Annotated in this window: 109 protein-coding genes and 1 tRNA gene (2 of these 110 cut by a window edge); 56 read left to right on the top strand and 54 right to left on the bottom strand. The window is 61.9% G+C overall.

The features are described 5' to 3' along the window. The 6 genes from ASC86_RS14230 to ASC86_RS14205 all read right to left on the bottom strand — a co-directional run. Positions 1-944 carry the 5' portion of an amidohydrolase family protein gene (locus ASC86_RS14230; protein ID WP_056322120.1) on the bottom strand. It extends 544 nt beyond the left edge of the window, so only the first 944 of its 1,488 coding nucleotides appear in the window; it begins with the start codon at positions 942-944; its stop codon lies beyond the left edge, outside the window. Further along, positions 944-2,137, bottom strand: a complete 1,194-nt coding sequence (locus ASC86_RS14225) for an amidohydrolase family protein (protein ID WP_056322118.1) — start codon at positions 2,135-2,137, stop codon at positions 944-946. The genes ASC86_RS14230 and ASC86_RS14225 overlap by 1 nt, the downstream gene beginning before the upstream one ends. Before the next feature lie 4 nt (positions 2,138-2,141). Beyond that, positions 2,142-3,101 carry an ABC transporter permease gene (locus ASC86_RS14220; protein WP_056322115.1) on the bottom strand — a complete coding sequence of 320 codons (960 nt, stop codon included), beginning with the start codon at positions 3,099-3,101 and terminating at the stop codon, positions 2,142-2,144. A gap of 19 nt (positions 3,102-3,120) precedes the next feature. Continuing rightward, positions 3,121-4,089 (bottom strand): ABC transporter permease, encoded by a 969-nt coding sequence (locus ASC86_RS14215; protein ID WP_056322113.1) that lies wholly within the window; start codon positions 4,087-4,089, stop codon positions 3,121-3,123. 269 nt (positions 4,090-4,358) lie between these two features. Further along, the gene (locus ASC86_RS14210) at positions 4,359-5,858 is read right to left on the bottom strand and encodes an amidohydrolase family protein (RefSeq protein ID WP_056322110.1); all 1,500 of its coding nucleotides are present in this window, start codon (positions 5,856-5,858) and stop codon (positions 4,359-4,361) included. A gap of 93 nt (positions 5,859-5,951) precedes the next feature. Then, positions 5,952-7,523, bottom strand: coding sequence for an ABC transporter substrate-binding protein (locus tag ASC86_RS14205; RefSeq protein ID WP_056322107.1), 1,572 nt, complete (start codon positions 7,521-7,523; stop codon positions 5,952-5,954). 175 nt (positions 7,524-7,698) lie between these two features. Here ASC86_RS14205 and ASC86_RS14200 point away from each other — a divergent pair, with 175 nt between their 5' ends. From ASC86_RS14200 to ASC86_RS14175, 6 genes are all read left to right on the top strand, one after another. After that, positions 7,699-9,174, top strand: a complete 1,476-nt coding sequence (locus ASC86_RS14200; protein WP_056322105.1) for an amidohydrolase family protein — start codon at positions 7,699-7,701, stop codon at positions 9,172-9,174. A gap of 159 nt (positions 9,175-9,333) precedes the next feature. Then, entirely contained in the window at positions 9,334-10,362 is a 1,029-nt protein-coding gene (locus tag ASC86_RS14195) for an amino acid ABC transporter substrate-binding protein (RefSeq protein ID WP_056322104.1), read from the top strand. A 122-nt stretch (positions 10,363-10,484) separates the two neighbouring features. After that, positions 10,485-11,633 (top strand): ABC transporter permease subunit, encoded by a 1,149-nt coding sequence (locus ASC86_RS14190; protein ID WP_056322101.1) that lies wholly within the window; start codon positions 10,485-10,487, stop codon positions 11,631-11,633. A gap of 2 nt (positions 11,634-11,635) precedes the next feature. Then, complete coding sequence (locus tag ASC86_RS14185; RefSeq protein ID WP_082510179.1) at positions 11,636-12,730, top strand: amino acid ABC transporter permease; 1,095 nt, start codon at positions 11,636-11,638, stop codon at positions 12,728-12,730. Continuing rightward, positions 12,723-14,162, top strand: a complete 1,440-nt coding sequence (locus tag ASC86_RS14180; protein WP_056322098.1) for an amidohydrolase family protein — start codon at positions 12,723-12,725, stop codon at positions 14,160-14,162. Before ASC86_RS14185 ends, ASC86_RS14180 begins: the two co-directional genes overlap by 8 nt. A gap of 126 nt (positions 14,163-14,288) precedes the next feature. After that, complete coding sequence (locus tag ASC86_RS14175) at positions 14,289-14,948, top strand: peroxiredoxin (protein WP_056322096.1); 660 nt, start codon at positions 14,289-14,291, stop codon at positions 14,946-14,948. A gap of 271 nt (positions 14,949-15,219) precedes the next feature. On the opposite strand, the gene ASC86_RS14170 is transcribed toward ASC86_RS14175, so the two are convergent. From ASC86_RS14170 to ASC86_RS14160, 3 genes are all read right to left on the bottom strand, one after another. Next, entirely contained in the window at positions 15,220-18,405 is a 3,186-nt protein-coding gene (locus tag ASC86_RS14170; protein WP_056322093.1) for a multidrug efflux RND transporter permease subunit, read from the bottom strand. A 125-nt stretch (positions 18,406-18,530) separates the two neighbouring features. After that, positions 18,531-19,715 (bottom strand): efflux RND transporter periplasmic adaptor subunit, encoded by a 1,185-nt coding sequence (locus ASC86_RS14165; protein WP_056322090.1) that lies wholly within the window; start codon positions 19,713-19,715, stop codon positions 18,531-18,533. Between the two features lie 38 nt (positions 19,716-19,753). Then, positions 19,754-20,566 (bottom strand): alpha/beta hydrolase, encoded by an 813-nt coding sequence (locus tag ASC86_RS14160; RefSeq protein WP_056322088.1) that lies wholly within the window; start codon positions 20,564-20,566, stop codon positions 19,754-19,756. Between the two features lie 160 nt (positions 20,567-20,726). Between ASC86_RS14160 and ASC86_RS14155 the strand changes: the two genes are divergently transcribed. Next, positions 20,727-21,656, top strand: coding sequence for a LysR family transcriptional regulator (locus tag ASC86_RS14155; RefSeq protein ID WP_056322087.1), 930 nt, complete (start codon positions 20,727-20,729; stop codon positions 21,654-21,656). 9 nt (positions 21,657-21,665) lie between these two features. On the opposite strand, the gene ASC86_RS14150 is transcribed toward ASC86_RS14155, so the two are convergent. Next, positions 21,666-21,741: transfer RNA gene (locus tag ASC86_RS14150), tRNA-Ile, on the bottom strand. A 152-nt stretch (positions 21,742-21,893) separates the two neighbouring features. Between ASC86_RS14150 and ASC86_RS14145 the strand changes: the two genes are divergently transcribed. Next, entirely contained in the window at positions 21,894-22,637 is a 744-nt protein-coding gene (locus ASC86_RS14145; RefSeq protein ID WP_056322084.1) for an SIMPL domain-containing protein, read from the top strand. A 215-nt stretch (positions 22,638-22,852) separates the two neighbouring features. On the opposite strand, the gene ASC86_RS14140 is transcribed toward ASC86_RS14145, so the two are convergent. From ASC86_RS14140 to ASC86_RS14125, 4 genes are all read right to left on the bottom strand, one after another. Then, on the bottom strand, positions 22,853-23,242 hold the full coding sequence (locus ASC86_RS14140) for a hypothetical protein (protein ID WP_056322081.1): 390 nt from the start codon (positions 23,240-23,242) through the stop codon (positions 22,853-22,855). Between the two features lie 164 nt (positions 23,243-23,406). Next, positions 23,407-23,811 (bottom strand): ketosteroid isomerase-related protein, encoded by a 405-nt coding sequence (locus tag ASC86_RS14135; protein WP_056322079.1) that lies wholly within the window; start codon positions 23,809-23,811, stop codon positions 23,407-23,409. Positions 23,812-23,945: 134 nt separating this feature from the next. Beyond that, positions 23,946-24,368, bottom strand: coding sequence for a secondary thiamine-phosphate synthase enzyme YjbQ (locus ASC86_RS14130; protein WP_056322076.1), 423 nt, complete (start codon positions 24,366-24,368; stop codon positions 23,946-23,948). 27 nt (positions 24,369-24,395) lie between these two features. After that, positions 24,396-24,749: a DUF1428 family protein gene (locus tag ASC86_RS14125; protein WP_056322073.1), complete on the bottom strand. Its 354-nt coding sequence runs from the start codon at positions 24,747-24,749 to the stop codon at positions 24,396-24,398. A gap of 350 nt (positions 24,750-25,099) precedes the next feature. Between ASC86_RS14125 and ASC86_RS14120 the strand changes: the two genes are divergently transcribed. Then, entirely contained in the window at positions 25,100-26,206 is a 1,107-nt protein-coding gene (locus tag ASC86_RS14120) for a branched-chain amino acid ABC transporter substrate-binding protein (RefSeq protein ID WP_056322070.1), read from the top strand. Between the two features lie 249 nt (positions 26,207-26,455). Here the strand turns inward: ASC86_RS14120 and ASC86_RS14115 are convergent, their stop codons facing one another. From ASC86_RS14115 to ASC86_RS14095, 5 genes are all read right to left on the bottom strand, one after another. Beyond that, complete coding sequence (locus ASC86_RS14115) at positions 26,456-27,412, bottom strand: DUF930 domain-containing protein (protein WP_056322068.1); 957 nt, start codon at positions 27,410-27,412, stop codon at positions 26,456-26,458. A gap of 95 nt (positions 27,413-27,507) precedes the next feature. After that, positions 27,508-28,338: an MBL fold metallo-hydrolase gene (locus ASC86_RS14110; RefSeq protein ID WP_348270770.1), complete on the bottom strand. Its 831-nt coding sequence runs from the start codon at positions 28,336-28,338 to the stop codon at positions 27,508-27,510. Positions 28,339-28,391: 53 nt separating this feature from the next. Next, a complete protein-coding gene (locus ASC86_RS14105) occupies positions 28,392-29,789 on the bottom strand; it encodes a family 16 glycosylhydrolase (protein WP_056322066.1) in 1,398 nt (465 codons plus the stop codon). A 234-nt stretch (positions 29,790-30,023) separates the two neighbouring features. Next, complete coding sequence (rpoD, locus tag ASC86_RS14100) at positions 30,024-32,072, bottom strand: RNA polymerase sigma factor RpoD (protein WP_056322063.1); 2,049 nt, start codon at positions 32,070-32,072, stop codon at positions 30,024-30,026. A gap of 475 nt (positions 32,073-32,547) precedes the next feature. Further along, positions 32,548-33,681, bottom strand: a complete 1,134-nt coding sequence (locus ASC86_RS14095) for a TDT family transporter (RefSeq protein WP_056322061.1) — start codon at positions 33,679-33,681, stop codon at positions 32,548-32,550. Positions 33,682-33,792: 111 nt separating this feature from the next. Here ASC86_RS14095 and ASC86_RS14090 point away from each other — a divergent pair, with 111 nt between their 5' ends. Beyond that, on the top strand, positions 33,793-34,686 hold the full coding sequence (locus ASC86_RS14090; protein WP_056322058.1) for a LysR family transcriptional regulator: 894 nt from the start codon (positions 33,793-33,795) through the stop codon (positions 34,684-34,686). 13 nt (positions 34,687-34,699) lie between these two features. On the opposite strand, the gene tdh is transcribed toward ASC86_RS14090, so the two are convergent. Further along, a complete protein-coding gene (gene tdh / locus ASC86_RS14085) occupies positions 34,700-35,740 on the bottom strand; it encodes an L-threonine 3-dehydrogenase (RefSeq protein WP_056322629.1) in 1,041 nt (346 codons plus the stop codon). A 308-nt stretch (positions 35,741-36,048) separates the two neighbouring features. On the opposite strand from tdh, the gene ASC86_RS14080 reads away from it, so the two are divergent. Then, positions 36,049-36,438 carry a DUF1236 domain-containing protein gene (locus tag ASC86_RS14080; protein ID WP_056322056.1) on the top strand — a complete coding sequence of 130 codons (390 nt, stop codon included), beginning with the start codon at positions 36,049-36,051 and terminating at the stop codon, positions 36,436-36,438. A gap of 278 nt (positions 36,439-36,716) precedes the next feature. After that, positions 36,717-37,046: a hypothetical protein gene (locus tag ASC86_RS14075; RefSeq protein ID WP_056322053.1), complete on the top strand. Its 330-nt coding sequence runs from the start codon at positions 36,717-36,719 to the stop codon at positions 37,044-37,046. A 65-nt stretch (positions 37,047-37,111) separates the two neighbouring features. Here the strand turns inward: ASC86_RS14075 and ASC86_RS14070 are convergent, their stop codons facing one another. Further along, on the bottom strand, positions 37,112-38,302 hold the full coding sequence (locus ASC86_RS14070; protein WP_056322050.1) for a glycine C-acetyltransferase: 1,191 nt from the start codon (positions 38,300-38,302) through the stop codon (positions 37,112-37,114). Positions 38,303-38,473: 171 nt separating this feature from the next. On the opposite strand from ASC86_RS14070, the gene ASC86_RS14065 reads away from it, so the two are divergent. Then, complete coding sequence (locus tag ASC86_RS14065) at positions 38,474-39,244, top strand: SDR family oxidoreductase (RefSeq protein ID WP_056322048.1); 771 nt, start codon at positions 38,474-38,476, stop codon at positions 39,242-39,244. Here the strand turns inward: ASC86_RS14065 and ASC86_RS14060 are convergent, their stop codons facing one another. From ASC86_RS14060 to ASC86_RS14045, 4 genes are all read right to left on the bottom strand, one after another. After that, a complete protein-coding gene (locus tag ASC86_RS14060) occupies positions 39,245-39,877 on the bottom strand; it encodes a LysE family translocator (RefSeq protein WP_056322045.1) in 633 nt (210 codons plus the stop codon). A gap of 235 nt (positions 39,878-40,112) precedes the next feature. After that, positions 40,113-41,969, bottom strand: a complete 1,857-nt coding sequence (recQ, locus tag ASC86_RS14055; RefSeq protein WP_056322626.1) for a DNA helicase RecQ — start codon at positions 41,967-41,969, stop codon at positions 40,113-40,115. Between the two features lie 12 nt (positions 41,970-41,981). After that, complete coding sequence (dnaG, locus tag ASC86_RS14050; RefSeq protein ID WP_056322043.1) at positions 41,982-43,964, bottom strand: DNA primase; 1,983 nt, start codon at positions 43,962-43,964, stop codon at positions 41,982-41,984. A 140-nt stretch (positions 43,965-44,104) separates the two neighbouring features. Beyond that, the gene (locus tag ASC86_RS14045) at positions 44,105-44,560 is read right to left on the bottom strand and encodes a GatB/YqeY domain-containing protein (RefSeq protein ID WP_056322040.1); all 456 of its coding nucleotides are present in this window, start codon (positions 44,558-44,560) and stop codon (positions 44,105-44,107) included. A gap of 295 nt (positions 44,561-44,855) precedes the next feature. Here ASC86_RS14045 and carA point away from each other — a divergent pair, with 295 nt between their 5' ends. Beyond that, a complete protein-coding gene (gene carA / locus ASC86_RS14040) occupies positions 44,856-46,061 on the top strand; it encodes a glutamine-hydrolyzing carbamoyl-phosphate synthase small subunit (RefSeq protein WP_056322037.1) in 1,206 nt (401 codons plus the stop codon). Positions 46,062-46,116: 55 nt separating this feature from the next. Here carA and ASC86_RS14035 read toward each other — a convergent pair whose 3' ends face one another. The 3 genes from ASC86_RS14035 to ASC86_RS14025 all read right to left on the bottom strand — a co-directional run bounded on the left by ASC86_RS14035 (position 46,117) and on the right by ASC86_RS14025 (position 49,948). Next, positions 46,117-47,529: an MATE family efflux transporter gene (locus ASC86_RS14035; RefSeq protein ID WP_056322623.1), complete on the bottom strand. Its 1,413-nt coding sequence runs from the start codon at positions 47,527-47,529 to the stop codon at positions 46,117-46,119. Positions 47,530-47,683: 154 nt separating this feature from the next. Continuing rightward, complete coding sequence (locus ASC86_RS14030; RefSeq protein ID WP_056322034.1) at positions 47,684-48,916, bottom strand: TCR/Tet family MFS transporter; 1,233 nt, start codon at positions 48,914-48,916, stop codon at positions 47,684-47,686. 138 nt (positions 48,917-49,054) lie between these two features. Next, a complete protein-coding gene (locus ASC86_RS14025) occupies positions 49,055-49,948 on the bottom strand; it encodes a LysR substrate-binding domain-containing protein (RefSeq protein ID WP_056322032.1) in 894 nt (297 codons plus the stop codon). A gap of 112 nt (positions 49,949-50,060) precedes the next feature. On the opposite strand from ASC86_RS14025, the gene ASC86_RS14020 reads away from it, so the two are divergent. From ASC86_RS14020 to ASC86_RS14010, 3 genes are all read left to right on the top strand, one after another. Beyond that, the gene (locus tag ASC86_RS14020) at positions 50,061-51,056 is read left to right on the top strand and encodes an aldo/keto reductase (RefSeq protein ID WP_056322030.1); all 996 of its coding nucleotides are present in this window, start codon (positions 50,061-50,063) and stop codon (positions 51,054-51,056) included. 372 nt (positions 51,057-51,428) lie between these two features. After that, positions 51,429-51,911, top strand: coding sequence for a MarR family transcriptional regulator (locus tag ASC86_RS14015; protein WP_056322026.1), 483 nt, complete (start codon positions 51,429-51,431; stop codon positions 51,909-51,911). A 4-nt stretch (positions 51,912-51,915) separates the two neighbouring features. Continuing rightward, the gene (locus tag ASC86_RS14010) at positions 51,916-52,596 is read left to right on the top strand and encodes a GNAT family N-acetyltransferase (RefSeq protein WP_056322023.1); all 681 of its coding nucleotides are present in this window, start codon (positions 51,916-51,918) and stop codon (positions 52,594-52,596) included. A 1-nt stretch (position 52,597) separates the two neighbouring features. Here the strand turns inward: ASC86_RS14010 and ASC86_RS14005 are convergent, their stop codons facing one another. From ASC86_RS14005 to ASC86_RS13995, 3 genes are read right to left on the bottom strand one after another with little or no spacing between them, the layout of a single operon-like run. Continuing rightward, positions 52,598-53,026 carry a VOC family protein gene (locus tag ASC86_RS14005; RefSeq protein ID WP_056322020.1) on the bottom strand — a complete coding sequence of 143 codons (429 nt, stop codon included), beginning with the start codon at positions 53,024-53,026 and terminating at the stop codon, positions 52,598-52,600. A 60-nt stretch (positions 53,027-53,086) separates the two neighbouring features. Further along, on the bottom strand, positions 53,087-53,509 hold the full coding sequence (locus ASC86_RS14000; protein WP_056322018.1) for a GFA family protein: 423 nt from the start codon (positions 53,507-53,509) through the stop codon (positions 53,087-53,089). Positions 53,510-53,514: 5 nt separating this feature from the next. Then, positions 53,515-54,450: a neutral zinc metallopeptidase gene (locus ASC86_RS13995; protein WP_056322015.1), complete on the bottom strand. Its 936-nt coding sequence runs from the start codon at positions 54,448-54,450 to the stop codon at positions 53,515-53,517. On the opposite strand from ASC86_RS13995, the gene ASC86_RS13990 reads away from it, so the two are divergent. Then, entirely contained in the window at positions 54,449-54,691 is a 243-nt protein-coding gene (locus ASC86_RS13990) for a hypothetical protein (RefSeq protein ID WP_056322012.1), read from the top strand. The two genes, ASC86_RS13995 and ASC86_RS13990, sit on opposite strands and share 2 nt — an antisense overlap. A 79-nt stretch (positions 54,692-54,770) precedes the next feature. After that, positions 54,771-58,253, top strand: a complete 3,483-nt coding sequence (gene carB / locus ASC86_RS13985) for a carbamoyl-phosphate synthase large subunit (protein ID WP_056322009.1) — start codon at positions 54,771-54,773, stop codon at positions 58,251-58,253. A 43-nt stretch (positions 58,254-58,296) separates the two neighbouring features. Here the strand turns inward: carB and ASC86_RS13980 are convergent, their stop codons facing one another. Further along, positions 58,297-58,641, bottom strand: a complete 345-nt coding sequence (locus ASC86_RS13980) for a hypothetical protein (RefSeq protein WP_056322007.1) — start codon at positions 58,639-58,641, stop codon at positions 58,297-58,299. 42 nt (positions 58,642-58,683) lie between these two features. Beyond that, complete coding sequence (locus ASC86_RS13975) at positions 58,684-58,953, bottom strand: hypothetical protein (RefSeq protein WP_056322004.1); 270 nt, start codon at positions 58,951-58,953, stop codon at positions 58,684-58,686. A gap of 259 nt (positions 58,954-59,212) precedes the next feature. Between ASC86_RS13975 and greA the strand changes: the two genes are divergently transcribed. From greA to ASC86_RS13960, 3 genes are all read left to right on the top strand, one after another. After that, positions 59,213-59,689, top strand: a complete 477-nt coding sequence (gene greA / locus ASC86_RS13970; protein WP_056322001.1) for a transcription elongation factor GreA — start codon at positions 59,213-59,215, stop codon at positions 59,687-59,689. 101 nt (positions 59,690-59,790) lie between these two features. Then, positions 59,791-60,819: a glycosyltransferase family 4 protein gene (locus tag ASC86_RS13965; protein WP_156387048.1), complete on the top strand. Its 1,029-nt coding sequence runs from the start codon at positions 59,791-59,793 to the stop codon at positions 60,817-60,819. Further along, the gene (locus ASC86_RS13960) at positions 60,812-61,744 is read left to right on the top strand and encodes a 3-deoxy-manno-octulosonate cytidylyltransferase (protein ID WP_156387047.1); all 933 of its coding nucleotides are present in this window, start codon (positions 60,812-60,814) and stop codon (positions 61,742-61,744) included. The genes ASC86_RS13965 and ASC86_RS13960 overlap by 8 nt, the downstream gene beginning before the upstream one ends. Before the next feature lies 1 nt (position 61,745). On the opposite strand, the gene ASC86_RS13955 is transcribed toward ASC86_RS13960, so the two are convergent. Then, on the bottom strand, positions 61,746-62,645 hold the full coding sequence (locus ASC86_RS13955; protein WP_056321996.1) for a hypothetical protein: 900 nt from the start codon (positions 62,643-62,645) through the stop codon (positions 61,746-61,748). Then, complete coding sequence (locus ASC86_RS13950; RefSeq protein WP_056321993.1) at positions 62,645-63,112, bottom strand: Lrp/AsnC family transcriptional regulator; 468 nt, start codon at positions 63,110-63,112, stop codon at positions 62,645-62,647. Before ASC86_RS13950 ends, ASC86_RS13955 begins: the two co-directional genes overlap by 1 nt. 210 nt (positions 63,113-63,322) lie before the next feature. Between ASC86_RS13950 and trxB the strand changes: the two genes are divergently transcribed. The 5 genes from trxB to ASC86_RS13925 all read left to right on the top strand — a co-directional run bounded on the left by trxB (position 63,323) and on the right by ASC86_RS13925 (position 68,190). Beyond that, positions 63,323-64,297: a thioredoxin-disulfide reductase gene (gene trxB / locus ASC86_RS13945; protein WP_056321992.1), complete on the top strand. Its 975-nt coding sequence runs from the start codon at positions 63,323-63,325 to the stop codon at positions 64,295-64,297. Between the two features lie 110 nt (positions 64,298-64,407). Then, positions 64,408-65,304 carry a LysR family transcriptional regulator VtlR gene (locus ASC86_RS13940; protein ID WP_056321989.1) on the top strand — a complete coding sequence of 299 codons (897 nt, stop codon included), beginning with the start codon at positions 64,408-64,410 and terminating at the stop codon, positions 65,302-65,304. Positions 65,305-65,944: 640 nt separating this feature from the next. Then, entirely contained in the window at positions 65,945-66,238 is a 294-nt protein-coding gene (locus tag ASC86_RS13935) for a metalloregulator ArsR/SmtB family transcription factor (protein WP_056321987.1), read from the top strand. Positions 66,239-66,316: 78 nt separating this feature from the next. Further along, positions 66,317-67,438 carry an alkene reductase gene (locus ASC86_RS13930; protein ID WP_056321984.1) on the top strand — a complete coding sequence of 374 codons (1,122 nt, stop codon included), beginning with the start codon at positions 66,317-66,319 and terminating at the stop codon, positions 67,436-67,438. Between the two features lie 242 nt (positions 67,439-67,680). Then, positions 67,681-68,190, top strand: a complete 510-nt coding sequence (locus tag ASC86_RS13925) for a GNAT family N-acetyltransferase (RefSeq protein ID WP_056321980.1) — start codon at positions 67,681-67,683, stop codon at positions 68,188-68,190. A 4-nt stretch (positions 68,191-68,194) separates the two neighbouring features. Here the strand turns inward: ASC86_RS13925 and ASC86_RS13920 are convergent, their stop codons facing one another. After that, positions 68,195-69,382, bottom strand: coding sequence for an MFS transporter (locus ASC86_RS13920; RefSeq protein ID WP_056321977.1), 1,188 nt, complete (start codon positions 69,380-69,382; stop codon positions 68,195-68,197). A gap of 199 nt (positions 69,383-69,581) precedes the next feature. Further along, positions 69,582-70,784 carry a pyridoxal phosphate-dependent aminotransferase gene (locus tag ASC86_RS13915; RefSeq protein WP_056321974.1) on the bottom strand — a complete coding sequence of 401 codons (1,203 nt, stop codon included), beginning with the start codon at positions 70,782-70,784 and terminating at the stop codon, positions 69,582-69,584. Between the two features lie 176 nt (positions 70,785-70,960). Here ASC86_RS13915 and ASC86_RS13910 point away from each other — a divergent pair, with 176 nt between their 5' ends. From ASC86_RS13910 to ASC86_RS13885, 6 genes are all read left to right on the top strand, one after another. Continuing rightward, positions 70,961-71,197, top strand: coding sequence for a hypothetical protein (locus ASC86_RS13910; RefSeq protein WP_156387046.1), 237 nt, complete (start codon positions 70,961-70,963; stop codon positions 71,195-71,197). A 26-nt stretch (positions 71,198-71,223) separates the two neighbouring features. Further along, positions 71,224-73,554 (top strand): marine proteobacterial sortase target protein, encoded by a 2,331-nt coding sequence (locus ASC86_RS13905; RefSeq protein ID WP_056321968.1) that lies wholly within the window; start codon positions 71,224-71,226, stop codon positions 73,552-73,554. Then, a complete protein-coding gene (locus tag ASC86_RS13900) occupies positions 73,544-74,230 on the top strand; it encodes a class GN sortase (protein ID WP_056321965.1) in 687 nt (228 codons plus the stop codon). The genes ASC86_RS13905 and ASC86_RS13900 overlap by 11 nt, the downstream gene beginning before the upstream one ends. 40 nt (positions 74,231-74,270) lie before the next feature. Next, positions 74,271-75,167 carry a DMT family transporter gene (locus tag ASC86_RS13895; RefSeq protein ID WP_056321961.1) on the top strand — a complete coding sequence of 299 codons (897 nt, stop codon included), beginning with the start codon at positions 74,271-74,273 and terminating at the stop codon, positions 75,165-75,167. 494 nt (positions 75,168-75,661) lie between these two features. Next, positions 75,662-75,877 (top strand): cold-shock protein, encoded by a 216-nt coding sequence (locus tag ASC86_RS13890; protein WP_018326972.1) that lies wholly within the window; start codon positions 75,662-75,664, stop codon positions 75,875-75,877. 142 nt (positions 75,878-76,019) lie between these two features. Beyond that, positions 76,020-76,454: a BA14K family protein gene (locus ASC86_RS13885; protein WP_056321957.1), complete on the top strand. Its 435-nt coding sequence runs from the start codon at positions 76,020-76,022 to the stop codon at positions 76,452-76,454. 119 nt (positions 76,455-76,573) lie between these two features. Here ASC86_RS13885 and ASC86_RS13880 read toward each other — a convergent pair whose 3' ends face one another. Both ASC86_RS13880 and ASC86_RS26260 read right to left on the bottom strand, forming a co-directional pair. Continuing rightward, positions 76,574-77,215, bottom strand: coding sequence for an MBL fold metallo-hydrolase (locus tag ASC86_RS13880; RefSeq protein ID WP_056322617.1), 642 nt, complete (start codon positions 77,213-77,215; stop codon positions 76,574-76,576). A gap of 99 nt (positions 77,216-77,314) precedes the next feature. Continuing rightward, on the bottom strand, positions 77,315-77,476 hold the full coding sequence (locus ASC86_RS26260; RefSeq protein WP_200943814.1) for a hypothetical protein: 162 nt from the start codon (positions 77,474-77,476) through the stop codon (positions 77,315-77,317). A 256-nt stretch (positions 77,477-77,732) separates the two neighbouring features. Here ASC86_RS26260 and ASC86_RS13875 point away from each other — a divergent pair, with 256 nt between their 5' ends. Then, positions 77,733-77,999 carry a hypothetical protein gene (locus ASC86_RS13875; protein ID WP_056321954.1) on the top strand — a complete coding sequence of 89 codons (267 nt, stop codon included), beginning with the start codon at positions 77,733-77,735 and terminating at the stop codon, positions 77,997-77,999. Positions 78,000-78,068: 69 nt separating this feature from the next. Here the strand turns inward: ASC86_RS13875 and ASC86_RS13870 are convergent, their stop codons facing one another. Beyond that, a complete protein-coding gene (locus tag ASC86_RS13870; RefSeq protein WP_056321952.1) occupies positions 78,069-78,959 on the bottom strand; it encodes a branched-chain amino acid aminotransferase in 891 nt (296 codons plus the stop codon). 273 nt (positions 78,960-79,232) lie between these two features. On the opposite strand from ASC86_RS13870, the gene ASC86_RS13865 reads away from it, so the two are divergent. From ASC86_RS13865 to ASC86_RS13855, 3 genes are all read left to right on the top strand, one after another. Beyond that, entirely contained in the window at positions 79,233-79,709 is a 477-nt protein-coding gene (locus ASC86_RS13865) for a MarR family transcriptional regulator (RefSeq protein ID WP_056321950.1), read from the top strand. A gap of 32 nt (positions 79,710-79,741) precedes the next feature. After that, on the top strand, positions 79,742-80,443 hold the full coding sequence (locus ASC86_RS13860; RefSeq protein ID WP_056321947.1) for a response regulator transcription factor: 702 nt from the start codon (positions 79,742-79,744) through the stop codon (positions 80,441-80,443). 69 nt (positions 80,444-80,512) lie between these two features. After that, entirely contained in the window at positions 80,513-81,910 is a 1,398-nt protein-coding gene (locus ASC86_RS13855) for an ATP-binding protein (RefSeq protein WP_056321944.1), read from the top strand. On the opposite strand, the gene ASC86_RS13850 is transcribed toward ASC86_RS13855, so the two are convergent. The 5 genes from ASC86_RS13850 to ASC86_RS13830 all read right to left on the bottom strand — a co-directional run bounded on the left by ASC86_RS13850 (position 81,911) and on the right by ASC86_RS13830 (position 84,835). Continuing rightward, a complete protein-coding gene (locus ASC86_RS13850; RefSeq protein WP_056321941.1) occupies positions 81,911-82,468 on the bottom strand; it encodes a protein-tyrosine-phosphatase in 558 nt (185 codons plus the stop codon). A 9-nt stretch (positions 82,469-82,477) separates the two neighbouring features. Further along, positions 82,478-82,819 carry a tRNA-binding protein gene (locus tag ASC86_RS13845; protein WP_056321939.1) on the bottom strand — a complete coding sequence of 114 codons (342 nt, stop codon included), beginning with the start codon at positions 82,817-82,819 and terminating at the stop codon, positions 82,478-82,480. 20 nt (positions 82,820-82,839) lie between these two features. After that, complete coding sequence (gene proC / locus ASC86_RS13840) at positions 82,840-83,643, bottom strand: pyrroline-5-carboxylate reductase (protein WP_056321937.1); 804 nt, start codon at positions 83,641-83,643, stop codon at positions 82,840-82,842. A gap of 7 nt (positions 83,644-83,650) precedes the next feature. Then, complete coding sequence (locus tag ASC86_RS13835; protein ID WP_056321932.1) at positions 83,651-84,151, bottom strand: YbjN domain-containing protein; 501 nt, start codon at positions 84,149-84,151, stop codon at positions 83,651-83,653. Positions 84,152-84,574: 423 nt separating this feature from the next. Beyond that, a complete protein-coding gene (locus tag ASC86_RS13830) occupies positions 84,575-84,835 on the bottom strand; it encodes an accessory factor UbiK family protein (RefSeq protein WP_056321929.1) in 261 nt (86 codons plus the stop codon). Between the two features lie 219 nt (positions 84,836-85,054). Here ASC86_RS13830 and lgt point away from each other — a divergent pair, with 219 nt between their 5' ends. The 6 genes from lgt to ASC86_RS13800 all read left to right on the top strand — a co-directional run bounded on the left by lgt (position 85,055) and on the right by ASC86_RS13800 (position 91,194). Continuing rightward, entirely contained in the window at positions 85,055-85,873 is an 819-nt protein-coding gene (gene lgt, locus ASC86_RS13825) for a prolipoprotein diacylglyceryl transferase (protein WP_162245008.1), read from the top strand. Next, complete coding sequence (locus ASC86_RS13820; RefSeq protein ID WP_056321924.1) at positions 85,870-86,964, top strand: class I SAM-dependent methyltransferase; 1,095 nt, start codon at positions 85,870-85,872, stop codon at positions 86,962-86,964. Before lgt ends, ASC86_RS13820 begins: the two co-directional genes overlap by 4 nt. A 118-nt stretch (positions 86,965-87,082) precedes the next feature. Further along, a complete protein-coding gene (gene pgeF / locus ASC86_RS13815) occupies positions 87,083-87,877 on the top strand; it encodes a peptidoglycan editing factor PgeF (RefSeq protein WP_056321920.1) in 795 nt (264 codons plus the stop codon). A 1-nt stretch (position 87,878) separates the two neighbouring features. Continuing rightward, a complete protein-coding gene (locus ASC86_RS13810) occupies positions 87,879-89,030 on the top strand; it encodes a Xaa-Pro peptidase family protein (protein ID WP_056321917.1) in 1,152 nt (383 codons plus the stop codon). 78 nt (positions 89,031-89,108) lie between these two features. Further along, positions 89,109-89,993 (top strand): hypothetical protein, encoded by an 885-nt coding sequence (locus ASC86_RS13805; RefSeq protein ID WP_056321915.1) that lies wholly within the window; start codon positions 89,109-89,111, stop codon positions 89,991-89,993. A gap of 268 nt (positions 89,994-90,261) precedes the next feature. Next, positions 90,262-91,194 carry a ribose-phosphate pyrophosphokinase gene (locus ASC86_RS13800; RefSeq protein WP_056321912.1) on the top strand — a complete coding sequence of 311 codons (933 nt, stop codon included), beginning with the start codon at positions 90,262-90,264 and terminating at the stop codon, positions 91,192-91,194. On the opposite strand, the gene ASC86_RS13795 is transcribed toward ASC86_RS13800, so the two are convergent. Then, positions 91,191-92,075 carry a LysR family transcriptional regulator gene (locus ASC86_RS13795; RefSeq protein WP_056321909.1) on the bottom strand — a complete coding sequence of 295 codons (885 nt, stop codon included), beginning with the start codon at positions 92,073-92,075 and terminating at the stop codon, positions 91,191-91,193. The genes ASC86_RS13800 and ASC86_RS13795 overlap by 4 nt on opposite strands. Before the next feature lie 106 nt (positions 92,076-92,181). Here ASC86_RS13795 and blaOXA point away from each other — a divergent pair, with 106 nt between their 5' ends. After that, on the top strand, positions 92,182-92,988 hold the full coding sequence (gene blaOXA, locus ASC86_RS13790; protein WP_056321906.1) for a class D beta-lactamase: 807 nt from the start codon (positions 92,182-92,184) through the stop codon (positions 92,986-92,988). 6 nt (positions 92,989-92,994) lie between these two features. On the opposite strand, the gene ASC86_RS13785 is transcribed toward blaOXA, so the two are convergent. The 3 genes from ASC86_RS13785 to ASC86_RS13775 all read right to left on the bottom strand — a co-directional run bounded on the left by ASC86_RS13785 (position 92,995) and on the right by ASC86_RS13775 (position 96,137). Beyond that, positions 92,995-93,384, bottom strand: a complete 390-nt coding sequence (locus ASC86_RS13785) for a DUF779 domain-containing protein (protein ID WP_056321904.1) — start codon at positions 93,382-93,384, stop codon at positions 92,995-92,997. 120 nt (positions 93,385-93,504) lie between these two features. Next, the gene (gene adh / locus ASC86_RS13780) at positions 93,505-95,013 is read right to left on the bottom strand and encodes an aldehyde dehydrogenase (RefSeq protein ID WP_056321902.1); all 1,509 of its coding nucleotides are present in this window, start codon (positions 95,011-95,013) and stop codon (positions 93,505-93,507) included. Between the two features lie 182 nt (positions 95,014-95,195). Further along, entirely contained in the window at positions 95,196-96,137 is a 942-nt protein-coding gene (locus ASC86_RS13775) for a helix-turn-helix domain-containing protein (RefSeq protein WP_056321899.1), read from the bottom strand. Positions 96,138-96,302: 165 nt separating this feature from the next. Between ASC86_RS13775 and ASC86_RS13770 the strand changes: the two genes are divergently transcribed. The 3 genes from ASC86_RS13770 to ASC86_RS13760 all read left to right on the top strand — a co-directional run bounded on the left by ASC86_RS13770 (position 96,303) and on the right by ASC86_RS13760 (position 98,971). Further along, entirely contained in the window at positions 96,303-96,968 is a 666-nt protein-coding gene (locus tag ASC86_RS13770) for a L,D-transpeptidase (RefSeq protein ID WP_056321896.1), read from the top strand. A 12-nt stretch (positions 96,969-96,980) separates the two neighbouring features. Next, entirely contained in the window at positions 96,981-97,517 is a 537-nt protein-coding gene (locus ASC86_RS13765; protein ID WP_056321892.1) for an OmpA family protein, read from the top strand. A gap of 272 nt (positions 97,518-97,789) precedes the next feature. Beyond that, complete coding sequence (locus tag ASC86_RS13760) at positions 97,790-98,971, top strand: benzoate/H(+) symporter BenE family transporter (protein WP_056321890.1); 1,182 nt, start codon at positions 97,790-97,792, stop codon at positions 98,969-98,971. Between the two features lie 3 nt (positions 98,972-98,974). Here ASC86_RS13760 and ASC86_RS13755 read toward each other — a convergent pair whose 3' ends face one another. Then, positions 98,975-101,041: a bifunctional diguanylate cyclase/phosphodiesterase gene (locus tag ASC86_RS13755; protein ID WP_056321888.1), complete on the bottom strand. Its 2,067-nt coding sequence runs from the start codon at positions 101,039-101,041 to the stop codon at positions 98,975-98,977. A 401-nt stretch (positions 101,042-101,442) separates the two neighbouring features. Between ASC86_RS13755 and ASC86_RS13750 the strand changes: the two genes are divergently transcribed. From ASC86_RS13750 to pth, 4 genes are all read left to right on the top strand, one after another. Next, the gene (locus ASC86_RS13750; protein WP_056321885.1) at positions 101,443-102,045 is read left to right on the top strand and encodes a 50S ribosomal protein L25/general stress protein Ctc; all 603 of its coding nucleotides are present in this window, start codon (positions 101,443-101,445) and stop codon (positions 102,043-102,045) included. Between the two features lie 211 nt (positions 102,046-102,256). Further along, on the top strand, positions 102,257-104,635 hold the full coding sequence (locus ASC86_RS13745; protein ID WP_056322614.1) for a bifunctional diguanylate cyclase/phosphodiesterase: 2,379 nt from the start codon (positions 102,257-102,259) through the stop codon (positions 104,633-104,635). A 23-nt stretch (positions 104,636-104,658) separates the two neighbouring features. After that, positions 104,659-105,375, top strand: a complete 717-nt coding sequence (locus tag ASC86_RS13740) for a transporter substrate-binding domain-containing protein (protein WP_056321882.1) — start codon at positions 104,659-104,661, stop codon at positions 105,373-105,375. A gap of 67 nt (positions 105,376-105,442) precedes the next feature. Continuing rightward, positions 105,443-106,156 carry an aminoacyl-tRNA hydrolase gene (gene pth, locus ASC86_RS13735; protein WP_056321877.1) on the top strand — a complete coding sequence of 238 codons (714 nt, stop codon included), beginning with the start codon at positions 105,443-105,445 and terminating at the stop codon, positions 106,154-106,156. A 165-nt stretch (positions 106,157-106,321) separates the two neighbouring features. Here pth and clpS read toward each other — a convergent pair whose 3' ends face one another. Continuing rightward, positions 106,322-106,633, bottom strand: coding sequence for an ATP-dependent Clp protease adapter ClpS (gene clpS, locus ASC86_RS13730; protein ID WP_056321874.1), 312 nt, complete (start codon positions 106,631-106,633; stop codon positions 106,322-106,324). Between the two features lie 191 nt (positions 106,634-106,824). Here clpS and ychF point away from each other — a divergent pair, with 191 nt between their 5' ends. The 4 genes from ychF (at position 106,825) to ASC86_RS13710 (ending at position 110,597) form a co-directional block, all read left to right on the top strand. Next, positions 106,825-107,928 (top strand): redox-regulated ATPase YchF, encoded by a 1,104-nt coding sequence (gene ychF, locus ASC86_RS13725; protein WP_056321872.1) that lies wholly within the window; start codon positions 106,825-106,827, stop codon positions 107,926-107,928. A 143-nt stretch (positions 107,929-108,071) separates the two neighbouring features. Further along, complete coding sequence (locus ASC86_RS13720; RefSeq protein ID WP_056321869.1) at positions 108,072-109,520, top strand: hypothetical protein; 1,449 nt, start codon at positions 108,072-108,074, stop codon at positions 109,518-109,520. Positions 109,521-109,683: 163 nt separating this feature from the next. Further along, the gene (locus tag ASC86_RS13715; RefSeq protein WP_056321867.1) at positions 109,684-110,133 is read left to right on the top strand and encodes a MaoC family dehydratase; all 450 of its coding nucleotides are present in this window, start codon (positions 109,684-109,686) and stop codon (positions 110,131-110,133) included. Continuing rightward, positions 110,130-110,597, top strand: a complete 468-nt coding sequence (locus ASC86_RS13710) for a MaoC family dehydratase (RefSeq protein ID WP_056321864.1) — start codon at positions 110,130-110,132, stop codon at positions 110,595-110,597. Before ASC86_RS13715 ends, ASC86_RS13710 begins: the two co-directional genes overlap by 4 nt. A gap of 3 nt (positions 110,598-110,600) precedes the next feature. Here ASC86_RS13710 and ASC86_RS13705 read toward each other — a convergent pair whose 3' ends face one another. From ASC86_RS13705 to ASC86_RS13695, 3 genes are all read right to left on the bottom strand, one after another. Further along, on the bottom strand, positions 110,601-111,677 hold the full coding sequence (locus ASC86_RS13705; RefSeq protein ID WP_056321861.1) for a hypothetical protein: 1,077 nt from the start codon (positions 111,675-111,677) through the stop codon (positions 110,601-110,603). A gap of 13 nt (positions 111,678-111,690) precedes the next feature. Continuing rightward, positions 111,691-112,236, bottom strand: coding sequence for an adenine phosphoribosyltransferase (locus ASC86_RS13700; protein WP_056321858.1), 546 nt, complete (start codon positions 112,234-112,236; stop codon positions 111,691-111,693). A gap of 151 nt (positions 112,237-112,387) precedes the next feature. Next, positions 112,388-112,789 carry a DUF4168 domain-containing protein gene (locus tag ASC86_RS13695; protein ID WP_056321855.1) on the bottom strand — a complete coding sequence of 134 codons (402 nt, stop codon included), beginning with the start codon at positions 112,787-112,789 and terminating at the stop codon, positions 112,388-112,390. A 207-nt stretch (positions 112,790-112,996) separates the two neighbouring features. Between ASC86_RS13695 and ASC86_RS13690 the strand changes: the two genes are divergently transcribed. Further along, positions 112,997-113,019 carry the 5' portion of a DUF1059 domain-containing protein gene (locus tag ASC86_RS13690; RefSeq protein ID WP_056321852.1) on the top strand. The gene runs 163 nt beyond the window's last position, so 23 of the gene's 186 nt are visible here — the first part of the coding sequence; the start codon lies at positions 112,997-112,999; its stop codon lies off the right edge, out of view.

Here is a 113,019-nt window from a genome sequence, read left to right as displayed (position 1 = left end):
ACCAGCGGGCAATGGACGATGGAGACACCGTTTTCCGCATAAAGCCCGAGGTCTTCTTCCGTCGCATTGGTGGCATGCGGCGCAATCAGCCGGTCGCTGAGCAGGCCGGCCTTGGCAAGCCAGACCGGCGCCGTCGTGCCATGCAGCTTGCGCACCGTCTCGACTTCCATCGCCCCCTGCGCCATGTGCAGGCGGAACTTGCAGCCGAGATCGCGGGCGGCTGCATCCGTTCGCTGGATCAGTACCAGTGTCGAAGTCTCCACCCGGTCAGGCGCCAGCATGCCGCGCACGAGATCGCCGTGACGGCCGTTCTGCCGCTCGATATAGGCGATGGCATCCTTAAGGCCCTGGAAGCCGCGTTCCTCGTCAAACACCGGCACCATGCGGCCCGGCTCTTCCAAAACCATGCCGCCGGAGCGGTAGGCGGGGCTGAGATAGACACGCAGGCCGAGATCGCCGGCAGCATCGGCCGCCGCATCGAATTCGGCGACCGTTTCGCCCCATTCGCGGTAAAACAGCGAGGCGATCGGCGCGGCCGTGGTGATACCGTTCAGGAGCAGTTGGCCGAAGGCGAAGCGCTTCTGGAAGGCCAGCTCTTCCTGGCTGTACATTTCATAAGGACCGGCCTCGACATAGGAGCGCGGCCAGACGCGGCCCTTGGCCCAGCCCGGATGGTGGTCGATGCCGAGAATGGTGGTGTCGAGATCCGACAGCGCATCGAGATCGATCAAGCCGGGGCTGATCAGCGCGTTGCCGAAATCGATACGGCGGGCGACTTCGCCGGGGAAACGATGGCCGACGAACAGGATTTCGCCGTTTTCGAACACGACTTCGCCGTTGCGCAGCAGACGGTGGCTGCCGTCCTTATGGCCGACAACCCAGCTTGCAGTGATGAGCGTGCGGCCTTCGGGACGACGGCCGAGATCGAGAGAAATGTCGCTCATCACGGCATCTCCACGATCGCCTTGCCCTGACGGGCAACGACGCGACCACCCTTGACGACCAGCGGCCGCGGCGCGATGTCAACGACGGCATGGGCGAGCGTTTCGCCGGTCAGCAGCGTGAAGTCGGCATTGCAGCCGACATCGAGGCCGTAACCTTCCAGTCGCATGACATCGGCGCCGCCCTGGGAGACGACGTGCAGCACGTGGGCCAGCTCGTGATCCGAGCGCAGGCCGTTCTTCATGCCGATGATCTTGGCGCGGTCGAGCATGTCCGGCAGGCCCCACGGACCCCAGGTATCCTGAATACCGTCACAGCCGCCGCCGACGCGCACGCCGGCTTCCTTGAGCCGCATGATCGAGGGCACGCTGGCAGACGGTGCGCCCGTGGTCAGGATCGCGACGTCGAGGCGGGCGATCTCTTCGATCAGCTTGCCGACGCGGACATAATCGTTCATGCCGAGCGCGAAGGCGTGGCTGATCGCCACCTTGCCTTCCATGCCGTTGGCGCGGATGCGCTCGAAAATCAGTTCCATCGTGAAGGCGCCGAGATCGCCGGCCTCATGCAGATGGATGTCGATATCGACGCCGTGCTTGACGGCGAGTGCGAAGAGAATGTCGAGCTGGCCCTTCGGATCGCGGTCGATACCGCAGGGGTCGATGCCGCCCAGAACTTCGCAGCCCTGACGCAGGGCTTCATCCAAGAGTTCCACCGTGCCCGGCATGACCATGACGCCGGACTGCGGGAAGGCGACGATCTCGATGTCGATGATGCCCTTCAGCGAATCCCGCGTTTCCCAGACGCCCTCGACGATCGAGAGGCCGTGGGTGGTGTCGATATCGACATGGCTGCGGATGTGGCTGGCGCCATGAGCCGCAAGGCCGATGGCATGGCGCATCGACTGGCGGTGCGGATCGATGCCGATTTCCAGACGGTTTTCACGTTCGTAATCGATGCGGCCCCGCAGGATGGCGGCGCGGTTGTTGACATGCCAGGGCATGCCCCAGGTGGTCTTGTCGAGATGGGTGTGGGCGTCGATCAGGCCCGGCGCGACGATCGCGCCATGCCCGTCTTCCACGGCCATGCCGGCTTCGGGCTGATAGCTGCCGAGACCCGCGATCTTGCCGTTCTTGATCAGGATGTCGCAGCTTTCGCCGGCCATCGGCCTGACATTGCGGAGAAGAAGATCGTGCATGGGCTTACCTCAGTTTCGGATTAAGGGCATCACGCAGCCAGTCGCCGAGCATGTTGACGGTGACGACCAGCAGGCAGAGTTGAATGACGGGGAACAGGACGATCCACCAGGAACCGGAAAACAGGAACTGGTTGCCGATACGGATCAGCGTGCCGAGCGACGGCTGGGTCGGCGGCATGCCGATGCCGAGGAACGACAGCGTCGCTTCGGTCAGGATCGCCATGCCGAAGTTCAGCGTGGCGGCGACCATGATCGGCGTCAACGTGTTGGGCAGGATGTGCAGCATCATGATGCGGCGGGCCGGCACGCCGATGAGCTTCGCCGCCGAGACATAATCCTTGCCGCTTTCGACGATCGCCTGGGCGCGCACCGTGCGGGCATATTGCACCCAGGCGGAAAGTGCGATGGCAAGCACCAGCACCGCCGACGCCCCGGCCTCGCGCAGATATTCCGGCAGCATCTGCCGCACGACGGTCGAGACCAGAATGGCGACGAGGATGGTCGGGATCGACAGGGTGATGTCGCCGATACGCATCAAGAGGTTATCGGTGAAGCCGCCGAAATATCCGGCGACGAGGCCCGCAGCCATGCCGATCACCAGCGACAGCACCACAGAGGCGACGCCGATGACGATGGAGATGCGCGTGCCGTAGAGGATGGCGGAGAGCATGTCGCGCCCCTGCGTATCCGTGCCGAGCAGATAGGGCCATTCGCCGTCTGCCGCCCAGATCGGCGGCAGCTCCGCCTTCCACATATCGAGCGAAGCGCCGTCATAAGGGTTCTGCGGAGCGATCAACGGCGCGAAGATCGCAGCGAGGATCAGGATCGCCAGCACCAGCGCGCTGATCTGCGCCGCCCGGCTCTGGGTGAAGGACCACCAGACATCGCTGTTGCGGATGCGCTTCAGGAGCGGCGGACGGGCAGGCTTTGCCGTTGGCTGCGTGGCCGTTTGCGGAAGGGTCATCGAACCGGTCCCCTTTGAGTTAGCGTGCCGTGCGCAGACGGGGATCGATGACCGCATAGGCGATATCGACCAGCGTGTTGAGCACGACGAAGATGAAGGAGATGATGCAGAGATAGGCGGCCATGACCGGGATGTCGAGGAAGGTCACGGCCTGGATGAACAGCATGCCCATGCCCGGCCACTGGAACACGGTTTCGGTGATCAGCGCAAAGGCGATCAGCGAGCCGACATTCATCGCCGTCATGGTGACGACCGGCATCAGACAGTTGCGCAGCGCATGGCGGAAATAGATACGCCAGCGCGGAATGCCGCGGGCACGGGCGAACTTGACGAAATCGGAGCGCAGCACTTCCAGCATTTCCGCACGCACCAGCCGCATGACCAGCGTGATCTGGTAAAGCGACAGCGCGATCGAGGGCAGGATCAGGGCGGCGCGGCCGGACGAGGTCAGGAAGCCCGTAGACCACCAGCCGAGCTGCACCACGTCACCCCGCCCGAAGGACGGCGCCCATCCCAGGATGACGGCGAAGACGAGGATAAGCAGGATGCCGACCACGAAGCTCGGCAGCGACACCCCGACAATGGAGAGGAATTGCAGGCCCTCCGTATACCATTTGCCGCGTTTGATTGCGGTGATCACCCCGAGCGGCAGGCCGACGATCAGCGACAGGAAGGTCGCGACCAGAACCAGCTCCAGCGTCGCCGGGAAGCGTTCGGCGATCAGCGGCAGCACCTTCTGGCCGTTGCGGTAGGAAACGCCGAAATTGCCCTGGGCCGCATCGCCGACGAAGCGGACATATTGGGTGATCAGGCCGTCATTCAGGCCGAGCCGCTCGCGCAGCGCATCCTTGTCGGCTTGCGACGTCTGCTCGCCCACCATCAGCTCGACGGGGTCGCCCGCCAGCCGGAAGATCAGGAAGGCGAGCAAGGCGACGGCAAGCATCACCAGGATCGCATTCCCGAGGCGCTTGATGATGAAAACCAGCATGGGAACCTCTCGGTTTCAAGCCACCTTCGGCAACGGCCGGACGGCTCGATCAATCACGTCAAAAGCTGGAAGACTGGCGCCGGAAAAACACGGCAATGACCCGAGCAAACTTGAGACCCGGCCGCAGCAGCCTCCGCCGCCGCAAACGAGCGCCCCTCAAGCGCACAACCTCCCTTTATTCTTATTGCGGCCTATTAAGACATGCCCTTCAAATTTGTCAACCGGATTGTAGACAATATTGGCGTAAGTATGCCGGGTTTTCCCCCGCATTATTCTCCCGCCTGCCCTCTCCACAGCGGAAAAGCCGGCGAAAACAGCGTCTCGACCGGTGGATGCTGCCAGCTCCTGTCCGGATATTTGGCGACGAGCCCGTCGAACTGGCGCTGGGCCTGTTTGCGGGCTTCGACCATATCGATTCCCGCAACCCGCCCCTCGCGCATGGAAAGCCGGCCATCGACGAACACGGCCTGCGTCACCTTGCCGGAACCACCCAGCACCAGCGTCGTGATCGGGTCGACGCTCGGGGTCATGGTGAGATCGTCGAGACGGAAGACGGCGACATCGGCGCGCGTGCCCGGCGCCAGCCGGCCGATATCGTCGCGGCCGAGCGCCCTCGCCCCGCCCAAAGTCGCGGCCTCGAACAGATCGGCGGAAAACACCGCGTCGGATTTCTTCTCGCTGATGCGGCAGGCGACGAGACCCATCAACAGGTTCATCAGCATATCCGGCGGCGCCGTATCCGTCGCCATGCCGATATTGATGCCGAGCCTGCTGCAGGCCGCGAAGGAATGAAGCACGCTGCCCATGCGCGCCGAAACCATCGGCGAATGGGCGATGGAAACGCCATGTTCGGCGTAAAGTCGAAGGTCATCGTCCGTGGCATAGGTGCCGTGCGGCGCGATCAGCCGCTCGCTGAGCAGGCCGTGGCTTGCCATCCAGCCCGGCCCGGTCGCGCCGTGCAGGGTCCGCATGGTTTCGAGTTCCGCCGGCCCCTGCGCCATATGCAGCCGCACCCGGCAATCGAGATCATCGGCTGCCGCCATGCTCCACTGTAAAAGCTCCAGCGTACAGGTCTCGACGCGATCCGGCGCGAGCATGCCGTTGACAAGACCACCGTGACGGCCGTGCTGCCGCTCGATGAAGGCGATCGCATCCTTCAGGCCGGCAAGCCCCCTCGCCTCGTTGAAGACAGGAACCATCCTGCCCGGCGCTTCCAGCACCATGCCGCCGGAGCGATAGGCCGGGCTCAGGAAAACCCGAAGCCCGAGTTCGCCAGCCGCATCCGCCGCCGCGTCGAACTCCGCGACCGTCTCGGCCCACTCACGATAATAGAGCGAGGCGATGGGGGCCGCCGTGGTGACACCATTCAGAAGCTGGAGGCCGAAGGAGAATTTCTTCTGGAAGGCCAGTTCCTCCGGGCTGTACATTTCATAGGGACCGCGCTCGACATAGGAGCGCGGCCAGATGCGGCCCCTCGCCCATCCCGGCTGGTTGTCGAGAACCAGCGTATAGGTATCGAGATCGGAGAGCGCATCGAGATCGATCAGGCCGGGGCTGATGAGCGCCGTACCGAAATCGATGCGGCGGGCGACTTCGCCCGGAAAATGCGGCCCGGCATAGATCACCGCGCCATCCTCCATCACCATCTCGCCGCGCGGCACCAGCCGGTGGCCGCCCTCATGCCAGGCCAACAGCCAGTCGGCTGTCATGAGCGTGCGGCCGGCCGGCCGTTCGCCGAGGATGAGCGTCTGGAGGATATCGGACATCATGGCATTCCCGCTGATTTCATCGAACCATATGAAAAGAGCGCCTCATGCGGTCATGAGACGCTCTTTTCCAATCAAACAGTCAGGCGAAAAGCCTTACTTCGGGCCCATCTGGGTCAGCCACTGGCGCGGCTTGTTGTCGGCGCGGAAGTCGATGCTCTTGATGTCACCGAGCATGGCCCAGGCGATCGGCTGCTGGTGCAGCGGGATCAGCATGACTTCATCCTTGGCGATCTTCAGGGCCTGGCCTTCGATCGCGATACGCTTGGCGTTGTCCGGCTCCTGAGCGGCGGCTGCGACCAGCTTGTCGAGTTCCGGGTTGGACCAGTTGCCGTAGTTCGACACGCCCATCGCACCCTGCTTGGTCGACAGCACCTGCGCCAGCAGCGAATAGGCATCGAGCGTCGGCTCGTTCGCCCAGCTGAGGTTGAACATATCGGCCTTGCCGGCGCTGCGCTTCGGGGTCTGGACGGCGCGCGGAGCGATATCGATCGTCGGATTGAAACCGCCACGCTTCATCATGTTGGCGATACCCGAGCAGATATCTTCCTCGTTGATGCTTTCGTCGTTCATGCAGGTATAGGTGAAGGCGAGATCCGACTGGCCGGCTTCCGCCAGCAGCTTCTTCGACAGTTCCGGATCAGCCGGCTGGTAGGTGTCGAGCGACTTGTCGTAGCCGGAGATTTCCGGTGCGATCAGCGAGCCGGACGGACGGGCAAGCCCGCGCATGACCTTCTTGTTGATCAGGTCGCGGTCGACGGAGGCTTCGACGGCCTGGCGAACGCGCAGGTCGTTGAACGGGTTCTGGCGGCCGTCTTCCAGCTTTTCCTTGCGGTTGAAGTTGAGGAAGACCGTGCGCAGTTCGGTGCGCTTCTTGACCGTGACGCCCGGCGAGGATTCAAGACGCGGCAGGTCCTGAATCGGTGCACTGTCGATCAGATCAATTTCGCCGGAGAGAAGAGCGGCAACGCGGGTAGCGGCAGAAGCGATCGGCACGAATTCGATGCGGTCGAGATTGTGCTTCTTCACATCCCACCAGGCGTCGTTGACGACGAGAACCGTCTTGCTGTCCGGCACGCGGCTTTCGAGCTTGAACGGGCCGGTGCCGTTCGTGTGCATGGTGGTGTAGCCTTCGGTCTTCGTGGCGACGTCCGTCGGCTTTTCGCTGTTGTTGGCCTTCAGCCAGCCAGCGTCGAAGATGAAGATGTTGGTGATGTCGTTGAGGAACAGCGAGGTCGGTGCGGTGACGGCGATATCGACCGTGTAGTCGTCAACCTTGGTCACACCGGCATAGAGCGGGATGTTGCCGCGCAGCGGCGAGGTCTTGTCGGAAACGCGGGTGAAGGACGCGACCACGTCGTCGGCCGTGAAATCGGCGCCGTCGTGGAACTTGACGCCCTTGCGCAGGGTGAAGCGCCAGGTCTTGCCGTCGTCGCTCAGCTTCCACTCGGTGGCAAGCGCAGGCTCGATCTGGAATTCCGGCCCGTAGCGCACGAGGCCTTCATAGATGTGGTTGAGGAACGCGAGGTTCGAGGTCGACGGCACCGAATAGGGGTCGAGCGAATAGAGGTCAGCGCGGCCACCCCAGCGGAGCGTCTCAGCGCTGGCGGGGACGGCGATGGCAGCCGCGGCCATCGCGGCAAGAATGAAACGTTTCATACGGGACATATTTCCCCCCTTTTTGGGATCGTTGACAGACCTGGGCGTCCGGGGCCTTCAGGCTGTCGGGAGTATTGTTTCGTCCGCGACTATTGTCAATGATATTGTTGACAATTATCGTATCCGAAATTTGCGATAAAAATCGCCAATCTTTTCAAACGCTAATATTTCGGAGGAAAGCGGCATGGGCAACATTTTGCTGTCGAACGGCACGATTGTCACTGTGGATCGCGCGCGGCGCATCATCGAAAACGGTGCGCTGGCGATCGAGGGCGACAGGATCGTCGACATCGGCACGACGGAGGAACTGGCGCCCCGGCATACGGACAAGACCGCCATCGATTGCCGCGGCAAGCTGATCATCCCCGGCCTTATCGACGCCCACGGCCATGCCGGCCATGCCCTGATCCGCAGCATCGCCGCCGATACCAACGCGCTGTGGATGAAGATCGTCACTCCGACCTATTATCACTATGTCACCCGCGATTACTGGTATGCGGATGGCCTCGTCTCCGGCATCGAGCGGCTGCGCGCCGGCGTCACGACTTCGGCCAGCATCATCACCTCGATGCCGCGCGCCGACGATCCGGTCTTCGCCATCAACCATGCCCGCGCCTATAGCGAGATCGGCCTACGCGAAATCATCTGCGTCGGCCCATCCGGCCTGCCCTGGCCGCACCCCGTCACCCGATGGGAAACCGGCAAGCCCGAGCGTCGCCACATCTCTTTCGAAGAGATGATCGAAGGCTCCGAAGCCGTCATCGAGGCGCTGAACGGCACCGCCGACGGCCGCATCCAGGTCTACCTCACCCCCTTCACTATCGTTCCCTCGGTCGAGCCCTCCAACGCTTCGTCGCCGGATCAGGCGGTGAAGCTGACGGAAGGTGACCGCATGCAGGCGCGCCGCGTGCGCGAGACCGCGCGCAAATGGGGCGTGCGGCTGCATTCCGATGCCTTTGCCGGCCAGATCCGCATGGCGTTTCAGGACAAGGAAAACGCCCTGCTCGGACCGGATATCCATCTGCAGCACTGCTGGGGCATCTCCCATGACGAGATCGACATTCTCGCCGAAACCGGCACCCGCGTCACCCACGCCCCTCCCGGCCGCGCCACGCCGATCATGGAGATGATGTCCAAGGGCATCCGGGTGGCGATCACCACCGACGGCGTCTCTCCGAGCCGGCATTTCGACATGCTGCAGACGGCGCGGCTGGCGCAGTTCACCCAGCATCTGCTTCACAATCACGACCGCTACCTGCTGCCGCCGGGCAAGATCTTCGAAATGATCACCATCGATGCCGCCCATGCGCTCGGCATGGAACATGAAATCGGCTCTCTGGAAGTCGGCAAGAAGGCCGACATCACCATCATCGACATGATGAAACCGCATCTGATGCCGAACTGGATGCCGGTACACCGGCTGGTGCACCAGGTGCTCGGCAGCGATGTCGACACCGTCATCGTCGACGGCAAGATCCTGATGGAAGGCGGCAAGGTGCTGACCGCGGACGTGGATGCCGCCCTCGCCTTCGGTCAGGAGGAAGCGCTGGCGCTCGCCGCCCGCGCGGGCCTTGAAGCCCATATGCACGATCCCGGCTGGAGCCGGCTCTATCGCACCTTCGAGGAGCCCGTCGTGCCGCCGCAGCCTCCGGTCTGCTGACACCGGTTCCATCCAACGCGGAATCTTCCGATGGAAGCGGAAGACTCCGTGTTGTCAGTGCGAGAAAGATATTGTAGACAAAACTGTAGGCATTATCGAGAACCAAGGCGAAGAGGAGTTGCCGACGATAATGCCGCCAATCCATAGAGGGAGGATTTTATGGAAAAACGCATTCTGACAGGCGCACTCGGCGCCGTTCTCGGCCTGATCGGAACCGTAGCGGCGGGGACAGCCCACGCGGATACGCTCGACACCGTCAAGCAGCGCGGCAAGCTCATCTGCGGCGTCTCGCTCGCCACGCCGGGCTTTGCCGCCCCCGACGACAAGGGCCGCATGGAAGGCTTCGATGCCGACGTATGCCGCGCTGTCGCAGCCGCCGTCTTCGGTGACGGCGAAAAGGTCGAATACGTCCCGACCAACATCAACACCCGCTTCCAGGCGCTGCAGTCCGGCGAAATCGACATCCTGTCGCGCCAGACGACCCAGACCTACACCCGCGACGCCTCGCTCGGCCTCGATTTCGCACCGGTCGTCTTCTATGACGGTCAAGGCCTGATGGTGCAGAAGTCGCTCGGCGTCACCAGTGCTGCCGAACTGAAGGACGCAGCCATCTGCACCCTGCCGGGCACGACGACGGCGCAGAACCTCAGCGATTTCTACGGCAAGCTGGGCGCCAAGTTCGAACTCGTCGTGTTCGAAAGCCCGGATGAAAACCGCGCCGCCTTCTTCAGCGGCCGCTGCGATGCGATCTCGTCGGACCGCTCCGACCTCGCCTCGATCCGTGCCGTTTCCAACAACCCGGACGACTATGTCGTTCTGCCGGAAACGATCTCCAAGGAGCCGCTGGCGCCGGCCGTTCGCCAGAACGATTCGAACTGGCACGACATCGTCTCGTGGTCCGTCTGGATGCTGATGGCGGCTGAAGAAAAGGGCATCACCCAGGCAAACGTCGACGAAAAGCTGAAGAGCGACGATCAGGAAATCCAGCGCATGCTGGGCGTCACCGACAATCTCGGCGAGATGCTGAAGCTCGACAACAAGTGGGGCTACAACATCGTCAAGTCGGTCGGCAACTACAGCGAAGTCTTCGAGCGCTCGCTCGGCGAAAAGACCAAGCTCGGCATGACCCGCGGCCCGAACAATCTGTGGAACGCCGGCGGCCTGCTCTACGCTCCGCCCGTCCGTTGAGTTGAACGACCGCGCCTGCCTTTGTTTGTCGTATGTCGTTACGCAAAACCGCACGACACTTTTGCGCGACATGCTCTTGCAGGCGCGGTCATCACTCCCGGCTTCATTGACGGAGGGCTTCCATGGCTCTGCTGAACGACGCGCGCTATCGCGCGCTTTTCTATCAATGGCTGGCGATCGGCGTGATCGCTCTGATCGCCTGGTCGATGTTCTCGACCGCAAGCCATAACCTCGCCAAGAACGATATCGCCACCGGCTTTTCCTACCTGTCGCGGCAGGCGGGCTTCGTCATTAGCGAGGCAGCGATTTCCTATGAGCCGACGGATACGGTCGCCCGCGCGCTGCTCGTCGGCCTTGCCAACACGGTCAAGGTCTCGTTGCTCGCCGCCGTCCTCGGCACGATCCTTGGCCTGCTCGTCGGTATCGGCCGCATGTCGCGCAATCCGCTGTTGCAGCGGCTGATGCTTGCCTATGTCGAGGCGCTGCGCAACGTGCCGCTGTTGCTCTATCTGCTGTTCTGGTACGCGATGATTATCAATGTGCTGCCGCCGGTGCGCGCCGCACTGCCGCTGGCGCCGCATGTCTACCTGTCGAACAGCGGCCTCGTCATACCCGCCGTCACCTTCGAGCGCGGTTTTGAGCTGGCCTTCGCCGCCCTCGTGATCGGCATCGCCAGCGCGCTCGTCATCCGACACTTTGCGCTCAAGCGCCGGCTGGCGACGGGAGTGTCGAACCATGGTGCGCTGTTTGCTTTGATCACGGCCCTCGCGCCGATCGCGCTCGTCGTTCTCCTCGGCGGCATCGCCATGACCTTCGACCTGCCGGAGAAGGGCCGCTTCCGTCTGACCGGTGGCCTGCAAGTCAAGCCGGAATTCGTCGCCCTGATGTTCGGGCTGGCGCTGAGCGTCTCAGCCAACGTCGCCGAAATCGTCCGTGCCGGCATCCAGGCCGTCAACAAGGGCCAGTGGGAAGCCTCGATGGCGCTCGGCCTGCCACGTCGGCGCACCATGCGGCTCGTCATCCTGCCGCAGGCGCTGCGGCTGATCATTCCGCCGCTCACCAACACCTATCTCACCGTGTTCAAGAACAGTTCGCTGGCCATCGCCATCGGCTATCCGGATCTGGTGATGGTCTCCAACACCGTCATGAACCAGACCGGACAGGCGATGGAGACGATCGCGCTCTTCATGGGCGCCTATCTCGGCCTGTCGATCGCCATTTCGCTTCTTATGAACTGGTACAACAAACACGTGGCCCTGAAGGAGCGCTGACCGTGACGGACCTTCAACTCGCGCTCGCCCCCATCGCCGCGCAGGCCCCGCCCCGGCGGCAATCCCGCCTGTGGCGGGACTGGTTCGGCACGCCGGGCAACGCCCTGATCACCGTGCTCTGTGGCGCCGCCCTGATCGCCATCGGCTGGTTCGCCGTTAAATGGCTGTTTCTCGATGCGACCTTTGCCGGCACGCCGGAAGACTGCAAGGCGGGCCACGGCGCCTGCTGGCCGTTCCTCACCGCCAAGTTGCGCTACATGGCCTTCGGCTTCTATCCGTTCGAAGAGCAATGGCGGCCGCTGGTGTCGCTCCTCATCTTCCTCGCCGCCGCCGTCCTTTCGATGGTGCCGCGCCTCTGGGGCCGCAATCTTCTCATCGGCTGGATCGTCGTCATTCTGCCCGGTCTCTATATCCTGATGGCCGGCGGTATCTTCGGCCTGATGCCTGTGGCAACCACGCAGTGGGGCGGCCTGCCGCTCTCCTTCATGCTGTCCTTCATCGGCCTTGCCTGCGCGTTGCCGCTCGGCATTCTGCTTGCACTGTCGCGCGCTTCCGACCTGCCGGTGATCCGCGTGCTCGCCACCAGCTTCATCGAGATCGTCCGCGGCGTGCCGCTGATCAGCATCCTGTTCATGGCGACGGTGATGCTGCCGCTGTTCATGCCGGAGGGCGTGACGGTCGACAAGCTGATGCGGGCGCAGGTCGCCATCATCATCTTTGCCGCCGCCTATATCGCCGAGATCGTGCGCGGCGGCCTGCAGGATGTGCCAAAGGGCCAGACGGAGGCAGGCGCCGCGCTCGGCCTCGGTTATTGGCCGGTCATGTTCAAGATCGTGCTGCCGCAGGCAATCAAGAAGGTCATTCCGCCGCTCGTCGCCCTGTTCATCGGCTTCTTTCAGGATACGACGCTCGTCACCATCGTCGGCCTGCTCGATTTCCTCGATACGGTGCGCTCGGCCATGCGCGACCCCGCCTGGCAGGGCATTGCGGTGCTGGAAGGCTATGTCTTCGCCGCCGCCGTCTATTTCACCTTCAGCGCGCTGATGGGAGCCTATAGCCGCTTCCTCGAACGTTATTTCAGGACAACCCATGACTAAGCACGTCATCCGCAATATCGAAACCATCGTCGCCTATGACAAGAAGACCGGCACCCATGCCTATCTCTCGGATGCTGACATCGCCTTCGACGACACCGCGATCCTGCATGTCGGCGGCCGTTACGACGGGCCGTTCGACACGGAAGAACAGGGCCGCGGCCGCATGCTGCTACCGGGTTTCGTCAACATTCACTGCCATTCCGATGAAGAACCGCTGTCGAAGGGCATTTTCGACGACATGGGCACCGCCGCCCTCTGGGGCCAGGCGATGTACGAATATTCGACCCTCATCGAGATCAGCGAGGAAGCCCGCGAGGCCTCGCTGACCGTCATGCTCGGCGACCTCATCCGCAGCGGTGTCACCACCCTGCTCGATATCGCCGGCCCGCACGACGCCTGGCTGCCGACCCTCGTCAAAAGCGGTGCCCGCGCCTATGCGGCACCGGGCTTTCGCGAAGCGCAATGGCATGTCGAAGACAGCCATCGCCTCGACTATCGCTGGGACCCTGCGCATGGCCGGGAAGCCTTCGAGCGGGCACTGGCCTGCGTCGATGCCGCGCAAGCGCATCCTTCAAGCCGCCTCGGTGGCATCGTCTCGCCGTCGCAGGTCGAAACCTGCTCGCCGGACCTTCTCATCGAAGCCGCCGCTGCCGCGAAGAGTCGTGGCGTGCCGATGACCGTGCACGCCGCCCAGACCATGGCCGAACACGAGGAACTGCTGCGCCGCACCGGAAAGACCGCCGTGCGCTATCTCGACGATCTCGGCATTCTCGACGAAAACCTCATCCTCGGCCACTGCATCTTCATCGACAGCCATTCGTGGACGCGCCAGCGCAGCGAGGCCGACATGGCGCTGCTGGCGAAACGCGGCACGACCGTCGCCCACTGCCCCGTCACCTTTTCCCGCAGCGGCATGATCCTCGAATCGATCGGCCGCTACCGCCGCGCCGACGTCAATGTCGGCCTCGGTACCGACACCTATCCCTACAACATGCTGGAAGAGATGCGCCGGGCGCTGATCTGCTCGCGCATCGCCGGCAAGAGCGTTTTCGACCTGAAGACATCGGATATCCTTGAGATGGCAACGCTTGCCGGCGCCAAGGCGCTGGGACGACAGGATATTGGCCGCATCGCCGTCGGCGCCAAGCCGGATTTCTCGCTGGTGGATCTCAACCATCCCGCCATGCAGCCGATCCACGACCCCTTGCGTAACCTTCTGCATTGCGCCGCCGAACGCGCGGTTGAGGCCGTCTATGTCGATGGCCGCTGCATCGCCCGCAATGGTCGCCCGACCGAATTGGATTACGACGGCGCGGTGCAGGTGATGCGCGAGGCGATCAAGTTCACGCTCGACCGCACCCCCGCCAACGATCCGCGCGGCCGCTCGCTCTTCGAACTTGCCCCGCTTTCGCTGCCGTCCATGAGCCGATAGAAGATTGTAAAAACAGCGCAATTTGTCTGAATCTTGGAATAAACTTCCTTGAACAAGGGCAAATGAGAATCGAAAGTGTCGTCCGAACCTTTCCCACGACAACGGCTTCAGACGAAGAGGACTATCATGAGCCTGCGTATCAACGACATCGCGCCGGATTTCACGGCGGAAACCACCCATGGCACGCTGAGCTTCCATGACTGGATCGGCGACGGCTGGGCGGTCCTGTTTTCCCATCCGAAGAATTTCACGCCAGTCTGCACCACCGAACTCGGCACCATGGCGGGTCTTCAGGACGAATTCGCCAAGCGTGGCGTGAAGATCGTCGGCATCTCCATCGACCCGGTGGAAAGCCACGCCAAATGGAAGCAGGACATCAAGATCGCCACCGACTTCGACGTCGAATATCCGCTGATTGGCGACCGTGACCTGAACGTCGCCAAGCTCTATGGCATGCTGCCGGCCGAAGCGGGCGCCTCCTCCGAGGGCCGCACGCCGGCTGACAACGCCACCGTGCGCTCCGTCTTCGTCATCGGCCCCGACAAGAAGATCAAGCTGATCCTCACCTACCCGATGACGACGGGCCGCAACTTCCACGAAATCCTGCGCGCCATCGATTCGATCCAACTGACCGCCAAGCATCAGGTGGCGACACCCGCCAACTGGCAGCAGGGCGACGACGTCATCATCACCGCCGCCGTCTCCAACGAAGACGCCGTCAAGCGCTTCGGCTCCTTCGACACCGTGCTGCCCTACCTGCGCAAGACCAAGCAGCCGGCTGCTTGAACGGAAAAGTCATTCAAAAAGAAACCCCGGAGGCGATGTCTCCGGGGTTTCTTTTTTGTCCGCACTCTCTCCCTCTGGGCCACCCTCGGGCCTGCCCCTAGGGTCCACGCCGCCGGCAATGGATGGTCGGGTCAAGCCCGACCAAGACGGAGGAGAGGACGCAGATCAGGTGGCGAGTTGGGAGTGGCGCAACTGCCAGCACAGTCCTCCCCCAAACGACAAAACCCCGGAGGTATCCCTCCGGGGTTTTTCTTTGGCTCTCGCCCTTCCCTTACTCTGCCGGCACCGGATGCGGCGCAGCCGTCGCTTCCGCGTGCTGGATCAGCGGACGGTTGCCCGTCAGCTTGCGGACCAGCACATAGAACACCGGCGTCATGAAGATGCCGAAAAAGGTGACGCCGATCATGCCGGAGAAAACCGCGACACCCATGGCGGCACGCATCTCGGCACCGGCACCGGTCGATGTGACCAGCGGCACTACGCCCATGATGAAGGCAGCCGACGTCATCAGGATCGGGCGCAGGCGCAGGCGGCTTGCCTCGACCGCAGCCTGGATTGGTGTCCTGCCGGCAAATTCCAGCTCGCGGGCGAATTCGACGATCAGGATCGCGTTCTTCGCCGAGAGCCCCACAAGGACGATGAGGCCGATCTGGGTGAAGATGTTGTTGTCTCCTCCGGTCAACCACACGCCCGTCAGCGCCGCAAAGACCCCCATCGGCACGATCAGGATGATCGCCAGCGGCAGGGTCAGGCTCTCATATTGGGCGGCGAGCACGAGATAGACGAGCAGCAGCGCCAGCGGAAAGACGAGGAAGCCGGAGTTGCCTGCCAAAATCTGCTGGTAGGTCAGGTCCGTCCACTCGAAGTCGATGCCCTTCGGCAGGGTCTCTGTGGCGATGCGCTCCACGGCGGCCTGCGCCTGCCCCGAGGAAAAGCCCGGTGCCGGCCCGCCATTGATGTCGGCGGCGAGGAAGCCGTTATAGCGCGTGGTACGTTCCGGCCCCGTCGTCGCCTCGACCTTCAGGAGCGCCGAAAGCGGGATCATCTCACCCGATTGCGACCGCACCTTCAGCGCGCCGATATCTTCGGCACGAGCCCGAAACTTCGCATCCGCCTGCACCCGGACGCTATAGGTGCGGCCGAAGGCGTTGAAGTCGTTGACGTAGAGCGAACCTAGATAAATCTGCAGCGTATCGAAGACATCCGTTACCGAGACCCCGAGCTGTTCGGCCTTCTCGCGGTCGAGATCGGCGTAAAGCTGCGGCACGTTGATCTGGAAGCTTGAAAATAGTCCTGCCAGTTCTGGTGTCTGGTAGGCCTTCGCGAGGAAGGCCTTGGTTGCCTCGTCGAGCGCCTGATAGCCGAGCCCTGCCCTGTCCTCGATCTGCAGCTTGAAGCCGCCGGTCGTGCCGAGGCCCTGCACGGGCGGCGGCGGGAACATGGCGATGAAGGCATCCTGAATGGCGCCGAACTTCTGGTTGAGCTGCATGGCAATAGCGCCGGCCGAAAGCTCCGGTGTCGTGCGTTCCTCGAAGGGCGCCAGCGCCACGAAGACGATGCCGGCATTCGAGCCATTGGTGAAGCCGTTGATCGACAGGCCGGGGAAAGCGATGGCGTGCTCGACGCCGGGCTGGGCGAGCGTGATCTCGCTCATCTTCTTGATGACATCCTCGGTGCGGTCGAGGGTGGCGGCATCGGGAAGCTGGGCGAAACCGATCAGATACTGCTTGTCCTGCGCCGGTACGAAACCGCCGGGAACCGCCTGGAACAGCTGATAGGTGCCGCCGACCAGAACCAGATAGACCAGCATCACAAGGCTCTTGCGCGACAGTATCTTGCCGACGCCCTTGCCATAGGCATTCGAGCTTGCGCCGAAAGCCCGGTTGAAGCCGCGGAAGAACCAGCCCAGCGTGCGATCCATGAAGATCGTCAGCCAATCCTTCGGCGCGTCATGGCTTTTCAGCAGCAGGGCCGAAAGCGCCGGCGACAAGGTGAGCGAGTTGACGGCCGAAATGACCGTCGAAATGGCGATGGTGAGTGCGAACTGGCGGTAGAACTGGCCGGAAAGGCCGGTGATGAAGGCAAGCGGCACGAAAACCGCAACCAGCACCAGCGCGATCGCGATGATCGGGCCGGAGACTTCGCGCATCGCCTGATAGGTCGCCTCACGCGGAGACAGCCCGTTTTCGATATTGCGCTCGACATTTTCCACCACGACGATCGCATCATCGACGACGATGCCGATCGCCAGCACCAGCCCGAAGAGACTGAGCGCATTGATCGAGAAGCCGAACACATACATCACCGCAAAGGTGCCGATAATCGAGACCGGGACGGCCAACAGCGGAATGATCGACGCCCGCCATGTCTGCAGGAAGAGGATGACGACGAGAACGACGAGCGCAATCGCTTCCAAGAGCGTATCGACGACCTTCTCGATCGACGAGCGCACGAACTGGGTCGTGTCATAGACGATATCGTAGCGAACGCCTTCCGGCATCGCGACCTGCAGCTCGTCCATGGTCGCCTGCACCTGATCGGAAATCTCGATGGCGTTCGAGCCCGGTGCCTGGAAGACGGGGATGGCGACGGCCGACTTGTTGTCGAGCAGCGAGCGCAGCGAATAATCCGCAGCGCCCAGCTCGATGCGGGCGACATCACCGAGGCGGGTGATAGCGCCGTTTTCACCGCTCTTGACAATGATGCGGCCGAATTCCTCGGGCGACTGCAGCCGGCCCTGCGCATTGACGGAAAGCTGCAGGTCGATGCCGGTGAGGTTCGGCGAGGCGCCGATCACGCCGGCTGCGGCCTGAACGTTCTGCTGGCGGATCGCAGCGACCACGTCGCTTGCCGCCAGCCCGCGCTCGGCCGCCTTCTGCGGATCGATCCAGATGCGCATGGAGTAATCGCCGGAGCCGAAGATCTGAACCTGCCCGACGCCATCGATGCGCGCCAGCCGGTCCTTGATGTTGAGGACTGCATAGTTGCGCAGATAGGTGATGTCGTAGCGGTTGTCCGGCGAACTCAGATGGATGACCATCATCAGGTCCGGCGAGCTTTTGACCGTGGTGACGCCCAGCGTGCGCACCTCGGCCGGCAGACGCGGCTCGGCCTGGCTGACGCGGTTCTGCACCAGCTGCTGCGCCTTGTCCGGGTCGGTACCGAGGGCGAAGGTCACCGTCAGCGTCATCACGCCATCGGCCGTCGCCTGGCTGGACATATAGAGCATGTCCTCGACGCCGTTGATCGATTCCTCTAGCGGCGTCGCCACCGTCTCGGCGATGACCTTCGGGTTGGCGCCCGGATATTGCGCTCGGACGACGACGGAGGGCGGAACGACTTCGGGATATTCCGAAATCGGAAGCGATCGCATGCCGATCAGGCCGGCGATGACGATCAACAGCGACAGGACACCGGCAAACACCGGGCGGTCGACGAAAAATCGTGAAATATTCATGGCGGCACCCTCTCCAAAGGGCTGATTTAGGGACGAATTGTCCTAGGCCTGCGGCCACCGGCCGAAGGCACTGACACATGCGAGGGGCAACGAAGGCCGGCGGACGGACCCGCCGGCGCTGGAAATTACTGGGCGGCGGCGACTTCCGTCTGCGGATCGACCACGACGCCGGGACGCACCCGCTGCAGGCCCTTGACGACGATGCGGTCGCCGGCTGCAAGGCCCTTCTCGACGATGCGCTGGCCATCGACCGAGGCCCCGAGCTGAACCTGACGATAGTTCACCGTGTTCTTGTCATCGACAACGAACACGAACTTCTTGTCCTGGTCCGTGCCAAGCGCGCGTTCGCTGATCATCAGCCGCTTTTCCGCCTTCGGCTCGCCCATGCGGATGCGCACGAACTGGCCGGGGATCAGGCGGTTTCCGGGATTGTCGAAGATGGCGCGGACGCGGATCGTGCCACTTGCGGCATCGACTTCGTTGTCGATCAACTGCAGCTTGCCCTTCAACGGCGTGCCTTCGTCACTCAGCGTACCGATCTGCACCGGCACCTGGTCGATGGCCGGCAGCGCGCCGGAATTTTCAGGAAGCTGCGCCAGCGTGCGGGCGATCAGCTCTTCATTGGCATTGAAGCTCGCATAGATTTCGCCGGAGGAAACCAGCGTCGTCAGCGGCGACGTGCCGGAACCGGCGGCGACCAGGTTGCCCTCGGTGATCTCCAGCTTGCCGACGCGGCCGTCGATCGGCGCGCGAATTTCGGTATAGCCGAGATTGAGCTTCGCCGTGGTCAGCGCCGCTTGCGCGGCCCGAACATTGGCGATGGCTTCGTTCCGGCTACTCTGGCGCTGGGTGAAATCACTTTCCGAAATGATGTTCTTGACCACCAGCTTTTCACCGCGGACAAGCTCGGTATCGGCAAGCTCCAGCTTGGCGCGGGCCGAGGCCAGCAGGCTTTCCGCCTGCGCGACGGCGGCCTCATAGGGTGCCGGATCGATCTTCACCAGCAGATCATTGGCCTTCACCAGCGCCCCTTCGCGAAAATGAACAGACTGGATTGCGCCGGCAACCCGCGAGCGAATCTCGACGCGATCAACAGCCTCCAGCCGGCCGGAAAAATCCTGCCAGGTGGAAACATCGCGCGGCTCCACTGAAGCGACGGTGACGGGAACGGCGGGCGCCTCGGTCGCGGCCGCAGCCGGCGTGGCGTTGGCGCCCGAGGTCAGGTCGAAATGAAAGCCCACCGCTGAAATGGACGCAGCAAGTCCCAAGCCGGCGCCCCACAGGGCCCAGCGTTTCGTGTTCGACGACATCTGTATCTCCTTATGGCCCCGAAAAGGCCGGTCTTTTCTCAAAAACAGAAGGTTCTGTTTTCCAGTCCCTCTACAAAATTCTCAAATTCGGCACGCAATTCATCCGGCGGCACGCACCCCGCCGTCGCCTGTCCGTCGTAGATCTGCGTCCAGCCCCGACAGGCGGGGAGCACGCGGTTCTTGACCTTGACACCGGCGGCGGCAAGACGGGCCGCATAACCGGCGGCTTCATCCCGCAACGGGTCATCTTCCGACGTCAGGATCAGTGCGGGAGCCACCCCTGACAATCGCGAGCAATGACACGGCGCGGCATAGGGATGGCAAAATCCGCCGGAGGAACCGAGATAATGGTTCCAGCCGTCCGTCCAGCGGTCACGCATGCCGGTATCCTCCGCTTCGCGGAAGGAAGCCGTCGCCATCAGCGGGTCGACGAGGGGCGAGAGCAAAATCTGCCCGTCGATCTCATTCGGCATCTGATCGCGCGCCTTGAGCGCGACGCCCGCCGCCACATTGCCGCCGGCTTCTGCACCGGCGACAAACAACAACGGTCGGCGGCCGACCTTGCGCTTGGTACTGACGCAGCGCAGGGCCGCGAACGCAAATTCGAGCGCCATAGGAAAGACGTTTTCCGATGGCTGCGAATAGTCGGCCTCGATGACGACGGCGCCGGAATTGGCGAAAACCCGTGCGATCGGGCTTTCCTCATCCCGGCTCTTGTCAAGGAAGGAGCCGCAGCCGAAATACAGAACGACCGGTGCTTTCCTCGCCTCTTTCGAGCCGTCATAGATCCGGATGGGCATGGTGCGATGCGTCGCTCCATCCACTTCCATCTCTTTCCATTCGCTGCTCATTGCCTTTGCCTTTCGCACGCAACTCACTGTCCCGAAGGATGGGTGCGCGCTTTCACTTGGGATTTATATCATTATCCGTCCGAACTTGGATAAGGGCGGATAATCGGATATCACTATTCGAAATTTCGAATAATAGTGCAATGCAGCGAAGGATTGGCTCATGGACCAGCTTGCCGCCATGCGGGTTTTCGTACGCGTCGTGGAGACAGGCAATTTCTCCCGCGCCGCGGTCGCGCTCGGCATGCCGAAAACCACCGTCACCAACCTCATCCAGGGGCTGGAAGCGCATCTGCGCACGACGCTGCTCAACCGCACCACGCGGCGCGTGATGGTGACGACCGATGGCGCACTCTATTACGAACGTGCCACCCAGATCATCTCTGAAATCGAAGAACTGGACGGCAGCCTTTCCAACTCGCAGGCCCAGCCTTCCGGCCGGTTGCGCGTCGAAATGGCCGGCGCCTTCGCCGATCTGATCGTCATCCCGGCGCTCTGCGACTTTCATTCGCGCCACCCCAACATCCATATCGACCTCGGCGTCGGCGACCGGCTGGTGGATTACATGGCGGAAAACGTCGACTGCGCGTTGCGCGCGGGTACACCGACCGACCAGTCGCTGATCGCCCGCAAGATTTCCGAGATCGAACTGGTGAGCTGCGCCTCTCCGATCTACCTTGAAAAGTGCGGCATGCCGGCAACACCGGAAGACCTGACGCGCGATCATTTCGCCGTCGGCTACCTGCAGGCGCAGGCCGGCCGTATCCTTCCAATGGAATTTTCACGCGATGGCGAGACGAAGGAACTCACGCCCCGCTACGTCGTTTCAGCCAACGACACCCGCTCCTACATGACCGCGGTCCTGACCGGCCTCGGCGTCGCCCAGTTGCCGCTTTTCATGGCACGCGAAGCGCTTGCCGACGGACGCCTGGTGCCGGTGCTTTCCGAATGGACCCGCGAGCCGCTACCGCTCTACGTCGTCTATCCGCAGACACGCCACCTCAGCAACAAAGTGCGCGTGTTCGTCAACTGGCTGGTGGGCCTGATGCGTGATATCGATCGGCCGATACGGAAACAAGTTATTGAAAAATAAAAATAATATTGGTGGGCCCGGAGGGACTCGAACCCCCAACCAAGCGGTTATGAGCCGCCGGCTCTAACCATTGAGCTACAGGCCCTTCCCGCCAATGCAGGATACTGCCGACCAATGGCAGACGGCAGCGGTCTGGCTCTAGCCGAAATTCTCATGTCCCACAAGGCTTTGCCGTAATGCCTACACAATCTATAGTCACCAAGAGCCTCAGGGACGATCAATTGGAGAGAACCATTCATGACGATCAGGAATTTTTCGCGTCCGGTGTTCGGCATCGCAGCCGCAGCCGCCATCGCACTTTCTGCCGCCACCGCCGTCAAGGCCGAGGACAATGCGCCGCGTGAAGCCGTTATTTCGGTTTCCGGCGAAGGCCGCTCGGCCATCACGCCGGATATGGCCGTCCTGTCCTTCAGCGTCGTCAGCGACGCAAAGACCGCGCGCGAAGCCCTCGACGCCAACAACAAGTCCATGACCGACGTGCTGAAAGCCCTGAAGGATGCCGGCATCGCTGAACGCGACCTGCAGACATCGGGCTTTTCCATCAATCCGCAATACCAGTATCCCGACAACAGCGATGGCGGCAACAAGCCGCCGGTGCTGATCGGCTATCAGGTCGCCAATTCGCTGACGATCCGCGTGCGCGATCTTCCGAAACTCGGCGGTATCATCGATCAGGCCGTGACGCTGGGCGTCAACCAGGGCGGCAGCATCTTCTTCACCAACGACAAGCCGGAAGCGGCCCTCACCGAGGCTCGCAAGGCCGCCGTTTCCGATGCGATGGAAAAGGCCAAGGTGCTTTCGCAAGCCGCCGGCGTTTCGCTCGGCCGGGTGATCGAGATCTCCGAAAATTCCCGTACCCCCGAGCCAGTGCCGATGATGCGCGCCATGTCCAAGGAATATGCCGCCGATGCCGTGCCGGTCGCTGCGGGCGAAAACACCTACAATGTGACCGTCAACGTCACCTTCGCTATCAAGCAGTAACAACGACACCGTCATCCGGCCCTTGGCCGGATGACGATCACGAGTTGAAGTCCCTCAATGCAGAAAAACCTCCCGCTGGAACAGTGGGAGGTTTTTTTGTTGCTGGTATTGGCCTTAGAGTATGTCAGGTTCAGGTTGAACCTGACATACTCTATGTTCTTTTGTTTTCGTTTCTCTTTTCGGGAAAACCGGGTTCCGCTTTTCCCTGACAAACTCTAGCGGCCGATGACCGGGCAACCGCGAGCGTTGGCGAAAACGATCCGGCGGTAATCACCATGGCGGCGGCCTTCGACGACGACGCGGCGCGGGCTCATGTGAACCACCTGGGCGCGGCGCAGGCCGTAGTCGCGGGCCTTGTCGGTGGCAATCCACGGGGCGCAACGGCCGCGGCGATCCTGGTCCCAGCCATGATGACGGTCACGGTCCCGGCCGCGACCCCAGTCACGCTCGTCACGATAGCCGCCGCCATACTGCACTTCGACGATATTGCCGGAGCGGACGCCGAAGGACAGGGTTTCGGCAGACGCCGACGCCGCACCCAAGCCAGCGAAACCGGACAGGCCCATCAGGCCGACGACCATCAGTTTTGCAAAAAGCTGTTTCATTGTTTGTCTCCTTCAACATGGTTTGCTCTGCCCCGGACTTCTCGGAAGAGAAGGCCGTTCACGCGGGCTATGGAGAGGAGATTAGAAGCGCGCACCTGAACACGGCTCGAACCGGCCGTTCATGCTTGGTTCAGGCGGAATGAGAGGCGAATGACGAAGCGGCCTCAGCGGGCAAGCATCTGTTCGAACAAGCGAATATTGCGATAATGAGTGAGCCGCGAGATGAGACCGCCGTCGAATTCGAAGACGAAGACACTGGCGATGGAATAGCTCTGTCCCGTCGCCTGGGGGAGACCGGGGGCGGTCTCGCGGTAGCGGCCGCGCGCGGTCGTATCGATGGCGGCGCGCTGGCCGAAACCATCATGCATCACCACCATGTCGCCGAACTCTTCGTCGAAATAGCGCAAATGACTCATGATCGCCATGCGCAACGGATCGGCGCCGATGGTGCGCTGGCCGAGCATTGAATCGAAGGCGACATCCTCGTCGAGAAGGCCTGCGATGGCCTGGAAATCGCGATCGTTGAGCGCTTCCACGAAGCGGCTGGCGATGGTTTGGGCGTCGGTCAACGATCTATCCTCCTCGCTTGGCTGAAATCAGCGGAACGATAACGCCAAACCTCTGATTTCGTTCCACGAATGGAAGGAGAATCGCAGGCTGTACGGATAAGCCTGCGCCTTCGCAAAACCGGTGTCCGGAAAAATCAGGGGCTGAGATGAAGCACGATTTCGCGGCGGTGCGGCCGGCTGCGGTGCTCGAACAGATAGATGCCCTGCCATGTGCCGAGCATCAGCCGGCCGGCCGAGACCGGGACGGAGAGCGAAACCTGCGTCAGCGCCGCCTTGATATGGGCAGGCATGTCGTCGGGGCCTTCCATGGTGTGGTGCAGCCAGGACATGGACGGATCGTCGCCCGACGGCACCAGCCGGTTGAAGAAGGCCTGCAGATCGCGTTTGACATCCGGGTCGGCATTTTCCTGGATCGTCAGCGAGCAGGATGTGTGGCGCACGAAAAGCGTCAGCAGCCCCTCGCCCCGTCCCGCCTGCGCGACGAAGGCGGCGGCCTCGTCGGTGAATTCGTAAAGGCCGGGTCCGCGCGTCGGTACGGTGAGGATGTGCTGCGGCATGGTTTCCTCGTGGATATGCAGGAAGGCCTACATTTCCAGAATACTCTTGAAACCACCATAGATCATGCGCTTGCCGTCGAAGGGCATTTTCCATTTGTCCGGCGCAAGACGTGGATCGGCCATGACTTTCGCATTGACGGCATCGCGCACCTCCCGAGACGGATAGGTGATGAAGGAGAAGATCACCGTCTCGTCGTCGCTCGCCATCACCGCCCGTGGAAACGAGGTAAGCTCACCATAGGGCACGTCGTCGGCCACGCATTCCACATAGGAAAGCGCGCCATATTCCTTCCAGACATTGCCCGCCGCTGTCGCCATTTCGAGATAGGCATCGAGATTGGCTTTCGGCACGGCAACGATGAAACCGTCGACATAGGTCATGTGCTTTTCCTCCCGTGAGTGAAATCGATGAAGGGGAGATGGTTACGCGTCTTTCGAAGTAAAGGGCCGGGGCGAAGTAAAGGGCCGGATCGGCCGCGCCAGATCAAATAAATTGAACAATCCATGAGCAAAATGAGGCTCACAACAGCCGTGAATTGCATTATTTTCTTGCGGATCGGAACCCGTTTCCGTAGCTAAACGTCGCAAGCGGCCCGCTTTCCGGTCATATTCGGCAAGGTGCCGGCCGCGATGCGACTTCGACCATGCCATGACGCCCGGAGCCGAAAGGCGGCCCGGAGCGGAAGATCGGCCGATCGTCGGGCCCTTCCGGCCCATCCAAGGAGAAAGACATGAACCTGAAGACATTGACGGGCGCCACGCTGGCTGCCTCCCTGCTGTTTGCCTCGACCGCCTATGCCGAGATCGTCATCGGCCTCGTCGCCCCGCTCACCGGCCCGGTTGCCGCCTATGGCGCGCAGGTCAAGAACGGTGCCGAAGCCGCCGTTGCCGAGATCAACAAGAACGGCGGCATTCTCGGCGAGCAGGTCGTCTTGAAGCTGGCCGACGATGCCGGCGAACCGAAGCAGGGCGTTTCCGCCGCAAACCAGCTGGTCGGCGAAGGCATTCATTACGTCGTCGGCCCGGTCACCTCGGGCGTCGCGATCCCGGCTTCCGACGTCTTCGCCGAAAATGGCGTTCTGATGGTTACCCCGACCGCAACCGCCCCGGACCTCACCGCCCGCGGCCTGACCAACGTTCTGCGCACCTGCGGCCGCGACGACCAGCAGGCCGAAGTTGCCGCCGCCTACGTGCTGAAGGCCTTCAAGGACAAGAAGGTCGCGATCATTCATGACAAGGGCGCCTACGGCAAGGGCCTCGCCGATTCCTTCAAGAAGGCGATCAATGCCGGCGGCATCACCGAAGCGATCTATGATTCCGTCACCCCCGGCGACAAGGATTTCAGCGCGCTGATCACCCGTCTGAAGGCCGATGGCGTCGAAGTCATCTATTTCGGCGGTTATCACCCGGAAGGCGGCCTGCTCGCACGCCAGTTGCATGACCTGCAGGTCAACGCCACGATCGTCGGCGGCGAAGGCCTCTCCAACACCGAATTCTGGGCAATCGGCAACGAAGCCGCGGCTGGCACCGTCTTCACCAACGCTTCGGATGCGCTGAAGAACCCGGATTCCGCCACCGCCGTCAAGGTTCTGCAGGCTGCCGGCATTCCGCCGGAAGCCTTTACGCTCAACGCCTATGCCGCCGTCGAAGTTCTGAAGGCCGGCATCGAAAAGGCCGGCAGCGCCGAAGATTCAGCTGCGGTCACAACGGCGCTGAAGTCCGGCGAGCCGATCTCGACCGCCATCGGCAAGCTCACCTATGGCGAAACGGGCGACCTCACCTCGCCGAGCTTCTCGCTGTTCAAGTGGGAAGGCGGCAAGATCGTCGCGGCTGAATAAGCCCGCGGCAGATCGGAATTGACGAGCGCCGGGAGGAAACTCCCGGCGTTTTTGTTTGGGCGATGAAGGAAGGGAGACATGCGGCATCTCCCTTCTCCCAGCCTGCGGGGAGAAGGTGGCCGACAGGCCGGATGAGGGGCAGATACCGCGGCATTCTCTAAGATGGGAGTCTTGCCCCTCAGCCTAACCCTCTCCCCGCCTGCGGGGAGAGGGAACGATAGAGATACAGTTCCCTCAGGTCCCATCATCTTACGACGATGGAAAGCCCCGTTTCCGCCACTCGCTTTTCGGCACTTCCTTCCCGATATCGAAACCGAAGGAGCGGACGACCATGCCCTCGGCATCAACCTCGCAGCGGAAAGCCAGATCGTACCAACGATTTTTGGAACGGAAGGCCGCGTGCGGCACCTTGAGCACATTGCCCTTCGGCAGCTCGAAGGACGGCACCAGTTCGGCATTGTAGGAGGGCGATCCGTTCCTCAGCTGGGAATAAAGCTCGCTGCTGCACAGCCGGGCGATGCGCTGGCCGCGTGACAGATTGCCCATCGCCTCCCGGGCGATCGGGTCTTCGCTGATTTTTTCCGAAAACAGCTTCTTCGCCTCCGGAATGTCTGCGGTAACGTCCAGTTTTTCCGGTTCAGGCTCCACCACATCGGGCTTTTCAGGTTTTGCTTCGGCAGCTTCCGGCAATGGCTCGACGGCATCGGCAAGATCAGCCTGGCTCTGCGCAGATAGCGTCTCGACCTCCGGCTTTTTCTCGACCTCTTCCGTCTTCGCCGGCTCAACCGGCTTGGTTTCCGGCTCGACGGTCTTTTCGGGCGGTGGCTTGGCGGCCTCGGCGGTGGCATCGCCATCCTTGGCATCGGCGCTGCCCGTCGCCTTTTCGGCGAATTCATAGACGGGGCGCAGCACCGGGATCGGCACCTTCTCTGCTGCCGGCTGGGCCGGAGGCTGTTCCTGTTGCTGCTTCTCTTCGGCGGCCGGAGGTGGCGGCTCCGCCTGCTTTTCTTCCGGCGGTTCCTCGGCTTTTTCCTCCGGTGGCGGCGGCACCATCTCGACGCTGACGGTCTCTTCCTCAGGCGGCGTGAAATCCGGCATTGGCAGTTGATAGAGCAGGATGCCGCCAACGACGACGTGGAGCGCGACCGAGATGATCGTGCCCCATCTCAGCTCTCGCCAGTCCCGCTTTTCATTCTGCTGCATCATTGCCTTCACACCCGCCGTCCCGGAAACCGGCGGGACGAGCCCTTCACTTTGGCGGGCAAGACCGAAATATCAAGAGCGCACTACCGCTTTTGCCGTCAGAGCGAAAGCGCCTCGCCATCCGCCGGAATGCGGAGCTGCGAGGCCGAAACGCCCCTGACGTCCGCTGCCGCCCGTAAATCCGCGCGGCTCACCGTCGCATGGTCCAGCGCTTCCATATGCACGGCAACGACAGTTGCTGCCGGCGCCAGTTCACAAACCGCGACCGTTTCGGCCGCATCCATGACGATCAGGTCACCATTCCATTTCGCCCCGCAGGAGTGGGTGACGATCACATTCGGGCGCGTGTCTCGGATCGTCTTTTCGACCGGCGGGTAAAGCACGGTGTCGCCGGCCCAATAGACGCTCGGCTCGCCCTCGCCTTCCAGACTGAAACCCATGACCGCCCCCATGAGATCGACCACCGGGCCAAGGCCGTGGCTACCTTCGCGGCGGGTCAGCGTCAGGCCGCTCCAGACGGCACGGTCGGTCAGCGGCGTGACGTCGGTAAAGCCCGCTTCACGAATTTCCTCTTCATCGCCCGGCTGACAGAAGATCGGCAGGTCCTTGCGCAGCCGCTCCTTGGCGACATCGTCGAAATGATCCGTGTGAAGGTGAGAGACGATCACCATTTCCACACCCTCAAGAATATCGTCGATCGAAACCGGCAACTCGACCGTCGGATTGGGCGACCGGCCGGTGAAGGACGGCAGCGAATGTTTCGGCGCCAGATAGGGATCGATCAGCACGGTACGGCCGGCATAATCGAGCTTCAGGGTGGCGTTGCGAAAAAGCTGGAGCTTCATGCTGATGTCCTTCTGGCTGTCGAGCGCGCCTGCAAGATGGTTGAGTGCCGGCGTCAAAACAACAGTGAATTTTCGTTTCAACAACAATGACGCCGGGCCGGCGTTCTGCAGCCCGGCGAATAGTCAGGCAAAGTCAGTCAGACCGCCCAATCCGAATCCAGTGAATAGGCGCGGACATAGTCTATCTTCATCTGCGCACCATCGGCAAAATCACCCGACGGCGTGCCGCCAGCACCCCCGACCGCCAGATTGACGACCATATACATCGGATCGTGCATATCCGAGGGCGTTGCCGCCCGTGCGATCTCGACATCGTCGAAATACCAGACCAGTTCATCCTTGGTCCAAAGCAGACCGTAATTGTGAAATCCGTCCGTGGTCGGGACGTCCGTCGCCGTGTGCTTCATCGTATGCGAACCCGTTTCCATCGAATGGACGGTCGTATGAATCGTCTGGGGCTCCTGTCCTCGCATCTCCACGACATCCAGTTCCGGCGGCCATTTGCCGTCTTCCGGCAACAGCCAGAATGCCGGCCATGCTCCCCGATCATTCGGCATATCCGCCCTGATTTCGAAATAGCCATACGTCTGCACGAAGGATGAATGGGTGGTCAGCATGCCGGACGTATAGGCGCGGCCGCCGACAGCCTGCTGCGCGCCGTCGGGCACCGGCGCGGCATCAATCGTCAAAATACCGTTGTTGACGGTAAAGGGATTGAGCGACCGCGTCGGCGCATAGGTCGGGTTGACGTACCATTGCTGTTCGCCGTTCGTATGCAGCGTGCCGCCGCTTTCCGGTGCCCAGGGAAACTTTGCGTCCCAGATGCCGCCCTTGTCGCTGCGAAGCCAAAGCGTCGAGAAATTGTCGAAGAAACTCCGGGTCACGTGGCTTTTGTCGATCGACAGATCGAACTGTTCCACCTTCAGGTCCTCGGCCCGCGTGTCGGCAAAGACGAGCTTTTCGCCATTACCAAGATCGAGACTCAGGTTATCGCCCTTCTGACTGAGCCTCCCCATCACTTGCTCGAAGGACGTCAGACCGTAACCTTTCAGGCGCACCGTATCGTCTGCACGGAAATCAGTGATGAGATCGCTCCCCGCCCCGCGCTCGAACAAAAACGTGTCTGCGCCGGCGCCACCGGAGAGCACATCATTGCCCCGCCCACCAAAGAGCGTCTGTGCGCCGGAACCGCCGCAAATGATGTTGTCGGCAGCGTTGCCAAAAGCGTGGCGCCCGTTTCCAGTCACGTCAAGATTCTCGATATTGGCGGGAAGCGTATAGCTCATCCAGGTCGAGATCGTATCGACCCCTTGGCCGGTCCCCTCTTCCGCCGTGTTATCAGCGGAATAGAGATAATAGATATCGTCGCCTGCCCCACCCTTCATCACCACCCGGACATCGGCGCTGCCCCAGAGTGAATCGTTTCCGGCCGAGCCATTCAGGATCGAGGTCGATCCAACGGCAGAAAACCAGGCCGTCGAAGCCCCGCTATAAGAGAGGGTCTTGCCTACCGCATTCACAACAGTCTTCGTCATTGGGCTGCTCCACTATCACACGCAGTAGCCCCAGCGATCGAAAGCCTAACATCGTGAAGTTGCAGGACCAAGCATTGCAGCGCAGCAAAGTTCGGTTTGCCTAACGTTCTCGAACGCTCAATCCGGCCATTGTCCCGGAAAAGAAACGGCCGTGCCCACCCGCATACCGGAACCGCCAATAAAAAAGCCGGGCGAATTGCCCGGCTTTTTTAAAACTTGTCTCTCTCGTCCCGATCAGCTGTCGAGGAACGAGCGGAGCTTGCGGGAGCGGCTCGGGTGCTTCAGCTTGCGCAGCGCCTTCGCTTCGATCTGACGAATACGTTCGCGCGTCACCGAGAACTGCTGGCCGACTTCTTCGAGCGTGTGGTCGGTGTTCATGCCGATGCCGAAGCGCATGCGCAGCACACGCTCTTCGCGCGGCGTGAGCGATGCCAGAACGCGGGTCGTCGTCTCGCGCAAGTTCGCCTGAATGGCGGCGTCGATCGGCAGTAGCGCGTTCTTGTCCTCGATGAAGTCACCGAGATGCGAATCCTCTTCGTCACCCACCGGGGTTTCGAGCGAGATCGGCTCCTTGGCGATCTTCAGGACCTTACGGACCTTTTCGAGCGGCATGGCGAGCTTTTCAGCCAGTTCTTCCGGCGTCGGCTCGCGGCCGATTTCGTGCAGCATCTGGCGCGAGGTGCGGACGATCTTGTTGATCGTCTCGATCATGTGCACCGGAATACGGATCGTGCGGGCCTGGTCGGCGATCGAGCGGGTGATCGCCTGCCTGATCCACCAGGTCGCATAGGTCGAGAACTTGTAGCCACGACGGTACTCGAACTTATCAACCGCCTTCATCAGGCCGATGTTGCCTTCCTGAATGAGATCGAGGAACTGCAGGCCGCGGTTCGTGTACTTCTTGGCGATCGAGATCACCAGACGCAGGTTGGCCTCGACCATTTCCTTCTTGGCGATGCGCGCTTCGCGCTCGCCCTTCTGGACCATGGAGACGATGCGACGGAATTCCGCGATCGAGATACCGGTTTCCGTGGCGAGATTCTGGATCTCGGCGCGGATGTTGCGGATCATCGTGCCTTCGTTCTTGGCGAATTCCTTCCAGCCCTTGGCGGCGAGGTTGGAAATCGACTTCATCCAGTTCGGATCAAGTTCCGCGCCGGAATACTGCTCGAGGAACGAATCACGCTTGACGCCGTAGCTTTCGGCAAGGCGCAGCAGGCGGCCTTCGTTCTGCATCAGGCGCTTGGAGATGTCGTAGAGCTGCTCGACGAGGCTGTCGATGCGGTTCTGGTTGAGCGACAGCGACTTGACGGCGGTGATCAGCTCGTCCTTCAGCTCCTTGTAGCGGCGCTCCTGGGCGGGAGACAGCGTACCGGTCGCCTGCAGGCGGGCTTCCACCTGCTGGTCCTGCAGCTTGCGCAGCTTCTTGTAGGTGTCGGCGATGGTGTCGAGGGTCGCCATGACCTGCGGGCGCAGTTCGGCTTCCATCGCAGCAAGAGACAGGTTCGACTCGTCGTCGTCCTCTTCCTCTTCCTCCGGCGGAAGGCCCTCGCCGCCGACATTGGTGATGTCGTCGTCGGAGGAGCGCGCCTTGCGGGTCTTTTCCTTTTCCTCGGCAGCCTTGCGGTCTGCCTCGATCTTTTCCGGGCTCTGGAACTGCGGCGCAGCCTTGGCCTCGGGACCGGAATAGGTGGTTTCGAGATCGATGATCTCGCGCAGCAGCGTCTGGCCTTCGTTGAGTTCGTCGCGCCAGATGATGATGGCCTGGAACGTCAACGGGCTCTCGCAGAGGCCTGCGATCATCGTTTCGCGGCCGGCCTCGATGCGCTTGGCGATAGCGATTTCGCCCTCGCGCGACAGTAGCTCGACCGAGCCCATTTCGCGCAGGTACATGCGCACCGGATCGTCGGTACGGTCGGTCGGTTCCTTCTTCTTGGCGGTCGCAAGCGCGGTGCCGCCGGAAGAGGTGAGTTCTCCGCCTTCGCTTTCGCTGTCATCGTCGCTGCTGTCGTCTTCGCCGGCAGCGGCTTCATCGACTTCCTCGTCCTCGACGACGTTGATGCCCATGTCGGACAACATCGCCATCGTGTCTTCGATCTGCTCGGAAGTCACTTCTTCGGAGGGCAGAACGGAGTTGAGTTCGTCCATGGTGACGTAGCCGCGCTTCTTGGCGGCCTTGATCATCTTCTTGACGGCGTCATCCGAGAGATCGAGAAGCGGGCCATCGGGAGCGCCTTCGCGTTCGGCTTCTGCTTCTTCGTTCTCTTTGACTTTGGTTGCCATTCTTCGTCGCTTTCCCTGGACAAGCATTCTTATGACGGGCGGAAACCTTTCGGCCTGCCACCGCGAATCATTACCCCTGACGTAACGGGATGATGTTTAATTCCTGATTAACCACGACAGTCACCGTGGATGATGCGGCCGGCTGCGACAGCAGGACACTTGAAAGACCACTTGCATGATTGCCGTAACCGCCGTACCCATTTTCACCTTCTTCGCCAGAATGGTTGATTCCCAGAAATTTCCGCTCCGTCAAGCGTTTCCGGTCAAAAACCGTTCGATTCGGTAAAAAACGCTGAATTCCAACTCGCAGACTGGAATTCCGGCTTCCTGCGGCAGATGTAGGCGTTCGCCCCTAAAAGACAAGGGGTACGGCAATTGCTAATGTAGAGTCTCGCTCAACTTTCGAGTCGGCCTGCAACGGACTGCAACTCCGAAGGAATCGCCGCCGCCACGGAAAACGGACGGCGGAACCGCCTTACGCGCCTTCTCCGAGGCTGGGATCGTGAAACAGCTTGCCGCTCCAGGCGCCATGGATCGTCTTGCCCGCAACGACCAGCCAGATCGCGGCAAGCGCCACCGCCAGCCCGTCGGCGAAGATTTCAAGACCGCGCACCGGGAAGAGGCCGGCAAGCTTCAGCGTTGCCAGCGTAAAGACGCCGAGCGGAAAGGTATAGCCCCACCAGCTGAGGTCGAAGGACAGGCCCTCGCGCAGATGACGGATGGTGACTAGGACCGCGACGCAGAACCACCAGATGCCGTACCCCCAGAGCAGAAAGGCGCCCATCAGGCTTGCCCCTGCCATGGCCGGAGCAAGCGGCCCAAGCCCGGCGGCCTCCAGCACCGGCGTTCCGTTGGCGGAAAACAGGATCAGCGCAAGCGCGCCGGTGCCGAGCGGCCCGAGCGCCAGCCAGCTCGTCGCGGCCATGGAGACCGGCGGCAGCTTGTGAAGCACAAGGCGCAGGAACAGGATGACGAGAATGCCGAGCGCCAGCGGCACCGAGCAGGACCAAAGCACATAGCTCGCCAGAAGCACGCTCAACTGCTCCGAACCACTCGAAAGATGCGGCAGCAGCAGCGCACCGCTCGCCGCAACCACTTCGGCCGCAACGACCGGCAGCAGCCACACCGCGCTCATTCGCTCGATCGCATGCTCCTGCCGGGTGAACATCATGAAAGGCACCATAAGGCCGATGCCGAGGGCCAGCAGCACATCACTCCACCAGAACCGCGCCACCACCTCCGCTGCGATCAGCCCCTTTGGCACAAGATAAAGCACCGCACCGTTGATGACGGTGGCAAATGCCATGGGAATGCAGCCGAGAAACATCGAGGCGACCGGATGGTCGAAAAGCCGTAATGCATCCCGCGGGAAACAGACCCACTTTGCCGCATAGGCGAGCGTCAGGCAGAAGAAGAGCAGGCCATTCAGCACGAAAAGCCCCTCCCCCAGCATGGACGCCACCGGCAGGGACGGAAACTGGCCGAGCACCAGCGACATGGCGCCGGTGCCCATGCTGGCCGCAAACCAATTGGGCGTGAAATGCCGGATGTTGCGGGCGGTGCGACCGTGGGTGCGGGTTTGGTGCGGCAGGGCGATGTGGATCGACATGGGAAAGGCTCTCGTCAAAGGACTGGCCAAGGGATAACGCTACGAATAAATCGACTCCAACGAATTGTTTTGCTATATTCATTCGATAAAATCGATCAATCGAGCCAAACCATGACTCTCGACCAATTGCGCATCTTCGTCGAAGTCGCGGCACTGGAGCACATCACCCGCGCGGCCGAGCGCTTGAACATGACGCAATCGGCCGTCAGTGCCGCTATCTCGGCGCTGGAAACCCGGCACGACATTCGCCTCTTCGACCGGGTCGGGCGCATGATCGTGCTCAATCAGGCAGGCCGCAGCTTTCTGGCAGAGGCTCAGGCGGTGCTGAACCAAGCGAGGGTCGCCGAAGCAGCACTCAACGATCTGAGCGGCCTGATGCGCGGCCGGCTCTCGGTGATGGCCAGCCAGACCGTCGGCTCCTACTGGCTGCCGGAGCGGTTGGCCCTCTACCGCCGCCGCTATCCCGGCATCGAGATCGCCGTACGCATCGGCAATTCCGTCGAAACCAGCCATGCGGTGACGGCCGGCGAGGTTGAAATCGGCGTTATCGAATGGATGAGCGATGCGAAGGAACTGACGAAATCCGTTGCCGATATCGACGAGATGATCGTCGTCGTCGCACCCGATCACCCCTGGGCGGACGGTCGCCCGCGCCGCGTTGAGAATTTTCCCGAAATCGACTGGGTGCTGCGCGAGGAAGGTTCCGGCACGCGCTACGCTTTCGAGCGGATCATCACCGATGGCGGCGTTGCGCTGGAAAGCCTCAAGGTGCCGCTGATCATGCCGGAGAACGAGGCTGTGCTGGGCGCGGTCATCGCCGGCATGGGCGCGACGCTTCTGTCACGCAGCGTGGTGAAGGCGGTTTTGCAGAGCGGGCAGGTCCGGCAGCTGAATATGCCGGCCTTTCCCCGCCCCTATTATTTCCTGCGGCATAGCCAGCGCTACCGCAGTCGCGCCGGCGAAGCCTTCGAAGCTCTCTGCCGCGAGCAGACGCCCGCGGCTTGAGCTTATTCGAGCATCAGACGCCCCAGTCCATCACCACCTTGCCGGAATTGCCCGAGCGCATCGCTTCAAAACCTTCACGGAAATCGTCGATGCCGATGCGGTGGGTGATGATCGGGGAAAGATCAAGCCCGCCCTGTACGAAGGCGATCATCTTGTACCAGGTCTCGAACATCTCGCGGCCATAGATGCCCTTCAGGGTCAGCATCTTGAAGATGACCTTGTTCCAGTCGATGCCGAAACCGTCCGGGGCGATGCCGAGAATGGCGATCTTGCCGCCATTGTTCATCGTATCGATCATCGAGCGGAAGGCCGGCGGCGCACCCGACATTTCGAGACCGACGTCGAAACCTTCGGTCATGCCGATCTGGTTCATCACGTCGGCAAGATCCTCCTTCGAGGCATCAACGACATAATCGATGCCGACCTTGCGGGCGAGATCGAGACGGACGGGATTGATGTCGGTGATGACCACCTTGCGCGCGCCGGAGCGCTTGGCGACCATCGCGCCCATGATGCCGATCGGCCCCGCGCCGGTGACGAGCACGTCCTCGCCGACGAGATCGAAGGACAGCGCCGTGTGCACGGCATTGCCGAAGGGATCGAAGATCGCAGCGACCTCATCCGGCACGTCGTCCGGGATCGGCACGACATTGTATTCGGGAATGCAGACGAACTCGCCGAAGGAGCCGGGACGGTTGACGCCGACGCCCTTGGTGTAGTGGCAGAGATGACCACGGCCGGCGCGGCAATTGCGGCATTTGCCGCAGACGATGTGCCCCTCGCCCGACACGCGCTCGCCGACCTTGTACTTGGTGACGGAGGAGCCGATCTGAGCAATCTCGCCGACGAATTCATGGCCGACGACCATCGGCACGGGGATGGTCTTCTGCGCCCACTGGTCCCAGTTCCAGATATGGACGTCGGTGCCGCAGATCGCCGACTTGCGCACGCGGATCAGGACATCATTCGGGCCGGGTTCCGGCACGGGCACATGCTCCATCCAAAGCCCGACCTCCGGCTTTGCCTTGACGAGCGCCTTCATCATATTGGTCATCGTACCCTCCACGGTATGCGGCGCCTCGCCCGGCCTTCCGGCCATTGCAGATCATCGAAAAGGGGAGGCATGCGGCGGACATTAGAGCATTTCGCCGCCGAATAAAATCACTTCGCGTTGCCCAAAGACGCTAAAAATCAAGGTGCTAGGACAGAAACCAGGCCTCGGCGGAATATCCGCCGATCCGGTACGTTTTCAATCGTTTCGCAAAGCCCGACAAGCCATGTGGTCACGCTTTCGAGGGGGACCAGCAGGAACGAAATCGCCGCAGCCACGTTTTCCGGCCATCATTTCGAAAGGAGAACGTCATGAACAAGATGCTTATCACTGCGGCTGCCCTTGCAGCCCTCGCGACCACTGCCGCCGCACAGGAAGCCACGGTCACCGGCATGGTCGGCGGCGCCGCAACCGGCGCCATCATTGCAGGTCCCATCGGCGCCGGCGTCGGCGGCGTCATCGGTGCAGTCGCCGCCGGCACGATCGATCCGCCCCCGGCCAAGGTCGTCACCTATGTCCAGCAGCAGCCCGCGCCGCAGCCCATCGTGGTGCAGCAGCAGGTCGTCGTCGGCAAGCCCATTCCCCGCGAGGTCATTCTGACGCCCGTGCCGGAAGACCAGCGCTACGCCTATGCCGTGGTCAACAACCAGCGCGTGATCGTCGATCCGAACACCTACACCGTCGTTCAGGTCCTGAACTAACCCATCAGGCCGACAACCCGTCGCCCGCGAAAGGCGGCGGGTTTTGCGTTTTCAGGCTGTGCTTTTGGAACATTATTGGGCGCGTTCGCCCACCGGTTTCAGCAAAAAGAGCGCATTGCGCAGACAACTCATTGAAATAACAGATATATTGAAAAACGGCCACTTAAACCGCTTCTGTTTGAGAGGACGCGCATTCATCGTCCGTTCATCGGTTCCCTTCATAAAAAGCGCGTTAATTCAATGGGCTAGCCCAAGCTGAACCTCTAGGGAACGATAATATGAACAGCCTTAAACTTGCCGCTCTTGCAGCCGCCGTCATCTTCGCGGGCTCGACCGCCCATGCGGAAGATCTGGTCTTCAAGCTGAAGAACGGCACCAATTCCGTGCTCAACAATTTCCACGCCTCGCCGGTCGGCGTCGAAAAGTGGGAAGACGACATTTTCGGCCAGCAGGTGCTTAACCCCGGCGAAACGATCGAAATCACCATTGCCGATGGTCGCGACGTCTGTAACTACGACATGCGCTTCGAATTTCAGGGCGACGAACTGACCACGACCACCGACACGCAGAACCTCTGCGAACTCGGCGAATATACGATCGAAGAATAATACGGAGCCTTTGCGGCCCGGAAGCCGGCCTCGCCACAAATGGCGGGGCCGGTTACCGTTTGGCCTTAGCTGATAACGCCGAGCGAACGGCCGACCTCCTCGAACACCGAGATGACCCGGCGGACATCGGCTTCGCTGTGTGCTGCCGACATCTGGGTGCGGATGCGTGCCTGCCCGCGCGGCACGACCGGGAAGGAGAAGCCGATCACATAGACGCCCTTTTCCAGCATGCGGGACGCCATTTCCTGCGCCAGCGCCGCATCGCCGAGCATGACCGGGATGATCGGATGCCCCTCGCCTGCCAGCGTAAAGCCCAGCCTCGACATTTCGCTGCGGAAGAGCGCCGAATTCGCCTCCAGCCGTGCCCTGAGCGCATCGCCCTGGTCGATCAGGTCGAACACCTTCAGCGATGCCGCCGCGATGACCGGCGCCAGCGTGTTGGAGAACAGATACGGGCGCGAACGCTGGCGCAGCCAGTCGATCACTTCCTTTTTGCCCGAGGTATAGCCGCCGGAAGCGCCGCCCAGCGCCTTGCCGAGCGTGCCGGTGATGATATCCACCCGTCCCTCGACGCCGCAATATTCCGCCGAGCCGCGTCCATGCTTGCCGACAAAGCCGACGGCGTGGCTGTCATCGACCATCACCATCGCGCCGTATTTTTCCGCGAGATCGCAGACACCGGCGAGATTGGCGATGATGCCGTCCATCGAAAACACGCCATCCGTGGCGATCAGCTTGAAGCGGCTGCCTTCCGCCTTCTTCAGCTCCTCTTCCAGCGCCGCCATGTCGTTGTTGGCATAGCGGAAGCGCTTGGCTTTCGAGAGCCGGACGCCATCGATGATCGAGGCATGGTTCAGCGCGTCGGAGATAATGGCATCCTCTTCGCCGAGCAGCGTTTCGAACAGGCCGCCATTGGCGTCGAAGCAGGAGGAATAGAGGATGGTGTCTTCGAGCCCGAGGAAGGAGGAGATGCGCGCCTCCAGTTGCTTGTGCTCTTCCTGCGTGCCGCAGATGAAACGGACGGAGGCCATGCCGTAGCCGTAACGGTCGAGCGCTTGCTTGGCGGTCTCGGTCAGTTCGGCATTGTCCGCGAGGCCGAGATAGTTGTTGGCGCAGAAATTCAGGACCTTCTGGCCGGAAGCGACCTGGATTTCGCCGCTCTGCTTGGAGGTGATGACGCGCTCGGTCTTGTAGAGACCCGCCGACTTCAATCCTTCGAGTTCGCGGGAAAGGTGATCGATGAAGGCAGACGACATGGCTTGGACTCCAAGATGGGGGAATTGCGAAAAGACCTAACATATTCCCGCCCCCAGTCCAGCCAAGGCGGCGACGACAGGCGATGTTGTCACGACAGAGGATGCTCCCCCACGTGGCAAGATCTGGCCTTCCCGGTTGAAAAAACCGGGCCGGCCATGCCATGACAAGACATGAGTATTTTCGATAGATTTTCCCTTGAAGGCCAGGTGGCGCTGGTGACCGGTGGCGGTCGGGGCCTTGGCTTCGAAATCGCCAAGGCTCTCTCCGAAGCCGGCGCCCATGTCGTCATCACCGGCCGCACCGCCGCGACCCTCGATGCAGCAGCAGCGAGCATCGCCAGCCAAGGTGGCCGTGTTGAAACCGCGGCCTTCGACATCGCCGACCGGCAGGCCCAGCGCGCGGCCCTTGCCGATATCCAACAGCGGCATGGCCGGCTCGATATCCTCGTCAACAATGTCGGCGCCCGCGACCGCCGTTCGTTGGCCGAGATGGAAGACGACGCCATCCTCGACCTCATCCGCACCGACCTGATCGCGGCCACGACGCTCGCCCGCGATTCGGCTCTGCTGATGAAGAAGAACAATTATGGTCGGCTGATCTCGATCACCTCGATCAACGGCCATGTGGCCATGCCCTCGGACGGCGTCTATCCCGTCGCCAAGCAGGGGCTGACTGGCCTGATGCGCAGCATGGCCGTCGAATTCGGCCCCTTCTGCATCACCAGCAACGCCATCGCTCCCGGCTGGTTTGCCACGGAAACCAATGCCGCCATGGCCGCCAACGAGGAGTTGATGCCCTTCGTGCGCCAGCGCATTCCGGTGCAACGCTGGGCGCGGCCGGATGAGATCGCCGGCGCCGCGCTGTTCCTCGCCAGCCCTTCCGCCTCCTTCGTCAACGGCCATGTGCTGACCGTCGACGGCGGCATGACGGTCCGGATGTAATCAGCTGCGCTGCAGGGCCAGATGCGCGCCGAGCCCGACGAGCACCGTGCCGCCTGCCCGCTGCAACAGCCTCTGTGCCCGGCCAGAACGCTGCAGCCGCTTCATGACGGCGCTTGCAAGCAGCACGCAGACGATATCGGCCGACGAGAAGATGCAGTTGACGATCGTGCCGAGCAGCAGGAATTGCAGCCAGACCGGCTGTCCCGCGGCAGGATCGATGAACTGCGGCAGGAAGGCGAGGAAAAACAGCGCCGTCTTCGGATTAAGTACTTCGACGGTGATGCTCTCGAAAAAGGCGCGCTTTCCCGATTTCGGCGCAAAGCCAGCGGACGCCGCGCCGTCCTCCGCCTTGGCGCGCATCAGCGACAGGCCGAGCCAGACGAGATAGGCGGCCCCGCCGAGCTTGACCGCCATGTAAAGCGCCGGCACCGCATGAAAGAGCACGGAAAGCCCGGCGGCGGCCGCGATCACATGCACATAGCAGCCGAGATGAATGCCGAGCGTCGCCATGAAACCGGACCAGCGCCCGCGCGCCATGGTCTGTGCTGCCGCATAGAGCATGGCGGGACCCGGAATATAGGCAAAGATCGCGGTAGTGATCAGGAAAGTGACGAAGAGTTCCGGCGACGACATGAGGTGCTCCCGATTGGCGGCATGTGGATTGTCATAGCCTATCTCGGGGCGAGGCCCAATGGGTGTCAGATCGCAGCTTTGATAGATGCCGCGCACCCCCTCTGCCCTGTCGGGCATCTCCCCCTCAAGGGGGGAGATTGGCAGGAGGCCGCCCCTTGCTCCCGATCTCCCCCCCTGAGGAGGAGATGTCAGCAAAGCTGACAGAGGGGGGTGATGCGGCAAACGCCGCTTTCGCCTACCCGCCCTCGTGCTCGCGAATGGCCTTGAGGAAAATCGCTCCATAGCGCTCGCGCTTGGACTGGCCGATCCCCGGAATATCAAGCAACTCGTCCTCATCCGAAGGTCGCTCCTTGGCGAGCGCGATGAGCGTCGTATCCGGAAAGATGACGTAAGGCGGCACGTTCAGTTCGCGCGCCAGCGTCGCCCGCACGGTCCTGAGCGCCTGGAACAGCTCCCCATCGCGATCCGACAGCGTGCTGCGCGCCGCAGAAGCCGCCGCCGAGCGGTTACCGGCCTTGGCCTTGCCGAGGCTCGGCCGGTCCTTGCGGAAACGCACCTCGCGCTCGCGCTTGAACACCGCACGCGCCTCCGGCTCGAGCTTCATCGCCCCGAAGGCGGAATGGTCGATGCTGATCAGGCCGGCGGCGAGTAGCTGCCGGAACACCGACTGCCAGGTTTTGGCCGGGATATCCTTGCCCGCCCCGAAGACCGGCATGTCGGCATGGCCAAACCGCTGCGTCTTCTCGTTTTCAACCCCCATCAGCACATCGATGACATGGCCGGTGCCAAAGCGCTCGCCGGTGCGGTAAACCGCAGCCAGGGCCTTGATCGCAGCTTCCGTACCGTCCCAGGTATCGACCGGCTTCAGGCAGGTGTCGCAGTTCTCGCAGCGGCCGGGATGCGGCTCGCCGAAATGGGCGAGGATCGCCTGCCGCCGGCAGGAGGCCGTCTCGCAAATCGCGAGCAGCGCATTGAGCTTGGCGCGCTCCACGCGCTTGATATCGTCGGCAGCACTACCCTCGTCGATCATCCGCCGCCGCTGGATCACGTCGGCGAGCCCGTAGGCCATCCAGACATCCGATGGCAGGCCGTCACGCCCCGCGCGCCCGGTTTCCTGATAATAGGCCTCCACCGAACCCGGCAGATCGAGATGGGCGACATAGCGCACATCCGGCTTGTCGATGCCCATGCCGAAGGCGACCGTCGCCACGAGGCAGAGGTTTTCCTCCTTCAGGAAGGCATCCTGATTGGCATCGCGCAACGCCCGGTCCATGCCGGCATGATAGGGCAAGGCACGGATGCCCTGCGTGTTCAGCCACTCCGCGGTATCCTCGACCTTGGCACGCGACAGGCAATAGACGATGCCGCTTGAACCCTCATGCCGCGACAGGAACCGCAAAAGCTGCTGGCGCGGCTGGTCGCGCTCGACGATTTCATAGGCAATGTTCGGCCGGTCGAAGCTGGTGGTAAACACCGCCGCGCCCTGCAGGCCGAGCCGCTCGATGATATCTTCGCGCGTATGCGGATCGGCGGTTGCCGTCAGCGCAATGCGCGGCACGCCGGGGAAATGCTCGCCCAGCTGGCCCAGCTCGCGATATTCCGGCCGGAAATCATGTCCCCATTGCGACACGCAATGCGCCTCGTCGATGGCGAACAGCGCAATCTTCGCACTGCCGATCAGATCGCGGAACGACGGCGTCAGGATACGCTCGGGCGTGACATAGAGCAGATCGAGCTTTCCCGCCCGCAAGGCATCGCGCACGGCAAAAGCCTCGTCGCGGGTAAGCGACGAATTGAGCGCCGCCGCGTTGACGCCAAGCTGCTTCAAAGCCTCCACCTGATCGCGCATCAGCGCAATCAGCGGCGAAACGACGATGCCGACACCATTCCGGCATAGGGACGGAATCTGGAAGCAGAGCGACTTACCGGCCCCGGTCGGAAACAGCACGACCGCATCGCCACCCGCCGTCACACGCTCAATGACATCGGCCTGCTTGCCGCGAAAAGCCGAATAGCCATAGACGGTTTTCAGAACGTCGAGCGGGTTCTTCGTTCCGTTTCCGTTGAAGAGTGAGCTGGTAACATCGTTCATCGCAAGCAACTCTTATTTTCCGGCCGGGCCTTTGACCCGGCCGGAAAGCACGCCGAAGCCATCGATGATCGCCTCCTGGTTTTCCAGCCGGGTGACCTCGAACTGCACCTCCTGCAGCGTGCGCAATATCTGGTCGACGCTGTCGAGATCGCCCTCTTCCGTGGCGTGGCCGAGTTCCATTTCAAGCTCGTGCCGCTGCCAGAGCAGCGCTTTGGTACGCTTGTGCAGCGAGAGCGCCTGCAGATAGCCTTCGCGGGCATCTTCCGGTGCGGCGTCCACCGTCGCCGTCCAGAGCCGGGCGAAACGGATCTGCTGGTCGAGCGTCTTCAACAGCGCGCCGAAACCATCGGCCTCCAGCTGTTCCACCAGCCCGTCGCGGGAAAGGCGCGGCCCCTTGGCCGCCGCCGCATTCAGCACCGAGGACCAGAAGCGCTGGAGATCGCGATTGTCGTATTCGATCGCGGAAATCTCGTCGTATTCCTCAAACAGCAGCTGCGGATGGTTGACGATCGTCAGCGCCAGCACGCTTTCGCGCAACACCGGCAAGGCCTGCCCGCCGGTGACCAGCGAGGACCGTGCCAGACGATCCGAAATACCGCCCGATTCGCGCTGGGCCGGGCCATTGCCACGTCCACCCTGTCCCCGCGCCCCGCCGCGTCCATTGCCGCGCTCGAAATTGCGCTGGAAATCCTGGCGGTTGCTGCCCTGAAAGAAGCCGTTCAGCCGGTCGCGGATATCCTGACCGTAGTGGCGGCGCACGTTTTCATCGGCGATGACCGAGACCACCTGTTTCAGCGTCGCTTCAAGCTCGGCGCGCTTTTCCGGTGTGTCGAAGGTTCCGGATTGCACCTCGCGGCTCCACACCATCTCCGAAAGCGAACGCGCTGCGGCCATCACCTTGTCGAAGGGGCCGCGCCCGTCCGTGCGCACGAGATCGTCCGGGTCCTTGCCATCGGGCAACAGCGCAAAGCGCACGGAACGGCCGGGCTTCAGATGCGGCAGAGCCAGATCGACCGCCCGGTTGGCGGCGCGCAGGCCGGCGCCATCACCATCGAAGCACAGCACCGGCTGCTGCGTCAGCTTCCAGAGCAGTTCCAGCTGGTTTTCGGTGAGGGCCGTGCCGAGCGGGGCAACGGCATTTTCGATACCGGCCTGATGCAGCGCGATCACGTCCATATAGCCTTCGACAGCGATGATCGTGCCGGCTCCATCGGCTCCCGACATCGCCTTTCTGGCACGGGCGAAATTATAGAGCACGTTGCCCTTGTGAAAGAGTTCCGTCTCGTTGGAATTGAGGTATTTCGCCGGCGCATCCGGTGACATCGCCCGCCCGCCGAAGGCGATCACCTTCTCCCGTGAAGAGAGGATGGGAAACATGATGCGATCGCGAAACCTATCGTAGGAAACCGGAATATCCGGCCCGTGCACGACAAGGCCGCAGGCCTCGATCTGTTCCTTCACCACACCCTTGTTCGCCAGATATTCCTTCAGCGCATTGCGGCTTTCCGGCGCGTAACCCAGCCGGAAGGTCTCGATGGTGCGGCCGGTCAGCCCGCGGTCGCGCAGATAGGCCCGCGCCTTGGCGCCGTTCGCCGTCTGCAACTGGTCCTGAAAAAACTGGGTCGCCATTTCCATGACGTCCTGCAGGCTGGCGCGCTGGCGGTCGCGTTTCTCGGCTTCCGCATCCGGCTGCGGCATGGCGACGCCGGCGAGATCGGCGATTTGCTGCACGGCCTCGGGAAAGTTCATGCCATCGAGATCGGTCAAAAACCGGAAGTGATCGCCGGAGACCCCGCAACCGAAACAATGGTAGCGACCCTTGCGATCTTCACAGTGAAAGCTCGGGGATTTTTCGCCGTGGAACGGGCAGCAGGCCCAGAAATCGCCGCGCGACTGGTTGGTCTTCTTGCGGTCCCAGGTCACGCGCTTGCCGATCACGTCCGAAATCGGAACGCGGTCACGTATCTCATCGAGAAAGGCATTGGAAAAGCGCATGGAAACCTCTGGTCAGGCCTCCATATAGGCGCCAAAGCCGCCCCATGCTACAGCCGATATCGGCTATGCGCGCTATTCACAGGCCCGGCCGGCGCCACGAAATCGGCGACGGCCGCCGGTATCGCCGATCGCGGCCGCGATTAAAGCGCTGACAGCAGTTCCTTGAGAACGGCCGACGCCTTGGCGAAATCCATCTGGCCGGCGTAGCGCTCCTTCAGTACCGCCATGCACTTGCCCATGTCGCGAATGCCCTGGGCACCGACTTCGGCGATCACCTCGGCCGTCACCGCCCGCACCTTCTCTTCGGAAAACTGCTCCGGCTGGAAGCCGGCGATTATGGCGATTTCCTCGCGCTCCTGCGCCGCAAGCTCGGGACGACCGGCATCCTCGTAGATCTTGGCCGATTCTTCGCGCTGCTTGACCATCTTGGCGAGGATCTGCAGCACCTCATCGTCGGAAGCGGCGTCCTTGCCGACGCCGCGATTGGCGATGTCGCGCTCCTTGATCGCCGCCTGCACGAGGCGAAGCGTCGAAACGCGGCGCGCCTCCTTGGCCTTCATCGCGGTCTTCAGGGCTTCGTTGATCGTCTCGCGCATGTCGGTTTCTCCTGCCGCCAAAGGGAATGATTTGCCGCTGTCTTAGACCAGCACAGGCAAAACAATCAAACCGATTAGGCAAATATCTGAATTTATTGATTTTTTATTTATTAACAATTCACAGCCGGGTGTTGACCCCAAGGACCTGTGGGACTATTTTCCGGCACCTGCACCGAAATTGGCATGACATCAAGCGACCGCGGGGTCTCCGCGCGCCCATGCCTGAGCACGAGATTTGGCACACGGCCGCGGGAGGCGTCTCCCCGCTTCCCGTCACACGAACGGGATAGAAGAGATGACCGCGACAGCTCCCTGGACTACCGAAAAACCCACCGCCCTGCTCGTCCTTGCCGACGGCACCGTCATCGAGGGCAAGGGCGTCGGCGCGACGGGCCGCGTGCAGGCGGAAGTCTGCTTCAACACGGCGCTGACCGGCTACGAGGAAATCCTCACCGACCCGTCCTATCTCGGCCAGATCGTCACCTTCACCTTCCCGCATATCGGCAATATCGGCACCAATGACGAAGACATCGAAGACCTGACGCCCGCCGCCCGCCACGGCGCCGTCGGCGTCATCTTCAAGGCCGACATCACCGAACCTTCCAGCTATCGCGCCTCGAAGCATCTCGACGACTGGCTGAAGGGCCGCGGCATCATCGGCCTCAGCGGCATCGATACCCGCGCGCTGACGGCCTGGATTCGCGAAAACGGCGCCCCGAACGCCGTCATCGCCCATGATCCGAACGGCAATTTCGACATCGAGGCCCTGAAAACCGAAGCTGCCGCCTGGAGCGGCCTTGAAGGCCTCGACCTCGCCAAGCCCGCCTCCTCCGGCCAGTCCTCGCGCTGGACCGAGACGCCGTGGGTGTGGAACGAAGGCTACGGCGAACTCGCTGAAGACAAGGCCCGCCACCACATCGTCGCGCTGGATTTCGGCGTGAAGCGCAACATCCTGCGCCTGTTTGCCGGCCTCGACTGCAAGGTCACCGTCATGCCGGCAACGACGACAGCCGAAGAAGTGCTGGCCCAGAAGCCGGACGGCATCTTCCTGTCCAACGGCCCCGGCGACCCGGCGGCCACCGGCGAATATGCCGTGCCGGTCATCAAGAACCTTATCGAGACGGACATCCCGGTCTTCGGCATCTGCCTCGGCCACCAGATGCTCGGCCTCGCGCTCGGCGCCAAGACCGAAAAGATGCACCAGGGGCATCACGGCGCAAACCACCCGGTGAAGGACCACACGACCGGCAAGGTCGAGATCGTCTCGATGAACCACGGCTTTGCCGTGGATGCCAAGTCGCTGCCGGAAAGCGTCGAGGAAACCCACGTCTCGCTGTTCGACGGCACCAATTGCGGCCTGCGCGTCAAGGGCAAGAACGTGTTCTCGGTGCAGCATCACCCCGAAGCTTCGCCCGGCCCGCAGGATAGCCACTACCTCTTCCGCCGTTTCATCAATATGGTCAGGGAGAAGAAGGGCGAGCCGGCGCTCGCGGAGCGCTGAGAACAGACACGAAAAAAGGCCCGCGATGCGGGCCTTTTTTTATGCGTTCAGATGATCAGGCCGCAGCCGCCCGCTGCAGAATCTTGCGCTCCCGCGACAGGAAGCGGAAGAACCGCCAGGTGAGCGACGTGCTCGCTGCCGTCAGCCCGATAACGAAGCCGTACCAGACGCCGATGCCGCCGAAGCCGAGCGGAAACGCCAGCACATAGGCCGCGACGAAACCGATCGCCCAATAGGAGATCAGCGCGAAGATCATCGGCACTGTCGTATCCTTCAAGCCCCGCAGCATGCCGGCGGCCAGCGCCTGCACGCCATCGACGAGCTGGAAGGCCCCGGCGATCACGATCAGCGGCCCGGCATAGGCGATGACCTCCATCGCATCCGGCCGGCGCACGTCGAGATAAAGCATCGCAAGCTCATGCGAGAAGAACGCAAAGATAAGGCTACCGACGGCCGAGAAAGCGCAGCCGAGCACCAGCACCGAAATCGCCGCCCGCTTGATGCCCACCGCATCGCCCCGGCCGTGGGCGAGACCGATACGAACCGTCGCAACCTGCGCGAGGCCGAGCGGCACCATGAAGGCGACGGAGGCGAATTGCAGGGCGATGCCGTGGGCGGCAAGCTCGACCGTACCGATCATGCCCATCAGCAGCGATGCGACGGTAAACAGGCTGACTTCCGCCAGCACGGTGACCGCGATCGGCAGGCCGAGCTTCACGACTTCCTTGAGGACCGGCCAATCCGAGCGCCAGAAGCGGACGAAGATTTCGTAATCGCGGGTCTGCGGAATGCGCTGGATATAGATGTAGAGCAGCACGAAGCTCAGCGCGTTGACCACCAGTGCGGAGAAGCCCGCACCGACGATACCCAATGCGGGTGCGCCGAAATGACCGTAGATCAGGATATAGCAGAGCACGGCATTGGCCGCGAGAATGGCGATCGTGACATAGAGGATGACACCGGCCCGCTGCAGCGAACTCAGAAAACCGCGCAGCACCATGAACAGGAGCGCCGGAAATATCCCCCACTGCGCCACGCGCAGGTAGTGGCCGGCCAGTTCAGCCACCTTTGGCTGCTGCCCCATGAAACGGAGTACATGCTCCGCATTCCACAGAAGCGGTGCAGTCAGCACGCCGTAGCCGAGCACCGCCCACATGCCCATGCGCACGGCGCGGCGCACCGCCACACGATCACCCCGACCTTCCGCTTGCGCGACGATCGGCACGACGGCATTGGCAAAACCGGAGCCGAAGATGAAGACAGTGAAGAACATCTGCGCCGCAAGCACCATCGCGGCAAGCTCGGTGGTGCCGAGACGGCCGACCATCAGCACGTCGGTCGCATGGATGGCGAACTGGGCGATCTGCGCGCCGATGAAGGGAATGCCGAGCACAATGCTGGCGCGGTAATGCGCAGACCACGCATTGTTCGTGCCAACCTCCGTTGGGTTTTCGTTCCTCGTCAACATGATAAGAATAGCCTTGGATTCACCGCAGCCGGACAATGGCCGCATGGTGGGTGCCATGGGAAATAGCGCAAGCACCCTTCAAAGGCCAGCGATAGGCTCAAAATTGCTTATCTTTTCATCAAAACATCACAAAATCTGATGGATTTTTGCGCATCTATGCGCTCGCCGGCACTGCTTTGGACCGCAGCCGCATCACATAGATGACGATGGCGAAAATCGTGAAGACGGCGCTCAGGAGGTAAGGCGCACCGGCAAAATGCACGGGCGCTTGCGGTGCAGTGAAGTGCGCAAAGATCTGCGTGAACATGAGCGGGCCGACGATCGTCGTGAAACTCGATATGCTGGAGAGCGCCCCTTGCAGTTCCCCTTGAGCGGACGGCGGTACCTGGGCTGCGGCGATACTCCTGAGCGGCGGGTCGGCAAGTGCCTCAAGACAGGTCGCAAGAATGACGGCATAGACCATCCAGCCCTGAAAGGCGAAGGCATAACCGAAAAACCCGAGCCCGGTGAAAATGAGCCCCACCACGCCCGCCTTCCACTCGCCGAGCAGCGGCACCACCCGCGGCAGCACGAAGCCCATGACGATGGCCCCGCAAATGCCGAAGATACCGAGCGACAGGCCGATCTGCCCCTCGCTCCAGCCATAGCGCTCCGAGGTGACGAACGGCCAGACCGCCGGATAGACGGCATGGGCCTGCCAGTAGAGGAAAAAGACGAGCAATATCCAGCCGATGCCGGGATAGTTGCGCATCTGCTTCAGCGTGCCGAGCGGATTGGCACGTTTCCATTGGAAGCGGCGGCGATGTTCCTGGGCCAGCGTTTCCGGCAACAGAAAGAAGGCAACGGCGAAATTGACGAAGGACAGCGCTGCAGCGCCAAAGAACGGCACCCGCGGCCCGAACTCGCCGAGCACGCCGCCCAGCACCGGCCCCAGCGCAAAGCCGGTGCCAAAGGCTATGCCGATCAGTCCGAAATTCTTGGCGCGATTGCTGTCGTCGCTGGCATCGGCGATATAGGCCGACGCGGTCGAGAAACTCGCGCCGCTGATGCCGGCCAGAACCCGTCCGACGAACAGCATCCCGTAGGAGGTCGCCAGCGCACAGATCAGATTGTCGAATGCGAAAGTGAGAACCGACGCGAGAAGCACCGGCCGTCGGCCAAAACGATCCGACAGATTGCCGATCAGCGGCGCGAACAGAAATTGCATGCCGGAATAGACGAGCAGCAGCCAGCCGCCCTCCACCGCCGCCTCGCCGATCGTCGCACCCGTCAGTTCCTCCAGATAGGCGGGCAGCACCGGCATGATGATGGCGATGCCCATGACATCGAGAAACAGGATGACGAAGACGAGGAACAGGCCGCGCCGTGCCGATTTCGGATCGATCATCACTCCCCCTGCAACGACGCCTGAATACAAAACACGAACGAAACTCTGAGAATACTGCGTAACCCAAAACATCGACCGAAACAATCCATGAACATTTCAATGTTCTTGATGGTGGGATCGGCGATAGTGATGGGGATACTACCGCTGCTGGCGAATGAAATCGACGAAGGCGCGCAGCGGCGCCGGCATGTGGCGGCGGCTGGCATAATAGAGGAACGGCCCCGGAAAAACCGAGATCCAGTCTTCGAGGATCGGCACCAGCTTGCCCTCGGCGATGGCCGACCCGAGAAAATCCTCGAACGTCCTGATGATGCCGATGCCATCGATCGCCGCCTTCACTTCCATGTCGGCGGAATTGGCAACCAGCCGCACCGGTGGCGTGATGCGGATCACTTCTTCTCCCCGCTCGAACTCCCAGGGCGACATGGCACCGCTCAGGAAACGGTGGCGGATGGTCACATGCTCCAGAATATCGTGGGGATGAGCCGGCACGCCATGGGCGGCGATGTAGGCGGGTGCGGCGGCGGTCACATAACGCTGCTGGCGCGGGCCGATCGGAACGGCGATCATGTCGCGCTCCAGCCGCTCGTCGTAGCGGATGCCGGCATCGAAACCGGCGGCGAGCACGTCGATGAAACTGTCCTCCGCCCGGATTTCCAGGGTGATGTCGGGATAGAGCTTCAGGAAGGCGTTCGCGATCGGCGGCAGAACGGTCATGGCGATGACGGTCGGCACGTTGAGCCGCAAGGTGCCGGCGGGGCTCTCTCGAAAACTGTTGATCTGGTCGAGCGCGAGCGCCACATCGCCGAGCGCCGGGGTCAGCCGCTCCAGCAGCCGCTCTCCCGCCTCGGTAACCGTGACGCTACGGGTCGTGCGATTGAGAAGCCGCACGCCGAGCCGCTGCTCCAGCCGCCGCAAGGCCTCGCTCAGGGCGGAGGCCGAAACGCCGCGTTTCATCGCCGCCGCGCGAAAACTGCGTTCTTGAGCGACAGCGGTAAAGGCACCAAGATCGGCAAGAGGTAAATCGCTCATTGTTCAAAATTCCGCACAAGCTGTATGGCTGGGTACGGATTATCGCACAACAACTGTCGCTGTAAAACAGTCTCCGGATCAACCGACATCTGACGGATTAGAGGAGAATGACATGAAAACGGTACAACTTGGCAGGACCGGCCCGCTCGTTTCCACGCTTGGTTTGGGCTGCATGGGCATGTCGGGCATGTACGGCCCCGCCGATCGCAGCGAAAGCATCGCCACCATCCACGCAGCGCTCGAAGCCGGCATCAACCTGCTGGACACCGGAGATTTCTATGGCATGGGCCACAATGAAATGCTGATCGGCGAAGCCCTGAAGGGACGCAACCGCGACGATGTCCTGCTCAGCGTGAAGTTCGGTGCATTCCGCGGGCCGGATGGTGCCTGGCTCGGTTACGACAGCCGCCCGGCCGCCATCCGCACCTTCATCGCCTATACGCTGCAGCGGCTCGGTGTCGATCATATCGACATTTACCGTCCCTCCCGCCTCGATCCGAACGTGCCGATCGAGGACACCATCGGCGCAATCGCCGATCTGGTGAAGGAAGGCTATGTCCGTCACATCGGTCTTTCGGAAGTCGGCCCCGAGACGATCCGGCGGGCGGCGGCCGTGCATCCGATCTCGGACCTGCAGATCGAATATTCGCTGATCTCGCGTGGCATAGAGGATGAAATCCTGCCGACCTGCAGGGACCTTGGCATCGGCATCACGGCCTATGGCGTCCTGTCGCGTGGCCTGATCAGCGGCCACTGGCAGAAGGGCGACGGCGCGACCAAAGGCGATTTCCGGGCGATCAGCCCGCGCTTCCAGCAGGAAAACGTCGATCACAACCTCGCTCTGGTCGAGGCCCTGCGCAAGATCGCGGATGAGAAGGGCGTGACGGTGGCGCAGATCGCCATCGCCTGGGTCGCAGCCCAGGGCAGCGATATCGTGCCGCTGGTCGGCGCCCGCCGCCGCGACCGGTTGCAGGAGGCTCTGGCAAGCCAGGCGGTCGTCTTGACCGGTACCGATATGGACGCAATCGAAACAGCCGTGCCGAAGGGTGCCGCGGCCGGAACCCGCTATGCTGCAGCGATGCTCGCCCATATGGACAGCGAGAAATAGGGACTGAAGATTGAAAGTGCGGCGGTGCGAGCCGCCGGTCTTTCCGATGCCCGCAGGCAACAAAAAAGGCCGGGCGAAATTCGCACCGACCTTCCTCACTCCATCTCGACGACTGCCAGTACATCCGTGGTCAGGCGGAGATGAATTCTTTGTTGAGGCCAATATGGGGGAGGAATGTAACCGTTTCAAGACATTCGTGTAAAATATTTAAAACAAAACAGAAATCTCAACCGGCCTCATCTAACGTCAGAGCCGCGCGACCCTCATGCTCCTCCCTCAAAGGCCCTCACCTTCGACCCAATGAAAAATCCGCTGGACAGTTTCATACCGTGTTATATAACTTGTTATATAACACGGATGCGGAAGATGAGCATGGTTGAGGACGTCGTCAAATCGCTGGGGTTTCTCTGTCTGGGCACGCGCATGAAACGCATCGGCGAACGCCTGCAAGCCGATACGCAGGCCATCGTCGATGCGATGGATTTGCCGGTCGGCGCGGGGCAATGCCCGATGCTCGCGGCCATCGACCGGCTCGGGCCGCTGACGATCGGCGATCTTGCGGAAGCACTCGGTATCACCCAGCCGGCCATTACCCGTAGCGTCAACCAGCTTGTCGATCTCGGCTATCTCGCGGTGAAGCCCGACGAAGACGATCAGCGGCGGAAGATCGTCGATCTCACCGAGAGCGGCCGTGACCTCGTCGAGCATGCGAAGGCCGGGATCTGGCCACGGATCGAAGACGCCGTTCGCGATCTCTGCGGCGATCTCCCCGGCACCCTCCTCGAACAACTGGCCGCCATCGAAGACGGCCTTGCCACCCGCTCCCTGAAACAGCGAAGCGATGACAGGAGCTAGAATCGTGAACCACATTCTCGACCGTCCCATCTGGAGCGCGCTGGAAACACGCCATGCCGCCCTTGGCGAAGGCACGGACCGCGCGAAACGGTTCCGTCCGCCCATCCACACCTTCGCCGGCCCGCGCGATGACGACGTTGAAAGCTGGGAAGCGCTGGCAAAACTGCCCTCGCCGGGCGAAACGCTGCTGGTCGTGCAACGCGACGACATCCGCGTCCCAGAACAGTTTACCGTCCGAATGAGCGCAAAGCTGGTACAGATGCAGGCCGAACAGCACCTTCCCGTCATCGAGGACGCGCGGATCGTGCCGTTGACGACGGCAGATGCGGAAGAGATGCTGGCGCTCGCGATGCTGACGAAACCCGGCCCCTTCACCCTCCATGCGCAGAGCCTCGGCGACTTTTGGGGCATCAAGGAAAATGGGCGACTTGTCGCCATGGCCGGCGAACGGCTGAAACAACCCGGTTTCACCGAACTCAGCGGCGTCTGCACCCATCCCGATGTGCGCGGCAAGGGGTTCGGCCGTCTGCTCTCGCTGTATGTCGGCGGGCGGATTTTCGAGAAGGACGAGCGCCCGTATCTGCACGCCTTTACAACGAACAGCGCTGCCATTGCCCTCTACGAATCCATCGGCTTCAGGACGCGGGAATTGATGAACGCCGTCATCATGGGCAGAGAGATCTGAGCTAGAACGTGATCTTCACCGAAGGCGCGCTGCGCTTCGCGACCCCGTGAAAAACCGCCTCGATATTGTTGCCATCCGGATCGAGCAGGAAGGCGGCATAATAGCCGGGGTGGTAAGGCCTTTCGCCCGGCCCGCCATTATCTTGCCCTCCATGGGCAAGGCCGGCCTCATGGAAGGCGCGAACCGTCGCCTCGTCGGCGGCCTGAAACGCAAGATGATGCCGGCCGGTGAGCTTGCCTGCGGCAGCTTCGCTATCGGCCGATGAAATGAAGAGTTCGTCGGCCCAGAAATAGCTTTCTTCCTCGCCGCCGATCGGGATGCCGAGCACCTCGAAGATCGCGCCGTAAAAATCCCGGCTCGCTGCAAGATCACGCACGACAAGCTGGATATGATCGATCAGGCGTCCCCGATGCAATTCGTTGGTTTCCATGTCCGTCTCCTCCGGTTTGAGCGAGGACAGCTAGAACAGCGCCGGGCGCTTTCAATAACCTCAAACGTCGGGAAATTCGTCGTAGGCCGGCAATCCGTCGGTGATCTCATGCCACGGCGCCTTCGAGCCCACGAAAATATGGGCGGTCGGTCGAATCGAAGGCGTATCGGTGAGCGTGCCCATCGTCACATGGACATAGCGCCCCTCACGAACGACCGAATGGAGAAGCGAGCCGCAGGTGGCGCAGTGAACATCGTGCGCCCCCTGCTCATCCCCATAGATAAGGACGCCATCGGCGCCGTTTACCAGTTCCAGAGATGCCCGTTCGATCCCGGCGAACGCCTTGAAGGCTGAACCGGTAGCGCGGCGGCAGTTCGAACAATGGCAATTCAGCGCATATTCGAAGGCATCCGCCACCGCATATTCGACCGCGCCGCACAGGCATCTGCCACGCAGGCAGCGCGTCGTTTCGCTATCCGTCATTGCGATCAGATGTCGCTGTTAAACGTATCGCAGGCCGAAAGCTTGCCGCTGTCGAAACCGCGTTTGAACCAGCGGGAACGCTGTTCGGACGTGCCGTGGTTGAAGCTTTCCGGCACGACATAACCCTGCGTGCGCTTCTGCAGCGTGTCGTCGCCGATCTGCTGCGCGGCGTTCAGGGCTTCCTCAAGATCGCCCTTGTCCAGAATGCCCTTCTGCTGGGTATATTTGCCCCAGATGCCGGCGAAGCAATCGGCCTGCAGCTCTGTTCGGACGGACATCTGGTTGGATTCGGCCTCACTCATGCGCTGGCGCTGGGCGTTGACCTTCGGCAGGATGCCGAGAAGGTTCTGGACATGGTGGCCGACCTCGTGAGCGACGACATAGGCTTCCGCGAAATCGCCGGACGCATCGAAGCGCTGCGCGAGTTCGTCGAAGAACGACATATCGAGATAGACCTTGTGGTCGCCGGGGCAATAGAACGGGCCGGTTGCGGACGAGGCCGTGCCGCAGGCCGAATTGATGCCGTCTCGGAAGAGGACCAGCTTCGGCTCCTCATAGGTGCGGCCGCTGGCCTGGAAAATGCCGTTCCACGTATCTTCCGTCTCTGCCAGCACGGTGGCGACGAAGGCCTTGCGCTCTCCTTCCTCGGCGGTGCTTTGGGTGGTGCCGTCGCTCTGCTCGTAACCGGACGGGCTCGGGCTCACCTGGCCGCCATCCATTACCTGCAAAAGGTCGATACCCATCATCTTCAGGACGAAATAGATGACGACAAGGAAGATGATCGTGCCGATGCTCATGCCGCCGCCGCGACCACCGCTCCCGGTCGGAATGCGGAAGCCGCCGCCGCGGCCGAAGGGATTGCCGCCCATGCCACCGCGCACCGGACCCGATCCGCGCGCATCTTCGATATTGCCCGATTGGCGACGGCCCTTCCATTCCATGACGCTGCTCTCCCGTCTGCTTTATCTTTTGCCGGCTGCGAAAAAGAAGCCTGAGCTTGCATATAACGCGCCAGACGAGAATTTGTGCAAGGCCTATTCAATAAACTTGCGCTGCATGGCGGACGGACGCCGCCGGCATTTCCCCGCATCGGCGAAAGCATGTGCAGTTTCTGTCGATTCCTTGATTTTCGGGGTTCCGCTCGGCAATACATTTGCCTATAAGCCGCTTCTAGCCTTTTAACTGACAAGCATGCGCCCCGGCCGGTGATCCTCCCACCCTGGCCGGCTTTTTCGCGCACGCGCAAGAACGGATAGAGCCGATGCCCAAGCGCCAAGATTTGAAATCGATCCTCATCATCGGCGCGGGTCCGATCGTCATCGGCCAGGCATGCGAATTCGACTATTCCGGCACCCAGGCCTGCAAGGCGCTGAAGGAAGAGGGTTATCGGGTCATCCTGGTCAACTCCAACCCGGCGACGATTATGACCGATCCGGGTCTTGCCGACGCAACCTATGTCGAGCCGATCACGCCGGAAGTCGTCGCCAAGATCATCGCCAAGGAACGCCCGGACGCGCTCTTGCCGACCATGGGCGGCCAGACAGCGCTCAACACCGCGCTCTCCCTGAAAAGAATGGGCGTGCTCGATCGCTACAATGTCGAGATGATCGGCGCCAAGCCCGCCGCCATCGATATGGCCGAAGACCGCGCCCTCTTCCGCGAAGCCATGGCCCGCATCGGCCTTGAAACCCCGCGCTCGCTGCTCGCCAACGCCACCGAGATCAAGGATGCCGACCGCAAGACCCACGAGGCCGAGCGCGCCAAGCTCAAGGCCTCGCTTTCGGGTGCCGACCTCGACAAGGCGCTGGATGAGCTGGAAAACCAGTGGAACCTCGGCGAGACCGACCGCAAGCAGCGCTATATGAGCCACGCCATGGCGATCGCCGCCCAGGCGATCGACGAAGTCGGCCTGCCCGCCATCATTCGCCCCTCCTTCACCCTCGGCGGCACCGGCGGCGGCATCGCCTACAACCGCTCGGAATTCTTCGAGATCGTCTCCGGCGGCCTCGATGCCTCGCCGACCACAGAAGTCCTGATCGAGGAATCGGTTCTCGGCTGGAAGGAATATGAGATGGAAGTGGTTCGCGACACCGCGGACAACTGCATCATCATCTGCTCGATCGAAAACATCGACCCGATGGGCGTCCACACGGGCGATTCGATCACCGTCGCGCCGGCCCTGACGCTGACCGACAAGGAATACCAGATCATGCGCAACGCCTCGATCGCGGTGCTGCGTGAGATCGGCGTCGAGACCGGCGGCTCGAACGTGCAGTTCGCCGTCAATCCGGCGAATGGCCGCCTCGTCGTCATCGAAATGAACCCGCGCGTGTCGCGCTCCTCTGCGCTGGCGTCGAAGGCCACCGGCTTCCCGATCGCCAAGATCGCCGCCAAGCTCGCCATCGGCTACACGCTCGACGAACTCGAAAACGACATCACCGGCGGCGCGACCCCGGCGTCGTTCGAGCCCTCGATCGACTACGTCGTCACCAAGATCCCGCGTTTCGCCTTCGAAAAGTTCCCCGGTGCCGGCACGACACTGACGACGGCCATGAAGTCGGTCGGCGAAGTCATGGCCATCGGCCGCACCTTTGCCGAATCGCTGCAGAAGGCCCTGCGCGGCATGGAAACCGGCCTGACCGGCCTCGATGAAATCGAAATCCCCGGCCTCGGCGACGGCAACGACAAGAACGCGATGCGCGCCGCCATCGGCACGCCGACCCCGGACCGCCTGCGCATGGTCGCCCAGGCGCTGCGCATGGGCTTGAGCGAGCGCGAAGTGCATGACGGTTCGAAGATCGATCCGTGGTTCATCGCCCAGCTCAAGGCGATCGTCGACATGGAAGCCCGCATCCGCGAACACGGCCTGCCGGGCGACGCAGAAAACCTGCGCAAGCTGAAGGCCATGGGCTTCTCCGACGCCCGCCTCGCCACACTTTCCGGCAAGCGCCCGAAGGAAGTGGCCGAGCTGCGCAATGGCCTCAACGTCCGCCCGGTCTTCAAGCGCATCGATACCTGCGCCGCCGAATTCGCCTCGCCGACCGCCTATATGTATTCGACCTACGAGACGCCCTTCAACGGCGCCGCCCGTTCCGAGGCCGGCATCTCCGACCGCAAGAAGGTCGTGATCCTCGGCGGCGGTCCAAACCGCATCGGCCAGGGCATCGAGTTCGACTATTGCTGCTGCCACGCCGCCTTCGCCCTGAAGGATGCCGGCTATGAAGCAATCATGATCAACTGCAACCCGGAAACCGTATCGACAGACTACGACACCTCCGACCGCCTGTATTTCGAGCCGTTGACGGCCGAAGACGTGATCGAAATCCTGAAGATCGAGCAGGAAAAGGGCGAAGTCGTCGGCGTCATCGTCCAGTTCGGCGGCCAGACCCCGCTGAAGCTCGCCGAAGCGCTGGAAAAGAACGGTATCCCGATCCTCGGCACCGCACCGGATGCGATCGATCTCGCCGAAGACCGCGACCGCTTCCAGAAGCTGCTGATGAAGCTCGATCTCAACCAGCCGAACAACGGCATCGCCTACTCCGTCGAGCAGGCTCGTCTGGTTGCGTCGGAAATCGGCTTCCCGCTCGTCGTGCGCCCGTCTTACGTCCTTGGCGGCCGCGCCATGCAGATCATCCACTCGGAATCGATGCTGCAGACCTACCTGCTCGACACCGTGCCGGAACTGGTGCCGGAAGATATCAAGCAGCGTTACCCGAACGACAAGACCGGCCAGATCAACACCCTGCTCGGCAAGAACCCGCTGCTGTTCGACAGCTACCTGACCAACGCCATCGAAGTCGACGTCGATTGCCTCTCCGATGGCACCGATGTTTATGTTGCAGGGATCATGGAACATATCGAGGAAGCCGGCATCCACTCGGGCGACTCGGCTTGCTCGCTGCCGCCGCGCACGCTGTCCGACGAGATGATCGACGAACTGGAACGTCAGGCGAAGGCCATGGCCAAGGCGCTGAACGTCGGTGGCCTGATGAACGTGCAGTTCGCCATCAAGGACGGCACCGTCTACGTTCTCGAAGTCAACCCGCGCGCATCGCGCACGGTGCCCTTCGTCGCCAAGACCATCGGCGCCCCGATCGCCAAGATCGCCGCCCGCGTCATGGCCGGCGAGAAGCTCGATGCGACCTTCGCCGCTTATGGCGAAAAGCCCGATCCCCGCAAGCTGAAGCACATCGCCGTCAAGGAAGCCGTCTTCCCGTTCGCCCGCTTCCCCGGCGTCGATATTCTGCTCGGACCGGAAATGCGCTCGACCGGCGAAGTCATCGGCCTCGATACCGATTTCGCGCTGGCCTTCGCCAAGGCCCAGCTCGGGGCCGGCGTCGATCTGCCGCGCGATGGCGCGGTGTTCGTGTCGGTGCGCGATGAGGACAAGGAGCGGGTGCTGCCTGCGATCCGCATCCTCACCGATATCGGCTTCAAGGTTCTCGCCACCGGCGGCACTCAGCGTTTCCTGGCCGAAAACGGCATCGAGGCAACGAAGGTCAACAAGGTGCAGGAAGGCCGCCCGCACGTCGAGGACGCGATCCGCAACCGCCAAGTCCAGCTCGTCATCAACACGACGGATTCAAACAAGGCGATCTCGGATTCGAAGTCGCTGCGTCGCGCGACGCTGATGCAGAAGGTGCCTTACTACACGACGATGGCCGGCGCCGAAGCCGCCGCCAACGCCATCAAGGCGCTGAAGGCCGGAAGCCTGGAAGTGCGGCCGCTGCAAAGCTACTTCTGAGCGGCTGACCTGAAACGAATTGTGTGAGGGAGGCTTTCTCCCCTCACAGAACCTGCGTCGGCTTGATTGTCGCAACGGAGACCGTGCCTTCGACAACGCCGCGCGGCCCTTCCTGCCGGATATCGATGGTCGGCTTTTGCTCGCGTACGGCATAAAGCCGCTCGTTGCGGAAAGCGCTTGCATCGCGGGTCGAGTTTCCCTCCGCCGGCATGGAATCGATTTCGGTGAAGTCCAGTTCCGCCTGGGCGGCAACGACACGCGCGTCAGCGGGTGAAAACGCTCTGACGACCACCTCGCCCATGTTTTCTGCGACATCCCAGTTCGAATCGTTCGGTGCAGCGACCGGAACGAGACGGAAGAGTTTCAGGCTTTCGCCGGTGTTCAACATTGCTTCATCCTCCAGCTTGACCGACCGTTGGCCGGCTGCGTTTCAGGGCGCCGCCGTCGCGCGGGCGCGGGCGAGAGCGGCCTTGACGATGGCACGCATCTCCTCGTCGCCGATCTGCTGGGCAGCGAATCCGCTGTCGGGCTCGATGCCGGGGTCTTCCTCGTGATCGCTGACGATCTCCGTGTCGCAAAGCAGGCCTTCGAGGAAGGCGAGCCCTTTTTCGTCCCTGGCGATGTAGGCGATCAACGCGACGAGAAGCCGCCTGTGTGCGTTGATACGGGCATCGATCTGATCTGGCGTGGGAGTTTGCATGGCTTTGGCGTCCTTTCACAAACAATGGAACGGAAGACTATTTGTTCCTTGCCGGCACGGCATTTGCGTTCCTATTTTGCCGGAGAGCCGATACTGCTGGCGCATAGGGTTTGCGAAAAATCTGGCTTTTCGAATGCGATCTCTGCTATAACTCTCGTTCAAATGTTTCGGACGGTTCCGGGCTTAATCCCCCGGAGGCCGTTTTCTTTTGCGTCGGGCCCGCCATGCGGGCCCCGCGCGCATTATGAAGGACAGTGAAATGGTCGAAAAAGTGCCGATGACCCAGAGCGGTTTCGTCAAGCTGCAGGAAGAGCTGCGCTGGCGTCAGCAGGAAGAGCGTCCGCGGATCATCGAAGCGATTGCTGAAGCCCGCGCCCATGGCGACCTCTCGGAAAACGCAGAATATCACGCCGCCAAGGAAGCCCAGAGCCATAACGAAGGCCGGATCGGCGAGCTTGAGGATTTCGTTGCCCGCGCGGAAGTGATCGACCTGTCGAAAATGTCCGGCACCACCGTCAAGTTTGGCGCGACCGTCAAGCTTGTCGACGAGGATACGGAAGAAAACAAGACCTACCAGATCGTCGGCGACCAGGAAGCCGACGTCAAGCAGGGCCGCATCTCCATCTCCTCGCCGATCGCCCGCGCGCTGATCGGCAAGGAAGTGGGCGATTCGATCGAAGTCGTCGCCCCCGGCGGCTCCAAGGCCTACGAGATTCTGGCGATCAATTGGGGCTGATGCCCTTCAAGTTTCAGTCATCGATCAAGCCCGGATGGAGCCGTTCCCTCCGGGCTTTTTCCTGAAATCCGGGCTTTCCCGAAAACACGGAGCCACCAGCCGTGATCCCCATCCGCGACGTCGAGATCATCGCACCGAATTTCAAGAAACGCCTCTCCGGCGTCACTTCGACGATCATCCAGCTCATACCGGTCCAGCGTGCGCTCGGCCAGAAGATCGCGACCCTCGGCCCCGGCCTGCCGGCCGATCTGCCGCACATCCGCTTCCGCGACCTGCTCCAGCTCTGGACGCCGCCGCCTGGGCGAAAGAACCGCGTCTGGCACGCCCGCCGCAACCTCGAAATGCTGCCGGCGATCATCCTGCGCGATCTGCTCGGGATGAAGCTGAAAATTCTCTTCACGTCAGCGGCGCAACGCCGCCATTCGGCCTGGACGCGATTTCTGATCCGACGCATGGATGCCGTCATCGCCACCTCGGACACTTCGGGTTCTTTCCTTGAGGTGCCTCACACAGTGATCAATCACGGCATCAACCTCGAGGTATTTCGCGCCCCCAAGGCAAATGAAATGGCCTCTGATCCGTTTCTGGTTGGCTGCTTCGGCCGTGTGCGCCATCAGAAAGGCACCGATCTTTTCGTGCGGGCTATGGTCGAGCTTCTGCCGCGTTATCCGCGTTGGTCGGCGGTGGTCTGCGGAAGGGTAACTCCAGAGCACACAGCCTTCGCATCCGAACTGAAGGATCTCGTCGCCCGCAACGGCCTTTCCGATCGCATCGCCTTTCTTGGCGAGGTCGATGACATCAAGCCTTGGTACCGGCGACTTTGCCTCTATGTTGCACCGTCGCGAAACGAAGGTTTCGGGCTGACACCGTTGGAGGCGATGGCATCCCGGACGGCGGTGGTCGCATCGGATGCCGGTGCCTATGCAGAGCTTATCGCCCCCGGAGAGACCGGCGAAGTCGTTCCGGCGGGAGACTATGAAGCCCTGCGCGCTGCCATCGAAATCTATTTTGCCGACCCCGAAAAAGCGGTCGCACACGGGCTGGCCGGTGAAAAGCGGACCCACGATCACTTCGATATCTCCCGTGAGGCGCAGGCTATTTCCATTATCTATGAAAAGCTGCTTGGCTAGCCTTTTGGTGCGCTTGCCGCTATCTCCGGGTTTGCCCATCACGATGGATCAGGAAATCATGAGTGAAATGAATACCTCGGCAAGCCTGACGCTTGGACGCCGCAGCGACGAAGACTGGATGGAATTTTTTTCGTCCTATTCGCATATCGTCCTCATCGCCAATTCCGACGAGCAATCTTTCGAAGAGATCGCAGCCGCTTACCCTGAGACGACACTTTTCGTTTTCTTCAATAAAATCAATCGTGTCCTGAAAAGGCCGTTCGAGGGCAACTCCTTGCTCGTCACCCGCAGCAACCAGGCGGGCTCCGAATTGGTCTATCGCAACCTTCTCGGACAGATGGTCGCGCTGCTGCCGGGTAAAGGGTTTGCAGGCGTGATGAATCTGCGGACCGTCGAATTCGAGCATCTGATGACGCCGGAGGAATTTGCCCCGACGCCTGCCGGGAGCCTGGATCTGGCCAGCTACTTCACAAATTTCTACCCTTACGCCCACACCGCAAGTTCCGGTTTCGCGCTGGCAGTATGGTTGTGCGAAAAAGTGAAGGACCGCGTTATCGTGCTGAACGGCTTTTCCGGCCAGCGCGGCAGCAAATGGAAGCTTTTCCATATTCATGACTGGAGTTTCGAACAATCGGTCCTGCATCTGCTGGCCGCCAACGGTCGGCTCGATATCGGCAAGCCGGCTTTCAATCCCTACCGGGCGCTGAGCCAGCATTTTCCCGATATCGACCCGCTCGATGTCAGTTTCGCGGCGGCGCAGGTGCTGTCCCTGCGCCTTGAGAACACCAGCCGCCATGTCGACAAGCTGATTTCAATCACCATGCCGCTGCGCGTCATCTACAACGCCATCCGGGGTTTGAAGCGGAAATCCAAAAAGGAGCGCATCCTCGACAAACGGCGCAAACAGGAAGCGGAGACGAAATAGCTCAGTCGCTGAAGCGCCCGCTGAACGGGATGCCGCACTGCGAAAGCGCCGACGGCGGAGAGAAATTCTCGAACCGAATACCTTGTTCCGCAGCGACATCGCGCGCAAGCGCGATATGCCTCAAGATGCGATCCTGCGCACGGACAATCCCTGAAAACGCGACGCTGCGGCCATCTTCATAGAAACGTGGCTGTCCGGCATTCGAAATATCGACACCGAGAAATCCGATCAGACCGGGCGCGCATGCAACCGCGAACTGCGTTGCCGATGTCGCCACGGAACCGCCCTGAAAGACACCCTTTTCGGGGTCGAGTGAGAAACCTGCGCCGTCCTTGCCGATGCGAACGAAAGGCAAAGCTTTCAGGCTATCGATGCCGCGGGCATCCGCGCCATAAGGCTTGGCGATATTGTCGATCAGGATGATGTCGCGATTTTGCAGCCAGACCCGATCGAGTTCGCAGATCGCCCGCAAGGCGGACGTGGACAGAAGGCAGACGATCTCTCTGTCCAGGGTCTCCATGAAACGCCGGAAATGACGATAGACGAAACGCTCGTCCTCGACGGCGACGGCAAGCGGCACTACGCCACGCCCGATCAGGTCCATCGCCCCGTTTAGCAATATGGCAGCGCGAGGAGGAATCCTGTCGACCTTCAGCGAGCCGATGGAAGGCCCCGAGCCGACCACGAAAATCTCATCACCCGCCCGCTCTTTCAGAACATGAAGCTTGCAAAGTCCGGCAACCCGCTCGCCCCGAAAGATGACACCATCGAAATGGCCGCTTTCATCCCGCTCCACCCGGAGATTCGGCAACCAGTCCTGCGCGTGCGCCCGGCGTTTGCCAAAGAGGACACGGGTCGCCAGCTTCCAGATCTTACGACGAAAGGGCCGGTCGGCGCCCATCAGATTTCGATCATGCCCTGTTTCTTGACCTGACGAATGGTCAGCATCGTGCGCACGGTATCGACCTGCTCGTTTGCGGTCAGCACTTCGATAACGAAATCCTGGAATGTCGTCAGGTTCTCGGCAACACAGTGGAGAAGGAAATCGCTGTCGCCGGAGACCATCCATGCTTGACGGACCAGCGGCCAATCCGCGGTCGCCAGCGAAAAGGACTTGAGGTTTGCTTCCGACTGGTGGCGCAGGCCCACCATGCAGAAGGCGACGAGATCGAGACCGAGGGCCGGGCCATTCAGGATGGCGTGGTAGCCCTCGATGATCCCCTTTTCCTCCAGACGCCGGACGCGCCGCAGGCAGGGCGGCGCCGATATGCCGACCCGCGAGGCAAGCTCGACATTCGTCATTCTTCCATCGGCCTGCAAGGCGCGCAGGATGCGGATATCGATGCTGTCGAGTTCGGCGCGAAACACGGTGTTCTCCTGTCTGAATCGTCGCCTTTCTGAACCAGAACGCCTCCTCTGCGCAAGAAAATTTCAACATCGCGCATGTATTGTTGGTAACGTCGTCGCCGCCCTTGTATATATGGCCCCGGTATCCATAAATAACGGAAACGTTTTTCAACTGGTCGCCCGGCCGGGCCACGCTCTGCGCCCGCCCCGCCAGAACCTGGGATGCACGCCATGACTGCCCGCCACACCAAAGTTCTCATCATCGGTTCCGGTCCGGCCGGATATACCGCCGCGATCTATTCGGCGCGCGCGATGCTCAATCCGGTGTTGATCGCCGGCATGGAACAGGGCGGCCAGTTGATGATCACCACGGATGTCGAGAACTATCCGGGTTATGCCGATCCGGTGCAGGGTCCGTGGATGATGGAACAGATGCTGAAGCAGGCCCAGCATGTGGGTGCCGAGATCGTCAACGATCTCGTCACCAGCGTCGATTTTTCCGTTCGTCCCTTCAAGCTCACGACCGACAGCGGCACCGACTGGACCGCCGATGCCGTCGTCATCGCCACCGGCGCCAAGGCCAAGTGGCTCGGCATCGAAACGGAACATACCTTCCAGGGCTTCGGTGTGTCGGCCTGCGCTACCTGTGACGGCTTCTTCTATCGCAACAAGGACGTGATCGTCGTCGGTGGCGGCAATTCGGCCGTCGAGGAGGCGCTCTACCTTTCCAACCTCGCCAAGACCGTGACCGTCGTTCACCGCCGCGACAGCTTCCGCTCGGAAAAAATCCTGCAGGAACGCCTGTTCGCTAAACAGAACATCAAGGTGATCTGGGATCATGAGGTCGTCGAATATCTCGGTACCCCCGCCAAGCCGCCGATGCCGGCCTCCGTCAACGGCGTGAAGCTGCGCAACACCAGGACCGGCGCGACGAGCGACATGCCGATCGACGGCGTCTTCGTCGCCATCGGCCATGCGCCGGCGGTCGAACTGTTCAAGGACCAGCTGCGGCTGAAGCCGAACGGCTATCTCTGGACGGCGCCGGATTCGACCGCGACCGACATTCCCGGCGTCTTTGCCGCCGGCGACGTCACCGACGATATCTACCGTCAGGCGATCACCGCCGCCGGAATGGGCTGCATGGCAGCGCTCGAGGCGGAAAAGTTTTTGGCAGGCCACATGCCTGTCGCAATTGCGGCCGAATAGAAGCCGCGAATTGCCGAAGGGAATCAAACCCTTCGGCGAGGGAACAGACTGATCAGCTTCCCGGCGGAACGCGCCCGCGTTTCCGCCGCGGACCTATATTGGGGGAAAGCATGCCGCTAGACTGGGATAAACTGCGCATTTTTCATGCAGCGGCGGAGGCAGGTTCCTTCACCCATGCGGCAGACAAGCTGCATCTTTCCCAGTCGGCCATCAGCCGCCAGGTCTCCTCGCTCGAGCAGGATGTCGGCCTGAAGCTTTTTCACCGCCACGCACGCGGCCTAATCCTCACCGAACAGGGCGAAATCCTCTACCGAACCGCCCACGAAGTGCTGATGAAGCTCGAAAGCGTCAAGGTTCAGCTGACCGAGACCACCGACAAGCCGAGCGGCAAGCTGCGCATCACCACCACCGTCGGCCTCGGCCAGGGCTGGCTCACCGACAAGGTGCAGGAGTTCCTGTCGCTCTATCCTGACATGCAGGTGCAGCTGATCCTCGACAACGAGGAGCTGGACGTAAACATGCGCCATGCCGATTGCGCCATCCGCCTGCGCCAGCCGCAACAATCGGACCTCATCCAGCGCAAGCTCTTCACCGTGCACATGCACGTCTATGCCGCGCCGTCCTACATCAACAAGCACGGCGAGCCGCAGTCGATCCAGGATTTGGACAACCACCGCATCATCACCTTCGGCGAACCCGCGCCGAACTACCTGCTCGACGTCAACTGGCTGGAAATCGCCGGCCGCGATGCGGATAATCCCCGCCCCTCGCATCTGCAGATCAACAGCCAGACCTCGATCAAGCGTGCCTGCCTGCTCGGCATCGGCATCGCCATGATGCCGGACTATATCGTCGGCCGCGATCCGGGCCTCATCCAGCTGCCGATCGGCGCCGATATCCCGTCTTTCGATACCTATTTCTGCTATCCGGACGAGATGAAGAACGCCGCCAAGCTTAAAGTCTTCCGCGATTTCATCGTGGCCAAGGCACGAAACTGGAACTTCTGACCGCGATTTTCGCACTGCCGAAAAAACCGGCGAAACGCAAAACCCTAATATCTCTATGATTATTATAGATTTTCGAGAGCGGCGGATTTAACACTCCGCCGCTTTTTGGTTTTTTGCATATTTTTTCCGCAGGGCTGCGCCCAGAACATGGCTGACATGCACATTCAAGGATTGCGAAGCGCCCAAAAAACCAGCATACCGCACCCAGCTGATGCACTTTTGGTGGCTTTTTCCTCCCAGTGCCACCGCAGCAGCTGTTCCCCTCTGGAGGTTTAATTACCTTCATAACTATAAAGGCCCCAAGTTTCTTGTGGGCCTCTTTTTTTGCCTTCTTTCCAGCGGGATAGGTCGATCCACCACCGCCGGCTGCATTTTTTTCGATAGCAGGCATTGAAAATTTGTCGTTAAGCCCCATATTAGTAACAGCTGAGGCACATGGTGGTCTTCTCCTCCCGGTATCCACCGCCGAAGCTGTTCCCCTCTGGAGGTTTTGACCTTCACACCTAGATGGCCCCAACAGAACCGTTGCGGGCCTCTTTTTTTGCCTGCTTTTCCAAAAAAAAAGAATGCCCTTCCTTTAAAATCGGAAAATTCCGATCTATATATCGCTATATCGAGATTTAACGATACAGAGTTTGACATGGACAGGGACGACATCCTCAAGGCGCTCTCGCATCCCATGCGGGTCGAGATTCTGTCTTGGCTGAAGGAGCCGGAAGCACATTTCAAGAGCCAGGAGCATCCGCTGGACATGGGCGTATGCGCCAGCCAGTTCGAGCGCTGCGGCCTCTCCCAGTCCACCGTATCGGCCCATCTCGCCACCCTGCAGCGCGCCGGCCTCGTGACGACGCGTCGTGTCGGACAGTGGATTTTCTACAAACGGAACGAGGAAACCATCAGGGCGTTCCTGAAAGATATCGGCGAGACGCTCTGAGCCCTCGCCGACACTATCCGGCCGCAAAACCGGACCTCCCAAGCACCTCCCTCCCCCACGAACGAAAAGGACTATTCTATGGCTTCCCTTTTTGACCCCATTCAAGTCGGCGATCTCTCGCTCAACAACCGCATCGTCATGGCGCCCCTCACCCGCAACCGCTCGCCGGGCGCCGTGCCGAATGCGCTGAACGTCGCCTATTACGAACAGCGCGCCTCCGCCGGCCTGCTGATCACCGAGGCAACCGCCATTACCCATCAGGGTCAGGGTTACGCCGATGTTCCCGGCCTCTACACCAAGGAAGCGCTGGATGGCTGGAAGAAGGTGACGGGCGCCGTGCATAAGGCCGGCGGCAAGATCGTCGTGCAGATGTGGCATGTGGGCCGTATTTCCCACACCGACCTGCAGCCGAACGGCGGCAAGCCGGTTTCGTCCTCGGCCGTCCGCGCGAAATCCAAGACCTACCTCGTCAATGCCGATGGCACCGGTTCCTTTGCCGAGACCTCGGAGCCGCGTGCGCTTGAGCTTTCCGAAATCCCCGGCATCGTCGAGGATTACCGCAAGGCCGCCCGCGCCGCCATCGAAGCCGGCTTCGACGGCGTGGAAATCCATGCGGCCAACGGCTATCTCATCGACCAGTTCCTGCGCTCCGGCATCAACCAGCGCACCGACCAGTACGGCGGCTCGATCGAAAACCGCGCCCGCTTCCTGTTCGAGGTGGTGGATGCGATCGTCGGAGAAATCGGCGCAGGCCGCACCGGCATCCGCATTTCTCCGGTGACGCCTGCCAACGACGCCAGCGACCCCGATCCGCAGCCGCTCTTTACCCATGTTGTCGAGGGTCTGGCGAAGTACTCGCTCGCCTATGTGCACATCATCGAAGGCGCCACGGGCGGCCCGCGCGATTATCAGCAGGGCGACCAGCCGTTCGATTACCCGGCACTGCGCGCAGCCTATGAAAAGGCCGGCGGCAAGGCCGCATGGATGGTCAACAACGGTTACGACCGTCAAGAAGCCATCGATGCCGTCGAACAAGGCCGCGCCGATCTCGTCGCCTTCGGCAAGCCGTTCATCGCCAATCCCGATCTGGTCGAACGGCTGAAGGAAAACGCTCCGCTCAACACGCCGGATCAGGCCACCTTCTATGGCGGCGGCGCCAAGGGCTATACGGACTATCCGGCGCTCGAAAAGGTCGCCTGATTTCCGATAATCGACGACCAAGGCCGCTCGCGACACCGCGGGCGGCTTTGCCATATTCTGCGCACGACGCGCATTTTCGAAGTGCCGGGCGGGACGGGATCGTATAGAGCAGGCAGGCTAAAGCATGTCGCGCAAAAGTGTGCAGCGGTTTTGCGCGACGACATGCGTCAAAACAAAGACCTAAAGCGCCAAAGCGAATCTGAAAGATCGCGACGCGCTTTAGCCGAGACCGGAGCCTGCCCATGATCATCCGCGACGCGACGCCCGACGACCTGCCGGCGATCCGCGATATCTACAACGATGCCGTCGCCAACACGACGGCGATCTGGAACGAGACGATCGTCGATCTCGAAAACCGCGCCAGATGGTTTTCCGACCGGCAGAAGAGCGGCTATCCGGTGCTGGTCGCGATTGCCGAAGATGGCACGGTCGCCGGCTACGCCTCCTTCGGCGACTGGCGCGCCTTCGACGGCTATCGCCACACCGTCGAGCATTCCGTCTATGTGGAGAAGAACCAGCGCGGCGGCGGCATCGGCAAGGCGCTGATGCTGGCGCTGATCGAACGCGCCGTAGCCCTCGGCAAGCATGTGATGGTGGCGGGCATCGAGGCCGGAAACACCGGCTCCATTCGCCTGCACGAAAAGCTCGGCTTCACGATCACCGGCGAGATGAAGGAAGTCGGCACCAAATTCGGCCGCTGGCTCGATCTCACCTTCATGCAGATCATCCTGCCCGGTTCGGAGCCGACGTAACGGCTCAGGGCCGCCCGGCTTCTCCGGGCGCCCAGCCTTCCCCGGTGCTGTCGAGCGCCCGCCTGATCGGAAGCGCCTTCAGGCAAAACAGCGAAAAGACGATCGGCGGCAGGCAAACGAGGTAGGCGATGCGCATGCCGGCATGCTCCGCGACGAAGCCGAGCAGCGGCGGCGCGAGGAAGAAGACGATGAAGGTCACCTGCCCGAGGGCGGCGACGTTCACATGCGCCGGCCGGTCGGTGCGCTGGGCGGCAGCCGAGATGGTCAGCGGATAAAGAGCGCTGCAGCCCGCTCCGATCGCCGCGAAGCCGATCAGCGCTAGATAGGGGTGCGGCGCAAACGACACGGCGGCAAGGCCGGATGCCGCAAGCAGGGTGAGCGCTGTTGCCACCGTTCGCGCCCCAAAACGATCGACCACCGGATCGGCAAACAGCCGGGCCATCGCCATGCAGAAGGTGAAGAGCGTCAGCCCGAGGCCGCCGACGAACGGCTCGACGGCAAAGACGTCGCGCATATAGATGGCCGACCAGTCGATGCCCGCTCCTTCCGCCAGAAACGCAGCGATGCCGATGATGCAAAGCGGCAGAAGCCCCAGGCTCGGCAGCGCGAACGTCGGCGCTTTCGCATCCGCATGCTGGACGCGGGCCGGCGCAGGTCGGATTCCGGCAATGACAAAACCGCCGATTACAAAGACGGCGATGACGGTGCCCGTCATATGCGCCTGCATCGAGATACCGGCCTGGCGGATGCCCGACGCGATCAGCGCGGTGACGAAGAAGCCGAGACTCCAGAAACCATGGGCGCGGCTCATCATGCCGCGGCTGGCCTGCGCTTCGATGCGGTCGATCTCGACATTGAGGTTGATTTCCAGCGCCCCGCCGAGAAGGCCGGCGCAGAAGAAGCAGGCGAAGACGGCGGGCGCCGCATCGAGCCACGGAATGATGGCGAAGATCGCGGCAATGCCGAGCACGGTGAGAAATGCCGTCGTGCGCACACCGAGCCGCGCAATCAGCGGCGATGAGAGAGTGAGCGAGATCAGCGAGCCGATCGACATGCCGATCAGCGTCAGCCCCAGCTCTGACTTGTCGACGCCGAGCGCCACCTGCAGGTCCGGCATGCGGGCAAAGAGCGCGCCCAGCGTCACGGCGAACAGGAAGAAGCAGGTATAGATACGGTGCTGCGGCGCAAGCATGAAGGGCTCCCAAAGCATCTCCAGCAAGCGCGCGAAGCGCTCGTATGACCGGAAATGCGCAAGAAAAAGGGGGCCAGAGCATTTCTGCGATTCGAAGAAAATGCGCTGGGATCAGCCGCAGCTATAGAAGGAAACCGCCCATAAAAAAACTGCCGGGGGCGATGCCACCGGCAGTTTTCGCTACAAATAACGAGTGCTTTTACTTGCAGGCGGCGCAGAAGCGCTGGATGCGCTTGCAGGCTTCCTCAAGCTGAGCTTCCGAGGTCGCATAGGAAATGCGGAAGTTCGGGCCAAGGCCGAAGGCCGAGCCGTGGACCACGGCGACGCCTTCCGATTCGAGCAACTCGGACACGAAGTCCTCGTCCGTCTCTATGACCTTGCCCGAGGGCGCGGTCTTGCCGATCAGGCCCTTGCACGACGGGTAGACGTAGAAGGCACCTTCCGGCGACGGGCACTCGATGCCCTTGGCCTGATTGAGCATCGAGACGACGAGGTCGCGGCGGCCTTCGAATATCTTCTTGTTTTCCGGGATGAAATCCTGCGTGCCGTTCAGCGCCTCGACGGCAGCCCACTGGGCGATCGAGGTCGCACCCGAGGTCTGCTGGCCCTGGATCATGTCCATGGCCTTGATCAGCGTCAAGGGGCCGGCGGCATAGCCGATACGCCAGCCGGTCATCGCATAGGCCTTGGAAACGCCGTTCATGGTGAGCGTGCGGTCATAGAGCGCCGGCTCGACCTCGACCGGGGTGACGAACTTGAAGTCGCCATAGGTCAGATGCTCGTACATGTCGTCGGTCAGGACCCAGACATGCGGATGGCGCACGAGAACGTCGGTCAGCGCCTTCAGCTCGTCGTGGCTGTAGGCAGCGCCCGAGGGGTTGGACGGCGAGTTGAAGATGAACCACTTGGTCTTCGGCGTAATCGCCTTTTCCAGATCTTCGGCCTTCAGCTTGAACTTGTTTTCCTGGGTGGTCGCCACGAAGACCGGGGTGCCGCCGCACAGCGAGACCATTTCCGGGTAGGAAACCCAGTAAGGCGTCGGGATAACGACTTCATCGCCCGCATTGAGCGTCGCCATGAAGGCGTTGAAAAGAATCTGCTTTCCGCCGGTGCCGACGATCGTCTGTTCCGGCGCGTAGGTCAGGCCGTTTTCGCGCTTGAACTTTTCCGCGATCGCCTTGCGCAGTTCCGGGATACCGGAAACCGGCGTGTACTTCGTCTCACCGCGATTGATGGCGTCGATAGCCGCCTGCTTGATATTGTCGGGCGTATCGAAATCCGGCTCGCCTGCGCCAAGCCCAATCACATCGCGACCCTTGGCTTTCAGCTCACGGGCTTTCTGGGAAACGGCGATGGTGGCGGATGGCTTCACACGGGAAAGAGCGTCGGCAAGAAAGGCCATGATACGGTTGTCCTGATCAAGGTTGAAACGGCATGCGGGCCAGTGGGAGCCTCACGGGGCTCCATAGCGGTTAGCTGTATGTCGAAAGAGAGAGTGGGTTTCAAGGCTAAAGAGCCTGCGAAACCGGCAAAAATCGTTACCATGACAATGTTTCATCGATGGCATCAGCGGCCAAGATGAATCATCTTCTCCGCCTGTCGCGCCAGCCGCCTGAAATGACTCTCGATTTTGTCCCTGCCGGAGCGCGCCGGACCAAGCTGAATCAGACGTTGAAGACCGCCGTTTTATTCAAGAAAAACAGGCGCTTTTCCGCCTTTTCACAAAATCACGATTTCGACACGATAATTGCGCCGGCACGCCGCAATTCAGTCTTCGTGCAGCCGATATCCGGGCCTCTTCTCAAGCAAAGATGAATCTTTTGTAATGGAGGGGTCCTGCAATGTCACTTGACGAACAATTGGCCCGGACACAGCCGAGCCGGGGCACCATGACCCTCGGGCTTGTGCTGGTCTTTGCGGCCCTGAGCCTGAGCTTTCTGATGCTCGCCGGGCTTTTCGCCCGCGCTTTTGCCGAAACGTCGCCGCCGCGGGAAACCGCGCCCGGCCTCGTTCGTCCCAACGACATGGGCACCGGCGCCCTGCTCTTCCCCTCGCCGCAGCCCGGCTATTTCGTCGAAGCGCCACGGCTGGCGACCGATGTCGAGATCGACGTGACGGGACCGATCATGCGCACCCGCGTCACTCAGCGGTTTCAGAACCCGTCCAAGGGATGGGTGGAAGGCACCTATGTCTTCCCGCTGCCGGAGGATTCCGCCGTCGATGTCATGAAGATGCAGATCGGCGAGCGCTTCATCGAAGGCCAGATCAAGCCGCGCGAAGAAGCCCGCCAGATCTACGAGGACGCCAAGGCCGAGGGCAAGAAGACCGCCCTTCTCGAACAGCAGCGGCCGAACATCTTCACCAACCAGGTCGCCAATATCGGCCCCGGCGAAACCATCGTCGTGCAGATCGAATATCAGAGCAGCGTGCACCAGTCGGGCGGCGAGTTTTCCTTCCGCTTCCCGATGGTCGTCGCGCCCCGCTACAATCCGCAGCCGATCGTCCAGACCGTCGATCTCGGCTCGACCGGCTATGCCGTCGGCGATCCCGTGCCTGATCGCGACAAGATCGAGGCTCCGGTTCTCGATCCGAAGAAGAATGCCAGGATCAATCCGGTCAAGCTTTCGGTGAAACTCGATGCCGGCTTCCCGATCGGCACGCTTGCCTCACCCTTCCATGACATCGACGTCAAGGAAGACGGCAATGCCGGCCGGCTGATCACCCTCAAGGCCGACAGCGTGCCCGCCGACCGCGATTTCGAACTCAACTGGAAGGCCGTCGCCGGCAAGACGCCGCAGGCTGGCCTGTTCCGCGAGACTATTGACGGGAAGACCTACCTGCTCGGCTTCGTCACGCCACCGACTGAGGCCGGCGCCAACGAGGAAAAGCCGCATCGCGAAGTGATCTTCGTCATCGACAATTCCGGCTCCATGTCCGGCACCTCGATCGAGCAGGCGAAGGAAAGCCTCGCACTCGCCATCTCCCGCCTCGGTCCCGACGACAAATTCAACGTCATCCGATTCGACGACACCATGACCGTCTATTTCCCGAGCCCGGTTTCGGCCACGCCCGACAAGCGGGAGCAGGCGATCGCCTATGTCCGTGGCCTGACCGCCGATGGCGGCACGGAAATGCTGCCGGCGCTGCAGGCGGCCCTTTCCGCCCAAGGCCCAGTCGCCAAGGATGCCCTGCGGCAGGTCGTATTCCTCACCGATGGCGCAATCGGCAACGAAGCGCAGCTTTTCGAGGAGATATCAGGCAATCGAGGTGATGCCCGCGTCTTCACGGTCGGCATCGGCTCGGCGCCCAATAGCCACTTCATGACCAAGGCCGCAGAAATCGGTCGCGGCACCTTCACCCTGATCGGCTCGGAAGACCAGATCGCAGCCCGCATGGGCGAACTCTTCGCCAAGCTCGAAAACCCTGCCATGACAAACATCTCCGCCGATTTCGACGAGAAATCCGTGCGCGATATCTCGCCGAACCCGATGCCCGACCTCTATCGTGGCGAACCGGTGGTGCTGACGGCCGTGCTCGACGGCACGTCACCGAAGGGCATGGTGCGCATCTCCGGCGACGCCGGCCGCCAGCCCTGGCAGATCGCCATGGATGTCGCCAAGGCCTCCGAAGGCAAGGGCATCGCCAAGCTCTGGGCACGCCGTCAGATCGATGACATCGAGGCATCAGCCTATACCGCCGGCAACCCGGCCGACGTCGACAAGAAGATCGAGGAAGTGGCGATCGCCCACCATCTCGTCTCGCGCGTCACCAGCCTCGTTGCCGTCGACGTGACGCCCTCGCGCCCGAACGGTGAACCGCTGGGATCGGCCAAGGTGCCGCTCAACCTGCCGGCAGGCTGGGATTTCGACAAGGTCCTTGGCGAGGAAGGCTCGGGCGGAAACGCCAAGCATGCCGCGGCAGCGCCCTCCCCGGAAGCGGAGATGGTCGCCGACATGATGGCCGCCGCCCCGACCGCCCGCGCCGCCAGCATGATCGCGCAAGCCGCCAAGCCCGTCGCCTTGCCGCAGACCGCGACCCTTGCCGACCGGCATATCCTGATCGGCCTTTTGTTGATGGCCATCGCCGCCATGGCCTCGATCGCCTTCGGCATCTGGCGCTGGCAGATGCAGGGCCTCGCAACCGCCAATGCCGGAAGCCGCTATGAACCGTGAAGCCCCCAGGGAAAGGCGCGCCGGATTTCTGGCGCGCCTCAGTGCCGGCGAAACCGTCGTTCTGGCGATCATCACCATGATCGCCCTTGCCGGAGCCCTGCTCGTCGGCAAGGGCCTCTATATGAAGGCCAAGGCGGAGCTGTCGCAGGTTCTGCTCCAGCGCAGCTTCGCCGCCGAACTGAGCGGCGAGACCGGCGCCAAACCCTGGCCCTGGGCCGATTTCACCACCGAAGCGGAAATCACCGCCCCGCGCCTCGGCGAGACCGCCGTGGTGCTGGCCGGCGCCAGTGGCGAGGCGCTGGCCTTCGGCCCCGCCCATCTTTCCAACACGCCGCAGCCGGGCGACAGCGGCACGGCTGTCATCGCCGCCCACCGCGATACCCATTTCCGCTGGCTGAAGGATGTGAAGCCCGGCGATCTCCTCGTCGTCACCCGCAAGGACGGCCGCCGCCTCGCCTTTCGCGCCGGCGAGGGCCGCGTCGCCCGCTGGGATGAGAGCGGCATCGATGCGGACGCCGCCGGCCACAATCTCGCGCTCGCCACCTGCTGGCCGTTCGATGCGACGACACGCGGCCCGATGCGCTACATCGTGACGGCCGAACTGATCGACGCCGAAGGGCGCTCGACCGCAGAAACCCACGATATCCGCCTACTTGCCGAGAAAAACGGCAGCTGATACCTGACGGCTTCCATACACGCCGTCAGGACTTTTCATCGTGAACCGCATTCAGGCCAATCTTCTCCTTCTCCTGTCCGGCGCCATCTGGGGCGCGGGCTTCGTCGCGCAATCGACGGCGATGGAGGAGGTCGATCCCCTGTGGTTCACGGCGATGAAGTTCGGACTGGCCGCGCTGGTCGTCGCGCCTCTTGCCTTTTTCGAGACCCGCAAGGCGGAGGCTCCCCTGCCGAAGGCCAGCATACGCAACTTCATGCTGATCGGCGTCGCCCTGTTTTTCGGCGCCATTACGCAGCAGTTGGGGCTCCTGACCACGACCGTCACCAATTCCGGCTTCCTGACCGGCCTTTATGTCGTCTTCGTTCCGCTGCTCACGGTCGTCTTCCTGCGCCGCAGGCCACACTGGATCATCTGGCCGGCAGCGGCCATGGCGCTTTTCGGTATCTTCCTCCTGAGCGGCGGCTCGCTCGCCGGCCTCAACGACGGCGATATGCTGACCATTCTCAGCGCCGTCTTCTGGGCGATCCAGATGATGCTTGTCGGCATCTTCGCCGGCAGCACCGGCCGGCCGATGATGCTGTCGCTGGTGCAGTTTGCCGTCTGCTCCGTCACCAGCGCAGCTGTTGCCCTGTTCCTGGAGCCGCTCAGTCTCGCGGCGATCAACAATGCCCTGCCGGAAATCCTCTATGCCGGCATCCTGTCGAGCGGCGTCGCCTTTACCTGCCAGGTTGTCGGCCAGCGCTATACGACGGCACCGCAGGCCGCCATCTTCCTATCGAGCGAGGCGCTGTTTGCCGCCCTCTTCGGCATGGTGCTGCTCGGCGAAACCATCACCCCCCTCGGCTATGTCGGCTGCGGCATCATTTTTGCCGCCATGCTGCTGGTGGAACTGGTGCCGGAACTGACCAAGCGCAAAACAGGTCACGCCGCCGCCTGATGGCCTTGTCCCGAAACGGAACAGGAAACCGCAAACTTAACGTCCCGTTCATGGATCGGCGGCGAAAATGCAAGCTTTGCGCCGCAGCAAAAACTGCGACATTTTCTGACAGGACCGCCTAAAATTTTCTCACAAATTCGCAAAAATAAGCGATTTCAATAGTTTGCGATGCAATTGCGAAAAGTTCGGTTTTTTCGGCAATTGATCGCTTTTTGCCCAAAGTGAAAGACCGAACTTGTTTCAAGAAACTTTTGCTTGCCAATTCGAAATAAACACAGCAATCTTATTGCGTTCGGGCAATTTACGGACATGGGAAGACCTTGAATAAAGAGCGCCGGAGACGCTAAAAGTTCCGGGCAGTCAGCCGAGAGGAGACTGACTGGCTGTATTGACAGGTCCCTTCATACCCCGTCGAGAACTGCCTGCCCCAACGCCCCTAGGGCAAACATCGTAATGCTGCCCGCCGCTTCGGGCAGAGAAAAAGGACCTGACGCATGGCCGAAACTGGCATTGTTAAATTCTTCAACACCGATAAGGGCTTTGGTTTCATCAAGCCTGACAACGGTGGGGCGGATATCTTCGTGCATATCTCCGCCGTACAGGCTTCCGGCCTGAACGGACTGTCTGAAAACCAGAAAGTCAGCTTCGACACGGAACCGGATCGCCGCGGCAAGGGCCCCAAGGCGGTCAATCTGCAGATCTCCGGCTGATCACCGGATCTCTGTATCGATTCACGTTGAAGCCCGGCATTGTTGCCGGGTTTTTTTATTCAGGCTGCGTTCAGGCTCGTGGTCATAGTCTCGTTTCATCAGAAGGCCGGACGACTTCCGGTCGATGAACGGGACGAAAACCATGAAGAACATGATCAAAGCTGCTGTGCTTGGCCTTGCAACCCTCGCGACCGTGTTGCCGGCCCTGGCGCCTGCCCATGCCGGCGATTGGGATCGCCGCTACTATCGCCGTGACTACGGCCATCATCACAGCAACAGCGATGCCTGGGCGCTGGGCGCAGCCGGCCTTGCGACCGGCTTGATCGTCGGCGGCGCCATCGCCAGCCAGCCGCGTTATCAGGAGCGCGTCTATATCGACCCGCCGGCGGACGATTACTATCAGCCCGCCCCGGTCTATCGCCGCCCGCGCCCGGTCGTGGTTGACAGCGGCTACAGCTACGAACCCTGGACTCCCGGCTGGTACGACTACTGCTCGCGCCGCTATCGTTCGTTCAATTCCCGCACCGGCACCTTCCGCGGTTATGACGGCCGCGAGTATTTCTGCCAGGCCGGCTAAGAGCAATTTGGAAAAGTAAGTAGCGGTTTTGCGTCCGGAATTGCGCAGCAACGAACTCCGGTTGAACCCAGCGAAAAGGCCCGCTCCGTGCATCGGAGCGGGCCTTTTTTGTGTGACGCTTAAAGTCCGCGCAGATAAGGATTGGTGCGGCGCTCCTCGCCAATCTGGCCGCCGGGGCCATGGCCGCAGATGAAGCCGACGCTGTCGCCGAGCGGCAAGATCTTGTCGCGGATCGAATCGAGCAATTGCTGGTGATTGCCGCCGGGCAGATCGGTGCGGCCGATCGAACCGTGAAACAGCACGTCGCCGACATGGGCGAAACCCTGCGCGCGGTTGAAATAAACCACGTGGCCGGGCGCATGGCCGGGGCAATGAAGCACCTCGAACACGTGGTCGCCGAAGGAAACGGTATCGCCGTCTTCCAGCCAGCGGTCCGGCACCACATTCTCGACTTTCATGGCAAGGCCGAAGCGTTCCGCCTGGCTTTCCAGCTTTTCGAGCAATGGCAGGTCGCCCTTGTGCGGGCCGATGATATCGAGGCCGAGCGCCTGCTTCAGTTCCTTGGCCCCGCCGGCGTGGTCGATATGGCCATGGGTCAGCCAGATCGCCTTCAGGGTGATGCCGTTTTCCCTGATCGTCTGGAGGATCACATCGACATCCCCGCCGGGATCGACGATCACGCCCTCCTTGGTATCGGCGTCGAACAGCACCGTGCAATTTTGCTGGAAATGGGTAACCGGTATGATGCCTGCCTGTAACATGCTCGCCTCGTTCTCAAACGCTTTGCCCCGCATATAGGCGTAAGCAACGCAGAAGAAAACCGGGAGTCTGGTCTTGCGGCCGGCCGCCACTGGGAAAGATCAGCGGAGTTCGGCGAATTCTACCGGAGGGATCGAAGCCTGCAGGTTCACCGTGGTCAAGAGCAGCGCCGCAACGGCGAGCTTTGCGGCAACGACGGTGATCACGACCGGCCGCAACTGGCGGGAGGCGGAAAGTTGGACGGAAGCGGATTCGGAAGGCATGGTGCGGGTCCTTTCTTTGCACAATAAATGCCGGATGGCCATAAAGGTTCCTGAAAACGAAACGATCCCAGTATTTTAGCTTTCGCAAAAATTCTCAGTTCCAAAAGGAACAGCGCGGAGGCCGCGACACCGGCCTAAGCCGAAGGTTGAAAATTGACTCCGACACACTTTGGCTGCACCTTCTCAGGGCCGAATGGACGGCACTGCGCCCGTGGGAGGGGAGCTTGCTCACGGGCCAAACATGGGAGCAACTTGCATGGAAGCACTTTTGCCTATCCTGACTCAGCTGATCGCCGGTGCCGCCGGTGGCAATGCGGCGGGCGCCGCCCTCAAGCAGCAGGGCCTCAGCGTCATCGCCCGCACCATCGTCGGCGCTATCGGCGGGCTTGGCGGCGGCTTTCTCATTCAGATGGTTGGCGGTGAAGTGGCAGCGGCCGGGCTTGTTGCCCAGGCCATCGGCGGCCTCGTCGGCGGCGGCGTGCTGACCGGCCTTGCCGGCGCAGTCCTCGGAAAGCGGGCCTGACCGTCAGAGCCCCAATAAAACAGAAAGGCGGCCCCGAAGGCCGCCTTTCGTCAAAGCAGAAAAGAGAGCTTATTCGGCAGCCGCGGCAGCCGGATAGACTTCCTTCATATAGTCGTTCATCAGCGTTTCCGAGATCGTCGACGGCGTGAAGCGATAGGGGCCGATTTCCGAAACCGGCGTCACTTCGGCGGCCGAACCCGTCAGGAAGCATTCGGAGAAATCCGACAACTCTTCCGGCATGATCACCCGCTCGACCACCTGATAGCCGCGACGCTTGGCAAGCTCGATCACAGTCTGGCGGGTGATGCCGTTCAGGAAGCAATCCGGCACCGGCGTATGAATGACGCCGTCCTTGACGAAGAAGATGTTGGCGCCGGTGGCTTCGGCGACCTGGCCGCGATAGTCCAGCATCATCGCATCGGCGTAGCCCTTGGCTTCGGCGGCATGCTTGGAGATGGTGCAGATCATGTAGAGACCGGCAGCCTTGGAGGCGCAAGGCGCAGTCTTCGGATCGGGCCGGCGGTATTCCGCGATATCGAGGCGGATGCCCTTCAGCTTTTCGGCCGGGTTGAAGTAGCTGCCCCACTGCCAGATGGCGATGGCGACATTAATGCGGTTGTGCTGAGCCGAAACGCCCATCATTTCCGAGCCACGCCAGGCGATCGGCCGGACGTAGGCATCGGCAAAGCCCTGCCGCTTCAGAAGTTCGATCGTCGCGGCATCCAGTTCCTCGACGCTGTAGGGAACCTTGAAGCCGAGGATTTCGGCTGACTTGTGCAGGCGCTGATTGTGCTCCGTCAGCTTGAAGATGCGGCCACCATAGGCGCGCTCGCCCTCGAAGACGGCGCTCGCATAATGAAGCCCGTGGGTCAGAACAAGGATCTTGGCGTCCTTCCAATCGACAAACTCACCGTTGAACCAGATCTGACCGTCCATCTGATCGAAGGGAACTCCTGCCATGCTTTTATCCTCCGGCGCGCAGCGCCATGTCCTTGCGTTTTCGACGTCTCCACCCCGCCTGTGCGACGGCAAATTGTGGAGGGGAATGAACTTACGTGAATTTGGATTGGCGATCCGGCCGCCACCGCCTACATTCCACTGATGGCGCTGGCGTCGGTTATTTCGCCTTCTCTGAGGAAGAGGCTTACCAACAGCGGAAAAATATGTCAATAAAGCTGACATATTTTTCCGAAAATTGCCGGAAGGCGCATCCGAGCGAAAGGAAATGACTGCGTGGCAGGAACGTCGAACCAAAACAGCGCGGCGATAGAGGCTCATGAAGACCAGCACGGCCTGGATTATGAACTCATCGAGCTGCTTTTCTTCGCCTATCGCGATTTCACCTCCGATCCCGATGTCATTCTGGAAAAGCGCGGTTTCGGGCGCGCCCACCATCGCGTGTTGCATTTCGTCGATCGCGAGCCGGGCATGACGGTGGCAGACCTTTTGGATACGCTGAAGATCACCAAACAGAGCCTGGCGCGGGTGCTGAAGCAGCTGATCGATAGCGGCTATATCCACCAGATCGCCGGGCCTGAGGATCGCCGCCAGCGCAAGCTCTATACGACGAAGGACGGCAAGGCGCTGGCGCGGGCCTTGGCGGAGCCACAGTCACGGCGCATAGCCGACGCAATCGCCCGCAGCGGCCCCGGCGCAAGGGATGTCGTGACCCGCTTTCTGGCAGGCATGAAGAACGCTGCGGAAGACTGAGCCTCGGGCACTAAAGGCCGGATACAGGACCCATGACGAAGACACCGAACATTCCCGATGATGCCCCGCATCTGCTTGTGGTCGATGACGACCGCCGCATCCGCGAGCTTCTGAACCGCTATCTGATGGACCAGGGTTTCCGCGTCACCACGGCCGCCGATGCCGGCGAAGCCCGCCGCCGTCTCGAAGGCGTCGATTTCGATCTCCTGATCGTCGACGTGATGATGCCGGGAGAGACCGGCATTTCGCTCACGCAAGGATTGCGCAAGATCAAGACCGTGCCGATCATCATGCTGACGGCGCTCGCCGAGGCCAATGCCCGCATCGAGGGGCTGGAGGCCGGCGCCGACGACTACCTGCCGAAACCCTTCGATCCGCGCGAGCTGGTGCTGCGCATCAACAACATCCTGCGCCGCAATGCCCCGGCCCAACAGCCGAAGGTCGAGCAGGTCATCTTCGGCCCCTTCACCTTCTCCGTGGTGCGCAAGGAACTGCGCCGCGGCGCCGATCACATCCGGCTTACCGACCGCGAGCAGGAGATCATGATGCTGTTTTCGCAGCGCCCCGGCGAGACGATCCCCCGCCACGAGCTGGTGAGCGACGACGCCGAAGTCGGCGAGCGCACCATCGATGTGCAGATCAACCGCCTGCGCCGCAAGATCGAAGACGACCCCTCCAATCCGATCTACCTGCAGACCGTGCGCGGCATCGGCTACCGGCTGAGCGTAGACTGACGTTTGCCGGGGAAAAGCGGGAACCGGTTTTCCCGAAAGGAAAAACCAAGACAAGGAATCTAGAGGCCCATGGCAAGCCTGGACAGCATGTGGCGCGGCCTGAAGATCAAGCGGCGGCGCAGCGTAAACCGAAACAGCGCCTGGGGCCGCTTCGCGCTCTGGCTGCGCCGCCGCCTGCCGATGGGCCTTTATGCCCGCTCGTTGCTGATCGTCATCATTCCGATGGTACTGCTGCAGTCCGTGGTCGCGTTCGTCTTCATGGAGCGCCACTGGCAGCTGGTGACCCAGCGTCTCTCCTCGGCCGTGACCGCCGATATCGCCGCGATCATCGACCTCATCGACAAGGTGCCGCCGGAGGAGGTGGGCGATGTCATCCGCATCGCCCGCGAGCGGCTGAACCTCAACGTTTCGATCGAGGCCGGCGGCGAACTGCCGGCGCCACGGCCGAAGCCCTTCTTCGAAATTCTCGACCAGATTCTGAGCGAGGAGATTTCCGACCAGATCCGCCGGCCCTTCTGGATCGATACCGTCGGCAATTCCTCGATCGTCGAAATCCGCATCAAGATCGACGGCGACCGCATCCTGCGGGTCTTTGCCCGCCGCAGCCAGGCTTACGCCTCCAACACGCATATCTTCATCGTCTGGATGGTTGGCGCCTCGCTGGTGCTGCTTGCCATCGCCATCCTTTTCCTGCGCGGCCAGATCCGGCCGATCCTGGCGCTGGCGCATGCGGCCGAAAGTTTCGGCAAGGGGCAGAAGATCGATGATTTCTCGCCGCGCGGGGCGGAGGAAATCCGCCGCGCCGGCCTCGCCTTCATCCAGATGCGCGAGCGCATCGAGCGCCAGATCGAGCAGCGCACCGCCATGCTCACCGGCGTCAGCCACGACCTGCGCACCATCCTCACCCGCTTCAAGCTGCAGCTGGCGCTATCCCACGATCATCCCGATTTCGACAGTCTCAACCAGGATGTCGAGGACATGCAGAGCATGCTCGAAGGCTACCTCGCCTTCGCCCGCGGCGAGGCGGAAGAGGATGTCGGCGACCTGAAACTGTCGGACCTGATGACCCGCATGGAGGCGGAAGCAGAGCTGCATGGCAAGGCGCTGACCGTGGCCATCGAGGGCGAAGACGATATCCGCGTGCGCCCCAATGCCTTCACACGGCTGGTCGCCAATATCGTCTCCAATGCCTACCGCTATGCGAAGACGGTGAACATCGACGCCCGGCACAGCGCAAAATGGCTGACGATCACGGTGGACGATGACGGCCCCGGCGTTCCCGAAGCCTCACGCGAGGATGTGTTCAAGCCGTTCTTCCGGCTGGACGAGGCGCGTAATCTCGACAGTTCCGGCACAGGGCTCGGCCTTGCCATTGCGCTGGATATCGCCCGCAGCCATGGCGGCAATATCACGCTCGCCGACAGCCCGCTCGGCGGCCTGCGTGTCGTGATACGGGTTCCGGCATAATCAGCGCTGATAGAGCGCCGTCAGGCCACGGTGATCGTTGAAACGATGCCAGGCATCGATGCGCCTCGGATGGCGTTCGCGCATCGCGTCGAGCGGCGCCAGCATGCGGCCGTCGCGCCCCCAGTGATGATCAAAGATTTCGACGATGCGGCGATTGGGCCAAGGCTTGTTGACGATGGTCAGCAACGCCTCGAAGGCCTCGGTCTCCCGCCCTGCCCCGAAACGGTCGGCAAGGATGCCGTAGGCAAAGGCCGTGGAGCGGCTGACGCCGGCATGGCAATGCACGAGGATGCGGCTCGCCTCGGTATCCAGCTCACCGTTCAGCCGGTCGAACAACGCAATGATGGCCGCCGGAAAATGCTCCGTCGCGACGGCATTTTCCTGATCGCGCAGGCGCGAGACGTGATGCGTCACGCCGGAAATGCGCGGCACCAGCTCTTCCGCCAGTTCCGGATCGAGCAGCGAGACGACATGCGTCGCGTGCCACTCCCCGGCAACCTTCGCGGCATCGCGCAGGCAGGAGACCCTGAGGAAACGGGAAACGGCGGCGGCATCCATTACGACAACCTACATCAGCTTCTTGCCGTTCGGCACCGGCTTGTCGGTGGCGGAAAGCACGATAGCGCCGGCTTCGTCTTCGAAACCAAGCGTCAGCACTTCCGAGCGGACCGGCCCGATCTGGCGCGGCGGGAAATTGACAACGCCGAGCACCTGCCGGCCGACGAGGCTTTCCGGCGTATAATGCACCGTGATCTGCGCCGAGGATTTCTTCAGCCCGATCTCCGGTCCGAAATCGATCACCAGCTTGATGGCCGGCTTGCGCGCTTCCGGGAAAGGCGAGGCTTCGACGATGGTGCCGACACGGATATCGACACGCTCGAAATCGGCAAAGGTGATGGTCTCGTTCATCAGCGTTCCAGGGAAAAATATCAGCCGGCGAGTTCTTCGGCCCGCTTGCGGGCGGCGGCGATTGCCTTGTCGAACAAAGGCTGCATGCCGTCTTCGGCCATGAGGATGGAAAGGGCGGCCGCCGTCGTGCCGCCGGGCGAGGTCACGTTCTGGCGCAGCTTCGCGGCCTCGTCGGGGGACTGGTGGAGAAGTTCACCAGCCCCCGCAACGGTTTCCCGCGCGAGCCGCATGGCGAGGTCCGCCTGAAGGCCAGCCTTGCGGCCAGCCTCCGCCATGCACTCGACGAGGTAGAAGACATAAGCGGGGCCGCTGCCGGAAACCGCCGTCACAGCATCGATATCGGCTTCGGTTTCGACCCATTCGACCGGGCCGCTGACCTTGAGGAGATCGTGCACGATGGCGCGCTTCTCGGCCGAAACGCGGCTGTTGGCAAAAGCGCCGGTGACGCCGCGGCCGATCATCGCCGGCGTGTTCGGCATGGCGCGCACCATCGCGGCCTCGCCAAGGCGCGCGGCCATGAAGGCAAGCGTCGTGCCGGCCGCGACCGAGACAACCACCGTTTCCGGGCCGACGAGCGATTTGAGCGGCGGCAACACAACGTCCATCATCTGCGGCTTCACCGCGAGGAACAATACGCCGGCTTTCATGCCTTCGGGCGCCGACGTGACATGGGTTGCACCGTTGTCGGAAATCAGCTTCGCCATGGTCGGCGACGGGCCAGGATCGATGACGGTGACGTCGCTGCCCTTGATGCCGCTTTTCAGCCAGCCGGACAGCATCGCGCCGCCCATGTTGCCAGCACCGATCAGAACGATAGACGTCATATTTTCCTCAAGCCTCGCCAACGGTTTCGAACATCACGGCCTCGACGGCCCGGTGGGCGTCGACGCCCGACCACACGACGAACTGAAACGCCTGGAAATAGGATTCGCATGCTTCGAGCGCGCTCGACAACAGCACTTCCACCTGCTGGTTGGTCGGCTCCGCGCCGCCGGCAAGCAGCAGCGACTGGCGGAAGATCACCACGTCTTCCTGTCGCCACAGGTCGAAATGCCCCATCAGCACCTGGCCGTTGATATGGGAGAGAAGCCGGATGACTTCGTTGACGCGGCTTTCGGGAACCTTGATGTCGAAGGCGCAAGCGAGATGCAGCGCCTCGAACTCTTCCATCCACGAAAACGAGACGTGGTAATCGGTCCATTTGCCCGCGACCGTCATGGCGATTTCGTCTTCGCCAGAACGCTCGAAGCACCAGTCGTTGTTGGCAGCGACAAACTCGATCATGTCGACCGGGTTGGATTGCCGCTCAAGGTCCAATTCCATCAGGCTCATATGTCACCCTAAAAGTCCCGATGCAGACATGCGTCGTCGTGCTCACACACGACAGCGGCAAACTCAAACACCGGAAACGAACACTATGATTGCTGGATACACGCCCATCCTGGCTTACTCACCCTGCCCGGAGCTTGCGTGATCCGTTTCGAATCATCATTTAAAATCAGTGTATAACGGCGGAGTCTGCATGCCAGCCCCCGGAACCGAAAATAGGCGATCGCGGTTGTGGAAAGAACCTTTGAAACAGATTCAGCCCAGGTTCTTAAACGACTCTGCCGTAAGCATTTTTTGGCAGTGTCCACAGGGGTAAAAAATTTATGAAAAAAGTCGCCGGAAGCCCCTCCCGGCGACTGTGGAAATACGCAAGTGTCGCGAAACGAAACAGGGCGGCTCGATATGCCCACCCGGCGCGGCCGAATCCTACTTGCCGGCAGCATCCAAGCGCGCCTCGAGGGCGGCGATCCGGGCGGTCAGTGCGTCGTTTTCCTCGCGCGCCTTCAGCGCCATCTCGCGCACCGCCTCGAACTCCTCGCGCTTGACGATATCCATCGAGTTCAGGAGCTTTTCGCCCTGCGCCCGAAACACCGTTTCCATTTCCCGCCGAACACCCTGAGCGGCCCCGGCCGCATCCGTCATCAGCTTGGCGAATTCGTCCAGAATACGGTTCGTGCCCGTGGTCATTGTCTTGATCTCCGATTTCGTCGCCGCCCATTTATGATGGCGGCCTCGGAAAGGAGGTAGGAGCAGCCGGCACCCGATGCAAGGAAAAATAACAAGTGAATGTTTGCGTTCCGTGATCGGCGAGCGCCTTGACCCTGCCGGGTTGCAAGGCCATGGTCCGCGGAAAGACAGGCAGGAGAAAGCCAAGACTTGGAAACGATAGCGACTTTTCTCGCCATCATGCCCTTCCCCGAGATCGATCCCGTTCTCGTGACGATCGGCCCGTTGCAGATTCACTGGTATGGACTTGCCTATGTCGCGGGTATTCTCGTCGGCTGGCAATATGCCCGCCGGCTGGTGCGCAACACGGCGCTGTGGCGAAACGGCGAGCCGGCCATGACCGAAACCCAGCTCGACGATTTTCTGCTGTGGGTGGCCGCCGGTATCGTCGGCGGCGGCCGCATCGGCTATATTCTGTTCTACGACTTGCCGAGCGTGCTGGCGAACCCGGTGCGCGCCTTCGAGATATGGAACGGCGGCATGTCCTTCCATGGCGGGCTTCTCGGCACGATGATCGCCATGATGATTTTCGCCAAGCGCCGGAATATCGCCATGTGGAGCCTGTTCGACATCGTTTCGGCCGTGGTGCCGATCGGCCTGTTCTTCGGCCGCATCGCCAATTTCATCAATGGCGAGCTGTGGGGCCGGCTTTCTTCCATGCCATGGGCGGTCGAGTTTCCGCCCGGCAGCGGCCTCGCCTATCATCCGAGCCAGCTTTACGAAGCCTCCCTCGAAGGCATCGTCCTGCTTCTTGTCCTGACCTACCTGATCTATCGCCATCTGGCGCTGAAGACCCCCGGCCTCGTCTGCGGCGTCTTCGTGCTCGGTTATGCGACCGCCCGCATCATCGTCGAATTCTTCCGTCAGCCGGATGCGCAGATCGGCTATCTCGCCGGCGACTGGCTGACCATGGGCATGGTGCTGTCGACGCCGATGGCGCTCGCCGGCCTCTGGGCGATCCTGCGGGCGCGCAGCGCGGCAGCAAAGGCAGCGCCATGAGCACGCCGCTTGGAGAAAAGATCAAGAACCTGATCGCCGCCCACGGCCCGATCAGCGTCACCGACTATTTCTCGCTCTGCCTGGCCGACCCGCAATACGGCTATTACCGCACCCGCGAGCCCTTCGGCAGCGCCGGCGATTTCACCACCGCACCCGAGATCAGTCAGCTGTTCGGCGAGATGATCGGCATCTTCCTCGTGCAGGCCTGGCAGCGCCATGGCGAGCCGAACCCGGTGCATATCGCCGAAATCGGCCCTGGCCGCGGCACGATGATGGCCGATATCCTGCGCGTCATCTCCAAGCTTTCGCCCACCCTCTATGAGGCCGCGAGCTTCCACCTGATCGAAACCAGCGAGCGACTGCAGAAGGTGCAGAGCCAGACGCTGGTCGCCCACAAGTTCAAGATCACCTGGCACGAAAGCTTCGACACGCTGCCGGAGGGCTTCCTGCTTCTAGCCGCCAACGAACTGTTCGACGCGATCCCGATCCGCCAGTTCGTCAAGACACCGCAAGGGTTTCGCGAGCGAATGGTCGGGCTCGATGCGGATGGCGAACTGACGTTTGCCGCCGGTGTTGCCGGCCTCGATCCCGCCCTTCTGCCGCAACCGGCAAGCGAGGCTCCCCTCGGCACGCTTTTCGAGGTGGCCCCGGCCCGCGATGCGGTCATGGCGGCGCTCGCATCGCGCATCCGCGCAAGCGACGGCACCGCTGTCATCATCGACTACGGCCACCTCGCGACAGCCTACGGCGATACCTTGCAGGCCGTTCGCGAGCACCAGTTCGATCCGCCGCTGAAACATCCCGGCGAAGCCGATATCACCAGCCATGTCGATTTCGAGCAGCTTGCCCGGCGCGCCGCCGCCGAGGGCCTGCAGATCAACGGCCTGACCTACCAGGGCGATTTCCTCGTCGGCCTCGGCCTGATCGAGCGGGCCTCAGCGCTCGGGAACGGAAAGGACGCCATCACCCAGGAAAGCATCCGCATGGATGTCGAGCGACTGGCTGGCAGCGGCGAAGGCAAGATGGGCGAACTGTTCAAGGTGCTCGTCGTCAGCAGCCCGGCGGTCGCTCTTCCCCCGTTCCAGCGCTGAAACTGCAAGAAAGCGGTGATTGACAGGATGAAACCGGGAAGCCAACATCGCGCCAAATCAATCCGGTTCGCCGCCGCAAATCCCCGATAATCGACAGAATGAAAGGGCAGAAACACCGATGAAGGATGATGCCCCGCCCTCACCCGTCTTCAGCCCGGCCCTCGCGAATCTCGAGAAAAGCGGCATTGCGCACGCCTATTTCACCCGCAGCGGCGGCGTTTCCGAAGGTCTTTATCGCGGCCTGAATGTCGGCCTCGGCTCCCATGACGAACGCGCCCGCGTCGAGGAAAACCGCAGACGTGTCGCCGCCTATTTCGAAGCGCCGCCGGAAAAGCTCGCGACGGTGCATCAGGTTCACTCCCCGACCGCCGTGATCGTCGATGACACCTATGACGGCGCACGGCCGGAAGCAGACGCGCTGGTCACCGCCACCCCCGGCACGGTCATCGGCGTGCTGACGGCCGATTGCGGCCCGGTCCTCTTTGCCGATCCGAAGGCCAAGGTCATCGGTGCCGCCCACGCCGGCTGGAAAGGCGCGCTGGGCGGCGTGCTCGAAAGCACGATCGAAGCCATGGTGTCGCTGGGCGCCGACAGAAAGAACATCGTCGCCAGCCTCGGACCCTCGATCAGCCGGCGCAACTATGAGGTCGGCGCGGAATTCGTCGAGCGCTTCCTGGAGAAGGACCCGGATTACGCCGGCTTCTTCACGCCTTCGGAGCGGGAAACCCACGCGATGTTCGACCTGCCGGCCCTGACCCTCAAGCGGCTGACGGATGCCGGCGTGACCGCCGAAAACCTCGATCTCTGCACCTATGCGGACGAAGAGCGGTTCTTCTCCTATCGCCGCACCACCCATCGCAACGAACCGGATTACGGCCGGCAGATTTCGGCAATCTTCATGCGGGAGGAATGACATGGCTTTGCATTTCAGCCAGGACGAGTTCACCGGACGACTGGAACGGCTGAAGGCCGCCATGAAGGACGAAAAGCTGGATGCCATCCTGCTCTTTGCGCAGGAAAGCATGTACTGGCTGACCGGCTACGACACCTTCGGCTACTGTTTCTTCCAGACGCTGGTGGTCAAGGCCGACGGCTCCATGGTGCTCCTGACGCGCTCGGCCGATCTGAGGCAGGCGCGACACACCTCCAACATCGAGCGCATCGAAATCTGGGTCGACCGCGTCAATGCCGATCCGACGATGGATCTCAAGAACCTCCTGAGCGACCTCGATCTTCTGGGCATGCGCATCGGCGTCGAATACGACACCCACGGTATGACCGGCCGCGTGGCACGGATGCTCGACCAGCAGCTCACCAGTTTCGGCCAGATGATCGATGCCTCGTCGCTGGTCGGCAAGCTGCGGCTGATCAAGAGCCCGGCGGAAATCGCCTATGTCGAAAAGGCCGCGAGCCTTGCCGACGACGCGCTCGATGCCGCCCTGCCCCTCATCCGCCCCGGCGGCAGCGAGGCCGATATCCTCGCGGCCATGCAGGGTGCGATCTTTGCCGGCGGCGGCGATTATCCCGCCAACGAATTCATCATCGGCTCCGGCGCCGACGCGCTTCTCTGCCGCTATAAGGCGGGGCGCCGCACGCTCGATGCCCAGGACCAGCTGACGCTGGAATGGGCAGGCGTCAGCGCCCATTACCACGCGGCTATGATGCGCACCGTCGTCGTCGGCGAGCCGACCAACCGGCACCGCGAGCTTTACAGCGCCTGCCGCGAAACCATCCAGGCCGTCGAGATGGTGCTGCGGCCCGGCAACACCTTCGGCACCGTGTTCGACGTCCATGCCAAGATCATGGACGAGCGCGGGCTCGCGCGGCATCGTCTGAACGCCTGCGGCTATTCGCTTGGCGCCCGCTTTTCGCCGTCCTGGATGGAGCAGCAGATGTTCCATCTCGGCAATCCCCAGGAGATTTTGCCGAATATGTCGCTCTTCCTGCACATGATCATCATGGACAGCGACACCGGCACCGCCATGACGCTCGGCCAGACCTATCTCACGACCGACGGCGCGCCGAAGCCGCTGTCGCGCTACGGACTGGACTTCATTTCTGCTTAGGAAAATTGCCGTATCGTTTCATCGAGCGCAGGTGGGGGCCTTCGTGCTCGACCTCGTGGCCGAACAGGCGGTGGAACGATGAACAAAATTTTCAGTCTGATGGCCGGCCTCGTGCTGCTTGCCGGCTGCAACTCGACCGACGCGCTGATCCCCCAGGTGGATGTCGGCGGCGGCAGCTTCCAATCGCCCCCGGTCAACCAGGCCGATCTCGACAGCATGGCCGCGCAGCCCTCCTATGTGCCGCCGCAGCAGACGGCATCGGTTCAGAGCCAGCCGTTGAGCAATCCGCAAAGCTACTCGCAGCCGGCTTCGGACACCGTTATGGCCCAAGGCGACACAGTGCTCGCCCAAGGCGACACTGACTACACCGACCCGGCCGGCTCCTTCGAAGCTCAGGCCAGCCGCCTTTCGCAGGGCGCAGTGCCGGCGCAAGAACGCCGTCAGGTCGTTCGGCAAGCCCCACAAATGGCGGAAGCCACGACCTCCGAAGACAACGATGCCGCCGGTGAGCCCGAGCAGGCCCCACCCCAGACGGCGCAACAGCAGCCGCAGGAGGAAAAGCCTGCGCAATCCGCGGCCATCGCTCCGAACGCGGAAGCCGGCACCATCCGCTTCCTGCCGATCATCGGCGCACCGGTCGCCGCCGTCACCTCGCTCTCCAAGCAGCTCGGCGCGGATGCCCGCGCCAACGGGCTGACGATCAAAAGCTCGTCCGATCCGAACAGCAAGCATATCCTGAAGGGCTATTTCTCGGCGCTCAGCGACAACGGCAAAACCACCGTCATCTATATCTGGGACGTGCTCGACGGCAGCGGTAATCGGCTGCACCGCATCCAGGGCCAGGACAGCGTCGATGGCACTGCCGCCGACCCCTGGTCGATCGTGCCGCCGCAGACGATGCAGGCGATCGCCACCAAGTCGATCGACGCCTATCTCTCATGGGCACGCGCCAACGCCGGCTGACCGTTGCAAAACGATGCAGATCGGCAACGACCGGCTGACGAATCGTATCACCGGACGGCACAGCCCGAAAACTTTTTCGGATAAACGGTGCGAGAACGCGGCATTCCCCTTGCATTCGAGGTCAGGGACGTTATGAAGCGGCCAAGCGGCGCTGCTTTCGGCCCTCGGATGCCGGCAGACGCCAAATGTGGCTTATGGAATTCACGCGGCCCACCCTGGACTGATTTCTCTGTCCGGAAGCGCCCGCGCCAGCACAGGCGGACCATCGATGAAGGTTTTCGCAGGCAATTCGAACCGGCTGCTTGCCGAAGCGATCTGCAGCTATCTTAACCTGCCCCTCGGCAAAGCAACTGTGAGACGGTTCGCCGACCAGGAAATCTTCGTGGAAATTCAGGAGAATGTGCGCGGCGAGGACGTTTTCGTCGTCCAGTCGACCTCCTTCCCCACCAACGACCACCTGATGGAATTGCTGATCATGATCGATGCCATGCGCCGCTCCTCGGCGCGGCGCATCACCGCGGTCATCCCGTATTTCGGCTATGCCCGCCAGGACCGCAAACCCGGCCCGCGCACCCCGATCTCCGCCAAACTGGTCGCCAACCTGATCACCGAAGCCGGCGCCGACCGCGTATTGACGCTCGACCTGCATGCCGGCCAGATCCAGGGCTTCTTCGACATCCCGACCGACAATCTCTACGCCATTCCGATCCTCGCCCGCGACGTGAAGGAAAACTACGACCTGAAGAACGTCATGGTCGTTTCGCCTGACGTCGGCGGCGTGGTGCGCGCCCGCGCCCTTGCCAAGCGTCTCGATTGCCAGCTTGCCATCGTCGACAAGCGCCGCGAGCGCGCCGGCGAATCCGAGGTCATGAACGTCATCGGCGACGTGACCGGCAAGGACTGTCTGCTGATCGACGATATCGTCGACTCCGGCGGCACGCTCTGCAATGCGGCTGAAGCCCTGCTCAAGAACGGCGCGACCAGCGTTACGGCCTACATCACCCACGGCGTGCTTTCCGGCGGCGCGGTCGCCCGCGTCACCTCGTCCAAGCTCAAGGAACTTGTGATCACCGACACGATCCAGCCGACCACGGCCGTCCAGTCGGCCCACAACATCCGCGTCATCACCACCGCGACGCTGTTGGGCGAAGCCATCAACCGCACCAGCCAGGAAGAATCGGTCTCCAGCCTGTTCGACTAAGACCTGGCCTTTTCCGCTTCCGCCATGAGCCAGCTTGAAAAGGCGGCCATGGCCGGCGTGACCAAACGCGATTGCAGCCGTGTGAGCCAATAGCTCCCCATCGAAACGCTTGTGCGGAACGGCTGCACGATCTCTCCCGAAAGCAGTTGCCGCTGAAACATGGCCGGCGGCGCAAGCCCGATGCCGGCCCCCTGCAGGATCGCCTCCATCATCGCCAGCGACGTATCGAAGACGATGCTGTCGCGCATCGGTCCCGGCTCCGCCACACCGGCCGTCTCGAACCAACGCGTCCACTCATCCGGCCGATAGGATCGCAGCAGCGTCTTTCCGATGATATCGGACGGCTGCTTCAAGGTGCGTGCGACCTCGGGCGTGCACAGCACCGAAAGCGGTGCCTCGAACAGCCGAGCCGCCTCCGTCGCATGCCATGCACCGCTGCCGAAACGAACAGCGAAATCCAGCCCCTCTGCCGCCAGATCGACGCGGTTGTTGTTGGTCGAGAGACGCAGATCGATGAAGGGATGATTCTGCCGGAAGGTTGACAGCCGAGGCATCAGCCAGCCGACGGCAAAGGTCCCGACCGCCCCCACCGTCAAAACCTCCCGCAACCGACCGCCGCGAAACCGCTCGACGGCATCGGCCATGCGATCGAAACTATCGCGCAGCACGGGCAACAGGCTCTCGCCCTCCGCCGTTATCATCAATCCGCGCGGCAGGCGGCGAAAAAGCGCGATGCCCAACTGCTCTTCCAAAGCCTTGACCTGATGGCTGACCGCCGCCTGCGTGACGTTCAGTTCGATCGCGGCGCGGGTGAAGCTGAGATGGCGGGCGGAGGCCTCGAAGGCGCGGAAGGCGTTGAGCGGGAGATGCGGGCGAACCATGAATGACCTAGTTTTTCTAATGCAAGCTTCGATTATTCGTCCTTTGTGGCAAGGGCAAACTCTTGCTACCAAACGCTCAGAAATCAACGCATATCGAGGAAGATATATGAATTTTCGGTCTTTGATGACAGGTCTAGCACTGTTGGGGCTATCCGCCATCGCCGCAGAAGCCAAGACAATTTGTACGGTCATCGCCAATGCCGATACCGGCGACTTCATCGTCAAGGAAGGCCGGTGCGAGGAGCGCTTCACGCCGGCCTCGACCTTCAAGGTGCCGCTGGCGGTGATGGGCTACGATTCCGGCTTCCTGACGGACGCGCACAATCCAACGCTGCCCTTCCGCAATGGCGATCCCGACTGGGGCGGCGAGAACTGGAAGCAGCCGACCGATGCCACCCGCTGGCTGAAATATTCTGTCGTCTGGTTTTCACAGCGGATCACCGCCAAACTCGGTGAAGAAAAACTCACCGAATATGCGCGCCAGTTCCATTACGGCAATGCCGATTTCTCCGGCGATCCCGGCAAGAACAACGGTCTTGAGCGGGCCTGGATCATCTCGTCGCTGAAGGTCTCACCGATCGAGCAAATCACTTTCCTGCGCCGGCTGATCAATCACGAGCTTCCGGTGAGCAACGCGGCAGTCGACAAGACGCTCGCCATCGTCGAAGGGCGCATGCTGCCCTCGGGCTGGGCGGTCCAGGGCAAGACCGGCATGGCCTATCCGCGCAATGCGGACTACAGCTTCGACACGAGCCATCCCTTTGGCTGGTATGTCGGCTGGGGTGAGAAAGGCGGCCAGAGGATCGTCTTCGCCCGCCTGATCCAGGACGACAAGAAGATGGAAGGCAGCGCCAGCGCTCGCGCCCGTGACAGCCTTTTCGAAGAACTGCCGTCGCTCATTCCAGCGGAATGATGCCCGTCAGGCGCGTTTGATCACCGGAACGGCGCAGGCCTCCCCGCCATCGAACAATCGCGAGCGCGTCAAAAACCGGCGCTCGCGGCCATTGTCGAGCGAGAACATGCCGCCGCGCCCCGGCACCACATCGATGATCAACTGCGTGTGGCGCCAGACTTCGAACTGGCTGGCGCTGATATAAACCGGCACGCCGCCGATCTCGCCCAGTTTCACATCGTTATCGCCGACGATGTAGTCATCGGCCGGATAGCACATCGGCGACGAACCGTCGCAGCAGCCGCCCGACTGGTGAAACAGGATGTCCGGATAGTCCTTCCGGATTTCGTCGATGAAGGCGAGTGCCACATCGGTCGCGATGACCCTCGGTTGCCCGTCGGTGTTTTCCGTATCCATGATCCGCTCCCATGAAAGTGCCCTCTCCCCGTCGCGGCGGGGAGAGGGTCTAGGTGAGGGGTTTCGGGAGGAGGTCGGGCAGGACTGCCCCTCACCTTACTCTTTCCCGGCCGATCCCGATCAGAAGAAGCCGAGCGCCTTCGGGCTGTAGCTCACCAGCATGTTCTTGGTCTGCTGGTAGTGATCGAGCATCATCTTGTGGGTTTCGCGGCCGATACCCGATTGCTTGTATCCGCCGAAGGCGGCATGGGCCGGATAGGCATGGTAGCAATTGGTCCAGACGCGGCCGGCCTGGATATCGCGACCGAAGTGGTAGCAACGGTTCGCATCGCGGCTCCACACGCCAGCACCGAGGCCGTAGAGTGTGTCGTTAGCGATTTCGAGCGCTTCCGCATCGTCCTTGAAGGTAGTGACGGACACGACCGGCCCGAAGATTTCCTCCTGGAAGACGCGCATCTTGTTGTGACCGCGGAAGACCGTCGGCTTGACGTAGTAGCCGCCGGCCAGATCGCCTTCGAGCACGTTGCGCTCGCCGCCGATCAGCACTTCCGCGCCTTCCTGACGGCCGATATCCATATAGGACAGGATTTTCTCCAGTTGCTCGGACGACGCCTGCGCACCGATCATTGTTGCCGTGTCGAGCGGGTTGCCCTGCTTGATTGCGGCCACACGGGCGATGGCCTTTTCCATGAAGCGGTCATAGATTTTCTCATGGACCAGCGCACGGCTGGGGCATGTGCAGACTTCGCCCTGGTTGAGGGCAAACATCGCAAATCCTTCCAGCGCCTTGTCGAGATAGTCGTCGTCTTCGGCCATCACGTCGGCAAAGAAGATGTTCGGCGATTTGCCGCCCAGTTCCAGCGTCACGGGGATGAGGTTCTGGCTGGCATATTGCATGATCAGCCTGCCCGTCGTCGTCTCACCGGTAAAGGCGATCTTAGAGATGCGCGGATTGGAAGCCAGCGGCTTGCCGGCTTCGAGACCGAAGCCGTTGACGATATTCAGCACGCCTGCTGGCAGAAGATCCCCGACCAGATCGGCCCAGACGAGGATGGAGGCCGGCGTCTGTTCGGCCGGCTTCAAGACGACGCAGTTGCCGGCGGCAAGCGCCGGTGCGAGCTTCCACGCAGCCATCAGGATCGGGAAATTCCAGGGAATGATCTGGCCGACGACGCCGAGCGGCTCATGGAAATGATAGGCGATGGTATCGTGATCGACTTCGCCGATCGTGCCTTCCTGGGCACGAACGCAGGAGGCGAAATAGCGGAAGTGATCGATGGCGAGCGGAATATCGGCCGCCATGGTTTCGCGCAGCGGCTTGCCGTTATCCCAGGTTTCGGCGCGCGCCAGAAGATCGAGATTGTCTTCCATGCGCTGGGCGATCTTCATCAGGATATTGGCGCGCTCGGTCGTCGAGGTGCGGCCCCATTTGTCCTTGGCCGCATGCGCCGCATCGAGCGCCAGCTCGATATCGGCGGCTTCCGAACGGGCGATCTGGCAGACCACGCCGCCGGTGACCGGGGTGATGTTGTCGAAATAGCGGCCACTGACGGGATCGCGCCACTGGCCGCCGATGAAGTTTCCATATTTCTGCTTGAACGGGCTTTCGACGATTTTCTGATGCAGCATCTGTTTTCTCCTCCAATACAGATATTCGTCATCTGTGGTGAGGAGACTGCGCTCGAAGAACAAATAGCGATAGACACCGGTAGACGGCCGACGCTTGCTACTGTTTCAGAATTGAGACACGGGAAAGACGACAATTATGCTGCAACGCCGCAAATATCGACGCAGCCGCAGCATATCGAACACTATTCGACCGAAAGCTTCTTCATCTTGCGATACAGCGTGGCGCGGCTGATACCGAGAAGATCGGCAGCTTGCGAAACATTGCCGCCCGCCCGCGACAACACCCGCCGCAGCGCCGCCCTTTCGGCATCCAGCAGGTCCTGTCCCTGAACACCGTCATGCAGCAGATCGGCGGCCGGAATACCGGACGCGATCCTGCGGTCGTCGAGCCCCAACGTCTGGCGGGCGGCGCGGGTTGCGCCGAGCACGAGATCGTCACGGTCGATCGCCAGCAGTGCCGGCGCGCTCTTGCCTTCGGACGAGACCAGCAGGATGCGTGCACCATTGAAGGCGCGGCGGAAAAGATTGGCCTCGATGCGGGCGGCCGCATCGCGCACGGCCTGCGACAGAATCAGCACCGCCATATCGCTGGCATCTTCCCGGCAGGTCGAGATGTCGAGCGCGGCGGTGATCCGCCCCGTGTGATCGCGCACGGGTGCGGTGACGCAGCTCAAGCCGGTATTGGCGGAGAGGAAATGCTGGTCGCGGTGTATGACGACGGCGCGTTCGTCGGCAATGGCCGTGCCGATGCCGTTGGTGCCGACGCTCGCCTCGCTCCACACCGTGCCGGACCAGAGCCCAAGCCCGCGAAAATCCTTGTCGTCGCCGACGGCGCCACGGCGCTCCAGCGCGATGCCGTGTTCGTCAGTGAGCAGCAGGCAGCATCCGGCCTTGCCGACCGTGAGGAACAGCCGGTCAAGCTCGTCCTGCGCTTCCTCGATGATATGGCCGGAGCGCTCGCGCGCCTGAAGGAACTCGGCTTCGGTCAGCCGCCAAGGCGCGCGGCTTTCCTCAGGCGACAGGCCATGCACGGTCATGCAGCGCCGCCACGAGGCCGCGACAGACGAACTCGCAGCCGCCGAGCCCTGATGAGCGACGGCATGGACATGATCGGAATGGTTCATCCGCACTCCTCCCTGAGAGCGATGCGAACGCCACTATAGGCCTATTCGGGCGATCGCGTCCACCGGACGAAAGTCGCAAGCATGCGCAACTGGAGTTTTCTGTTGTGGCAAATGAAAAATATGATTTACTGCCCGCGCTCACTGGCTTTAGGGGGAATACTGCCGATGGAGTGGAACCGCAGGGATATATTGCTTGGTGGTTTGGCGTTGACGGCCGCAGCGGCTGTTCAAAAATCCGCATTCGCCCAGGCTTCTTCTTATTTTTCCGGCACCGCCGTCGATAACGGCGTGACCTACAGGAGCACCAACTTCGCCAAGATCGATCCGAAGTGGCGTCGTCAGGTGGTCAAATACTTCAGCAGCGAGCCGATCGGCACCGTCGTCGTCGATACGCGGCATCACTTCCTTTACCTGATCATGGAGAACAAGACGGCGATCCGCTACGGCGTCGGCGTCGGCCGCGAGGGTTTCAAGTGGTATGGCCGCGCCACCATCGACCAGAAATCGCTCTGGCCCAAGTGGACGCCGCCGCCGGAAATGCGCGTGCGCCATCCGGAATTGCCCGAATCCGTCGATGGCGGCTCGCCGAAAAATCCGCTCGGTCCGCGCGCCATGTACCTGCTGCGCGACGGCGTCGATACCGGCTACCGTTTCCACGGCACGCTGGAGCCCGGCAGCATCGGCAAGGATGCCTCCAGCGGCTGCATCCGCATGTTCAATGAGGATGCCATCGACCTCTATCAGCGCTGCCCCATCGGAACCGCCGTGCAGGTGCTACCGCACATCGCCGACCAGGCGCCCCAGGTCAGCGACGCAACCCCGGTCGAATAAGGAAGAGATTTGATGCCTGCTATGACCGGATTTTCGCGGTACCTTGTTGCCGCGTCCATGCTTCTGATGCTTGCCAGCTGCAACACCACAGAGATCGCCGAAGTCGAGGAACCCACCGCCCCGCCGATGACCGGCCAGACCAACGATCCCGCCCCCGGCTTCGAGACGGTTCGGGCCGGCACGGAAGAGGATTTCATCCTCAATGTCGGCCGCCGGGTCTATTTCACCCAGGATTCCGCAGCCCTCGACAGCGTCGCCAAGGCGACACTCGACAAGCAGGCCGCGTGGCTGAACCAGAACCCGAACTGGCTGATCAAGCTGCAGGGCTTCTCCGACGATTCCGGCTCAGCCGGCCAGATGGCGAAGCTCTCGCAGAAACGCGCCGATGCGGCGATGGCCTATCTCGCCTCGAAGGGTGTCGATCCCAAGCGCATGTGGGCCAAGGGCTACGGCAACGACCGCGAGGTGCGCGACTGCACGGATCGTTCCTGCAAGGTGCAGAACCGCCGCGTGGTGGTGAACCTGCGCACGTCGCGGGATAGTGTCTGATCGCTGCAATCTCCCTTCTCCCCGCATGGAGAAGGTGGATCGAAGGGCGGATGAGGGGCGGGCGTGCAGCATGTGCAGGCACCGAGGTTTGCCCCTCACCCTAGCCCTCTCCCGCAAGCGGGGAGAGGGGACGACAGAGTGAAAATCGCTTTCCTCGTAAGCCGCTCGAATCCCTTAAACGCCCAGCATATTCCCCCGCCGGTAACGTTCCAGCGCGGCGGATTTTGCGCTACGCACTAATCACCCTTTTTAACCGGTGATTCCCCGACGCCATGGCCCGCGATTTTTCCCTTCAAGCCCTCTTCATGGGTCTGCTCACCGCCTTTGTCGGTTTCGCCAGCTCCTTCGCTGTCGTGCTGCACGGCCTGACGGGCGTCGGCGCGACCGAAGCGCAGGCCGCTTCAGGGCTGATGGCGCTATCGATCTCCATGGGCCTTTGCGCCATCGTTCTGTCGGTCGCGACCCGGCTGCCGGTCTCGATCGCCTGGTCGACACCGGGCGCGGCGCTTCTTGCCAGTTCGGGCACAGTTCCCGGCGGCTTCAATGTCGCGGTTGGCGGTTTCCTCGTCTGCGGCGCGCTGATCGTCGTTGCCGGATTGTGGAAGCCCCTTGGCCGCATGGTCGCCGCCATTCCCGCCGCACTCGCAAACGCCATGCTGGCCGGAGTGCTGATCGGGCTCTGCTTTGCACCGGTGAAGGCCGTCGCCTTCAATCCCCTGCTCGGCCTGCCGATCGTGCTGGCCTGGGTCGCGGTTGGAGCGATCAACCGGCTGTTTGCCGTGCCGGCGGCGTTGCTCGCCTTCGTGCTGGTGCTCGCCTTCGGCATCGATATCCCCGAGGGCGCGTTTGCGCGCATGGCGGATACACTCGTTCCCCATGCCGAATGGGTCGCGCCAAGCTTCACGCTGGCCGGCATCGTCAGCATCGCTTTGCCGCTCTTCGTCGTCACCATGGCATCGCAGAACATTCCCGGCATCGCGGTGCTGAAGGTCAACGGCTACGAGCCCAATCCCGGCCCGCTGTTTGCAACGACCGGCCTGTTCTCGATCCTCAGCGCGCCCTTCGGCGGCCATGCGGTGAACCTTGCGGCCATTACTGCGGCCATGTGCGCCGGCGAGGATGCCCATCACAACCCGGCCCGCCGCTATTGGGCGGCGATCGTCGCCGGCATCGGCTATATCGTCTTCGGTCTGCTCGCTTCGACTGTCACCGCCTTCGTCAGCCTCGCCCCGAAAATCCTGATCGAGGCGGTGGCCGGCCTTGCGCTGGTCGGGGCTTTCGCCGGCTCCGCCATGGCTGCTTTTAAGGAGGCGGAAAGCCGCGAGGCCGCCGCCGTCACCTTTCTTGTGACGGCTTCCGGCGTCGGCTTCGCCGGTATATCCGGCGCCTTCTGGGGGCTGGTGACAGGCGGGCTGATGCTGGCGCTGGCCCGGCTTGTTTCAAAGAAGCGGTAAGCGTCAGGCCGCGGCGCTATCCGGGCCCGTGGCCGTCTGGGAAGCGTCATCGCCGTTGACTACGGCTTCCAGCGCGCTGAGTGGCATCGGCTTGCCGAAGAGATAGCCCTGCACTTCGAGGCACCCTTCCTTGCGCAGGAACTCCATATGCGCCTCGTTTTCCACACCTTCCGCCAGCACCGGAATATCGAGGCTCTGGGCGAGAATGATGGTCGAGCGGACGATGGCCGCCGAATGACGGTTGCGGGTGACGCCGCCGATGAAGGCGCGGTCGATCTTGATCTTATCGAAGGGGAAATTCTGCAGCGTCGACAGCGACGAATAGCCGGTACCGTAATCGTCCATGGCGATGCGCACGCCGAGCGCCTTCAATTGGCGGATGATCTGCAATGCATGCTGCTGGTCGGCGATGATGCCGGATTCGGTGATTTCCAGTTCCAGTCGGGAAGCATCGAGGCCGGTTTCAACGAGGATTTCCTTGACGCGGGCCGGCAGGTTGACATCGGCGAGCTGGGCCGGTGCGACATTGACGGCGATCTTCACCGGCCGCTTCCAGGCCGCCGCCTGCCTGCAGGCGGTACGCAGCACCCAGTCGCCAAGCTCGTGGATGAAACCGTTCTTCTCGGCGATGGGAATGAATTCCGACGGCGGCACCATGCCCCGCGCGGGATGATGCCAGCGCAACAGCACTTCGAGCCCGACGACATCGCGCGTCACCGAATTATTCTGCCTCTGATAGTAGAGCTCGAACTCGTTGCGGTCGATGCCCTGGCGCATGTCCATGGCGAGCGAGGCTCGGTCGCGCGCGGCGATATCCATGGAGGGCTCGTAGAAACAAACGGCCCGGTTGCCCGTCGCCTTGGAGCGGTACATAGCGAGATCGGCGCGTGCCAGCAGCTCTTCCGGCGTCTCCGCGTCTTGCAAATAGAGCGAGATGCCGACGCTGGAGCCGACGAGCAGCGTATTGCCCTCCCAGTCGATCGGTTTGACGATCTGGTTCGTCAGCCGGTCGGCAAAAGCGCGGATATCGCTTTTGACGAAACAGTTACGGGTCAGGGCCACGAATTCGTCGCCGCCGATACGGGCCAGGAATTCCCCCTCCCCCAGAATGGCCGACATCCGCTCGGAAACGGTGCGCAGCACCGCATCGCCGGCCGCATGGCCATGCACGTCGTTGACATCCTTGAAGCGGTCGAGGTCGAAGGACAGCACCGCAAAGCCGGCGCTGTCGGCGTCGTGCCGGCGGATCTGCTCGCCGAGATAGTCGTTGAAGGCGGCCCGGTTCGGCAGGCCGGTCAGGGCGTCGTGCAAAGAAAGATAGCGGAAGCGTTCCGCCGCACTCTGGGTCGAATGCAGGTCGATGATATAGGTGGAGGCGCCGAGCCCCAGCATGACGGCCATCAGCGACACCAGCATGACGATCAGCACCTTGTCCGGGATCACCGATTGCGGAATGGTGATCAGGCTTTCCGGAACGATGGTGATGGCGCTCATGCCGGTGAAATGCATGCTGACGATCGCCATGATCAGCGCGGCGACGGCACCCTGCCAGCACCAGCGCGTGACCGGCCGGGCGATGCGATTGGTGGCGAGCGCCCCGAAAACCACGCCGAGAACGATCGAAGCGGCGTAGTAGCCATAGTCCCACTGCATCAGGCCCATCGTCTGGTAGGCGGCCATGCCCATGTAGTGCATCACGGCGATGCCGGCGCCGACGATGGCGCCGCCGAGTTCGATCGTCGGGCCGCTCTTGTAAAGCGCCGTCACCAGGAAGCCCAGGACCGTGATGCTGATCGCAGCGAGCAGGGACAGCATCGTCAGCGTCGGCTCATAACCATGCGGCATGGAGGGCTTGTAGCTCAGCATCGCGATGAAATGCGTCGTCCAGATCGTCGAACCGCCGATCACGCCGCTCATGAACAGCCAGTTGAGCTTCTGCAGCCCGTCAGTCCGGCGCACACGGGCGTAAAGCCGCATCGTCAGCGTCGCCCCCAGCATGCAGACGAGGGCAGCGAGGCCAACGAGCCTGTAATCGTGTTCGATAGCGATGCAGGAAAGGACTCTGAGCATGAGGCACCCGTTTGAAGATGCTGCGACCTCGCACGCCGCACCCTTCATATCCCTTAATTCCGGTGGGTGACGATGATCGACGGTTAGCACGGAGTAAAATATCCCGTGTCGCGCGAAAAATGCCGGCGTCACTCGCCTTTTGAAGGTTTTCCCCTTCTCTACCCTTGCCACAAGGGGGAGAGAGTTTATCGAAGGCAGGCTCCCTTCCCCTTGTTACGAGGGTTGGGGAGGGTCTTTGCCGACACCGGCGCTTGCTTGCATTTGCCGGCATTCTCGGTTAAGGACGCGCGTCCGCGCAGACACCCTTGGAGGCAACGCGGATGGGGCCCCATGGGTCTCAGGTCCATCAGACGCTTCACAATAGCCGATGGGCTCTCCAAAAACACCAGAAAGGTAATGCCATGAGCCACGCATCTTACGAGCTCAAGGCCGAAACGCGCGAACGGGTTGGTAAGGGGTCCTCCCGTGAACTTCGCCGCAACGGCCTTATTCCTGCTGTCATCTATGGTGACAAGCAGGCTCCGGTTTCCATCGCCCTCTCCACGAAGGAAGTCACCCAGAAGATCCACGCCGGCGGTTTCATGACCACCGTTGCCACGATCGACGTCAACGGCGAGAAGATCCGCGTCCTCCCGAAGGACTATCAGCTCGATCCGGTCCGCGACTTCACCATGCATGTCGATTTCCTGCGCGTATCCAAGGATTCGCAGGTCACCGTCGAAGTTCCGGTTCACTTCGTCAACGAAGAAAAGTCTCCGGGCATCAAGATCGGCGGCGTTCTGAACATCGTTCGCCACGAAGTCGAGCTGCATGTTTCGGCTGACGATATTCCGGAATTCCTGACCGTCGATCTGACCGGCCTGAAGATCGGTGACGGCGTTCACATCTCGAACGTCAAGCTGCCGAAGGGCGCGACCCCGGTCATCACCGACCGCGACTTCACGATCGCCACGATCGTTTCTCCGGCAGGCGGCGTTTCGGAAGAAGCTGCTTCGGAAGAATAATCGGTTCCGATACGAAAACCCGCCTGCCCTGCAATCCGTAGGGCAGGCGGGTTTTTTATTGCCCGAGAGGGCGCAGCGCGTCCTAAATTTCAGGGATCAATTTTAGCAACATTTAAGATTTTTGTGTTGTTTTGAACTGGGGGATGAAACCAGGGCGAGCACGAGAATCCTGCATGCGAGACGACACCCGAACCACGACCGGATGCGTGCGATGATGCATTCCGTCGAGAACCGATTTATTGCGATCGTCTGCGGCGCCGTTCTGGTTTTCGTCGCGCCTCTCATTGCCCTTTTCCTGACCCTATCGTCCGAACGCGTCGCCCGCGAACGCCTCGATCACACCCAGGTTCTGATGCGCACCGGGGCGGAAGCCCTGGGCAAGCCCTTGTGGGATTTCGATACCGACGGCATCCGCCAGATCGCCAAGGCGCTCGCCGCCGGTGAAAACGTGCTTGCCGTGCATGTCGGCGACAACCTCGGCACCATCTCCGTCCGCATCCCCGACAAGCTGCCGCGCATCGATGCCGGCGGCTATTCCGTGCTCTCCAACGACGTGCGCTACGTCTCCCAGGATGGCGAGCGCATTGTCGGCCGGGTGGAGATGTGGGTCGAGGAGCCGGGGCTGATCTCGCGCTTCAGCCGCGATGAAATCGCCGTCTTCCTCATTCTCGTCGTTGCCGTCGCCATCGTTTTCGTCGCCGCCATCGTCAGCAACCGCGTCACCGTCATCCGGCCGCTGATGCGGCTGACGGCCGCCATCGAGGCGACCCGCCGGCTCGGCTCCCGCCATCAGGTCGACTGGACATCGGACGACGAAATGGGCTCGCTCGCCCATAATTTCAACGAGATGCAAAGCCGCCTTGAGCAGGAGGGAACCGAGCTGAAGCTCGCCCATGCGCGCGCCTCCAGCATCTACAACAAGACGCCGGCCATGCTGTTTTCGCTCGACGCGGCAAATGATATCACCGCCGTCAGCGACTACTGGCTGGTGGCCACCGGCTATCGCCGCGAGGAGGTCATCGGCCGACCCTTTACCGATTTCGTCGACGAGCACTGGCACGAGACCTACAAGGCCCGCCGCGTCAATCCGGGCAATGGCGGCATCTGCGAGGTCACCATCCCGTTCCGCAAGTCGAACGGCGAGACGATGATCGTGCTGATCCTGGAAATGCGCAATTTCGTCGGCGACGATCTCGGCGGCGTTTCGCTGTCGGTCATGACCGACGTCACCGCCCTGAAACAGGCCGAAAGCCGCAACCACGCCCAGGCGATCACCGACCATCTGACCGGGCTTCTGAACCGGCAAGGCTTCGAAGCCGCGCTCGACCAGGGCATCCAGGAGGTCGATGCCCGCGGCATGCAGCTCGCCTGCATCTTCATCGATCTCGACCGCTTCAAGTGGATCAACGACAATTTCGGCCATGCCGCTGGCGACGAAGTGCTTCGGCAGGTGGTGTCGCGCATCCGCACGACGCTCCGGCCCGATGACGCCATGGCCCGCCTCGGCGGCGACGAATTCGCCATTCTCGTTTCGGCAGAAGATGTAGCGCCGCTGGCGGCAGAAATCGGCGAGCGCATCTGCGATTGCTTGAACCACCCGATCATCGTCGAGGGTGCCGATCTTTCGGTCACCGCCAGCGTCGGCATCGCGCTTTATCCCGACCATGCCGCCAATGCCTCCGACCTGCTGCTGAAATCGGACATGGCCATGTACACCCGCAAGCGCGACGGTAAGAATGGCATGCTGGTGTTCGACAACTCCATGCTCGACACCGCCCGCGAGCGCCATGAGATGGAGCAGCATATCGAGGCCGGACTCAAGGAAGACTGGTTCGAAGCCTATCTGCAGCCGATCGTCAGCCTCGGCGAAGGCCGTATCGCCGGCTTCGAGGCGCTGATGCGGCTTAACCACCCCGAAAAAGGCATCCTGCCACCCGGCAAGATCATCGGCATTGCCGAGGAAACCGGCTCGATCGGCCGGATCGGCGACCGGGTGCTGGAAAAGGCGATCGCCCATCTCGCCCGCATCAGCGCGCTGGAAGGCACCGAGGGCACCTATCTCGCCGTCAACTTTTCGCCGCTGCAATTCGAGCTGACCCTGCCCCACAAGCTGGCGGCATTGCTCCTGAAGCATCACATCTCGCCGGCCCGCATCGTCGTGGAAATCACCGAAGCCGTGCTGATGCTCGACAACCCGGAAGTTCACGCCGTCCTGAAGCAGCTCAGCGAATTCGGCTGCCGGATCGCGCTCGACGATTTCGGCACCGGCTACTCTTCGTTGAGCTATCTCAACCGCTTCCCGGTCAATATCGTCAAGGTCGACCAGTCCTTCACCCGCTCGCTCAGCAACGGCACCGGTGACGTGCGTCGCAAAAGCCGCATGCTGATCAAGGGTATCCGCACCATCTCCCACCAGATGGGCTGCACCGTGGTCGCCGAGGGCATCGAGACGACAGAGCAATGGGAACAACTGCGCAAGCTCGGCATCGATTACGGCCAGGGTTTTCTGTTCAGCAAGCCGATGCCGATCGACAACATGCTGGCCATGCTGGAAACGGATTCGGAAGCGAAGCTCAACGGACAGATTTAAGACGGCAGAAAAAGGAAACGGGCATGAGACACATCATTTTCGCGCTCGTTGCCTGCCTTGCCGGCGCGGCGCAGGCCGAGCCGCTCAAGCTGCTGACGGAGGAATATCCGCCCTACAACTTCACCAGCAACGGCGTGATCACCGGTGCCTCCGTGGAGCAGGTGCATGCGATGATGGAGGCGATCGACACGCCCTTCACGCTGGAAATGCTGCCCTGGGCGCGCGCTTTTGCCCTGGCGGAGGGCGAGCCCGATACTTGCGTCTTCACCACCGGCCACGACGACGAGCGCGATAAGCGGTTCAAATGGGTGGAGCCGCTGTTGATCGACCGCATGGTGATGGTGCGCAAGGCCGGCTCAGGCATCGATCCGAAGACGATCGAAGCGGCCAAGCGCTTTACCATCGGCACCCAGCGCGACGATTTCTCCTACAGTTTCCTCACCGCCAACGATTTCCCCAAGATCGACCTCGCCGCCGATCTGGAAGCGACGCTGAAGAAGCTCCTCAACAACCGCATCGACCTGATGATGACCTCGGAAAAGACCTTCGAGGCGATGAAGGCCGAGGGCAAGGCGGTGGAACCGGCCCTGCTTCTGGGCGGCAAGCGCTACGGCCTCGCCTGCAATCTGGCCACGCCGGACGATCTCATCGCCCGCATGCAGGGCGCGCTCGACAAGCTTATCGCCGACGGCACGCAGGAGCGCATCTTCCTCAAGCACGGCCTTCGCCCCGACAAATAGCCGATTTTGCCGTTGACTTGCCCGTCCGCCCGCAGCATCTGAAGCGCAAACATTTTGGAGAGCGCCCGTGCAGATCTTCGCAGGCCTTGGCAATCCCGGCGGCAAATACGCCGGCAACAGGCATAATATCGGCTTCATGGCCGTCGACGCCATTCATCGCCGCCACAATTTTTCGCCCTGGTCGAGGAAGTTCAAGGCCGAGATTTCCGAAGGCGAACTCGGCGGCGAGCGCGTGCTTTTGATGAAGCCGCAGACCTACATGAACCTGTCGGGTGAATCCGTCGGCGAAGCCATGCGCTTCTACAAGCTGGAACCGAAGGACATCGTCGCGATCTACGACGAACTCGACCTGCCGCCGGGCAAGGCGCGCATCAAGACGGCCGGCGGCCATGGCGGCCATAACGGCATCAAGTCGCTCGACGCCCATTGCGGCAAGGATTACCGGCGCCTGCGCCTCGGCATCGGCCATCCCGGCGCCAAGGAAATGGTGCACAATCACGTGCTCGGCGATTTCGCCAAGGCAGACCAGAGCTGGCTGTCACCGCTTCTCGACGCACTGGCCGACAATGCCGACATGCTGGTGAAGGGCGAGGATTCGCAGCTGATGAACAAGCTGGCGCTCGCCGTCGGCGGCAAGCCGGAAGCCGAAGCGCCGCCACCGAAGCCGGCCGGCAAATCGCATATCCATCAGGCGAGGAACCATCAGCAGCCCAAGATACTGCCGACGACCGGGCCAATGGCCGAGATGCTGAAGAAAATGTTCGGCAACAAGGGGGAGTGAGTATCTTCCCCTTCTCCCCCGCGGGGAGAAGATGCCCGAAGGGCAGATGAGGGGGTGGCGCAGCATACTACGAACAAACGGAAAGCCCCCCTCGTCCGGCGCTGCGCGCCACCTTCTCCCCGCGGGGAGAAGGGAAAACTGCCGCACCCACCGTCTGAAACTCTCCTATTCTTCCGGCTCCGTCGTGAACATCAGCGGAAAGCCGGCTTCCTTGCCGAGATCGGTCGCCTCCTTCGCCTTGGTCTCGGCGATATCGTGGGCGCAGACGAGGATGACGCAGGTGCCGAGCTTGTGGGCGGTCATCATCATGCGGTAGCCGGTCTCCTCGCTCATGTAGAAGACGGCCTTCAAGACCAGCGTCACGAAATCGCGCGGCGTATAGTCGTCATTGATCAGGATGACCTTGTGGAGCTTCGGCCGCTCCAGCTTCGGCTTGATCTTCAGTTTGGGCTTGAGATTGGTTTCGTTGTCGCTCATCGAGAAGCACCCGGAGGAAATGGCGGACGAACGCCCCGGATTTTGCCCCCAACCGCTCCAGATCGCAAGACCTTCGCCATCACAAGCGCCGTGACATCGGCAACTTTCGAAGCTACGACCCTTGACCTTGCCCTGCCCTATCCCCCATAGGCAGGGCAAAGATTTTCCAGAATAGACGGACGACACAGGCCATGGGCTTCAAATGCGGTATCGTCGGACTGCCGAATGTTGGCAAGTCCACCCTTTTCAACGCGCTGACCAAGACGGCGGCGGCGCAGGCGGCGAACTATCCCTTCTGCACCATCGAGCCGAACACCGGCGAAGTGGCGGTGCCGGACCCGCGCATGAAGGCGCTCGCCAGCATCGCGGGCTCCAAGGAGATCATCCCGACGCGCATCTCCTTCGTCGACATCGCCGGCCTCGTGCGCGGCGCGTCCAAGGGTGAAGGCCTCGGCAACAAGTTCCTCGCCAATATCCGCGAAGTCGATGCCGTCGTGCATGTGCTGCGTTGCTTCGAGGACGACGACATCACCCATGTCGAAGGCCGCATCAATCCGGTCGGCGATGCCGACACGATCGAGACCGAGCTGATGCTCGCCGACCTCGAGAGCCTGGAGCGCCGCGTCGAGCAGACCCGCAAGCGCGCCGCCAGCAAGGACAAGGATTCGCTCACCCAGCTGCCGATCATGGAAGCCGTGGTGAAGCTGCTCAACGAGGGCAAGCCGGCCCGCCTTCTGCTGAAGACGCTCGCGCCGGAGGAAATCGAGGTCCTGAAAGGCCTGAACCTGCTCACCTCGCATCCCGTTCTCTACGTTTGCAACGTCGCGGAAGCCGATGCCTCGACCGGCAACGCGCACACCGCCGCCGTCGCCGCCATGGCCAAGGAACAGGGCGCGGAATGCGTCATCATCTCGGCGGCCATCGAATCCGAAGTCGCGCAGCTGCCGGAAGAGGAAGCGACGGAATTCCTGTCCGCGCTCGGTCTTGAGGAAGCGGGCCTCGACCGGCTCATCCGCGCCGGCTACCACCTGCTCGATCTCATCACCTATTTCACCGTCGGCCCCAAGGAAACACGCGCCTGGACTATCGTGCGCGGTACCAAGGCCCCGCAGGCTGCCGGCGTCATCCACACGGATTTCGAGCGCGGCTTCATCCGCGCCTTCACCATCTCCTACGACGACTACATCGCCTACAAGGGCGAAGTGGGCGCCAAGGAAGCCGGCAAGGGCCGCGACGAAGGCAAGGAATACGTTGTCCAGGATGGCGACGTGATCCACTTCCGCTTCAACACCTGATCCCATACGGCCCGAACGGCGGACCTGGAAAGGGCCTGCGGCGCTGTCGTCGCAGGCCCTTTCCGTTTTGCCTTGTCCGCCACTTGCCGTTATCGGCCATTCGCATATCTTCGGTTGTGACCGAAATAACAAAGGACCCCTTCATGCGCTTCAAGGCCGCCGCCCTGCTTCTTCTCACCACGTCCCTTTCGCCGGCGATCGCAGCGGATATCAATTACGAAGGTGCTACGGCGCTCGAAAAGAAGCTGACGACCTATCTCCCGGAAAACCTCGTCAAGGACGGGCTGGTCAAGGTTCGTCCGGGCACGGAGGATTACGAGGTCACCTTCGATCCCACGGTGCTCTTGAAGGACGTCGACAAGGCAAAGGTCTCCATCTCCGGCCTCAAGCCGTTTCTGTCGCTGGTGCGGCCGCTCGAGGACGGACTGTGGCGCTTCGTGCAGGATGCCGATCTCAACGTGACCGGCAGCTTCGACGGCGGTCCGGAAAAGACGGATTTCACCTACCGCATCGACAAGATGCACAGCGAGGGCGTGGTCGATCCCGAACTGCTCTATTTCAAATCGCTGGACATGAAGGCTGACGGCATTGCCTTCGCCTCGAAAACCCCGAAGCAAACGATCGACGGCCGCTTCGCCGGCATGACCGGCACGCTCGCCGCCGAGCGCAAAAGCCCCGATACGGTCGACATGCGTTCCAACACGACTTTCGGTGCCTTCACCGAAAGCCTGACGAGCGAAGGCAACTCCCGTGTCGATATTTCCGCCGACAGCCTGACCGGCGATGTCGCCATCAAAGACCTGCACTACAAGCCGCTGCAGGAGATCGTCTTCTTTATCCTCGACCGCGCCGACAAGGAAAAGCTTTTGCCGGACGAGCAAAAGAAGCTGAAGGAACTGGTGCGCGCCAACCTGCCGATGTTCGGCCAGCTTCTGGAAACTTTCGAACTCACCAATCTCAAGGTCTCGACGCCGCAGGGCGAGTTCGGCGCCGAGAGCGCCCGCTACAGCGTCACCGCCGATGGCCTGCGCGATGGCGCTTCCTTCCGCATCGGCTTCGGCATCGACAAGCCGACCTCGCCGCCCGATCTCGTTCCGATCGTCTATCGCCAGGCGATCCCGGAAAGCATCGATATCGAGATCGGCGTGAAGGACATCGCCGTCGCAAGCGGTCTCACCTATTTCCTCGACAACGCGAATTTCAACGCGGACGAGCCGCTGACGGAAGCGCAATCGGCCGAAATGGGCAAGCGCTTCCTGCCGAACGGTGAGTTGCACCTGACCTACGAGAACGTCTCGGCGCGGTCCTCGATCTACGACGTCACCATGACCGGCTCCTCTACCGTCCGGCCGGATACGCCGAACAAGCAGAAGACCGACGTGACCATCGTCGCCCGCGATTTCGACAAAACCGTCGCCTATCTACAGGACAACGCCAAGGCCGTGCCGGAATACGGACAGGCCGCCTTCATGCTGCTGATGATCAAGGGTTTTGGCGAGGCGACCTCGGACAACGGCCTGCGCTGGCATGTCGAGGTCGACGAGAACAGCAAGATCAAGATCAACGGGCGCGACATGGCCTTTCCGCAATAAGGAAAAGCGCCCCTCCCCCGACCCTCCCCACAAGGGGGAGGGAGTTTATCAAGAATGCCGGGCCTCTGAGACCAAATCTTGCTCGGTAGGCTCCCTCCCCCTTGTGGGGAGGGTTGGGGAGGGGCTTTCTTTCAACCGAAGCAAACCACGGCCGGAGACCACCATGCTTCATTTCGAGGATTTTACGCCGGGGCGACGTTTCGAGTATCTCCCGCGGCACATGGAGACGGCCGAGATCGTCGCCTTTGCCCGCGAATTCGATCCGCAACCGATGCACATGGATGAGGAGGCCGGGAAAAGCAGCATTCTCGGCGGCCTCGCCGCTTCCGGCTGGCATACGAGTTCGGTCGGCATGCGCATGATGATCGATGCCTTCCTCGCCAATTCCACCTCGCAAGGCTCGCCCGGCATCGAATTCATGGACTGGAAGAAGCCGGTGCTGGCCGGCGATACGCTCTACGGCTTCAGCCTCGTATTGGACGCCCGCGCGCTGCGCTCCCGGCAGGGTGTCGGCATGGTGCGTTTCCGCAACGAAATCCTCAACCAGACGGGCGAGACGGTGGCCGTTTCGGAATGTCCAATCATGTTCCGCATGCGGGAGGCCACCCGATGAGCATGGAAACGCTTTACGGCGGCAAGGGCCGCACGCTCACGGGCACGGTGACCTTCACCGCGGCAGACATCATCCGTTTCGCGCGGGATTTCGACCCGCAGCCGTTCCATCTCGATGCGGAAGCGGCGAAATCGTCCGTGCTCGGCGGCCTCTGCGCCTCCGGCTGGCATACGGCCGCGGGCTGGATGAAATGCTTCGTGCCCTATTGGCTTTCGGAAATGAAACGGCTGGCGCGCGAGGGCGTGGCAGCGCCGAAGCTCGGCCCCTCCCCCGGTTTCCGCAATCTGCAATGGCTGAAGCCGGTCTTTGCGGGCGATACCGTCAGCTACTACGTGACCTTCCTCGAAAGCAAGGAACTGGCTTCGCGTCCCGGCTGGCGGATCAACACGATCCTCAACGAGGGCGAAAACCAGAAGGGCGAACCCGTCATCCGCTTCGAGAGCAAGGTGATCGAGTTTCCCTGAAACTCACGCCGCCGGGTGCAGCCGAACCTTGACCGCTTCCGGCAGGGGCCGGATGGCGAGCCGCCGGAGCGGCTGCCAGAAAACGCCGATCGACAGCACGACGATACCGACCACCAGAACCGTCACCGACGCGTAGTCGCTCAACACTGCCTGCCCGCGCGACAGGATCGTCCAGATGGCGAGCCCCAGCGAGACGAGGCCTGAGGTGACGAAGGCGCGGCGATCGATGACGAGGCCGATGGTCATGAAGACGGCGACGATCAGAACGACCGTGACCGCATGGAAGAGCGTGCTGTCGTTCCACCAGTCGCCCGAAAGGTTTTGCAGGAACACGAAGGACAGCATCGCGTAAAGCAGCATGGGTGCTGCCGCGAGATGCATCCAGAAGGCGACATCCGATTGCCGCGACTGGCGCTGCGGGTCGGAAACGTCATAGGCCATCGCCAGCCCGAAGACGGCCAACGCAAACAGGAGGAAGATGCTGGCGGACAGGGTGCTGTGATCGACCAGCAGATTGGCCGATCCGGTCGCCTTGGTCAGCAGCGAGAAGACCGCGCACATCGCAAAGGCCGCGACCGACAGGAACAGCAGCGACAGCGACAGGGGAACGCGGTAGCGCCAATAGAAGAGACCAAGCCCCACCGCGATCACCGGCAGTATCTTCAGGCCGTCGTTGAAACTTTCGTCCGTGGTTTCGCCGAGCAGCAGCATCGCCACCATCGCGACCGCCTGCACGAGCGCCAGCGTCAAGACAACGGCCGGCAATGCCAGCCGCTGGCGGCGCACCAGCACTTCCGCAAGCAGGATCACCGCCGGAACGACGGCGAAGACGCTGCCGATCCCCCAAAGGCCAGCCAGCGCCACGATCACGCCGATGGTGATGAGGATATCGTGAAAGCCGCGCACGAAACGCGGCTGCTCGCTGTCTTCGGCAAGACGTGCGTCGTCCAGAAGCCGATCCCCGGTGAGAGCCGAGACGACGACGCGCCGGCTGAGATAGGGCTCCAGCGCCAGCGCCTGATCGGCCGAGATGATGCCTTCACCGGCGGCGGCTTCGAGGGCCGTTTTCAGCGCTGTCATGGATATCCTCGCCTCAGTGGCCGTCGAATTCGACGAGGGTCAGAACCTCGACACCGAGCGCTTCGAGCTTCTTGCGGCCGCCGAGTGCCGGCAGGTCGATGACGAAGCAGGCGGCGACGATCTCGGCACCCATCTGCTGGAGGAGTTTCGTGGCGGCTTCGGCCGTGCCGCCGGTGGCGATCAGGTCGTCGACGAGAATCACCTTTTCGCCCGGCTGCAAGGCATCGCGGTGCATTTCCATTTCATCGACGCCGTATTCCAGGCTGTAGGCAATGCGAACGGTGTCGTGCGGCAGCTTGCCCTTCTTGCGGATCGGCACGAAACCGGAGGACATCTGATGCGCCATGGCGCCGCCGAGGATGAAGCCGCGGGCCTCGATGCCGGCGACCTTGTCGATTTTCTGGCCGGCAAAGGGATGAACCAGTTCGTCGATCGCCCGGCGAAAGCTGCGGGCATTGCCCAGCATGGTGGTGATATCGCGGAACATCACGCCCGGTTTCGGATAATCCGGAATGTTGCGGATGGAAGCGATCAGATCCTGCTTTAGCGAAGAGCCCATTGTATGCCTTTGCGCGACGTCTTGAGAAGCCCCAGCCATAGCACCAAACGCGCCGGATTCTATAGTCCTTTCTGGAGCATCGCGCGGCACGCGGTGTAAAAGGCGCGAGGCGGCGAACCCGGCCGCCCACCCCGCAAGCTCGAAAGCCGCCCTATGGCGCGCCGTTCGCCTTCAGCTTCGCCTGCAGCTTGCGCGCGACTTCGGGATTGACCTGCGCCGTACTGACGATCGCCCTGTATTCCTCCACCGACACGCCCGGCGAATTCTGGACGGCATCGATCATCCGCTTGTTGGCTTCGTTTTGCAGCTTCTGGCGGGAAACCGCATCTTTTTCGGCACCGATCTTCGCGGCGAAACTCTGGCGCACGCTGTCGACCTTCAGATAGGCGACGGCAAAGGCGTCGAGCTTTTCCTCGCTGATGGCAGCCGGTGCAGTCGCCGGGATTTGGGCGCCGGCTTGCGGCACGGCCGCCTCCTGCGCAAAGGCGGGCGTGCTGACGACGATCAGGCTCCAGGCTGCGGCGGTGAGTGCCGCGACGGGCATGTTGGTCATAGGCTTTCCTTCCTTTTGGTCATTTCCAGCCCCGCGCAAAGCTTGGCGATGGAAAGGGCGACAATGTGACCACAGGAAGGGCATTGCAGGGCCATTGGACGGCTATCTCTGGCCGCAGCCCCGCAAAAGAGGAACCAATCGCGGAATTTCGGGTTATGATCGACACGCCCGTTGCCGGCAACGGGTTGTCATGGAAGGAGGAAAATCATGAGATTGTTCGAATGCGGTTC

It is taken from the genome of Rhizobium sp. Root1212, assembly GCF_001424985.1.
Classification (GTDB): Bacteria; Pseudomonadota; Alphaproteobacteria; order Rhizobiales; family Rhizobiaceae; genus Pararhizobium.
Note: the sequence above shows the minus strand (reverse complement) of the source record. Positions and strands in the feature narration are given on the sequence as shown.

Bases quoted from the DNA above. Each gene is read 5' to 3' on its own strand.
- ASC86_RS13995 (WP_056322015.1), bottom strand. From the start codon at position 54,450: ATGGAATGGAAGGGCCGTCGCCAATCGGGCAATATCGAAGATGCGCGC.
- ASC86_RS14195 (WP_056322104.1), top strand. From the start codon at position 9,334: ATGGAAAAACGCATTCTGACAGGCGCACTCGGCGCCGTTCTCGGCCTG.
- ASC86_RS14165 (WP_056322090.1), bottom strand. From the start codon at position 19,715: ATGTCGTCGAACACGAAACGCTGGGCCCTGTGGGGCGCCGGCTTGGGA.
- ASC86_RS14205 (WP_056322107.1), bottom strand. From the start codon at position 7,523: ATGTCCCGTATGAAACGTTTCATTCTTGCCGCGATGGCCGCGGCTGCC.
- ASC86_RS13955 (WP_056321996.1), bottom strand. From the start codon at position 62,645: ATGGGCGCCGACCGGCCCTTTCGTCGTAAGATCTGGAAGCTGGCGACC.
- ASC86_RS14070 (WP_056322050.1), bottom strand. From the start codon at position 38,302: ATGTCGTCTGCCTTCATCGATCACCTTTCCCGCGAACTCGAAGGATTG.
- ASC86_RS13800 (WP_056321912.1), top strand. From the start codon at position 90,262: ATGAAGGTTTTCGCAGGCAATTCGAACCGGCTGCTTGCCGAAGCGATC.
- recQ (WP_056322626.1), bottom strand. From the start codon at position 41,969: ATGAACGATGTTACCAGCTCACTCTTCAACGGAAACGGAACGAAGAAC.
- ASC86_RS13980 (WP_056322007.1), bottom strand. From the start codon at position 58,641: ATGTTGAACACCGGCGAAAGCCTGAAACTCTTCCGTCTCGTTCCGGTC.
- carA (WP_056322037.1), top strand. From the start codon at position 44,856: ATGACCGCGACAGCTCCCTGGACTACCGAAAAACCCACCGCCCTGCTC.
- ASC86_RS14120 (WP_056322070.1), top strand. From the start codon at position 25,100: ATGAACCTGAAGACATTGACGGGCGCCACGCTGGCTGCCTCCCTGCTG.
- ASC86_RS13705 (WP_056321861.1), bottom strand. From the start codon at position 111,677: ATGACAGCGCTGAAAACGGCCCTCGAAGCCGCCGCCGGTGAAGGCATC.
- ASC86_RS14155 (WP_056322087.1), top strand. From the start codon at position 20,727: ATGGACCAGCTTGCCGCCATGCGGGTTTTCGTACGCGTCGTGGAGACA.
- ASC86_RS13920 (WP_056321977.1), bottom strand. From the start codon at position 69,382: ATGCTTGCGCCGCAGCACCGTATCTATACCTGCTTCTTCCTGTTCGCC.
- tdh (WP_056322629.1), bottom strand. From the start codon at position 35,740: ATGACCAATATGATGAAGGCGCTCGTCAAGGCAAAGCCGGAGGTCGGG.
- ASC86_RS13885 (WP_056321957.1), top strand. From the start codon at position 76,020: ATGAAGAACATGATCAAAGCTGCTGTGCTTGGCCTTGCAACCCTCGCG.
- ASC86_RS14060 (WP_056322045.1), bottom strand. From the start codon at position 39,877: ATGTCGTCGCCGGAACTCTTCGTCACTTTCCTGATCACTACCGCGATC.
- ASC86_RS13855 (WP_056321944.1), top strand. From the start codon at position 80,513: ATGGCAAGCCTGGACAGCATGTGGCGCGGCCTGAAGATCAAGCGGCGG.
- ASC86_RS13910 (WP_156387046.1), top strand. From the start codon at position 70,961: ATGAATCATCTTCTCCGCCTGTCGCGCCAGCCGCCTGAAATGACTCTC.
- adh (WP_056321902.1), bottom strand. From the start codon at position 95,013: ATGCTGCATCAGAAAATCGTCGAAAGCCCGTTCAAGCAGAAATATGGA.
- ASC86_RS13850 (WP_056321941.1), bottom strand. From the start codon at position 82,468: ATGGATGCCGCCGCCGTTTCCCGTTTCCTCAGGGTCTCCTGCCTGCGC.
- ychF (WP_056321872.1), top strand. From the start codon at position 106,825: ATGGGCTTCAAATGCGGTATCGTCGGACTGCCGAATGTTGGCAAGTCC.
- ASC86_RS13720 (WP_056321869.1), top strand. From the start codon at position 108,072: ATGCGCTTCAAGGCCGCCGCCCTGCTTCTTCTCACCACGTCCCTTTCG.
- ASC86_RS13785 (WP_056321904.1), bottom strand. From the start codon at position 93,384: ATGGATACGGAAAACACCGACGGGCAACCGAGGGTCATCGCGACCGAT.
- ASC86_RS14090 (WP_056322058.1), top strand. From the start codon at position 33,793: ATGACTCTCGACCAATTGCGCATCTTCGTCGAAGTCGCGGCACTGGAG.
- ASC86_RS14175 (WP_056322096.1), top strand. From the start codon at position 14,289: ATGAGCCTGCGTATCAACGACATCGCGCCGGATTTCACGGCGGAAACC.
- ASC86_RS14075 (WP_056322053.1), top strand. From the start codon at position 36,717: ATGAACAGCCTTAAACTTGCCGCTCTTGCAGCCGCCGTCATCTTCGCG.
- ASC86_RS13830 (WP_056321929.1), bottom strand. From the start codon at position 84,835: ATGACCACGGGCACGAACCGTATTCTGGACGAATTCGCCAAGCTGATG.
- ASC86_RS13770 (WP_056321896.1), top strand. From the start codon at position 96,303: ATGGAGTGGAACCGCAGGGATATATTGCTTGGTGGTTTGGCGTTGACG.
- ASC86_RS13925 (WP_056321980.1), top strand. From the start codon at position 67,681: ATGATCATCCGCGACGCGACGCCCGACGACCTGCCGGCGATCCGCGAT.
- lgt (WP_162245008.1), top strand. From the start codon at position 85,055: ATGCCCTTCCCCGAGATCGATCCCGTTCTCGTGACGATCGGCCCGTTG.
- ASC86_RS13905 (WP_056321968.1), top strand. From the start codon at position 71,224: ATGTCACTTGACGAACAATTGGCCCGGACACAGCCGAGCCGGGGCACC.
- ASC86_RS13940 (WP_056321989.1), top strand. From the start codon at position 64,408: ATGCCGCTAGACTGGGATAAACTGCGCATTTTTCATGCAGCGGCGGAG.
- ASC86_RS14045 (WP_056322040.1), bottom strand. From the start codon at position 44,560: ATGCGCGAGACGATCAACGAAGCCCTGAAGACCGCGATGAAGGCCAAG.
- ASC86_RS13975 (WP_056322004.1), bottom strand. From the start codon at position 58,953: ATGCAAACTCCCACGCCAGATCAGATCGATGCCCGTATCAACGCACAC.
- ASC86_RS14115 (WP_056322068.1), bottom strand. From the start codon at position 27,412: ATGATGCAGCAGAATGAAAAGCGGGACTGGCGAGAGCTGAGATGGGGC.
- blaOXA (WP_056321906.1), top strand. From the start codon at position 92,182: ATGAATTTTCGGTCTTTGATGACAGGTCTAGCACTGTTGGGGCTATCC.
- trxB (WP_056321992.1), top strand. From the start codon at position 63,323: ATGACTGCCCGCCACACCAAAGTTCTCATCATCGGTTCCGGTCCGGCC.
- ASC86_RS14180 (WP_056322098.1), top strand. From the start codon at position 12,723: ATGACTAAGCACGTCATCCGCAATATCGAAACCATCGTCGCCTATGAC.
- ASC86_RS13890 (WP_018326972.1), top strand. From the start codon at position 75,662: ATGGCCGAAACTGGCATTGTTAAATTCTTCAACACCGATAAGGGCTTT.
- ASC86_RS13695 (WP_056321855.1), bottom strand. From the start codon at position 112,789: ATGACCAACATGCCCGTCGCGGCACTCACCGCCGCAGCCTGGAGCCTG.
- dnaG (WP_056322043.1), bottom strand. From the start codon at position 43,964: ATGCGCTTTTCCAATGCCTTTCTCGATGAGATACGTGACCGCGTTCCG.
- ASC86_RS14190 (WP_056322101.1), top strand. From the start codon at position 10,485: ATGGCTCTGCTGAACGACGCGCGCTATCGCGCGCTTTTCTATCAATGG.
- ASC86_RS13740 (WP_056321882.1), top strand. From the start codon at position 104,659: ATGAGACACATCATTTTCGCGCTCGTTGCCTGCCTTGCCGGCGCGGCG.
- ASC86_RS13930 (WP_056321984.1), top strand. From the start codon at position 66,317: ATGGCTTCCCTTTTTGACCCCATTCAAGTCGGCGATCTCTCGCTCAAC.
- ASC86_RS14065 (WP_056322048.1), top strand. From the start codon at position 38,474: ATGAGTATTTTCGATAGATTTTCCCTTGAAGGCCAGGTGGCGCTGGTG.
- ASC86_RS13775 (WP_056321899.1), bottom strand. From the start codon at position 96,137: ATGAACCATTCCGATCATGTCCATGCCGTCGCTCATCAGGGCTCGGCG.
- pgeF (WP_056321920.1), top strand. From the start codon at position 87,083: ATGAAGGATGATGCCCCGCCCTCACCCGTCTTCAGCCCGGCCCTCGCG.
- ASC86_RS14105 (WP_056322066.1), bottom strand. From the start codon at position 29,789: ATGACGAAGACTGTTGTGAATGCGGTAGGCAAGACCCTCTCTTATAGC.
- carB (WP_056322009.1), top strand. From the start codon at position 54,771: ATGCCCAAGCGCCAAGATTTGAAATCGATCCTCATCATCGGCGCGGGT.
- ASC86_RS13880 (WP_056322617.1), bottom strand. From the start codon at position 77,215: ATGTTACAGGCAGGCATCATACCGGTTACCCATTTCCAGCAAAATTGC.
- ASC86_RS13870 (WP_056321952.1), bottom strand. From the start codon at position 78,959: ATGGCAGGAGTTCCCTTCGATCAGATGGACGGTCAGATCTGGTTCAAC.
- ASC86_RS13760 (WP_056321890.1), top strand. From the start codon at position 97,790: ATGGCCCGCGATTTTTCCCTTCAAGCCCTCTTCATGGGTCTGCTCACC.
- ASC86_RS14025 (WP_056322032.1), bottom strand. From the start codon at position 49,948: ATGAGCGATTTACCTCTTGCCGATCTTGGTGCCTTTACCGCTGTCGCT.
- ASC86_RS14170 (WP_056322093.1), bottom strand. From the start codon at position 18,405: ATGAATATTTCACGATTTTTCGTCGACCGCCCGGTGTTTGCCGGTGTC.
- ASC86_RS13875 (WP_056321954.1), top strand. From the start codon at position 77,733: ATGGAAGCACTTTTGCCTATCCTGACTCAGCTGATCGCCGGTGCCGCC.
- ASC86_RS14035 (WP_056322623.1), bottom strand. From the start codon at position 47,529: ATGTTGACGAGGAACGAAAACCCAACGGAGGTTGGCACGAACAATGCG.
- ASC86_RS13700 (WP_056321858.1), bottom strand. From the start codon at position 112,236: ATGGGCTCTTCGCTAAAGCAGGATCTGATCGCTTCCATCCGCAACATT.
- ASC86_RS13915 (WP_056321974.1), bottom strand. From the start codon at position 70,784: ATGGCCTTTCTTGCCGACGCTCTTTCCCGTGTGAAGCCATCCGCCACC.
- ASC86_RS13900 (WP_056321965.1), top strand. From the start codon at position 73,544: ATGAACCGTGAAGCCCCCAGGGAAAGGCGCGCCGGATTTCTGGCGCGC.
- ASC86_RS14030 (WP_056322034.1), bottom strand. From the start codon at position 48,916: ATGATCGATCCGAAATCGGCACGGCGCGGCCTGTTCCTCGTCTTCGTC.
- ASC86_RS13765 (WP_056321892.1), top strand. From the start codon at position 96,981: ATGCCTGCTATGACCGGATTTTCGCGGTACCTTGTTGCCGCGTCCATG.
- greA (WP_056322001.1), top strand. From the start codon at position 59,213: ATGGTCGAAAAAGTGCCGATGACCCAGAGCGGTTTCGTCAAGCTGCAG.
- ASC86_RS14145 (WP_056322084.1), top strand. From the start codon at position 21,894: ATGACGATCAGGAATTTTTCGCGTCCGGTGTTCGGCATCGCAGCCGCA.
- ASC86_RS14125 (WP_056322073.1), bottom strand. From the start codon at position 24,749: ATGACCTATGTCGACGGTTTCATCGTTGCCGTGCCGAAAGCCAATCTC.
- ASC86_RS13755 (WP_056321888.1), bottom strand. From the start codon at position 101,041: ATGCTCAGAGTCCTTTCCTGCATCGCTATCGAACACGATTACAGGCTC.
- ASC86_RS13715 (WP_056321867.1), top strand. From the start codon at position 109,684: ATGCTTCATTTCGAGGATTTTACGCCGGGGCGACGTTTCGAGTATCTC.
- ASC86_RS14095 (WP_056322061.1), bottom strand. From the start codon at position 33,681: ATGTCGATCCACATCGCCCTGCCGCACCAAACCCGCACCCACGGTCGC.
- ASC86_RS14215 (WP_056322113.1), bottom strand. From the start codon at position 4,089: ATGCTGGTTTTCATCATCAAGCGCCTCGGGAATGCGATCCTGGTGATG.
- ASC86_RS13935 (WP_056321987.1), top strand. From the start codon at position 65,945: ATGGACAGGGACGACATCCTCAAGGCGCTCTCGCATCCCATGCGGGTC.
- ASC86_RS14220 (WP_056322115.1), bottom strand. From the start codon at position 3,101: ATGACCCTTCCGCAAACGGCCACGCAGCCAACGGCAAAGCCTGCCCGT.
- ASC86_RS14000 (WP_056322018.1), bottom strand. From the start codon at position 53,509: ATGACGGATAGCGAAACGACGCGCTGCCTGCGTGGCAGATGCCTGTGC.
- clpS (WP_056321874.1), bottom strand. From the start codon at position 106,633: ATGAGCGACAACGAAACCAATCTCAAGCCCAAACTGAAGATCAAGCCG.
- ASC86_RS13990 (WP_056322012.1), top strand. From the start codon at position 54,449: ATGACGCTGCTCTCCCGTCTGCTTTATCTTTTGCCGGCTGCGAAAAAG.
- ASC86_RS14210 (WP_056322110.1), bottom strand. From the start codon at position 5,858: ATGATGTCCGATATCCTCCAGACGCTCATCCTCGGCGAACGGCCGGCC.
- ASC86_RS13795 (WP_056321909.1), bottom strand. From the start codon at position 92,075: ATGGTTCGCCCGCATCTCCCGCTCAACGCCTTCCGCGCCTTCGAGGCC.
- proC (WP_056321937.1), bottom strand. From the start codon at position 83,643: ATGACGTCTATCGTTCTGATCGGTGCTGGCAACATGGGCGGCGCGATG.
- ASC86_RS13845 (WP_056321939.1), bottom strand. From the start codon at position 82,819: ATGAACGAGACCATCACCTTTGCCGATTTCGAGCGTGTCGATATCCGT.
- ASC86_RS14005 (WP_056322020.1), bottom strand. From the start codon at position 53,026: ATGGAAACCAACGAATTGCATCGGGGACGCCTGATCGATCATATCCAG.
- ASC86_RS13820 (WP_056321924.1), top strand. From the start codon at position 85,870: ATGAGCACGCCGCTTGGAGAAAAGATCAAGAACCTGATCGCCGCCCAC.
- ASC86_RS14015 (WP_056322026.1), top strand. From the start codon at position 51,429: ATGGTTGAGGACGTCGTCAAATCGCTGGGGTTTCTCTGTCTGGGCACG.
- ASC86_RS14020 (WP_056322030.1), top strand. From the start codon at position 50,061: ATGAAAACGGTACAACTTGGCAGGACCGGCCCGCTCGTTTCCACGCTT.
- ASC86_RS14080 (WP_056322056.1), top strand. From the start codon at position 36,049: ATGAACAAGATGCTTATCACTGCGGCTGCCCTTGCAGCCCTCGCGACC.
- ASC86_RS14160 (WP_056322088.1), bottom strand. From the start codon at position 20,566: ATGAGCAGCGAATGGAAAGAGATGGAAGTGGATGGAGCGACGCATCGC.
- ASC86_RS13835 (WP_056321932.1), bottom strand. From the start codon at position 84,151: ATGAGCCTGATGGAATTGGACCTTGAGCGGCAATCCAACCCGGTCGAC.
- ASC86_RS13750 (WP_056321885.1), top strand. From the start codon at position 101,443: ATGAGCCACGCATCTTACGAGCTCAAGGCCGAAACGCGCGAACGGGTT.
- ASC86_RS14130 (WP_056322076.1), bottom strand. From the start codon at position 24,368: ATGCCGCAGCACATCCTCACCGTACCGACGCGCGGACCCGGCCTTTAC.
- rpoD (WP_056322063.1), bottom strand. From the start codon at position 32,072: ATGGCAACCAAAGTCAAAGAGAACGAAGAAGCAGAAGCCGAACGCGAA.
- ASC86_RS14225 (WP_056322118.1), bottom strand. From the start codon at position 2,137: ATGCACGATCTTCTTCTCCGCAATGTCAGGCCGATGGCCGGCGAAAGC.
- ASC86_RS13860 (WP_056321947.1), top strand. From the start codon at position 79,742: ATGACGAAGACACCGAACATTCCCGATGATGCCCCGCATCTGCTTGTG.
- ASC86_RS14140 (WP_056322081.1), bottom strand. From the start codon at position 23,242: ATGAAACAGCTTTTTGCAAAACTGATGGTCGTCGGCCTGATGGGCCTG.
- ASC86_RS13710 (WP_056321864.1), top strand. From the start codon at position 110,130: ATGAGCATGGAAACGCTTTACGGCGGCAAGGGCCGCACGCTCACGGGC.
- ASC86_RS13745 (WP_056322614.1), top strand. From the start codon at position 102,257: ATGATGCATTCCGTCGAGAACCGATTTATTGCGATCGTCTGCGGCGCC.
- ASC86_RS26260 (WP_200943814.1), bottom strand. From the start codon at position 77,476: ATGCCTTCCGAATCCGCTTCCGTCCAACTTTCCGCCTCCCGCCAGTTG.
- ASC86_RS13810 (WP_056321917.1), top strand. From the start codon at position 87,879: ATGGCTTTGCATTTCAGCCAGGACGAGTTCACCGGACGACTGGAACGG.
- ASC86_RS14200 (WP_056322105.1), top strand. From the start codon at position 7,699: ATGGGCAACATTTTGCTGTCGAACGGCACGATTGTCACTGTGGATCGC.
- ASC86_RS13805 (WP_056321915.1), top strand. From the start codon at position 89,109: ATGAACAAAATTTTCAGTCTGATGGCCGGCCTCGTGCTGCTTGCCGGC.